95 protein-coding genes, 2 tRNA genes and 2 pseudogenes (2 of these 99 cut by a window edge) are annotated in these 115,343 nt (G+C 59.4%); 60 read left to right on the top strand and 39 right to left on the bottom strand.

What is annotated here, in order from left to right:
- The 4 genes from H8S23_RS04485 to H8S23_RS04470 all read left to right on the top strand — a co-directional run.
- Positions 1-270 carry the 3' portion of a putative manganese transporter gene (locus tag H8S23_RS04485; protein ID WP_186887084.1) on the top strand. The gene continues 576 nt to the left of window position 1, outside the view, so 270 of the gene's 846 nt are visible here — the last part of the coding sequence; the start codon falls outside the window, past its left edge; its stop codon occupies positions 268-270.
- A 257-nt stretch (positions 271-527) separates the two neighbouring features.
- Positions 528-1,976 carry an NAD(P)/FAD-dependent oxidoreductase gene (locus H8S23_RS04480; RefSeq protein WP_186887083.1) on the top strand — a complete coding sequence of 483 codons (1,449 nt, stop codon included), beginning with the start codon at positions 528-530 and terminating at the stop codon, positions 1,974-1,976.
- Positions 1,973-3,241, top strand: coding sequence for an NAD(P)/FAD-dependent oxidoreductase (locus H8S23_RS04475; RefSeq protein ID WP_186887082.1), 1,269 nt, complete (start codon positions 1,973-1,975; stop codon positions 3,239-3,241). The genes H8S23_RS04480 and H8S23_RS04475 overlap by 4 nt, the downstream gene beginning before the upstream one ends.
- Positions 3,241-3,588, top strand: a complete 348-nt coding sequence (locus tag H8S23_RS04470; RefSeq protein ID WP_186887081.1) for a DUF1667 domain-containing protein — start codon at positions 3,241-3,243, stop codon at positions 3,586-3,588. The genes H8S23_RS04475 and H8S23_RS04470 overlap by 1 nt, the downstream gene beginning before the upstream one ends.
- A gap of 567 nt (positions 3,589-4,155) precedes the next feature.
- On the opposite strand, the gene H8S23_RS14240 is transcribed toward H8S23_RS04470, so the two are convergent.
- The 3 genes and pseudogenes from H8S23_RS14240 to H8S23_RS04455 all read right to left on the bottom strand — a co-directional run bounded on the left by H8S23_RS14240 (position 4,156) and on the right by H8S23_RS04455 (position 5,623).
- Positions 4,156-4,599 (bottom strand): GNAT family N-acetyltransferase, encoded by a 444-nt coding sequence (locus H8S23_RS14240; protein ID WP_186887248.1) that lies wholly within the window; start codon positions 4,597-4,599, stop codon positions 4,156-4,158.
- A gap of 108 nt (positions 4,600-4,707) precedes the next feature.
- A pseudogene (locus H8S23_RS14235) lies at positions 4,708-5,151 on the bottom strand (GNAT family N-acetyltransferase); the annotation flags it as partial.
- A 160-nt stretch (positions 5,152-5,311) separates the two neighbouring features.
- A complete protein-coding gene (locus H8S23_RS04455; protein WP_186887080.1) occupies positions 5,312-5,623 on the bottom strand; it encodes a hypothetical protein in 312 nt (103 codons plus the stop codon).
- A gap of 100 nt (positions 5,624-5,723) precedes the next feature.
- Here H8S23_RS04455 and H8S23_RS04450 point away from each other — a divergent pair, with 100 nt between their 5' ends.
- The 6 genes from H8S23_RS04450 (at position 5,724) to H8S23_RS04425 (ending at position 13,410) form a co-directional block, all read left to right on the top strand.
- Positions 5,724-5,957, top strand: a complete 234-nt coding sequence (locus H8S23_RS04450) for a helix-turn-helix domain-containing protein (RefSeq protein ID WP_186887079.1) — start codon at positions 5,724-5,726, stop codon at positions 5,955-5,957.
- 465 nt (positions 5,958-6,422) lie between these two features.
- On the top strand, positions 6,423-6,896 hold the full coding sequence (locus H8S23_RS04445; protein ID WP_186887078.1) for a MarR family winged helix-turn-helix transcriptional regulator: 474 nt from the start codon (positions 6,423-6,425) through the stop codon (positions 6,894-6,896).
- Positions 6,893-8,218: an MATE family efflux transporter gene (locus tag H8S23_RS04440; protein WP_341479888.1), complete on the top strand. Its 1,326-nt coding sequence runs from the start codon at positions 6,893-6,895 to the stop codon at positions 8,216-8,218. The genes H8S23_RS04445 and H8S23_RS04440 overlap by 4 nt, the downstream gene beginning before the upstream one ends.
- A 377-nt stretch (positions 8,219-8,595) precedes the next feature.
- A complete protein-coding gene (gene yiaK, locus H8S23_RS04435; RefSeq protein ID WP_186887077.1) occupies positions 8,596-9,606 on the top strand; it encodes a 3-dehydro-L-gulonate 2-dehydrogenase in 1,011 nt (336 codons plus the stop codon).
- Between the two features lie 401 nt (positions 9,607-10,007).
- The gene (locus tag H8S23_RS04430; RefSeq protein WP_186887076.1) at positions 10,008-12,722 is read left to right on the top strand and encodes an ATP-binding protein; all 2,715 of its coding nucleotides are present in this window, start codon (positions 10,008-10,010) and stop codon (positions 12,720-12,722) included.
- Positions 12,694-13,410 (top strand): response regulator, encoded by a 717-nt coding sequence (locus H8S23_RS04425; RefSeq protein WP_186887075.1) that lies wholly within the window; start codon positions 12,694-12,696, stop codon positions 13,408-13,410. The genes H8S23_RS04430 and H8S23_RS04425 overlap by 29 nt, the downstream gene beginning before the upstream one ends.
- Positions 13,411-13,634: 224 nt before the next feature.
- Here the strand turns inward: H8S23_RS04425 and H8S23_RS04420 are convergent, their stop codons facing one another.
- From H8S23_RS04420 to H8S23_RS04380, 9 genes are all read right to left on the bottom strand, one after another.
- Positions 13,635-14,675, bottom strand: coding sequence for an MBL fold metallo-hydrolase (locus tag H8S23_RS04420; protein WP_186887074.1), 1,041 nt, complete (start codon positions 14,673-14,675; stop codon positions 13,635-13,637).
- Between the two features lie 44 nt (positions 14,676-14,719).
- A complete protein-coding gene (locus H8S23_RS04415; protein WP_186887073.1) occupies positions 14,720-15,157 on the bottom strand; it encodes an RbsD/FucU family protein in 438 nt (145 codons plus the stop codon).
- A gap of 30 nt (positions 15,158-15,187) precedes the next feature.
- Positions 15,188-16,600, bottom strand: a complete 1,413-nt coding sequence (locus H8S23_RS04410) for an L-fucose/L-arabinose isomerase family protein (protein ID WP_186887072.1) — start codon at positions 16,598-16,600, stop codon at positions 15,188-15,190.
- A gap of 72 nt (positions 16,601-16,672) precedes the next feature.
- Complete coding sequence (locus H8S23_RS04405) at positions 16,673-17,656, bottom strand: ABC transporter permease (protein ID WP_186887071.1); 984 nt, start codon at positions 17,654-17,656, stop codon at positions 16,673-16,675.
- Positions 17,646-19,163 (bottom strand): sugar ABC transporter ATP-binding protein, encoded by a 1,518-nt coding sequence (locus tag H8S23_RS04400; protein ID WP_186887070.1) that lies wholly within the window; start codon positions 19,161-19,163, stop codon positions 17,646-17,648. The genes H8S23_RS04405 and H8S23_RS04400 overlap by 11 nt, the downstream gene beginning before the upstream one ends.
- Before the next feature lie 72 nt (positions 19,164-19,235).
- Positions 19,236-20,342 carry a substrate-binding domain-containing protein gene (locus H8S23_RS04395; protein WP_186887069.1) on the bottom strand — a complete coding sequence of 369 codons (1,107 nt, stop codon included), beginning with the start codon at positions 20,340-20,342 and terminating at the stop codon, positions 19,236-19,238.
- A 62-nt stretch (positions 20,343-20,404) separates the two neighbouring features.
- The gene (locus H8S23_RS04390; RefSeq protein WP_186887068.1) at positions 20,405-21,865 is read right to left on the bottom strand and encodes an FGGY-family carbohydrate kinase; all 1,461 of its coding nucleotides are present in this window, start codon (positions 21,863-21,865) and stop codon (positions 20,405-20,407) included.
- Positions 21,862-22,797 carry a transketolase family protein gene (locus H8S23_RS04385; protein ID WP_186887067.1) on the bottom strand — a complete coding sequence of 312 codons (936 nt, stop codon included), beginning with the start codon at positions 22,795-22,797 and terminating at the stop codon, positions 21,862-21,864. Before H8S23_RS04385 ends, H8S23_RS04390 begins: the two co-directional genes overlap by 4 nt.
- Entirely contained in the window at positions 22,778-23,614 is an 837-nt protein-coding gene (locus H8S23_RS04380) for a transketolase (RefSeq protein ID WP_186887066.1), read from the bottom strand. The genes H8S23_RS04385 and H8S23_RS04380 overlap by 20 nt, the downstream gene beginning before the upstream one ends.
- Before the next feature lie 278 nt (positions 23,615-23,892).
- Here H8S23_RS04380 and H8S23_RS04375 point away from each other — a divergent pair, with 278 nt between their 5' ends.
- From H8S23_RS04375 to larC, 4 genes are all read left to right on the top strand, one after another.
- Positions 23,893-24,924 carry a LacI family DNA-binding transcriptional regulator gene (locus H8S23_RS04375; protein ID WP_186887065.1) on the top strand — a complete coding sequence of 344 codons (1,032 nt, stop codon included), beginning with the start codon at positions 23,893-23,895 and terminating at the stop codon, positions 24,922-24,924.
- A 993-nt stretch (positions 24,925-25,917) separates the two neighbouring features.
- Positions 25,918-26,673: an ATP-dependent sacrificial sulfur transferase LarE gene (larE, locus tag H8S23_RS04370; RefSeq protein WP_186887064.1), complete on the top strand. Its 756-nt coding sequence runs from the start codon at positions 25,918-25,920 to the stop codon at positions 26,671-26,673.
- Entirely contained in the window at positions 26,666-27,418 is a 753-nt protein-coding gene (gene larB, locus H8S23_RS04365; protein WP_186887063.1) for a nickel pincer cofactor biosynthesis protein LarB, read from the top strand. The genes larE and larB overlap by 8 nt, the downstream gene beginning before the upstream one ends.
- A gap of 3 nt (positions 27,419-27,421) precedes the next feature.
- Complete coding sequence (gene larC, locus H8S23_RS04360; RefSeq protein ID WP_186887062.1) at positions 27,422-28,843, top strand: nickel pincer cofactor biosynthesis protein LarC; 1,422 nt, start codon at positions 27,422-27,424, stop codon at positions 28,841-28,843.
- 196 nt (positions 28,844-29,039) lie between these two features.
- On the opposite strand, the gene H8S23_RS04355 is transcribed toward larC, so the two are convergent.
- From H8S23_RS04355 to H8S23_RS04310, 10 genes are all read right to left on the bottom strand, one after another.
- Positions 29,040-30,410: an MATE family efflux transporter gene (locus H8S23_RS04355; RefSeq protein WP_186887061.1), complete on the bottom strand. Its 1,371-nt coding sequence runs from the start codon at positions 30,408-30,410 to the stop codon at positions 29,040-29,042.
- 91 nt (positions 30,411-30,501) lie between these two features.
- Entirely contained in the window at positions 30,502-31,884 is a 1,383-nt protein-coding gene (locus tag H8S23_RS04350; RefSeq protein WP_186887060.1) for an MATE family efflux transporter, read from the bottom strand.
- Between the two features lie 36 nt (positions 31,885-31,920).
- Positions 31,921-32,796, bottom strand: a complete 876-nt coding sequence (locus H8S23_RS04345) for an aldose epimerase family protein (protein WP_186887059.1) — start codon at positions 32,794-32,796, stop codon at positions 31,921-31,923.
- A gap of 22 nt (positions 32,797-32,818) precedes the next feature.
- Positions 32,819-33,832: an MBL fold metallo-hydrolase gene (locus H8S23_RS04340; protein WP_186887058.1), complete on the bottom strand. Its 1,014-nt coding sequence runs from the start codon at positions 33,830-33,832 to the stop codon at positions 32,819-32,821.
- 296 nt (positions 33,833-34,128) lie between these two features.
- A complete protein-coding gene (locus tag H8S23_RS04335; protein WP_186887057.1) occupies positions 34,129-35,097 on the bottom strand; it encodes an ABC transporter ATP-binding protein in 969 nt (322 codons plus the stop codon).
- A gap of 3 nt (positions 35,098-35,100) precedes the next feature.
- On the bottom strand, positions 35,101-36,108 hold the full coding sequence (locus H8S23_RS04330) for an ABC transporter ATP-binding protein (protein WP_243165832.1): 1,008 nt from the start codon (positions 36,106-36,108) through the stop codon (positions 35,101-35,103).
- Positions 36,109-36,125: 17 nt separating this feature from the next.
- Positions 36,126-37,040, bottom strand: coding sequence for an ABC transporter permease (locus tag H8S23_RS04325; protein WP_341479887.1), 915 nt, complete (start codon positions 37,038-37,040; stop codon positions 36,126-36,128).
- Positions 37,033-38,013, bottom strand: coding sequence for an ABC transporter permease (locus H8S23_RS04320; protein WP_186887056.1), 981 nt, complete (start codon positions 38,011-38,013; stop codon positions 37,033-37,035). The genes H8S23_RS04325 and H8S23_RS04320 overlap by 8 nt, the downstream gene beginning before the upstream one ends.
- A 216-nt stretch (positions 38,014-38,229) precedes the next feature.
- Positions 38,230-39,882, bottom strand: coding sequence for an ABC transporter substrate-binding protein (locus tag H8S23_RS04315; protein WP_186887055.1), 1,653 nt, complete (start codon positions 39,880-39,882; stop codon positions 38,230-38,232).
- Positions 39,883-40,325: 443 nt separating this feature from the next.
- A complete protein-coding gene (locus H8S23_RS04310) occupies positions 40,326-40,748 on the bottom strand; it encodes a hypothetical protein (protein ID WP_186887054.1) in 423 nt (140 codons plus the stop codon).
- 233 nt (positions 40,749-40,981) lie between these two features.
- On the opposite strand from H8S23_RS04310, the gene H8S23_RS04305 reads away from it, so the two are divergent.
- Positions 40,982-42,655 (top strand): glycoside hydrolase family 5 protein, encoded by a 1,674-nt coding sequence (locus tag H8S23_RS04305; protein WP_186887053.1) that lies wholly within the window; start codon positions 40,982-40,984, stop codon positions 42,653-42,655.
- On the opposite strand, the gene H8S23_RS04300 is transcribed toward H8S23_RS04305, so the two are convergent.
- Positions 42,650-43,597, bottom strand: a complete 948-nt coding sequence (locus tag H8S23_RS04300) for a LysR family transcriptional regulator (protein WP_186887052.1) — start codon at positions 43,595-43,597, stop codon at positions 42,650-42,652. The two genes, H8S23_RS04305 and H8S23_RS04300, sit on opposite strands and share 6 nt — an antisense overlap.
- Positions 43,598-43,768: 171 nt before the next feature.
- Between H8S23_RS04300 and H8S23_RS04295 the strand changes: the two genes are divergently transcribed.
- The 4 genes from H8S23_RS04295 (at position 43,769) to H8S23_RS04280 (ending at position 47,235) form a co-directional block, all read left to right on the top strand.
- Positions 43,769-44,776, top strand: a complete 1,008-nt coding sequence (locus H8S23_RS04295) for an MBL fold metallo-hydrolase (protein ID WP_186887051.1) — start codon at positions 43,769-43,771, stop codon at positions 44,774-44,776.
- A 55-nt stretch (positions 44,777-44,831) separates the two neighbouring features.
- Entirely contained in the window at positions 44,832-45,845 is a 1,014-nt protein-coding gene (locus H8S23_RS04290; RefSeq protein ID WP_243165831.1) for an MBL fold metallo-hydrolase, read from the top strand.
- Between the two features lie 59 nt (positions 45,846-45,904).
- Entirely contained in the window at positions 45,905-46,285 is a 381-nt protein-coding gene (locus H8S23_RS04285) for a hypothetical protein (protein ID WP_186887050.1), read from the top strand.
- A gap of 92 nt (positions 46,286-46,377) precedes the next feature.
- Positions 46,378-47,235: an MBL fold metallo-hydrolase gene (locus tag H8S23_RS04280; protein WP_186887049.1), complete on the top strand. Its 858-nt coding sequence runs from the start codon at positions 46,378-46,380 to the stop codon at positions 47,233-47,235.
- Between the two features lie 400 nt (positions 47,236-47,635).
- On the opposite strand, the gene H8S23_RS04275 is transcribed toward H8S23_RS04280, so the two are convergent.
- On the bottom strand, positions 47,636-47,911 hold the full coding sequence (locus H8S23_RS04275; RefSeq protein ID WP_186887048.1) for a hypothetical protein: 276 nt from the start codon (positions 47,909-47,911) through the stop codon (positions 47,636-47,638).
- A gap of 638 nt (positions 47,912-48,549) precedes the next feature.
- Positions 48,550-49,137 carry a TetR/AcrR family transcriptional regulator gene (locus H8S23_RS04270; RefSeq protein WP_186887047.1) on the bottom strand — a complete coding sequence of 196 codons (588 nt, stop codon included), beginning with the start codon at positions 49,135-49,137 and terminating at the stop codon, positions 48,550-48,552.
- A 163-nt stretch (positions 49,138-49,300) separates the two neighbouring features.
- On the opposite strand from H8S23_RS04270, the gene H8S23_RS04265 reads away from it, so the two are divergent.
- From H8S23_RS04265 to H8S23_RS04250, 4 genes are all read left to right on the top strand, one after another.
- Positions 49,301-50,212, top strand: a complete 912-nt coding sequence (locus tag H8S23_RS04265) for an ABC transporter ATP-binding protein (protein ID WP_186887046.1) — start codon at positions 49,301-49,303, stop codon at positions 50,210-50,212.
- Positions 50,212-51,129 (top strand): ABC transporter ATP-binding protein, encoded by a 918-nt coding sequence (locus H8S23_RS04260; RefSeq protein WP_186887045.1) that lies wholly within the window; start codon positions 50,212-50,214, stop codon positions 51,127-51,129. The genes H8S23_RS04265 and H8S23_RS04260 overlap by 1 nt, the downstream gene beginning before the upstream one ends.
- Entirely contained in the window at positions 51,113-52,309 is a 1,197-nt protein-coding gene (locus tag H8S23_RS04255; protein WP_186887044.1) for an ABC transporter permease subunit, read from the top strand. The genes H8S23_RS04260 and H8S23_RS04255 overlap by 17 nt, the downstream gene beginning before the upstream one ends.
- Before the next feature lie 470 nt (positions 52,310-52,779).
- The gene (locus H8S23_RS04250; protein WP_186887043.1) at positions 52,780-52,998 is read left to right on the top strand and encodes a helix-turn-helix domain-containing protein; all 219 of its coding nucleotides are present in this window, start codon (positions 52,780-52,782) and stop codon (positions 52,996-52,998) included.
- An 84-nt stretch (positions 52,999-53,082) separates the two neighbouring features.
- Here H8S23_RS04250 and H8S23_RS04245 read toward each other — a convergent pair whose 3' ends face one another.
- Both H8S23_RS04245 and H8S23_RS04240 read right to left on the bottom strand, forming a co-directional pair.
- The gene (locus H8S23_RS04245) at positions 53,083-54,030 is read right to left on the bottom strand and encodes a DUF4435 domain-containing protein (RefSeq protein ID WP_186887042.1); all 948 of its coding nucleotides are present in this window, start codon (positions 54,028-54,030) and stop codon (positions 53,083-53,085) included.
- A gap of 4 nt (positions 54,031-54,034) precedes the next feature.
- A complete protein-coding gene (locus H8S23_RS04240; protein ID WP_186887041.1) occupies positions 54,035-55,420 on the bottom strand; it encodes an AAA family ATPase in 1,386 nt (461 codons plus the stop codon).
- Positions 55,421-55,814: 394 nt separating this feature from the next.
- Between H8S23_RS04240 and H8S23_RS04235 the strand changes: the two genes are divergently transcribed.
- The 4 genes and pseudogenes from H8S23_RS04235 to H8S23_RS04220 all read left to right on the top strand — a co-directional run bounded on the left by H8S23_RS04235 (position 55,815) and on the right by H8S23_RS04220 (position 59,632).
- The gene (locus H8S23_RS04235) at positions 55,815-56,657 is read left to right on the top strand and encodes a DUF6017 domain-containing protein (protein ID WP_186887040.1); all 843 of its coding nucleotides are present in this window, start codon (positions 55,815-55,817) and stop codon (positions 56,655-56,657) included.
- A 53-nt stretch (positions 56,658-56,710) separates the two neighbouring features.
- Positions 56,711-57,046, top strand: a pseudogene (locus H8S23_RS04230) (recombinase); the annotation flags it as partial.
- Positions 57,047-57,493: 447 nt separating this feature from the next.
- The gene (locus H8S23_RS04225; RefSeq protein WP_186887039.1) at positions 57,494-57,691 is read left to right on the top strand and encodes a helix-turn-helix domain-containing protein; all 198 of its coding nucleotides are present in this window, start codon (positions 57,494-57,496) and stop codon (positions 57,689-57,691) included.
- A 159-nt stretch (positions 57,692-57,850) separates the two neighbouring features.
- The gene (locus tag H8S23_RS04220) at positions 57,851-59,632 is read left to right on the top strand and encodes a DNA/RNA helicase domain-containing protein (protein WP_186887038.1); all 1,782 of its coding nucleotides are present in this window, start codon (positions 57,851-57,853) and stop codon (positions 59,630-59,632) included.
- A gap of 55 nt (positions 59,633-59,687) precedes the next feature.
- On the opposite strand, the gene H8S23_RS04215 is transcribed toward H8S23_RS04220, so the two are convergent.
- The 4 genes from H8S23_RS04215 to H8S23_RS04200 all read right to left on the bottom strand — a co-directional run bounded on the left by H8S23_RS04215 (position 59,688) and on the right by H8S23_RS04200 (position 64,343).
- Positions 59,688-61,583, bottom strand: a complete 1,896-nt coding sequence (locus H8S23_RS04215; protein WP_186887037.1) for a DUF2075 domain-containing protein — start codon at positions 61,581-61,583, stop codon at positions 59,688-59,690.
- The gene (locus H8S23_RS04210; protein ID WP_186887036.1) at positions 61,577-61,930 is read right to left on the bottom strand and encodes a nucleotide pyrophosphohydrolase; all 354 of its coding nucleotides are present in this window, start codon (positions 61,928-61,930) and stop codon (positions 61,577-61,579) included. Before H8S23_RS04210 ends, H8S23_RS04215 begins: the two co-directional genes overlap by 7 nt.
- Before the next feature lie 230 nt (positions 61,931-62,160).
- Entirely contained in the window at positions 62,161-63,807 is a 1,647-nt protein-coding gene (locus tag H8S23_RS04205) for an AAA family ATPase (RefSeq protein ID WP_186887035.1), read from the bottom strand.
- A 459-nt stretch (positions 63,808-64,266) separates the two neighbouring features.
- Positions 64,267-64,343 (bottom strand) — tRNA-Arg (locus H8S23_RS04200).
- Between the two features lie 275 nt (positions 64,344-64,618).
- Between H8S23_RS04200 and H8S23_RS04195 the strand changes: the two genes are divergently transcribed.
- From H8S23_RS04195 to H8S23_RS04170, 7 genes are all read left to right on the top strand, one after another.
- Positions 64,619-66,010 carry a TrkH family potassium uptake protein gene (locus H8S23_RS04195; protein ID WP_243165828.1) on the top strand — a complete coding sequence of 464 codons (1,392 nt, stop codon included), beginning with the start codon at positions 64,619-64,621 and terminating at the stop codon, positions 66,008-66,010.
- Between the two features lie 150 nt (positions 66,011-66,160).
- Positions 66,161-66,385 carry a FeoA family protein gene (locus H8S23_RS13930; RefSeq protein WP_243165827.1) on the top strand — a complete coding sequence of 75 codons (225 nt, stop codon included), beginning with the start codon at positions 66,161-66,163 and terminating at the stop codon, positions 66,383-66,385.
- Positions 66,386-66,550: 165 nt separating this feature from the next.
- Positions 66,551-68,551, top strand: coding sequence for a ferrous iron transport protein B (gene feoB / locus H8S23_RS04190; RefSeq protein WP_243165826.1), 2,001 nt, complete (start codon positions 66,551-66,553; stop codon positions 68,549-68,551).
- A 22-nt stretch (positions 68,552-68,573) separates the two neighbouring features.
- Positions 68,574-68,720 (top strand): FeoB-associated Cys-rich membrane protein, encoded by a 147-nt coding sequence (locus H8S23_RS04185; RefSeq protein ID WP_186887034.1) that lies wholly within the window; start codon positions 68,574-68,576, stop codon positions 68,718-68,720.
- Between the two features lie 633 nt (positions 68,721-69,353).
- The gene (locus H8S23_RS04180; protein ID WP_186887033.1) at positions 69,354-70,562 is read left to right on the top strand and encodes a YibE/F family protein; all 1,209 of its coding nucleotides are present in this window, start codon (positions 69,354-69,356) and stop codon (positions 70,560-70,562) included.
- 517 nt (positions 70,563-71,079) lie between these two features.
- Positions 71,080-71,301, top strand: coding sequence for a helix-turn-helix transcriptional regulator (locus H8S23_RS04175; RefSeq protein WP_186887032.1), 222 nt, complete (start codon positions 71,080-71,082; stop codon positions 71,299-71,301).
- Positions 71,288-72,058 (top strand): DUF3169 family protein, encoded by a 771-nt coding sequence (locus H8S23_RS04170; RefSeq protein WP_186887031.1) that lies wholly within the window; start codon positions 71,288-71,290, stop codon positions 72,056-72,058. Before H8S23_RS04175 ends, H8S23_RS04170 begins: the two co-directional genes overlap by 14 nt.
- A gap of 830 nt (positions 72,059-72,888) precedes the next feature.
- Here H8S23_RS04170 and H8S23_RS04165 read toward each other — a convergent pair.
- Entirely contained in the window at positions 72,889-73,299 is a 411-nt protein-coding gene (locus H8S23_RS04165) for a DUF3592 domain-containing protein (RefSeq protein WP_186887030.1), read from the bottom strand.
- A 326-nt stretch (positions 73,300-73,625) separates the two neighbouring features.
- Between H8S23_RS04165 and H8S23_RS04160 the strand changes: the two genes are divergently transcribed.
- Entirely contained in the window at positions 73,626-74,177 is a 552-nt protein-coding gene (locus tag H8S23_RS04160; protein ID WP_186887029.1) for a hypothetical protein, read from the top strand.
- 128 nt (positions 74,178-74,305) lie between these two features.
- Entirely contained in the window at positions 74,306-75,124 is an 819-nt protein-coding gene (locus H8S23_RS04155; protein ID WP_186887028.1) for a MerR family transcriptional regulator, read from the top strand.
- A gap of 138 nt (positions 75,125-75,262) precedes the next feature.
- Here H8S23_RS04155 and H8S23_RS04150 read toward each other — a convergent pair whose 3' ends face one another.
- Positions 75,263-76,045 (bottom strand): DeoR family transcriptional regulator, encoded by a 783-nt coding sequence (locus tag H8S23_RS04150; protein WP_186887027.1) that lies wholly within the window; start codon positions 76,043-76,045, stop codon positions 75,263-75,265.
- A 445-nt stretch (positions 76,046-76,490) separates the two neighbouring features.
- Between H8S23_RS04150 and H8S23_RS04145 the strand changes: the two genes are divergently transcribed.
- The 10 genes from H8S23_RS04145 (at position 76,491) to H8S23_RS04100 (ending at position 87,261) form a co-directional block, all read left to right on the top strand.
- Entirely contained in the window at positions 76,491-77,339 is an 849-nt protein-coding gene (locus H8S23_RS04145; protein WP_186887026.1) for a class II fructose-bisphosphate aldolase, read from the top strand.
- Between the two features lie 13 nt (positions 77,340-77,352).
- On the top strand, positions 77,353-78,867 hold the full coding sequence (gene xylB, locus H8S23_RS04140) for a xylulokinase (protein ID WP_186887025.1): 1,515 nt from the start codon (positions 77,353-77,355) through the stop codon (positions 78,865-78,867).
- Positions 78,864-79,910: a galactitol-1-phosphate 5-dehydrogenase gene (locus tag H8S23_RS04135; protein ID WP_186887024.1), complete on the top strand. Its 1,047-nt coding sequence runs from the start codon at positions 78,864-78,866 to the stop codon at positions 79,908-79,910. Before xylB ends, H8S23_RS04135 begins: the two co-directional genes overlap by 4 nt.
- Positions 79,911-79,920: 10 nt before the next feature.
- Positions 79,921-80,856 (top strand): 1-phosphofructokinase, encoded by a 936-nt coding sequence (gene pfkB / locus H8S23_RS04130; protein ID WP_341479886.1) that lies wholly within the window; start codon positions 79,921-79,923, stop codon positions 80,854-80,856.
- Between the two features lie 25 nt (positions 80,857-80,881).
- Positions 80,882-81,763 (top strand): aldose 1-epimerase family protein, encoded by an 882-nt coding sequence (locus H8S23_RS04125; protein ID WP_186887022.1) that lies wholly within the window; start codon positions 80,882-80,884, stop codon positions 81,761-81,763.
- A gap of 135 nt (positions 81,764-81,898) precedes the next feature.
- A complete protein-coding gene (locus H8S23_RS04120) occupies positions 81,899-82,912 on the top strand; it encodes a sugar ABC transporter substrate-binding protein (protein ID WP_186887021.1) in 1,014 nt (337 codons plus the stop codon).
- A 68-nt stretch (positions 82,913-82,980) separates the two neighbouring features.
- Positions 82,981-84,465: a sugar ABC transporter ATP-binding protein gene (locus H8S23_RS04115; RefSeq protein ID WP_341479885.1), complete on the top strand. Its 1,485-nt coding sequence runs from the start codon at positions 82,981-82,983 to the stop codon at positions 84,463-84,465.
- 12 nt (positions 84,466-84,477) lie between these two features.
- Positions 84,478-85,470 carry an ABC transporter permease gene (locus tag H8S23_RS04110; RefSeq protein ID WP_186887020.1) on the top strand — a complete coding sequence of 331 codons (993 nt, stop codon included), beginning with the start codon at positions 84,478-84,480 and terminating at the stop codon, positions 85,468-85,470.
- Positions 85,471-85,571: 101 nt separating this feature from the next.
- Positions 85,572-86,372, top strand: coding sequence for an alpha/beta hydrolase (locus tag H8S23_RS04105; RefSeq protein ID WP_186887019.1), 801 nt, complete (start codon positions 85,572-85,574; stop codon positions 86,370-86,372).
- A gap of 79 nt (positions 86,373-86,451) precedes the next feature.
- Entirely contained in the window at positions 86,452-87,261 is an 810-nt protein-coding gene (locus tag H8S23_RS04100) for an alpha/beta hydrolase (protein WP_186887018.1), read from the top strand.
- 207 nt (positions 87,262-87,468) lie between these two features.
- On the opposite strand, the gene H8S23_RS04095 is transcribed toward H8S23_RS04100, so the two are convergent.
- The 3 genes from H8S23_RS04095 to H8S23_RS04085 form a co-directional block, all read right to left on the bottom strand.
- A complete protein-coding gene (locus H8S23_RS04095; RefSeq protein ID WP_186887017.1) occupies positions 87,469-88,401 on the bottom strand; it encodes a reverse transcriptase family protein in 933 nt (310 codons plus the stop codon).
- A gap of 335 nt (positions 88,402-88,736) precedes the next feature.
- Positions 88,737-91,235, bottom strand: coding sequence for an excinuclease ABC subunit UvrA (locus tag H8S23_RS04090; RefSeq protein ID WP_186887016.1), 2,499 nt, complete (start codon positions 91,233-91,235; stop codon positions 88,737-88,739).
- A gap of 169 nt (positions 91,236-91,404) precedes the next feature.
- Positions 91,405-91,481: transfer RNA gene (locus H8S23_RS04085), tRNA-Val, on the bottom strand.
- 316 nt (positions 91,482-91,797) lie between these two features.
- Between H8S23_RS04085 and H8S23_RS04080 the strand changes: the two genes are divergently transcribed.
- From H8S23_RS04080 to H8S23_RS04055, 6 genes are all read left to right on the top strand, one after another.
- Positions 91,798-93,282, top strand: coding sequence for a DUF1846 domain-containing protein (locus H8S23_RS04080; protein WP_186887241.1), 1,485 nt, complete (start codon positions 91,798-91,800; stop codon positions 93,280-93,282).
- A 153-nt stretch (positions 93,283-93,435) separates the two neighbouring features.
- A complete protein-coding gene (locus tag H8S23_RS04075; protein WP_186887015.1) occupies positions 93,436-94,047 on the top strand; it encodes a TetR/AcrR family transcriptional regulator in 612 nt (203 codons plus the stop codon).
- Positions 94,044-95,441, top strand: a complete 1,398-nt coding sequence (locus tag H8S23_RS04070) for an MATE family efflux transporter (protein ID WP_186887014.1) — start codon at positions 94,044-94,046, stop codon at positions 95,439-95,441. The genes H8S23_RS04075 and H8S23_RS04070 overlap by 4 nt, the downstream gene beginning before the upstream one ends.
- 32 nt (positions 95,442-95,473) lie before the next feature.
- The gene (locus tag H8S23_RS04065) at positions 95,474-95,911 is read left to right on the top strand and encodes a MarR family transcriptional regulator (protein ID WP_186887013.1); all 438 of its coding nucleotides are present in this window, start codon (positions 95,474-95,476) and stop codon (positions 95,909-95,911) included.
- 423 nt (positions 95,912-96,334) lie between these two features.
- Positions 96,335-99,235, top strand: coding sequence for an acyl-CoA dehydratase activase (locus H8S23_RS04060; protein WP_186887012.1), 2,901 nt, complete (start codon positions 96,335-96,337; stop codon positions 99,233-99,235).
- Between the two features lie 112 nt (positions 99,236-99,347).
- A complete protein-coding gene (locus H8S23_RS04055) occupies positions 99,348-100,727 on the top strand; it encodes a 2-hydroxyacyl-CoA dehydratase (protein ID WP_186887011.1) in 1,380 nt (459 codons plus the stop codon).
- 602 nt (positions 100,728-101,329) lie between these two features.
- Here H8S23_RS04055 and H8S23_RS04050 read toward each other — a convergent pair.
- Positions 101,330-101,743: an SdpI family protein gene (locus H8S23_RS04050; protein ID WP_186887010.1), complete on the bottom strand. Its 414-nt coding sequence runs from the start codon at positions 101,741-101,743 to the stop codon at positions 101,330-101,332.
- 405 nt (positions 101,744-102,148) lie between these two features.
- Between H8S23_RS04050 and H8S23_RS04045 the strand changes: the two genes are divergently transcribed.
- The 5 genes from H8S23_RS04045 to H8S23_RS04025 all read left to right on the top strand — a co-directional run bounded on the left by H8S23_RS04045 (position 102,149) and on the right by H8S23_RS04025 (position 108,895).
- Positions 102,149-102,988 (top strand): Cof-type HAD-IIB family hydrolase, encoded by an 840-nt coding sequence (locus tag H8S23_RS04045; RefSeq protein ID WP_186887009.1) that lies wholly within the window; start codon positions 102,149-102,151, stop codon positions 102,986-102,988.
- 3 nt (positions 102,989-102,991) lie between these two features.
- Complete coding sequence (locus H8S23_RS04040) at positions 102,992-103,567, top strand: NUDIX hydrolase (RefSeq protein WP_186887008.1); 576 nt, start codon at positions 102,992-102,994, stop codon at positions 103,565-103,567.
- Between the two features lie 194 nt (positions 103,568-103,761).
- Complete coding sequence (locus H8S23_RS04035) at positions 103,762-104,196, top strand: hypothetical protein (protein ID WP_186887007.1); 435 nt, start codon at positions 103,762-103,764, stop codon at positions 104,194-104,196.
- Between the two features lie 215 nt (positions 104,197-104,411).
- Positions 104,412-107,510: an EAL domain-containing protein gene (locus H8S23_RS04030; RefSeq protein WP_186887006.1), complete on the top strand. Its 3,099-nt coding sequence runs from the start codon at positions 104,412-104,414 to the stop codon at positions 107,508-107,510.
- A 719-nt stretch (positions 107,511-108,229) separates the two neighbouring features.
- On the top strand, positions 108,230-108,895 hold the full coding sequence (locus H8S23_RS04025; protein WP_186887005.1) for a DedA family protein: 666 nt from the start codon (positions 108,230-108,232) through the stop codon (positions 108,893-108,895).
- 22 nt (positions 108,896-108,917) lie between these two features.
- Here the strand turns inward: H8S23_RS04025 and H8S23_RS04020 are convergent, their stop codons facing one another.
- A complete protein-coding gene (locus H8S23_RS04020) occupies positions 108,918-109,526 on the bottom strand; it encodes a cytidylate kinase-like family protein (RefSeq protein WP_186887004.1) in 609 nt (202 codons plus the stop codon).
- Between the two features lie 453 nt (positions 109,527-109,979).
- On the opposite strand from H8S23_RS04020, the gene H8S23_RS04015 reads away from it, so the two are divergent.
- From H8S23_RS04015 to H8S23_RS04005, 3 genes are all read left to right on the top strand, one after another.
- On the top strand, positions 109,980-111,266 hold the full coding sequence (locus H8S23_RS04015) for an MFS transporter (protein WP_186887003.1): 1,287 nt from the start codon (positions 109,980-109,982) through the stop codon (positions 111,264-111,266).
- 31 nt (positions 111,267-111,297) lie between these two features.
- Positions 111,298-112,275: a sugar phosphate isomerase/epimerase family protein gene (locus H8S23_RS04010; protein WP_186887002.1), complete on the top strand. Its 978-nt coding sequence runs from the start codon at positions 111,298-111,300 to the stop codon at positions 112,273-112,275.
- 496 nt (positions 112,276-112,771) lie between these two features.
- Positions 112,772-113,458 (top strand): hypothetical protein, encoded by a 687-nt coding sequence (locus tag H8S23_RS04005; RefSeq protein WP_186887001.1) that lies wholly within the window; start codon positions 112,772-112,774, stop codon positions 113,456-113,458.
- A 965-nt stretch (positions 113,459-114,423) separates the two neighbouring features.
- Here the strand turns inward: H8S23_RS04005 and H8S23_RS04000 are convergent.
- Positions 114,424-115,343: the 3' portion of a phosphatase PAP2 family protein gene (locus H8S23_RS04000; RefSeq protein ID WP_186887000.1), read on the bottom strand. Its footprint extends 7 nt past the window's final position; the window shows 920 of its 927 coding nt (coding positions 8-927); the start codon falls outside the window, past its right edge — the gene reads right to left on this strand; the stop codon is at positions 114,424-114,426.

Below are 115,343 nucleotides of genomic sequence, written 5' to 3'. Positions count from 1 at the left end.
GGCTGGCTCTCCCGCACAAGGCTGCTGCAGCCTATTTTGGCGGCTCTGATCGGCCTGATCCCCAACTGCGCGGCCAGCGTGCTGCTGGCCCAGCTCTACCTGTCCGGCGCCATCACGTTCGCCTCGCTGGCGGCGGGCCTCTCCAGCGCCGCGGGCATCGGTCTGGTGGTGCTGTTCCGCTCCAACCGGGGGCTGAAAAAGAACCTGCTGATCACCGCTGCGCTCTTTGCAGTCTCGGCCGCGGCGGGGCTGGTGCTGTCCGTCTTTTAAAAAGCTGCAGCCGCGCGGTGGCTTTCGCCCGCCGGTGCGCGCCATCACGGGCACTGCACGGAGCCGGTCTTTTTTTCATTTTCTTTGCAAAAAGCCTCTAGCATTTTGAGATCTGCCATGCTATAATAGGTGCAAGCTTAGAGAACAGAGTCAAAGCGAAAAAACCCGAAAGGGCCTTTTTTGCTTTGGCTTTTTTTGTTGCCTGGTTCCGGATGCCCGGGGCGGGGGGACGAGAGATAAGGAGGGTTTGGACAGACATGGTTGACGTAACGATCATCGGCTGCGGCGTTATCGGCGCGGCCACGGCGTACGAGCTGGCCCACTATGATCTCAGGACCGTAGTGGTGGAGCGGGAGAACGACGTGTCCACCGGCACCACCAAAGCCAACAGCGCCATCATCCACGCGGGGTACGACCCGGAGCCGGGCACCTTGATGGCGCGGCTCAATGTGGAGGGCAACCGCCGCACCAAGGAGATCGCCGCAAGGCTGGATGTGCCCTGCAAGGAGATCGGCAGCCTGGTACTGGCCTTTGACGAGGCCGATGTAAAGACAGTGGAAGAGCTTTACCGGCGCGGCGTCGCCAACGGGGTGCCGGGAGTGCGCGTCCTCTCTGCACAGGAGGTGCAGGCGCTGGAGCCCAACCTCTCCAAAGAGGTGAAAGCGGCCCTGCTGGCCCCCTCCGCCGCCATTATCTCCCCCTGGGAGATGTGCTTGGCGCTGGCCGAGACCGCGGTCAAAAACGGCGTCGAGCTGCGGCTGAACAGCCCGGTCACCGCCATTGAAAAGATCGAGGGCGGTTACCGGGTCACGGCGGGCGACAGCGTCATCGAGACCCGCACCATCGTCAACGCTGCGGGCGTCCACGCCGACCAGATCAACGATCTGGCCGCCCCTCACGCTTTTACCACCCGGCCCAGCCGGGGCGAGTACTACCTGATGGACAAAAGCCAGGGCGCGCTGGTGGACCATGTGATCTTCCAGTGCCCGAACAAGGACGGCAAGGGCGTGCTGGTGTCCCCCACCGTACACGGCAACCTGATCGTCGGCCCCAACGCCGAGGACGTGGCGGACGGCGACGACGTGGCGGTGACCGCCGCGGGGCTTGATTTCGTCAGAGAAAAGGCGGCCAAAAGCGTGCCGGGCATCAATTACCGCGATTCCATCCGCAATTTTTCCGGCGTGCGCGCCGTGACCGACCAGCCCGATTTTGTCATCTGCGAAAGCCCCGCGGCAAAGGGCTTCATCAACCTGGGCGGCATCAAATCGCCGGGCCTGTCCTCCGCGCCCGCCATCGCCGCCGAAGCGGTGAAGCTGCTGGCCGGCGCAGGCGTTGAGCTGAAAGAAAAGGCCTCGTTCGACGACAGCCGCAGCCGCGTGCGCTTCAAGGAACTCTCGTCAAAAGAAAAGACCGCCCTTGTGGAAAAGGACCCCGCTTACGGCCGCGTGATCTGCCGCTGTGAGACCATCACCGAGGGCGAGATCGTCGACGCGCTGCACTCGGTCATCCCGCCCGTCTCCATCGACGGGGTCAAACGGCGCTGCAACCCGGGCATGGGCCGCTGCCAGGGCGGCTTCTGCGGCCCCCGCGTACAGGAGATCATCGCGCGCGAGCTGGGCATCAGCCAGCAGGAGGTGCTGCAGGACAAAGCGGGCAGCCGCATCATCTTTGGCCAGACCAAACAGAAAGGGGGCGCGGCCCAATGACCGAATATCATGACTTGATCGTCATCGGCGGCGGCCCGGCGGGCCTCGCCGCGGCCTGCGCGGCCTGGGAAAAGGGCGTTAAGGACATCCTCATCATCGAGCGCGACAAAGAGCTGGGGGGCATCCTCAACCAGTGCATCCACAACGGCTTTGGCCTGACCTATTTTAAAGAGGAGCTGACCGGCCCCGAATACGCCGGGCGGTTCATCAAGATGCTGTTCGATACCGGGGTCAAGGTGCGCACCGACACCATGGTGCTCTCGATCACCGAGAACAAAGAGGTGCATGCAGTCAACAACTTTGACGGCTATATGGTGCTGCGGGCCAAGGCCATCGTGCTCACCATGGGCTGCCGCGAGCGCACCCGCGGGGCCATCGGCATCCCGGGCGACCGGCCCGCCGGCGTGCTGACCGCGGGCGCGGCCCAGCGGTATATGAATATCGAGGGCTATATGGTGGGCAAACGGGTGGTCATTTTGGGCTCGGGCGATATCGGCCTCATCATGGCGCGCCGCATGACGCTGGAGGGCGCCAAAGTGCTGGCCTGCGTTGAGCTGATGCCCTATTCCAACGGCCTCAACCGCAACATTGTGCAGTGCCTCAACGATTTTGACATCCCGCTTTATCTGGCGCACACCATCACCGACATCGTGGGCAAGCACGGCAGGGTGGAAAAGGTGGTCGTCAGTGCCGTGGACGAAAACCGCCGCCCCGTGCCCGGCACCGAGATGGAATTTGACTGCGACACGGTGCTGCTGTCGGTGGGGCTGATCCCGGAGAACGAGCTGTCCCGCAACGCGGGCATCGAGATCGACCGGCGCACCAGCGGCCCGGTGGTGTTTGAGAATATGGAGACCTCGATCCCCGGCGTTTTTGCGGCGGGCAACGTGGTGCATGTGCACGACCTGGTGGACTTTGTCACTGGTGAGAGCCAGCGTGCGGGCCGCGCGGCTGCGGATTACATCGCGGGCAGCTCGGCTGCCGGCGGCGCGGATCTGGAGCTGGCAAACGGCGAGCATGTCAACTATACCGTGCCCCAGAAGATCCGTCTGGCAGGCGTGGACAAAGCGGCCGGGGTGTTTTTCCGGGTCAATAAGGTGATGGCCGCCGGCACCGTCAGGGTCATGAGCGGCGGCGTCCAGATCGCGGCGTTCAAGCGCCAGCATATGGCCCCGGGCGAAATGGAGCAGATCCAGCTGCCCAGAGCGCTGCTGGAAAAGGCGCAGGGCACGGTCACGATTTCTGTCGAGGAGGCGAATGCATAATGGCGATCCGCAAGATGATCTGCATCACCTGCCCCCGCGGCTGCCACCTGGAGGTGGACGACGAGACGCTGCAGGTGCGGGGCAACACCTGCCCCAAGGGCGAGGAGTACGGCCGCAATGAGGTCACCGACCCGCGGCGGGTGCTCACCTCTACGGTGCGCATCGAGGGCGCCGCCCACTGCCGGCTGCCGGTCAAGACGGCGGCCCCCATCCCCAAGCCCCTGCTGCTGAAAGCGATGGACGCGCTGGCTGAAGTCACGGTGAAAGCGCCGGTCCGGGTGGGAGAAGTGGTGATCCGCGACCTGCTGGGCACCGGCGTGGACCTGGTGGCGACGAAAGAGATGTGAGCCGCACAGCTGCGGCAGGGAGGACGGCGGGGAACAGCCCGCTGTCCCGGCAAAAGCAAGGGGCGCTGTCTTGAGACGGCGCCCCTTGCTTTTTTGCAGGAGAAAACCGCGCGCCGGACAAATCGGGGCGTGGGCGAACGGCTTTCCCACAGTCCTGCCCGGCAGCGGAAAAGGCGGCTGAAAAGGGGAGGATAGAGGCCGCGCGGCGGCGCTTCAAAAGGTGCGGAAAAGCGGCCCGGGATGCCCTCTGCGTGTCCCGCGGCCCTCAAACGGGCGTTTCTTTGCTGCTGCTGCTGCGGTAGCGGCAATTCGCCGGGAATTTATTTTTTCGTTTTCAGACGCCGCTTTTGGGGGGCCGCCTGCGCCGCCGGTGCGGCTGCCGCGACCGGCCCCGGCGGTCCGGCGGTCGTCTGCCTGCGGACTGCGGGAGGAGCATCGCCCGGCAGACTGGGAGTTACCGCCTTTTGAGACGCTTGCAGGCGGCAGGCCTTGTGCAGGCGCGCGCCCCCGCGGCCCTGCAGTTGCAATTTTGGGAGAAAAAGAACAGGGCCCGCACCGTGCGGGCGGTCAGTCCAATTTCAGATATAAAAGCGGATAGGGATTTCCCTGTTCGTCTTTCTCCGTCCTTTGATAGACGTGAAAGCCCATATGTTCATAAAAGGCTTTGGCAGAGGGGTTTTGCTCGTTCACGGTCAGTTCGCTGAGAGAATGGTGTTCCATGCCGTATCGGAGCAGCTTCTTCCCCACGCCCTTTCCCCTCTCCCGGCGGGAGACGAACAGCATTTCCAGCTTTTGCCCATCCAGCCCCATAAAGCCGAGGGCGCGCCCCTCTTCGCTTTCCGCCACGATCAGGCGGGGGACGCTGGCGAGCGCCTGCGGGACGATCTGCCGGATGGCATCGATCTCTTCGTCCGACAAAAACAGATGGGTCGCCCTCACGGCGCCCTCCCACAGCTCCAGCAGCTGCACAAGCAGGGCGGGCGTCCGGCGGCCGACTTCCGCTATCCGCACGGCTTTCCCCGCGCGCCCGCCGCTCTCAGCGGGGGGATGCAGTTCATAAGTGGGATGCCGCAGCCCGGTCGGCGGGTACAGCCTGTCGCCGATAGAGGTGAAACCCAAAGAGCAGAGCAGTTTTTGGGAGGCCTTGTTGCCGGGATGGTGCCCGGCAGACAGCCGTTGTGCGCCCAGCGCGGTAAAAGCATGCCGGACAACGGCGCCTGCGGCTTCGCGGCCATACCCCTGCCCCCAGAAATTTGGCCGCAGATGGAAGCCCAGTTCGTATTCCCGCGCCGCGCCGGGCCTCAGCCCGCAGCAGCCGATCAGCTCTTCTGTACTGAGCTCAAAAATGGGCCAGTACTGGACCTGATGTTCTTGCTCCCGGCAGATCTCTTCCCCCAGCCGCTGCGCGATATCCTCATCGCGGAAGATCCCGCCCGCACAGAGGAACCGCGTCACCGCCGGGTCGCCCCACAGTGACTTTGCGAGCGCCAGGTCCTCCGGTCCCCATATCGAAAAGCCGATCCGTTCCGTTTGCAGAAAATAGTGACGCCTGTCCGGTTTCATCCTGCGCCTCCGGTGGTGATTTTGCGGGCGGGCTCCGCGTCCCACGGAACGCTGTCTGCAGCCTGCGGAACGCTGTCTGCAGCCTGCGGAACGCTGTCTGCAGCCTGCGGGACGCGGGGCCTCTGCCGTGGTCCCAGTATACCATCCCGGCGGCGGCCTGTCATCTCTCCGTCTCGGCGTGCAGGGCCGGTGCGGAGGGGGCCTGCTCCTCCGTCCCCAGCAGCTTGTCCAGGCGGCGGGACAGATGCGCGGCGTCCAGCATCCCCTGGCGGTAGGCGGCGCAGCCCAAAGCGGCCTCCCGCCGGCGCAGCTCTTTTACCAGCTGCAGGCCGCGCTGGGCGGTGAACGGGTCGCCCGTCTGTACCTCCTCTTCCAGCTGCGCCGTGATCTCCGCCACCCCGGCGCAGGCTGCGGACAGGTCTGGCCCGCCGGCAGGGCAAAACTCTTCCGGGGCCAGTTCCTCCGGCAGCATCCGCATCGCCTCCTTTCCTTTTCTTCATTTTAAGGGATATTCCCTTAAAAAGCAATAAGGGAATATCCCTTATCCCATAATGGGCGGGGGGGATGGAGAGATGAAGCTTCGTTTGCGTGACCTGAGGGAAGACCGGGACCTGCCCCAAAAAACATTGGCGGATTATCTGGGGGTGCATCAGACCACTTATTCGGATTATGAGCGGGGCAACCTGAACATCCCGCTGGAGGTCCTGATAAAGCTGGCTTCCTTTTACCACACCAGCATCGATTATCTGCTGGGCTGTACCGACCGCCGGGAGCCCTACCCCGCGGCGGGGGAAGATACCCCCTAGCGGCAAAGGGCGTTTTGGCCCGCCGCTTTGAGGCCGGTCAATATTCCCGGCGCAGGAGGCCCCCAAGGACGGCCTGCGGCGATAGACGTTCCGCATCCCGCCCGGCGGGATACGCGGCAAAAAAACAGGCTGTCCGCCAACCGGATTTCGCTTTGCGGCGGCTGTTTTTTTGATTGCAGCGGCTGCGGCGCGGCAAAAAAATCGCCCGTCCCGGCGCCGCTGTTTTCGGCCGTTTGCGGCGCATATCAAACGGGAAAAGCTGAAAAAACCAGTCCCGCAGCGCCGCAGAAGCAACCCTTTTGGCCCGCCGTTTGCCCGCCGCGGAAAAAGTGCGGTACCATGGGCGGGCGGCAGGCATCCCGGCCCCGGCGGAGAGGGGACGCTTGACAACGCCGGAGGGCTTTGTTATACTTGCCAATTAGTTAAGCGATTATAATTAATTTTTCTGAACTATAGGGGGCGGCGATGGACCTGCGTCAGAGGATGGAACGGCTTTTTGTCGACATGGTGGTCGGCGAGCTGCGGCTCGCCCATGACAACACCTATCAGAGCGTGACCTACAACAGCCTGCTTTATCTGGACCTCATCGCTTATACGCCGGATTGCACCGCAGGATATCTGGCCGAGACCCTGCGCGTCGCCCCCTCCGCGATCACCTCCAAGGTGCGCGAGCTGGAGCGGCTGGGCCTGGTGGTGCGCACCCGCAGCGAGCGGGACAAACGCGTCTATTACCTGCATATCAACGAAAAGCTGCGGGCCGAGTACCGCGCCTACGACCAGCTTCTCTACGGCGCGCTGGACGAATTGGAAGAGCGTTACACGCCCCGGCAGATGGAGCTGCTGTGCGGGATGCTGGATACGATCAACCGGCACTTCCGTCAGGCGGAAGCGGAGCAGACGCCTGCGGGCAAAAAAGAGAAGAAAGGAAAAGAAACGTGAATTCCCTGGAACAAAAGATCACGCCGGGCTTTTTGCTGCGTTTTACCCTGCCCACGGTGGTCATGATGGTCTTTAACTCATTTTATACCATGGTGGACGGGGGGTTTGTGTCCCGCTTTGTGGGCACCGGGGCCCTGTCGGCGGTGAACATCGTCTATCCCGCCCTCAACCTGGTCTTTGCGCTGGGCATCATGCTGGCGACCGGCGGCAGCGCCGTGGTGGCGAAGCTGATGGGCGAGGGCCAGGAGGAGCACGCCCGCCGCAGCTTTACCGCGCTGGCGGTGGCGGGCGTGGCCCTGGGGGCGGCGATGACGGCCGCGGGCACGCTGCTGGCAGGCCCCATCGTGCGCATGCTGGGGGCGAACGACGCGGTCTTTGCCGATTGCCGCGACTATATGTTCACCCTCAGCCTGTTCGTGCCTTTTGCCATGCTGCAGTTGCTGTTCCAATATTTTTTCGTCGCCGCGGCAAAACCAAACCTGGGCCTTGTTTCCACTGTGGCCGGCGGCGTGGCCAACATCGTGCTGGACTATGTCTTTATCGTGCCGCTGCAGATGGGGGTGAGCGGGGCTGCGCTGGCCACCGGTTTCGGCTTTGTGATCCCCGCGGCGGCGGGGCTCGTCTTTTTTGCCTGCAACCGCAAAGGCGCGCTGCATTTTGCCCGCCCCCGGTGGGAGGCGTGGCTGTTCCTCCGCGCCTGTGCCAACGGCTCGTCGGAAATGGTCTCCAACCTGTCGGTGGCGGTGACCACCTTTTTGTTCAATATCCTGATGATGCGGGCCCTGGGCGAAAACGGCGTCGCCGCCATCACCATCGTGCTGTACTCCCAGTTCCTCTTCACCGCCGTCTTTCTGGGCTATGTCTCCGGCGTGGCGCCCCTCTTCAGCTTCAATTACGGCGCGCGGGACAAAAAGCGGCTGGGGCAGCTGTTCCGGCTCAGCCTCATCTTTATCACCGTCTGCTCCCTGCTGGCCTGGGTGCTGTCCCTGGCGCTGTCGCGGCAGGTGGTGGGGGTCTTTGCCAGCCGCGGCGAGCCGGTTTTTGATCTGGCGGTGCACGGGCTGTTTCTCTTTTCAGCGGGCTTTCTGTTCATGGGTTTCAATATCTTCGCCTCGGGGCTGTTCACCGCCCTTTCCAATGGGCGGGTGTCCGCCGCGCTCTCCTTTCTGCGCACCTTTGTGTTCATCGTGGCGGCCATCCTGCTGCTGCCCGGGCTGCTGGGGGTGGACGGTATCTGGCTGTCGATCCCGGCGGCGGAGGCGCTGGCCCTGCTGGTCTCGGTCTGGTGCGTGGTGCGCTGGAAGCCGGCCTACGGCTATTGACCGCCCTGTGCGGCTGCCCTGCAGCGCGCTGAAAAAACGGCTGTCCGTGCCGGGGACAACGCTTTTGGCCCTGCCCGGCCTCTCCCGCCCGGCGCGGGGCGCTCCGTGCCGGGCGCGGAAAAAAGCGCAGGGCCGGTCGGCCGCGGGCTCTGCGGGCGCTTTGCGGCTGCCGGGCGGGGGGACAGCCAAGCTGCCTGCAGGCGGCGATCTTCTTCCTTTTTTGAGAGCGTCGGTCCCCGCCGCGTTGCGCCCGGGAGGCCGTCTTTTTTTTTGTCTGCGGCAGGGAGGATGCTTTTGCGGGCCGCGGTCCCGTGCTATAATGAGGGGGATAAGACCGGCGAGCGGCTGTGCTGCCCGCGGCAGGGAGGATGCTGAAGATGATCTATCTGCCTTTTGAAGAACTGCTGCAAACGCTCCGCGCTGCGCTGGAACGGGCGGGCTTTGACCAGACGCGGGCCGCGCGCCTGGCGGACGTGTTCGCCCGCAACTCGCTGGAGGGCGTTTATTCCCACGGGGTGAACCGGTTCCCCCGCTTTTTGAACAACGTGGCCAACGGCACGGTGGACCTGAGCGCCGCGCCGGAGCAGGTGGCCGCGCTGGGGGGCATGGAGATCTGGGACGGCCATTTCGGGCCCGGCCCGCTGATCGCCGAGGACGCCATGGCCCGGGCGGTGGAGCTGGCCCGCAGCCACGGCGTCGCCTGTGTCTCGGTGCGCAACAGCAACCACTGGATGCGCCCGGGCCGGTACGGCCGGCAGGCGGCGGAGGCCGGTATGGCGGCTGTCCTGTTCACCAACACCTCGGCCAACATGCCCGCCTGGGGCGCGCTGGACGCGCGGCTGGGCAACAACCCCATCGTGCTGGCCGTCCCCCGGCAAAAGGGGCCGGTGGTGGTGGATATGGCCATGAGCCAGTTTGCTTACGGCAAGCTGGAGCTGGCCGCCCTCGCGGGGGAACAGCTCCCCATCGACGGCGGGTTTGACGAGGCGGGGAGGCCCACACGGGACCCGCAGGCCATCCTGCGCACCCGGCGCATCCTGCCCACCGGCTATTGGAAAGGGTCGGCCATGTCCGTCGCGCTGGATCTGATGGCGGCGGCGCTCTCGATGGGGCGCACGGTCAGCGCCGTCAGCCGCGACCCGCTGGATGAGCGGGGGCTGTCCCAGGTGTTTCTTGCCATCAACTTCCGCGGGCTGCTGCCGGCTGAGGAGGTGGACCAGATGCTGGACGAGGCGCTGGAGGATCTGCTCGCCTCCGCCCCCGCGCCGGGCGAGCCGCCGGTGCGCTACCCGGGCCAGAACCTGGAACAGACGGTGCGCCGCAATCTGGAAAACGGGGTGCCTGTGAACGAGGCCACCTGGGAAAAGATCGAGGCGTTTTTGCGGTAAACGCGCTCTGCATCAGGGCTGCGGAGACCGCGAAGCGGCAGGGTGAAAGCCCTGCCGCTTTTTTCACTGGCCCGCCGCCGCGCGCCCGCCGCACCCCGGCAGACTTGTTTTCCGGGGGGACAAAACGGCTGCGCGCTTTTTTGCGGCGCGGGCCTTTCCGCCGCAGCGGGGAAAGCCGGGCCCCGGAAGAATTTGGGCCGCCGGTTTCCCCCGGTGGATGCGCGGCGGTTTTTCCTCTCCTCAGCCCCTGTCTTAACGCCGCCTTAATGTTCCGGCTGCAAATTTTACGCGCCGCTAACCACTCTTGTGGTATAGTAGGGTAGAGACGCTGCCGCCCGCAGGGCGGCGCGCCCGGCGCGGCGGGGAGAATACAGAGCCGCGCGGGGAAAGGGGGGACAGCTGTGCAGGGAGAGGGACGGCCCGGCCCGGACCGGCTGCTGCATCAGGTGCAGGGGGAGGAAAAGCCCCCCGCAGGGCGCGGCAGGCTGAAGATCTTTTTTGGTTATGCGGCGGGGGTGGGCAAGACCTGCGCCATGCTCAGCGCCGCTCATGCCGCGCAGAAGAGCGGGGTGGACGTGGTGGCCGGCCATATCGACCCCCACGGCCGCCCAGCCGTGCTGGCGCTGCTGGAGGGGCTGGAACAGCTGCCTCCGCTTGCCCCGGTCGGCCAGGGGGCCGCGCTGCGGGAGTTTGATCTGGACGCGGCCCTGGCGCGGCGCCCGGCGCTGATTCTGGTGGATGAGCTGGCCCACGCCAATGCCGCGGGCTGCCGCCACCGCAAGCGCTATCAGGATGTGGAGACGCTGCTGCGGGCGGGCGTCGACGTGTACACCACCGTCAGCGTGCAGCATCTGGAGAGCCTCAGCGACGTCGTGGCTTCCATCACCGGCGCCGCCGTGCAGGAGCGAGTGCCGGACAGCGTCTTTGACAGCGCCGATCAGGTGGAGCTGATTGACATCGAGCCGGAAGAGCTGATCGCCCGGCTCGGGGAGGGCAAGTCCGCTGCTGCCGGGCAGGCAAAGCGGGCGCTGAGCGCTTTTTTGACCAGAGAAGATCTGACGGCCCTGCGGGAGATCGCCCGGCGGCGCACCGCCGACCGGGTCAACCGCATTGCGGAGCGCGAAAAGCACGGGAAGGGCGACCGCTCCGAAGAACACATCCTCATCTGCCTTTCCGGCGCGCCTTCCAACGCCAGCGTCATCCGCGCCGCGGCCCGGATGGCCGGGGCTTTTCACGGCAGCCTTACCGCGCTGTTTGTCGAGACGCCCGACGCCGCCGGGCTGGAGGAGGGCAGCGGGGAGCAGCTGCGCAAAAATCTGCGGCTGGCCGAGCAGCTGGGCGCGCGCATCGCCACCGTTTACGGCGAAAACGTGGCCCAGCAGATCGCCGACTACGCGCGCGAGAGCGGGGTATCCAAGATCGTGCTGGGCCGCTCTGCGCCGGGCAGGCGCGGCGTGCTGGCGCGGCGGAGCCTGGCGCAGCAGCTCGCCGCCCGGGCCCCCGGCCTGGACGTCTGTATCATACCGGACGGCCAGTCGCCCCGCCCGCCCCGCAGGCACGGCAGAGAGCGGCCCGCCTGGAGTGCAGCCGACCTGCTCCGCTCGGCGGGGATCTTGGCCGTCACCTCGCTGCTGGCGCTGCTGTTCCGGCAGTGGGGCTTCACCGAGGCCAACATCGTCACGCTCTACATTTTGGGGGTGCTCTTTATCTCCATGTGCACCCACAGCTGGGCCTACGGCGCCATCTCTGCGGCGGCGGGAGTGCTGATCTTCAATTATCTGTTCACCGAGCCGCTGCTCACCCTCAAGTTCAATGACAAAAGCTATTACGTCACTTTTGTAGTGATGTTTCTGGCCTCCTTTCTCACCGGCACCCTCACCATGCGGGTCCGCCGGCAGGCGCGGCAGGCGGCCTCCAAGGCCTATCGCACCGAGATCCTGCTGGAGACCAGCCAAAAGCTGCAGCACAGCGAGACGGAGGAACAGATCTTCACCGAGATGGGCGGCCAGCTGCTGCGCCTTGTCCACCGGCCGGTGCTCCTTTATCCGGTGCAGGAGGGCGTGGTGGGCGAACCGGCGGCTTTTCTGCCGCCCGGCGTCCAGCCGCCCGCGGACGGCTGGGACACGGCGGAGGAGCGGGCCGTGGCGGCATGGGTGGCAAAAAACAACAAGCATGCCGGCGCCACCACCGACACGCTGCCCGGCGCGCGCTGCCTGTATCTGGCGGTGCGCGGGCGGGACGCGGTCTTTGCGGTGGCGGGGCTGGCCCTGGGCGGCGAGCCGCTGGATATCTTCGAGCGCAGCCTGATGATCGCCATGCTGGGCGAATTCGGCCTGGCGGTGGAAAAGCAGCGCGCCAATGAAGAGAAGCGCCGGTTCGCTGTCGAAGCCGAACAGGAGCGGCTGCGGGCCGACCTGCTGCGGGCCATCAGCCATGACCTGCGCACCCCGCTGACCAGTATTTCAGGCAACGCGGGCATCCTGATGGCCAACGGCAAGGTGCTGGATGAGAAAAAACGGCAGCGGCTGTACGCCGACATTTACGACGACTCGATGTGGCTGATCAATCTGGTGGAAAACCTGCTGGCCGTCACCCGCATCGAAAACGGCGCCATGAGCATCCAGACGGAGCCGGAGCTGGTCAACGACGTGGTGGATGAGGCGCTCGCTCACACCGGCCGCAAGCTGGGCGAGCACAGGCTGGCGCTGGACCTGCCGGACGAGCTGCTGATGGCCCGCATGGACGCCCGGCTGATCGTGCAGGTGCTGGTCAACCTGGTGGACAACGCCGTGAAGTATACCCCGCCCGGCAGCACCATCACGGTCAGCGCCCGCCGGGACGGCCCCATGGTGCGCATCGAGGTGGCGGACGACGGGCCCGGCGTGCCGGACGAAGCAAAAGAACGGCTGTTTGAGATGTTTTACACGGCCCAGGGCAAGCGGGGGGACGGACGCCGCGGCCTGGGGCTGGGCCTGCCGCTGTGCAGGTCGATCGTCAGCGCCCACGGGGGCGTGATTTCGGTAAGGGACAACCGCCCGGCCGGGACCGTGTTCTCCTTTACACTAAAAGCGGAAGAGGTGACCTGCCATGAACAAACCGCAGATCCTGATCGTTGAGGACGACAAGGCGGTGCGCAACCTGATCGCCACCACCCTGGAGACGCGGGAGTACGCCTATCGCACGGCGGAAAACGGGGCCGCGGCGCTGCTGGAGGCCGTGTCCCACCAGCCCGACGTCATCATCCTGGACCTGGGACTGCCCGACATGGACGGGGTGGAGATCATCAAAAAGGTGCGGGAGTGGAGCAATCTGCCCATCATCGTCGTCAGTGCCCGCAGCGAGGAGAGCGACAAGATCGGCGCGCTGGACGCCGGGGCGGACGATTATCTGACCAAGCCTTTCAGCCCTGAAGAGCTGCTGGCGCGGCTGCGGGTGGCCATCCGCCGCAGCCATTACCAGCAGGCCGCGCCCGGCGAAGCGGCCAGCGTGTACAAAAACGGCAATCTTGTCATCGATTACGCGGCGGGCTGCGCCTCGATGGCCGGAAAGGAGATCCACCTCACCCCGATCGAATACCGGCTGCTCTGTCTGCTGGCCCGCAATACAGGCCGCGTGCTCACCCACAACTATATCCTGCGGGAGGTGTGGGGCAGCGCGCTGGAGAGCGACATCCCCTCGCTGCGGGTCTTTATGGTGACGCTGCGCAAAAAGATAGAGCCCTCGCCCTCGTCGCCCCGGTATCTCCAGACCCATGTTGGGGTGGGTTACCGCATGCTGCGGGTGGAGGGGCAGGCGGAAGAGTGAGAGGCTGCGGCCGTCTTTTAACGGCATGCCTTCGCGTCTGCGCCGTGCCCTGCCAGCCCGGCGGCGAAAAGACCGCGGCAGCCGCCCCGCGCCAAATACAGCGCAAAGCGCCCGCCCCCCTTTGGGTTTGACAAAATCCAAAAGGGGGCGGGCGCTTTGTTTTGCAGATGTTTTTGCCCGGAGAACGCCGCGCTTTCAGGATGCCGCGTTTTTGTCCCGCCGGGTCATTTTAAAACGGACAGGGTGGCAGTGCAGCTGTTTTCCTCCGCCTGTTTATCCCAGATCTTATTCAGATAATAGCAGACGCGGCAGCCGTTTTTCTCCAACTGGCGGTCAAAAAGGCCGTCCGGCGTCAGTTTGCGCATAAAACAGAAGCAGCCCCTGCCGCCGGTGAGTTCCAGATGCTTTTCAAAACCGGCGGCCCGCATCGCGTCGGCAACGCTGTCCATATGGGGGCTGCGGCGGGCATAGACGGGCTTGCCGTCCCTGCTGCTGACCGTGGAACGGCGGTCCTCATAGGGGGTGTAAAACTCGGCGCCCTCGTTTGCATGCCCCTCCAGGATATATTTCAGCGTCTCATAGTAGCGGTCCACATACACGGCGTCGTGGATGCCGTTGCCCGCGCACAGCACGTCATAGGCGTTCCGGAAAGACATCCAGCGCTGCACATTGCGGAAAGAGTGCTCCACTGAGATGCGGCTGTCAAAAAAGTTGCCATTCAGCTCGTCGCCGCAGAACAGGATGCGGTTTTTGCGGTCCAAAAACTGCAGAGAACCGGTGCAGTGCTCTTCGATATTGTACACTTCCAGCTCGCGCCCCGCCAGGTTGACCACGTCGCCGTCTTTCAAAAAAACCACCGGATAGTCGTCGGGAAAATCCAGCGCCGCAAGTTCGCCAAAGGGCTGGCAGCGGCCCGCGTAGCACTTTTCCGACATATACACCACGTCGAACAGATAGTTGTTGGCGGTGTGATCAAAATGGTTGTGGGTGTTGAACAGACGGTACAGCGGCTTGTCGGACAGGGTTTGGCAGAAAGCGCGGATGTTGCCCGCGCCCGAGCCGCCGTCGATGCAGATCAGCTCGTCGTCGCCCTCCAGCACATAGGTGTAGTCGCCGTCGCTGAGTACCTGCCAGGTGCCCGGGGCGATCTGCTTGGCCTTGAAATAGGGCTCGCTCATCGGGCGGATATCGCCCTCTTCGTCCTCGATGAGGATGTCCTGCAGGCAGGAATGGTCGATGGGTTCCATGTTCTTCTTCCAGCGCATAGTATAAACCTCCTGTTGATTCTTTTGTGGTTTGTGAGACGGCCTCAGCGCACGCCCTTTTGCAGGATGATACAGCCGTAGGGCTCGGTCTCGCCGGTGGCGACCACCGCGAAAGATCCCCGCGCGATATCATAAAATGCAAAGCGGTCCATCAGGGTGATGTTCTGCGCGGCCTGCGGCTCGTATTTCTGAATGACCTCCTGATATTTGAGGGTCATCGGGGCGGGCGCAAAGCCGCCTCCCTGCGCTTCTCCCAGCGCGAACACGCAGCTGTCCACCCAGGTGTCCAGCGGCATCAGCTGCAGGATGGCGTCTACCAGCGCCAGGGACGAAACGCCGTCCGCCCGCAGCAGACGGTTTTTCTCTGCCATGGCAGCTGAGGCGAAATAGGCGTCCCCCAGCACGATCCTGTCTCCGTGTCCCATCTCGGCCAGCGTTTTCAGCAGGTCCGGGGAGAGGACCAAAGGTATCCCTTTCAGCATATTGTTCCCTTTCCGCCTTTTCGGCTCTGTTCAGACGTGCCGGTAGACCTCCACGCCCAGATAGGTGGAGAGCGCCTCTGCCAGCACATCGGCCACATGGCCGCGCACAAAGCAGACATGATGCTCATAGCCGTTTTTGCAGATGTATTTCATCAGCTCCTGCAGGTGGGGCACCCGGCAGTTGGCCACGCCGCCCTTGGTGGGGATGGGCTCGGCGCCGAACTCGCCCTCGCCCACATACATTTTCATCACGCCGCGGACGTCGTCGGTGGTCAGCCGCACAAAGGTCATCGGGCCGGGGCCCACCTGGGCCTTGCAGGCACCGAAGCATTTGTCCTGCCCCAGCGTGCTGCCCAGCACGTCCAGGCACTCGATCTCCATCTCCGGGTTCTGGAAAAAGCTTTTGGGGAAGTTGGAGCAGTGCAGTGAGATGCAGCTGTCGCGGTCGTCGCGGATGTTGTTGTTCCAGTCCATCAGCGCAGGGGCGGTGCCGGCGGCCAGCCGGGCGGCCAGCATGCTCACCGCGCCCAGCACGTCGCTTTCGCAGGCGCTGGGCTTGCCCTTTTCGCCCATCATGCTCATGGCCAGGCAGGTGGCACAGCCGTAGTTGTTCTCCACGCTGTCCCAGCACTGTACCGTGCTGGCCTGGCACTGCAGGGCATCCACATATTCCTCAATGGCCAGGCAGAGCTTTGCCTGTCTGGTGATCTTGAAGTCCTCGATATAGGAGGGGATGCTGCCATAGGCCCGGATCTCGGCCTCTTTGGCCCGCACTTTTTCGCCGTCCGGATAGTTCTGTGCGGCAAAGATGATCTCGGACATGTCCACGGTCTGCACCGAGATCTTGTGAGACTGCAGGATCTTCTCTGAATAGCGCACCGTGTTGAAAGCCACCGGCCGGGCGCCCAGCATGGCGATGCGGGCGCCGCGCAGGCCGGTCACCACGCGGCAGACTGCGGCGAATTTTTCAAGGTCCGCAGTAAATGCCGGGCTGTCGATGGCGCAGGTGTGCAGGGTGGTATCCGTAAAGGGGATGCCGCGCTGGTATAAATTGTTGCAAAGGCTGATCTTGCCGCAAAACGCGTCCCGGCGGTTGGCCATATCCAGCTTTTCAAAGTCATCGTCACAGGCCTGTACTAAAACCGGCACGTCCAGCCCGGCAAGGTCGATGGCCTCGGCCACGCCCAGCTCTTCGCCGAAATTCGGCAGCACACAGATGATGCCGCAGATCTCGTCCCGGTGCGCCTTGAACAGCTCTGCGCAGGTTTTTGCCTCGTCAAAGGTGAGCACCGCGCCGTACTGGGTGTCCTGTTCACCCACCATCACATATCCATAGCCCAGCTCATCCAGCTTGGCGCAGATCTGCTCCCGCGCGGTTTTGACGAGATGGGAGGGGAAAAAGCTGCGGGTAGTGACGATCACGCCAAAGGTCTGTTTTTTCATTGTTGTTCTGCTCCTTTATCAGTGTTGCCGCCGCCCGCCTGTCCGCAGCGGCGGCCGCCTCTCTTTGAGGCCTCAGTTCTCCTTGTTGGCATAGTTGCTCATGACCAGCGCCAGCAGCAGGATGAGACCCTTGACCACGTTGATGGCATAGTAGGGGAAAGCGAGCGCATACAGGCCGTTCTCCACCACGCCGATCAGGGCCGCGCCCACAAAGGTGCCGATGGCGTTGGGCTTGCCCCGGCCGCCCACGGCTGCGCCGATATTTACTGCGGCGATGGCCGGCATCAGAAAGGTGGAACCCGCGTTTGCGGCCACGGTGCCGGCACGGGAGACGATCAGGATGCCGCCGATGCCCGCAAAGACAGCGGTCATCATAAAGGCCAGCGTGCGGTAAAAATTCACTTTGACGCCGGACAGCCGCGCGGCCTCCGGGTTGGACCCCACCATGTACAGAAAGCGCCCGTGCTTGGTCTGTCCCTGGAACAGCTCAACGACTGCGATGCAGGCCAGCATGATAAGGATGATCAGCGGCGCCTTGCCCAGGCTGTTGAAAAGGTCGGGCACGGCGGTGAGGGTGATATCCCGCCCGGCCGGGGCCACCTTGGGGTTGATGAGCGAGCCGCCCGAGTAGGTCAGCTCGGCGCCGTCCAGAATGAACTGCATGGCCAGGGTGGCAAGAAAGGCCGGCACATGGGTCTTGATGACGAAAAAGGCGTTGATGCCGCCGATGGCCATGCAGATGACCAGGGTCAGCAGGATGGCGATCGGCATCGGGATGCCGAACCAGGCAATAAAGGTGACGCTGAGCGCTGCCGCCATGGTGGCGGTGGAGCCGATGGAGAGATCAAAGACGCCGGCTGAAAAGGCAAAGGTGGCGCCCATGGCGATGACCGCCGTGATGGAGATGGACCGCAGGATGGTCACCATGTTGGCCCAGGAGAAGAACGCCTGGGGCGCTGCGACTGAAAAGATCACAAAGGCGGCCACCATGGCAACAATGGCGCCCCAATCCATCAAAAAGCGCCCGATCTGAAAGCTTCCGGTCTTATTTTTCATCCTTGGTACCTCCCGTTGAATAGAACAGCAGCTCCGCTTCATTGGTCTTTGCGGTGATGAGTTCTTTCTGAATTTTTCCGCTGTACATCACATAGACCCGGTCGGTCAGGCCCATGATCTCCGACTGCTCGCTGGAGGCATAAATGATGCCCTTGCCCTGGCGGGCCAGTTCCACGATCAGGCGGTAGACCTCGGCTTTTGCGCCGACGTCAATGCCCTTGGTGGGCTCGTCGAAGATGTAGAGATCAGCGCCGGAGTCCAGCCACTTGCCTATGGTCACTTTCTGCTGGTTGCCGCCCGAGAGCAGACCCACCCGCTGGCGGACAGACGGGGTCTTGATCTTCAGGTCCTCCACCTTGCTCTCAGCGGCCCGGTTTTCGCTGCCGCGGTTGATGAAAGACAGCATCCGGGTGTGTTTGCCCAGTGTGGCCAGCGAGAGGTTGGTGACCACGGGTTCCCCCACCAGGATCCCCTCCTTGCGGCGCTCTTCCGGGATAAAGGCCATGCCGTTTTTCACCGCAGCGGCCGGGCTTTCGACCCGGACGGACTTGCCTCGGAGCAGAAGTTCGCCCTCCTGCCTGCCGAACGCGCCGAACAGGGTCTTGCACAGCTCGGTCTTGCCGGCCCCGACCAGGCCGGAGAGCCCCACGATCTCGCCCCGGCGCACCGTCATGTCGATGCCGGATACCCGGTGTTCCCGGTCGGCAAGACCTCTGGCCTCCAGCAGCAGCTCGCCGGTCTCCCGGCCGCTTTTGTCAATGGCCTCGTTGTAGACACGGCCCAGCATCAGCTCTACGATGGAGGGGATGGTGACGCTCTCATCCAGCTCAAAGGCCTTGATAAGGCGGCCGTCCCGCAGCACCGTGATGCTGTCGCAGATCTCAAACAGCTCATCCAGCCGGTGAGAGATGAAGATGACGCCCACGCCCTCGTCTTTCAGCTGGCGGACCAGGTCAAACAGCTTTTGGGTCTCTTTCTGGCTGAGCGGGGCGGTGGGTTCGTCCAGGATCAGGAACTTGCAGTTCCCCAGCGCCGCACGGGCAATGACCACCATCTGCTTTTGCGCCAGGGTCAGGGAGGAGACCAGCGTGTGGGTGTCCAGCGGCACGTGCAGCCGTTCCAGTACCCGGGCGGCCTCCCGGTGCAGATGCTTCCAGTTTACGACGCCGCCTTTTTTCAAGCCGTATACCAGATATTCGGTCATGATGTTCTCACCCACCGAGAGGTTTGGCACCAGGCAGGTGTCCACCTCCTGATAGACGATCTCGATGCCGAGCTTTTTTGCGTCCCCGGGGGAACGGATCTCCACCGGCTGCCCGTCAAAAACGATCTGGCCGGTATAATTTGAGTTGACGCCGGAGAGCACTTTCATCAGCGTGCTCTTGCCTGCGCCGTTGGCGCCTACCAGCGCTTTCACCCGGCCGCCCGCAAAGTCGCAGTCCACCTGCTGCAGGGCTTTGACGCCGGGGAATTCCACTGAGATGTCCTTCATGGCGATCTGGCTCATTCCGACACTCCTTTCCATGTTCTGCAACAAGATCGGGCCAACAAGCGGCGTTGACCCGATCTGCTGAAAAAGTTATTTTGCAAATTTTTCGCGCAGCGCCTTGATCTCATCGGTGTCAAAAGCGTCGGTGGAGCCAAAGTCTGCAAAGTACTTGTTCAGGGTCTGCATGGTGTCGTCCGCGTTCAGCTGGTCGCCGGAGACCTCCACAGCGTCCAGGGCATAGGTCTCCGGGGTCTCGACGCCCAGGGTCTTCAGCACGGCCAGCCGCACGTCGACCACGCCGATGACGTAGGGGTCGACGGCCGCGCAGCAGATATACTCGGGCACTTCAACAAGACGCTTGATCTCGGTGTCTGAAATGTCGATGGCGGAGAGGACGACGTCGTCGCGGCCCGCGTCGTGGATGGCGTCCACAGCGCCGTCCAGAAAGCCGGAGGAGGCGGCCCAGATGCCGTTCAGCTCTCCTGCGGGGTACTTGGTCAGGGCAGTGCTCACGGCAGTGTAGACCTGGCTGTAGGAGTCGCCGCCGGTCAGCGGATTGATGATGTCGAGGCATTCCAGCTTGCCGTCGGCCTCATACTGCTCGATCACGGCATGGCGGGTGTCAAAGGGCACGATCAGGCCCAGGGTGTTCAGCTCTAGGAACTTGACGGGCTCTGAGGCGCCTTTCTCCTTGGCTTTCTCGATCATGGCGTCCAGCGAGATGCTGGCCAGAGACTGGTCGTCCTGCGAGGTGTAGGTAACGCCCTCCACATGTTCGCCGCCGCAGTCAAAGCCCACGACCTTGATCCCTTTTTCCACCGCGCGGGAGACCAGATCGTACTGATAGCCCTCATTGGCGTGGCTGACGATCCAGATATCGTAATCCTGCTGCAGCGCCTGTTCCATCAGGTTCTGCATCTTCACATCGTCCTGGTCGGACATGAAAGTGTCCACCGTATAGCCCAAAGCCTCGCCCTCGGCGATACAGCCGGCAAAGAACTGGGTGGTGTGGTCGGAGCTGGACATGTTGCGGATGACCGCGATCTTGCCGGAGGAGCCGGCCTGGGCGCCTCCACTGGCCGCCGCGCTGCCGGCGGAGCTGCCCCCCGCCGAGGCGGACGAGCTGTCAGAGCCGCCGCAGGCGGCCAGACTGAATACCAAAGCCATTGCCAGTACCATTGCTGCTAGTTTTTTCATCTTTCTGCTCCTTTTCATTACGATAACCTTTTATATTGGGGGCCGAAGCCCTTGGGTCCATTTTATCCCAAAACCGAGCGCACTGCGCGCTGCCAGCCGGCAAGCAGCGCTTCCCGCTGCCGGGCGTCCATAGCGGGCCGGTAGGCCCGCTTTTCCAGCCGGGCCGCTGCCTCTTCTGCGGTGAACAGCCCCAGCGCCTGACCGGTCGTGAAAGCCGCCCCTGCGCCGCTCAGTTCTTCCATGCCGCCGGCAAGCACCGGCGCCTGCAGCAGATCGCTTTGAAACTGCATCAGATAACCGTCCCTGGTGGGGCCGCCGTCGGCGCACAGCGCGGCCAGCCGCCGTCCCGACGCCTGGGCCAGCGCCGCCGCCACGTCGTGGATCTGATAGGCGATGGCCTGTTCCGCAGCCCGCACCAGTTCGGCCTTGCCGGTGGTGCGGCTCATGCCGTAGAAGCTCGCCCGGGCGCCGCTGTCCCAATAGGGCGCCCCCAGGCCGCTGAAAGCGGGCACGAGATAGGTGCCGTCCTCCGGGTTGGCCTGGCGGGCCAGCGCCGCGCATTCTTTGGGGGACCCGATCAGCCGCACATCCTCGCACAGCCAGGTGATGATGGCGCCGGTGTAGTTGATGTTGCCCTCCATCACATAGTCCAGGCTGCCGCCGATCTTCCAGGCCAGAGAAGTGGCGATCCCCTCATGTACTCCCGGGAAGCGGGGCCCCACGTTCATCATCACCGAGGAGCCGGTCCCGAAAGTGCATTTGGTCTGGCCCTCCGCAAAACAGCCCTGCCCCAGCAGCGCCCCGTTGGAGTCGCCCAGCACCCCGCGGATGGGGATGGGGCGGGGGAAAATACCCTCAAAGTCGCTCTCGCCGAAAGCGGCGTCGGAATCGCAGACCTGAGGGAGCATCCGCAGCGGGACGCCGAACATGCCGCAGGCTTCCTCGCTCCAGCAGAGCTTCTGGATATCGAACAGCTGGGTGCGGGCGGCATTGGAGTGGTCGGTCAGGTGCCTCCCGGTGAGCCTGAACAGCAGCCAGCTGTCCATGGTGCCGCAGACCAGCGCTTCGTCCTGACGCGTACCGGGCAGGGTGTCCAGGATCCAGCTGACTTTGGCTGCGGACCAATAGGGGGAGAGGGGCAGACCGGTGATCTGCTGGATCCGCTGCCGCTGCGGGGCGACCCTCTCACACTGCGCCGTCGCCCGGCCGCACTGCCAGACGATGGCATTGTAGATGGGGAGCCCCGTTTTTTTGTTCCAGACCAGCACGGTCTCCCGCTGGTTGCTGATGCCGGCGCCCACCACGGCGGCCGGGGCCGCGCCGCTCTTCTGCAGCAGCTCTTCCACCGCGGCCAGGGTGTTTTTATAGATCTCCATGGGGTCGTGCTCCACCCAGCCCTGATCGGACACGATCTGGCGATGCCGGCGGTCGCAGCGGCAGACGAGTTCTCCGGCGCTGCTGAACAGCATCGCCTTGGTGCCCTGGGTGCTCTGGTCGATGGAGAGGATATATTTTTCACTCATGCCGGCATCATCTCCCGCGCGGCCCGGCAGATGCCCTCGGCGTCCAGACCGTAATAGTGGTAGACCTCGCGCTGACTGCCGGTGACGATCTCGCTGTCCGGCAGGGCCAGGCTTTTTACCGGCACCGGGCAGGCCTGCGCTGTGACCTGGCAGACCAGCGAGCCCAACCCGCCCACAATGCTGTGTTCCTCCACTGTGAGGATGCGGCCGGTCTCCCGCGCGGCCCGCAGGACCGCTTCGGCGTCCAGCGGTTTGAGGCAGTACATATCCAGCACGCGGCAGCGGATGCCCGCGCCTGCCAGCTGGTCGGCGGCGCATACCGCCTCGTAAACCGCGTCGCCGCAGGCGATGATGGTGAGGTCCCCGCCCTCGCGGACGGTCACGGCCCGGTCCATCTCAAACTGCAGTTCGCCCGCACCGTACACCTGGGGGCTGGCGCTGCGCCCCACCCGGATATAAGCGGCCTCGTCATCCCGGACAAGGTGTTCGGTGAGGCTGCGGGTCAGCTGCCAGTCGCTGGGAAGATAGACTCGCAGGCCGGGCAGCGCGCCCACAGCTGCGATATCCTGCGCGGAATGATGGCTGGAACCCAGCGCCCCATAGCTGACTCCGCCCGAAATGCCCACCAGCTTGACATTGGTGTGAGAGTACCCCACGTCGATCTTGATCTGCTCAAAGCTGCGGGCCGCCAGAAAGCTGGCGGGGGAGATCGCAAAAGGCCGTTTGCCGCTGGCCGCAAGCCCGGCGCTGATCGTGACCAGATCCTGCTCCGCGATGCCGACTTCCACGCTGTGGTCCGGATACTCGTCGAAGAACGAGGTCATGGAGCCGGAACCCCGTGAATCGCTGCAGAGCACTACGATGCCGGGCTCCCGCTGCACCTCCTCTTTCAGCACGTCGCAGATCACCTGCTTATTTGCCGGAACGCTCATCCAACTCCCTCGCTTTCTGCATCAGTTCCCCGCGGGCCTGCGCGGCCTCTTCGGCGGTGGGCACCCGGTGGTGCCAGCCGGCCCTGTTTTCCATAAAGGAGACGCCGCAGCCTTTGACCGTGTCTGCAATGATCGCCGACGGGCGGCCCTGCGTCTCTTTGGCGTGCTGTACCGCCGCCCGGATGGCGGGGATGCTGTTGCCGTCGATCTCCTGTACCTCCCAGCCGAAAAGCCGCAGTTTGCCTGCCAGGTCTCCCTGAGGCATCACGTCCTCGGTGCGGCCGCTGATCTGCAGCCCGTTGCGGTCGATAAAAGCGACCAGATGATCCAGCTTGAAATGAGGCGCGGCCATAAACGCTTCCCACACCGAACCCTCGGCCAGCTCGCCGTCACCGGTGAGCACATAAGTATAGTAGGGGCGGCCGTCCATCTGCCCGGCCAGCGCGATGCCCACGGCAGCCGGCAGCCCGTGGCCCAGCGAGCCGGAGTTCATCTCGATGCCCGGCAGCTGATTGTTGGGGTGGCCGATAAAGGGGCTGCCCAGCCGGGAGTAGGTATTGTGCAGCGCCTGCCTGTCAAAAAATCCCCGGTCCGCCAACACGCTGTAGAGCGCTTCCACCGCATGCCCCTTGCTGAGGATGAAACGGTCCCGATCGGGGTCGTCCACCCTGTCGGGCGAGATGTTCATCCCCTCATAATAGAGATAGGTGAGGATATCGATGGCGCTGAAGTCCCCTCCGATATGGCCGGTGCCGGCGCTGCAGATGAGGTCCAGGATCTCCAGCCGCAGGTCGACCGCCTTTCGCTCCAGGTTCAATGAGATCTCTCCTTTCCAAAGATTGAATAAAAAATTTTCAAAAAAATCTAAATAAATTTTGTTTACAATCGAATTATATTTCTAAAATTTAGAAAAATCAACCTAAAATACAATTTTTATTAAGAATACACAGAAAAATTAAGTATTTTTGAGGCATAGAAACCAATAAACATCTAAAAAATAAAAATAATTTAGAAAATTATTTATTTAATTATTGACAAACCCATTTTATTCCTTTATCTTTAAGTTAAGCAAATATGAAAAGTTGGAGGCCACTTATGTCTGTATCGGCAAAATCCATCGCCAGAGAACTGGGGCTCTCCCAGTCCACGGTATCCCTTGCACTGCGCAATCTGCCGGGGATCAGCGATTCCACCCGCCGCAGGGTATTGGAAAAGGCAGCGGAGATGGGCTATCAGAAGAGCGCGCTTGCAGCAGTGGAAGCGCCGCGCTTTCTTTCCCTGGTCCTCTACAAAAAGCACGGCAGTGTGCTGGCGGACACGCCTTTCTTTTCCGACCTCATCCAGGGCATCGACCAGCAGGCGAAAAAATGCGGCTATCAGGTGTTTATCACCTATTTCTATGAGAACCAAAACATCCGGGAACAGCTGGAATCCCTCAAAAAATCGCTCTGTTCCGGCATTATTCTCTTGGCGACCGAGATGCATGACCGGGATCTGCTGGCTTTTCAGTCACTGGAGATCCCGCTGGTGGCGCTGGACCGCTATTTTCCCGAGTTTGACTGCGACTGCGTGGTCATCAACAACATCTACGGCGCGAAAAAAGCGGTGCAGCACCTGATCGAGAAAGGGCACACGCGCATCGGCTATCTGCGCTCCAGTGTGGAGATCCGCAATTTCCGGGAGCGGTTTGAGGGGTACAGCAAGGGGATCCGTCTGCTGCCCCACCCGGAAGAGTCCCGCCCTTTCATCGTGCGCATTTCCCCGGTGGCCGAAGAGGCGGCGGGGGACATGGACGCGTATCTTGCGAAAAAGCCGCAGCTGCCCAGCGCCTTTTTCGCTGACAACGACAACATCGCATCCTCCTGTATGGTCTCGCTGAAAAAGGCCGGCTACCGCATCCCGGAGGACGTGTCCATCATCGGGTTTGACAATCTGCCGGTCTGCAAGGTGATGGAGCCGGCCCTCTCCACCATGTCGGTGGCAAAGGAGCAGCTTGGGGCTTATGCGGTGGATTTTTTGATCCGGCGCATCGACGGTTCGGCGGATTCACCGCTCAAGATCGAGATCAAGCCCCAACTGGTGGAGCGGGACAGCGTGAAGCAGATGTCTCCCGCCGGCGCAGAGTGAAATGCCGTGTCCGGGCGGCGCGGCGGGCGGCGGTGCAGCACAGCGGCGCAGGGGACGGCTGTCCGCGCAGGACGATGCGCAGGAAAAACGGGCGGGGCGGCAGAGAGGCGGCCGCGCGTCTGCTGAAACCGGCAGGGCCTGTCCAGTGCTGCGCAGACGGGGAGCCCCTTGTTTTTTTGCGGGATCTGTAGTATAAATAGAAAGCAAGGGCCGGTGAAGGCCCGCACAGTCCTCAGAAGAGGGCACCGCAGAATTTGTTGAGAACACGTAGGATCAGAAAAGGATTGCCATGAAGGCGGTCGATCTCCCCGGGCACAGCGCCCGCGGGGGCATTGGTCGCATTCATGGCATTTTTTATTGCGGAGCGCAGGGGAAACAAAAGGTCTCTGCGGCTGCGGCTTTTCACAGCGATGGATCTTCCGCGGTGCTCCGCACTGTTTTTTGTCTGCCATGGCCCCGGAACGGGCAGGGGAACTGGGGAAAAACAGCTTTCAGCGATCTGTGATCACCGCGCAGTAAAAGGCAGCCTGTTTTAGCGGCCCGCAGGTCCGCCGCTGCGCCGCGGCAGACGCCCCTCCAAAAGCGGTCAAAGGCTTGTTTTCACGCCCTTGCCGCGGGGGGGGTACAAAGAAATCCCGCTGGGACAAAAAGCCCACATGGTAGCCTTGTTTTCACGCCCTTGCCGCGGGGGACAAAGAACGGCCGTCCGGGCGCTCTTGGGGCGGGGAGGGGCGGAGCGGCCGCGCCTGACCGCAGAGAGGATGCATGCGCGGTAAAAACAGCTTGTTTTGACGGCCCTTCTTTTCGCCGCGCGGCAGCCGAAACGAACGCAGGCCGCCCCCGCGCACCGCCCGCTGAAAGCCGCTGCCTTTCGCCGTGCAGTGGCGGGGGCAAGTGAGGGAAAAAGCGGCGTGCGGACATTTGAGGCGTCCGCTGGGAGGCGGGCCTGTTTTTTGTATAGAGGCGGCAGCAAAGCCGCCGGAGGAGGTCTTGATGAAACTGCAGGAGTTTTTTGACCGCAACCCCAAGGCAGCGTTGGGGTTTTCCGGAGGCGTGGATTCTTCCTATCTGCTCTGCGCGGCCCTGCGCTGCGGCGCCGACGTGCGCGCCTATTATGTGAAAACGCCGTTCCAGCCGCAGTTCGAGCTGGAGGATGCGCTGCGCCTGGCAGATGGGCTGGGGGCAGCGGTGACGGTGCTGGAGCCGGACCTTTTGTGTTGCGACCAGGTGACGTCCAACCCGACCGACCGCTGCTATCACTGCAAAAAGGTGATCTTTTCCGCCCTGCGGGAACAGGCCCTGCGGGATGGGTACCAGGTCCTGATCGACGGCACCAATGCCTCGGATGATTTGGGCGACCGGCCGGGGGTGCGCGCCCTGCGGGAGCTTTCAGTGCGCTCGCCCCTGCGGGAATGCGGGCTTGAAAAAGCGGAAATACGGCGCTTGTCCCGCTGTGAGGGGCTGTTTACCTGGAATAAGCCGGCCTACGCCTGCCTTGCCACCCGCGTGCCCACGGGCAGAAGGATCACGCCCGGGCTGCTGGCGCGGGTGGAAAAGGCGGAGGACGCCCTGTTTGCCCTGGGCTTTACCGACTTCCGGGTGCGGGTGTACGGGGATGCGGCGCGGCTGCAGCTGCCGCCGGCCCAGCTGCAGCGCGCGCTGGAGCGCAGGGGAGAGATCACGGCCGCGCTGAGGCCCTATTTTTATCCAGTGCTGCTGGATATGGAGGAGAGAGGAACGAATGGATAAAAAGGAGACAAGGGCCCTGCTGGAGCAGGTGGCCCAGGGGAAATTGACGGTGGATGAGGCGGTGCTGCGGCTGAAGCGGCAGCCGTTCGAGGACCTGGGCTTTGCCAAGATCGACCACCACCGCGCCCTGCGCCAAGGGGTGGCGGAGGTGATCTACGGGGCGAGCAAAACGCCGGATCAGATCGCTGCCATCGCTGCGGCCATGCTGCGGCAGGGACAGCAGACCATCCTCATCACCCGCCTTTCCCCCGAGGCCGCCGCGCAGGTGGGCACACAGGTGAAGCTGGACTACCGCGAGATGGGCCGCATCGGCATTGTGGGCGCCCTGCCCCGCCCGGACGGGCTGGGCAGGATCGTGGTGGCCAGCGGCGGCACCAGCGACATGCCGGTAGCCGAGGAAGCCGCCCTCACCGCCGAGGCGCTGGGCAACGAGACGCTGCGGCTTTACGACGTGGGGGTCGCCGGGCTGGAACGGCTGCTGGCGCATCTGGAGGAACTGATGAGCGCCCGGGCCGTGATCGCCGTAGCGGGCATGGAGGGGGCGCTGGCCAGCGTGATCGGCGGTCTGGTGGACTGCCCCGTGGTGGCCGTGCCCACCAGCGTGGGCTACGGGGCCGCTTTCGGCGGGGTGGCGGCGCTGCTCTCGATGCTCAACTCCTGTGCCAGCGGGGTGAGCGTGGTCAATATCGATAACGGATTTGGCGCCGGATATTTTGCCAGCATGATCAACCATAGGGAGGCGTGAGGAATGAAAACACTTTATCTGGAATGCAATATGGGGGCGGCGGGCGATATGCTGATGGCCGCCCTGTTGGAACTGCACCCCGACCCGGAGGATTTTCTCAGGCGGCTGAACGCGCTGGGCATCCCCGGCGTGCAGGTGACCGCCGCGCCGTCGGTAAAATGCGGCATCCGCGGCACGCATGTCTCGGTCACCGTGCATGGACAGGAGGAAACAGCCGCGGAGCCGGCCCTGGAACTTTCCCGGGACCACCCCCACGCCTGCCGGGCGGCGGAGGGTGAACAGAGCGGACACAGCCACGACCACGGTCACGACCGCGACCACAGTCACAGCCACGACCACGGTCACGACCACGACCACAGTCACGACCACAGTCACGACCATGACCACGGTCCTGAGCATCATCACGATCATGTCCACGACCCTGAGCACGCTCACGGTCACGACCACAGCCACCCCCACGGGCATCACCACACAGGTGTGGAGGAGATCAGCCGCCTGCTTGCGGCGCTGCCCCTGTCGGAAAAAGTGCGGCGGGATGCAAAGGCGGTCTACGACCTGATCGCGGAGGCGGAGAGCTTCGCCCACGGGGTGCCGGTGCCGCAGATCCATTTCCATGAGGTGGGCACTATGGACGCGGTGGCGGATATCGTGGGGGTCTGCATGCTGATGGAAGAACTGGCCCCCGACCAGGTGCTGGCCTCCCCGGTGCATGTGGGCTGCGGCGAGGTGCGCTGCGCCCACGGCGTCCTGCCGGTGCCCGCCCCGGCCACCGCCCGCATCCTGCGCGGCGTGCCCATTTACGGGGGCGCGGTGCGCGGCGAGCTGTGCACCCCCACCGGCGCCGCGCTGCTCAAGCATTTTGTCTCCGCGTTCGGCGGTCTGCCGCCGCTGTGCATCTCGGCAGCCGGGTATGGCATGGGCCAAAAGGACTTTGAAGCGGCCAACTGCCTGCGCGCCCTGCTGGGCGAGACGGCGGACAGCGGCGAAGAGATCGTAGAGCTGCGCTGCAATCTGGACGACATGACCCCGGAGGCGCTGGGTTTTGCCCAGGAGCAGCTGTTTGCCGGCGGCGCGCTGGATGTGTACACCTGCGCCGTCGGCATGAAGAAAAACCGCCCCGGTATTTTGCTTTCCTGCATGTGCAGGGAGCAGCAGCGGGAAGCCCTGCTGCGGCTGTTGTTCCGCCACACCACCACCCTGGGGGTGCGGGAGTACCGCTGTGCCCGCTACGCGCTGCGGCGCGGGGAACGCACGCTGCAGACGGCCTACGGCCCGGTGCGGTTCAAGGACGCGCAGGGCTGGGACGTCTGCCGCTCCAAGCCGGAGTACGACGACCTGGCGCGCATCGCGCAGCAGGAGGGCTGTTCTCTGGCCGAAGCCGCCGCATTGGTGCGGCGGGCGGGTGAGATGGCAAAGGCGGAGTAGGCTGTTTTCTTCCTGGTGCGCCCGTGCTGGAGGGGGATACCAAAAGGCAGGCGGCCGGTACATTGAGTACCGGCCGCCTGCCTTTTGGTATCTCGCTCTATGGCGCGTCGCACGGTGAGCGGAGTGTATCGACCCTGTCTGAGCGATCTATCTTTCCTTGGACTGCCCGCAGGCACAAGGGCTGGATATTGGGTAATCAACCCTCTGACAACAGCTTGCGTCTGGTCCAACGCCCACTGTAAAAATACCAAGTACAGATGACGCAGGGGGCAAGACGGGCCAGTGCGTTACCGTAATAGTAGCCGTAGACTCCCATCCCCATCACATTTGCCAAAAACAGGCTGATACCGATGCGCAGCACCACGCCGTCCAGCATGCCGATGACAAAGCTTAGCCTAGCATGCCCAGAGCCGGTGACCACTCCGTTATAGGGGCCTTGCCAGGCCGATAGCAGAAAAGTGATTACCGAGATGTGCATAAAGGGTACACCCGCGTCGATAACTGCAGGGTCGGAACTGAAAGCGCGGAAGACCGCCGTTGGCGCAAAGACGCAGACCGTACAGTTGAGCAGCGCCATCACAGATGCCAGAGCCAGCGCAATATAGGTGATCTTTTTTACCCGATCAAATTTGCGTGCGCCCAGATTCTGACCGATCATGGCTGCCGCGCCGGTGTTGATACTGGAGGTGATGATGTTGGCGAAGCGCACCACCTTGTTGCCTACGCTGTTGACGGCCGAGGCGACCAGCCCGAAAGTATTTACCTGAGCGTTGCAGTACAGTTGCGAGAGATGGATGAAAGTGCTGGAAGCGGCAAGTGGGATGCCTAACTCGATCAACACTTTCAGATGCGTTTTTTTCATGGTAAAGCTGCGCAGTTTGAAGTCAAACTGAAAATGTTCCCGTTTGCGGTACATGAAAGCAAGGGAGGCTGCAAAAGCCGCGAACTGCGAGAGTAGTGTCGCCCACGCGGTGCCTGCAGATCTCATATCCAACACGGCCACAAAGAACAGGTCCAAGAAGATGTTTGCCGTGGCCGAGATGGCGATGAACTCCAGCGGACGTTTCGATTCGCCCATGCCGCGCAGGATGCCACAGACCGCATTATACCCAAAGATAAAGGGCATACCCAGCGCAGTGATCATCATATAGTCATGCGACTGGCTCAGCGCTTCCACAGGAGTGTTCATCAGACGCAACACAGGAGTACACAAAAGCATTGAAAGGACCATGAAGACCAGCGAAAGCAGGCCCATCAGGCAGAGAAGAGTGCCAATGGTCTCGCGGATTTTTTTGTGGTCGCGCACGCCATACAGTTGGGAGATATAGACTTGTGCAGCGCTGGAAAAGCCCATGCTCACAAAGGTGAGCAGATTGATGACCTCGCCGCCGGTGGAGACGCCGACGGTGCCCTCGCTGCCCGCGAACTGGCCGATCACGATCACGTCGACGATATTGTAGAACTGTTGGATCAAATTGGTGAAAAAGATCGGTAGAACAAAGATCAACAGCAGGCGCAGGATACTGCCCTGGGTGAGATCAGTGCCGATCGTTTTTGCTTTTGGCATGCCCGTACCTCTTTCCATTGACATTTTATCGGACTTGCAGGCTCTTTTGACGGCCGCGTGGAGGCAATTTCAAAGCGGCGAAGCCGTGCAGTCACTCACGCTCAGACAACAGCTTGCGGGTTCGCCATCTGCCGCTGAGAAAATAGGCGAAGCAGAGCAGCCCTGGTAAAATGCGCGAGCAGCCGATACCGAGGAAATAACCCACATAGCCCATGCCCATCAGGTTGACAAAAACCAGGCTCAGACCGATCTTGCACACTACACCGTCCAAGATGCCGATCGCAAAGCCCAGAGAAACAAAGCCGCAGCCGGTGACCATGGCCTGGAAAGCACCTACAAAGGCGGAGGAGAAAAAGTGGATGACCATGATATGCAGATAGACCACACCCAGCTCCCGCACCGCTTCGTCAGCGGTAAAAATACCGAAGATAGATCCGGGCACGGTCACGCAGAGCAGCGACACGACAACGGCGCAGGACATGGTCAACGCAAGGGTGGCCCAGGTGACCTTTTGGGCCCGCTCCGGTTTTTTGGCTCCTAGATTCTGACCGATCATGGCAGCAGAGGCCGTGTCCACCCCCTGCATGAAGACCTCTGCGAATTTCTGGATCTTGTTGCCCACGCTGTTGGTAGCGGAGACCACAAGCCCATAGGCGTTGATATTGGCATTGATCCACAGCAAAGAGAACCGCACGAGCATTGAGCGTACCACCTGAGGGATGCCCAACTTGATCAGGATCCAAAGGATGTCCCTGCGCACCTTAAAATAGGAGAGAGTGGGCACAAAATCAAATTTTTCTCGGCACTTGTACAGGTAGATCAAAGCGGCCAGAAAAGAGCCCAGCTGGGACAGGGTAGTGGCAATGGCGGTGCCTGCGGCCTGTAGATCGAACCCGACCACCAGCACCAGATCGAAAACGATATTGACCGTTGCCGCCACAATGATGAACAGCAGCGGACGCTTGGATTCACCCATGCCGCGCAGCACGCCGCAGATGGCGTTGTAGCCGAAGATGAAAGGAAACCCGAGTACAGTGATGATCATATAGGCCTCCGCCTGGCTCAGAGCCTCGGCAGGGCAGTTGAGCAGCTGCAGGATCGGCTTGCAAAAGAAGATGCCCGCCAGTGCAAGGACAAAGGAGAGGCCAAGCATAAAGGTCAACAGGGTGCCGACGGTGTCCTTGATGCGCCGGTCGTCGTGTGCACCCGCCAGTTGAGCGATAAAAATCTGACCGGCGGTGGAAAAGCCCATCGCCACCGGCGTGACCAGATCGGCCATTTCGCCGCCGGTCGACACGCCCACTGTACCGGTGCTGCCCACGAACTGGCCGATGACCATCAGGTCGACCATGCCGTAGAGCTGCTGAATCAGATTGGTGAGGATGATGGGGATGGCGAAGAGCACCAGCGTTTTAAAGATCGGTCCCCCGGTGAGATCGGCACCGACCCCTCGCTTTTTGATCATAGATTCCATGGATATTCTCTTTTCTCTAGAATAGTGTTTCCCAGTCTACCAGACCGTGATGGACCAGCGGTTGACAAAACGCCCGCCCGCGGGAACAGCGGTGAGATCGGCCATAAGGGAAAGCTCTTCCACCACTCCTTCCCGCCCCGGCAGGGCCGACCAGGGTTCGATACACAGAAAAGGCGCTTCAACGCCCGGTTTATGCCAAAAACCGACATAGGGCATCTGCGGGTACTCCACCCGGATCCCATGATTGCCCCGAGGGGAACTGAGCTCTGCGCAGCGGGGCGTGCCGGCGAGCACTACGGCATCCTGGTCGAACAGGCTGTGCCGCAGCGGCAGCCGACAGCCCTCCTGCAAAGGATAAGCAGTGCGCGTGCCAGTGCAGAGCACCGCGGGACTGAATTCCACCAGCTGCGGCAGACATGGAGCGGGGAAGCGGATCTCATAGTCTTCAAAGCGCAGCCCCTCCTCCAGAGGCAGATTGAAACCGGGGTGGCCGCCCATAGCGCAGTACAGTGTCTCCGGCGAGCGGTTCTCCACCTCAAAACCGATCTGCAGCGTGCAGCCGGAGAGCCAGTATTCGATAGAGAAGCAGAAGCTGAAAGGATAGACTTCCCATGTCGCAGTGCTGTCGCTGAGAGTGAAGCGGCAGCGGTCGGGGGCGATGGTAGCCAACTCCATCCTGGCATGGGGCAGGAAACCGTGGATTTGCATCGGATAGGGTGTACCGTGCAGGGTGTAGGTCTTCTCGTAGAGCCGGCCCACCAGCGGGAACAAATTCAACGCTCGCCGTCCCCAATAGGCCCGATCCCCCTGCCAGAGATATTCTAAATCTGTGGATGCGTCGCGGATAGACTGTAATTCTCCGCCCAGAGTGTCGCAGGCCACAATGAGATGTTCGTTTGAGATCGTAATCACCGGTGCGGCACCTCGCTTTCCATCAGTCCTTGGGGCGCCAGACGCCATTGGCCGTGTAAGCAATGGTGCTGAAGCCGGGTATCGATTTGAACAGGCGCACTTTCTTGGGGCCGCCGTTGCCGCTGTTCTCCTCTAACCGGTAGTCACAGTCCTCCGGGGCGGCCAGGATACGGTCCAGAGTGGCCAGGATGTCACACATCAGACTGTTTTCCAGATTGACCATGAAGTGGCCGGGAAAGATAAAATCGAACTCATCCAGCCGCAGGCAGAGCTTGGACAACTCGTCTCGGTAGGACTCTAGGTTGCAGTATCGGGCATAGGGGTCGCCCGCTTTGCCACCGCTGCCGCAGCCGATCACATCGCTGCACACGTCATCTCCGGCAATCAGACGGCGGCCACCGTGATCCAGAAACATGGCGTGCCCTGAGTCGTGCCCCGGCATCCAGACCAACTCCACCTCATAGCCGCCGCCCAGATCAAAGCGGTGATGGTTTTTCACCGGCGTCAGTTCATAGTCACGGTATTCCGGCAGGTCGCTGCGGTCAAAATCCAGCCAGATATTGGCCCCGTTTTCGTCAAACAGATAGTCCCAGGCGCCTGGCCGGCACCGGCTGCGGATACCCCACTCGCAGTACTCGTGACAGTATACCTGATCGAACCGTACATTGCCCAGACAGTGATCCGGGCCCGAGTGGGTATTTGCGACGATCAGCGGCATCCCGCCGGTAAGCTCGTCCACCAGGGACCGGGTATCGCCCAGCCCAAAGGCCGTGTCGATAAGCATGGACTTTTCAGGACCGACGATCAGGTACATCCACACATCGCCCATGCCGTCGCAGTTATTGGCGAATAAACCGTAAAAATTGCAGCCGAACTGATACACTTCAATATAGGGATCGCATTCATAGATGCGCTGGGTGGCGTCCCGCTCGCGAAGCTGTTTCATATAAGCCCAGCTGATCTGGTTCTGGGGAGGGCCCCACTTGATTCGTTTTGCCTTGTTGTCGGTGCGGATAGGCCACATACGTCCTTCCATACAGATTACCTCCATTTATGCGCTGTGTTCCGTAAAGGGGCTGTCGGCAAATTCACCCGTTAAAAAGCGCCAGCGCTTTTTTGCGTATTTTGCAAAGTTCCCGATTCTAAATTAAGGCTTGCCTGTGATAGTTGAATCTGCCGAAAAAAGCGTCCTCGTTTTTTGCAAGGCCTGGCCAGCCGATCACCCCGGCAGGAGATGCCGCCGGAGAAATGTTCTCGGACAAAAACCAGGGGTAAAAAAAGATGAGATATGCCCTCAAAAAAATGTTCCAAGGACATATCTCACCGGCAGCGCTAGGTCCGGCTGAACGCTTCATTGAGCTCCCGCACACGGCAGCAGGCTACATAGTGCCCGGGAGTGACCTCCTCGAGCTGCTGCGGCTGGTGACAACGCTCGCAGGCGTGTGGGCAGCGCGCCGCAAAACGACAGCCGGGCTTGGGATCGATGGGGGAGATGATCTCACCCTTGATGACGATACGCTTGGTGGGATGATGGATGTCGGTAGAGGGGATAGCCGACAGTAATGCTTTGGAATAAGGGTGCAGCTGGCACTCGAACAATTCCTTGGTATCACAGGTCTCCACCAGTTGGCCGAGATACATCACGCAGATGCTGTCCGAGATGTGCCGCACCACCGACAAGTCGTGGGTAACGAACATATAAGTCAGATTGAACTCATCCTGCAGATCCATCAGCAGATTGAGCACCTGGGCTTGGATAGAAACATCCAGCGCCGAGACCGGCTCATCACAGACGATAAACTTGGGGTTGAGGGCCAGCGCGCGGCCGATGCCGACGCGCTGACGGCGTCCACCGTCCATTTCGTGGGGATAGGCACCCCGTAGGCGCGACTCGATGCCCACCATATCCATCAGGCGGTCGGCCTCTTTCTCCAGCGCAGGTCCTTTGAACTTGCCTGACAGGATCAGCGGTTCAACAATGGTGTCATGCACCGACATGCGCGGGTTCAGTGAGGAGTAAGGATCCTGAAAAATGATCTGCATATTCTCGCGCAGCTTTTTCAGTTCTTTGCCTTTGACATGGGTGACATCTTCGCCCGCGAACAGGATCTGCCCGTCGGTAGAGTTCTGCAGATGGATGATGGTGCGGCCTAGAGTGGATTTTCCACAGCCGGATTCTCCGACCACGCCCATTGTTTTACCCGCGTCCAGTCTGAAAGAGACGTCATCAACCGCATGAACGACCCCCTTGTTGGTAGGGAAATATTTTTTCAGGTTTTTGACCTCTAATAATGCAGCCATTTTTTATACCTCCTGGGTGGTCGCTTTGGCGGCAGCTTTGATGCAGCGGCAAAAGTGCCCCGGAGCAATCTCCCGGCTGTCAACCGGGGTGAGACGACATTCTTCGGTCGCATAGGGACAGCGCGGAGAGAAGCTGCAGCCTTGGGGCAGATTGGTGGGATCGGGCGGCAGGCCGTCGATCGGCGCCAGACGATCGGCGTCCTTGTTCATGTTGGGCAGCGCCTTGAACAGGCCGACGGTATAGGGGTGAGAGGGCCGGTCAAAGATGTCCTCCTTACTGCCGTACTCGATGACCTGGCCAGCATAGGTGACAGCCACAGTGTCGCAGGTCTCGGCTACCACGCCAAGATCATGGGTGATCATGATCATCGAGGTGTTCAGCTCTTCCTTGAGTTTGTTGATCATGTCCAGCACCTGGGCCTGAATGGTCACGTCCAGCGCTGTCGTGGGTTCGTCAGCAATCAGCAGCTCGGGGTCGCAGGCCAGCGCCATAGCAATGACCACCCGCTGCTTCATGCCGCCTGAGAACTGGTGCGGGTACTCGCCTGCGCGGTCGGCGGAAATCCCCACCATCTCCAGCATCTTTTTGGCCCGCTCCAGCGATTCGGCCCTGGTGACCGGATTGTGCAGCTTGACCACTTCGGCGATCTGATCGGCCACGGTTTTCACTGGATTAAGGGCGGTCATCGGGTCCTGAAAGATCATGGACACCTTGTGCCCGCGAAGCTTTTGCATCTCATGTTCAGGCAGAGCCATCATATCCTCGCCGTCCAGCTCCACCACGCCCTCCGCCCGCTGGGTGGAGTGGTCGGGCAAAATGCGCAGGATCGCTTTTGCGATCGAGGTCTTGCCAGCGCCTGTCTCGCCCACCAGACCAAGGGTTTTGCCTTTGGAAAGGTCAAAGGAGACATGGTTCACTGCGTGAACCGTTTTGCCCTCGGAGCGATACTCCACCACCAGATCGCGCACGGACAGGAAACGCTGATCCTTTTTTGCCATGTTGTTTTCCATTTTCTTTCCTGCCTTTCTCAGTCTTTCAGCTTCGGGTCGAGCGCGTCACGGATGGCATCGCCGATCAGGTTGAAGCTCAGCACGCTGATCATAATGAAGAGGCCGGGAAACATGATCATGTGGGGGTACAGGCGGATGTAGTTGCGGGCCGAAGCCAACATGGCGCCCCACTCGGGCGCGGGGGGCTGTACGCCCAGGCCGATAAAGCTCAGCGACGAAGCTGCCAGTCCGGCGCCAGCGATGGACATCGAGACCTCGACGATAAGCGGCGCGATGGCGTTGGGGATAACGTGCCGCAGGATGATGCGCAGCTTGGAGCAGTTGATGGAGGTCGCAGCTTCGACAAACTCCTGTCCGCGGATGGTGAGAATGTTGGCACGCATCATGCGGGCGAAGTGCGGAATGCCCGAGATGCCCAGTGCATAAATGCATTTGTCAAAGCCGGTGCCCAGCACCGCCGAGATGGCGATGGCCAGCAACAGTTGGGGAAAAGCCGCCATGATATCCAGAAAACGCATAACGATCTGGTCCACGATGCCGCCGAAATAGCCCGCGGCCGCGCCCAGTGCGATGCCTAGGGTAGCGGAGATCGCCACCGACAAAAAGCCTACGCTCAGAGTATAACGGGCACCGTAAAGGATGCGGGCCAGAATGTCACGCCCCAACTCGTCACAGCCAAACAGATGTTCGGCGCTGGGGGTGGCGCAAGCACTCGTCATGTCGATGGTAGAGTAGTCGTATTTGAGAAAGAACGGGGAAAGAATCGAGAGTATAATCATCACACAGATGGCGATAACTCCGGCCAGCGCCAGCGGATTTTGACAGATCCTTTGCCAAACATACAGGGCCGAGCCGGTGCGCGCCAGCTTTTTCGGCGGGCGTTGCCCGCCGCGCTTTGCGCCTTTGCTCATTTTGACTGCGGTATCAGGCACCTGCGCCCACCCCTTTCACTTTTTTTACCCGTTTTTTGCTCTGTCCCTCGTACTGGGCCTTGATGCGCGGGTCCACATAGGCATAGATCAGGTCGACCAGCAGCATGACCACCCCAAAAGTGAAAGCAATGTACAGCACGCTGCCCTGTACCGCATTATAGTCGCGGTTGTTGATACTGTTGATCAGATAGGCACCGATGCCCGGGATGGAAAAAACAGTCTCGATGACCATGGTGCCTCCCAGCTGCCCGCCGAAGCGGCCGCCACAGATGGTGATGATGGGGATAAGGGCGTTGGGCAGCGCGTGTTTATAGATGACGCTGTGCTCCGGTACCCCTTTGGCCCGGGCAGTAGTGACATAGTCGGCGCGGATGACCTCCAGCATACTGGACCGGGTCAGACGGGCGATGCCCGCAATGCCGCCCAGAGCGTTTGCCAGCACCGGCAGGATATAATATTGCCAGCCCTTGGCGCCGCTGGAGGGCAGCCAGCCCAGCTTCAGAGAAAAGAGAAGCACCAGCATCAAAGCCAGCCAAAAATTGGGCATTGAGACGCCGACCATCGAGATGAACATCGAGACGCGATCTTCCGCCCGGTTGGCGTGGGTGGCGGCGCGGATGCCCAAGGGGATGCCGATGACCGTGGACAACAGGATGCTGAACGCAGCAAGAGCCAGCGTCTTGGGAAAGCGGGACATCAGCTCGGTCCCCACATCAGTGCCGTAGATATAGGAGTTGCCAAAACTACCATGGAAGAACAACTCTTTCAAAAAAGAGCCAAGACGCACGATATAGGGCTGGTTGAGGCCCAGCTGCTCGCGGACCGCGATGACCTGTGCCTCGGTGGCGGCGTTACCCAGAATGATCTCGGCGGGATCGCCCGGGACGAAAAACATAAGGGTAAAGATCATGATCGCGACGCCGATGAGGATGGGAATCATCAGCAGCACGCGCTTGAGGACATATTTACTCATTTTTGTTTCCTCTCTGAGTTACACCGGCGCGCGGAGAGACGGCATGCGCCTGGGGTTGCAGGCCAGTCTCCCGCCGCGGGTGTTTTCATCGTGATGCCGTTCACAAGAGAAGTGCACATGCGCGGCGGGGTGACCCATGGCAGCGCATGTGCACTCGCTTGCACATTCATTCAGATCCAGAGGGACCTTTCTTTAAAAGCCGCTCCAGCGCAGGGGTCACTCCGCGACAGAAGCGAAGCCGTCTGCCAGCCCCACCGTGTTGGCGGTCAGATTACCGAATCCGTCGGGATACATCTCGGTAACGCCGTCCTGCGCTACATAGTAGGTGTAATTCCAGAACATGCCGATGGCATAGGCCTGATCTTTCAGATAATCGTGGAACGCATCCAGCGCCTCAGGACTGCTGGTAGTGGTATTGCTGGCGGTCTCCAACAGCTCCTGCAGCTTGTCATCGTGGGTGAAGCAGGCGCTGCCGTTTTCAAAGGCGTTGGTATCGAACACATTCTGCCAGACGCTGGTGACGTAGTCGGAGGTTGCCTTGGAGTCGACGATGATATCCCATTTGGTGTCGTCGTATTTGTAAGAGTTGAACAGGGCCTGATCGGCAGGGTTCAATTCCACAGTGATGCCCAGCTTGGACAGATAATCCTGTACGACGGTCATGCCGGCGGTGGCAGTGGTGCTGTTCTGATACATCAGACGGATGGTGAAGCCGCCGTCGGGATATCCGGCTTCGGCCATCAGCTCTTTGGCCTTGTCGATGTTATAATCGTAATAATCCTCGTTTTTCCACTCAGGATTAAAGTCGCTGGCCACATCGGGGCTGAAGTCGTGGCAGACCGAGCCGTTGGTGGGGGTGTTGCCGTAGCCCTGGCGCACGGCCTCAAAATCAATGCCGTACAGCACGGCCTGACGCAGGGCCTTGTTATCCGCGAACACGCTGTTGTCATTGTTGAACATAAATACATTGAAACGCCCATTCTCATCGGCGAAGACGTTCCAGCCCTCAACGCTGGTGCCGTCTTCGTTGAGGAAAGAGGAGATCTCGTTGGCCGGCACGTTTTGGGAGATATCGGCCTCGAGGTTCTGCAGGGCAATGACCCGCATAGCGGATTCGGTGACCACGTTCAGCGTGATGGTCTCAAAGGGCTGGGCGCCGTAGAAAGTGCGCAGCGACTCGTCTGTCTGCCAATAGTCGGCATTTTTCTTTAAAGTGGTATGGCTGCTGGCCACGGTCTCCACCAGCTCGTAAGCGCCGGTGGTGGCGGGCTTTGAGGTCTTGTCCGCATCAGACGCCGCCTCAAACCAGCTCTGGCTGATGACCGGCACGGTGCACAGGCACCACTCCATCGCGCCCTTGGAAGGGGCGGTGAGCTTGATGCGCACGGTGGTGTCGCCGGTAGCCTCGATGCTGTCCAGATAACCGTTCAGCTTTTCCATGGTGCCGCTGGCGATGGCCGCCTCATAGCTGAAGACCACGTCGCTGGCCTTGATGGCGTTGCCCTGATTGTCATGGATGTAATCGTAGAGCTCCACGTCCACAGTGGTATCGTCCACCACGGTGACTGTTTTAGCCATCTGGCCCTGGAGATCGGCTACGCTCTGACCCAGCCCTTTGCTGGCGCACAGGCAGTCGTACATCATGCGATAGGTGTGATGGCGTCCGCCGCTATCACCGCCGAACGGGGAAAGGTCTCCCACATCGCCGCTCATGACAAAGGTGAGGTTTTTGGCCGCGCTGCCCGCCGCGCCGCCCGCAGCGCCGCTGTCGCCCGCGTCGCTGCCGCCGCAGCCGGTGAGCAGGCTCATTGCAATACTGGCTGTGAGAGCCAATCCTGCGATTTTGAGCCAGCGTGAAGAATGTTTCATTGACATGATATTTCTCCTTCCTTTTCTTGCCGGTTTTATAAATAGGCCGCCGCACTCTGCCACAGGCGCGGACGGACCCTACTTACGGTGTGCCCAGCCCTGTTGCTGTCACCGCATGAGGAAGCAAAGGGCTCATTGTGAAAAGTCTCTATTTTTGAGAGCGATCTGGTGGAGTTTTCTGTGCGGTTTCATTATAGCGGCTGCGTCTGTCTCTTTCAATTCAGTTTTTTGGGGAGACATAATTCCATTATGGAATAATCTCAAAAGGAATAGTGATGTTGCACAGCATTCAATGTTGATAGTTAGAAGAAGTGCTCAGAACCTTTGGTGGCGCTGGTTAAAAAAACTTCTTTTTTTGTAAAATTTGCATAAGGATAAAGACGACAAAAAGGCCCGGGCAACAGCCCGGGCCAGAAAGAGGGCCTGCAGTAGGGGCAGGCTTTTTAGAGCAGATAGTACAACATACTGAGGATCAGGCCAGTCAAAAACCAGATGGTAGCTACCAGAACGCCGGGCCAGAACGGTGCGTCGCCGCGGCGACGTAATTTTTTAAAGTCAAAAAAATTGGTGTATTCCTCATCTCTGCTGTGGGTAAACAGAAACCTGGAAAGATAGATGCCGTAAAAGACCCAATCAAAATAACTGTGCCGTCCCAGGACTGAGGCCCCTACCGCCAGATAGAGGAGAATGCCGGACATCACGAAGCCGTCGCCCCAGATCCAGGCCGCCCCGGCCAGACTGCCCGGCGTGAAGCCGCTGTGCCAGGCTGCGTACAGCAGCACCAGTAAAAGGCCGCCGATAAGATAATTTCGAAAGCAGCTCCGGATCTTTTGCAGTCCGCGCTGCTCTGCCAGTCTGTTTTGCATGGTTCCTCCTTTTGCAGCTGTCCAAAGGGGAAAGAAAAGCCGCTGTCTGATATGATAGGCATTATAAGATGGGGACTTTCTCGTGTCAAGAGAGACGGCAAAGAGAAGAAAGAATATTCTAAAAAGGAATAGAAGGAACGGCAAAAAGAGAATTGAATAAAAAATGCCATCAATTATACTAAATAGTAGTGAATATGTACAAAGAATGGGGAGAGACGGAAAGGAAGTGAAGAATGAGCATTTATTCTAATGAGCGCGTAGAAGGCTTTTTACATACAGACGGACGCAGCATGCGCAACGGCCGTGGAGAGGAGATTCGCCTGCGGGGCTGGGCGGCCGGCAACTGGACCAACCCTGAGGGCTTTTTGTGCGGAGATGTGCGCCGCCCCTGGGCGATGGACGATCCGGCACAGCCGCCCGCCCGCTTCGATCGGGCCCGCAGCATGGAGGACAGCGTGCGGCTGTTGTGTGGCAGCGAGTATGCCAAAAAGTTTTGGCCCCGCTGGTATCGCAGCCATTTGGGAGAGGCAGATATCCGCGCCATGGCCGGGTACGGCTATAATTCTGTTCGGCTGCCGCTGAACGCGCGGGCTTTCTTACCTGAGGAGCCGGGCTTTACCTGGAACGAGGACAGCTTCGCCATGCTGGACGACGTACTGGACTGGTGCGAACGGTACCGTCTGTACGCCATTCTGGATCTGCACACAGCGCCTGGCGGTCAGTCCGGCATCAAGTGCGACGACGGGCTAAAATCCATGCCGCTCTTTTTTCTGGAGGAAGAGAGCATGGAGCGGTCGATCCGGCTGTGGGAGGAGATCGCCCGCCGCTATAAAGACCGCTGGATCGTGGGCGGCTACGACCTGCTCAACGAGCCGGTAGCCCCCTGCGAGTGGTTTCATCTCATTCCACAATTGGCGGCCTATTACGACCGGCTGGTCCCGCGGCTGAGGGCCATCGACAAAAACCACATGCTCACCATCGAGGGGGCGGCGGCTGCCACCAATATGGAGATCTTCGACCACAACTATGATCCGAAATGCAACAATTGGTGTATCCACGTCCACTTTTATGGCCTTTCGCCGGAGCGGCGTTCCCTGTTCCGTTATCTGGAACCCAGTCTGCGGCTAAATGTGCCGGTTTGGTTGGGGGAGGGCGGCGGCAACGCCCAGGAGATATCTGCTCTGTTGGAGGCGGCAGACAGTTTGGGGATGGGGTTCAATCTCTGGAGTTGGAAGACCTCCATGACTCCGGACGGGAAGCTGCGCCGGGATCCGGTACAGTACGCTTTGCCCAAAGGGTGGGACCAGCTGCTCGATTTTTTCAACGGCGCCGGCCCGCGGCCCGGCTACACCGAGTGCCAGGCCATTTTCAACGAAATGCTGGAAAACATGAAGTTTGAAAACTGCACACTGTCGCCCGAGCAGCACAGCATCGTGCTGCGGCGGCCCGGGCGCCGGGTACCAGCCGCGGCTTATGAGCCCCACACAGGCACTTTTTCCAGCGGCTGGGAGTACGGCAACCCCTACGATTTTCGCACAGAGGACGGCACTCGGCTGTTGCTGAGAGACGGCACGCCGCCGCCGCGGCGGGATATGCCCTTTTCCCGGCCCATGCATTTTCGCTGGAATCCATTGGACGACCTGCTGCTGGAGCTGGATATGGGGGGATACGCATCCTACTCGCTGCTGAACGTGCGGGAGCCCTGCGGGGTACGGGTGATGGTGCGTGCGCGGGAGCGCAGTATTCTGCACATCAGCTGCGGCGACATGGAAAAATTGATCCCGCTTGAGCGCAGCACCGAATTTGTGCCAGTAGAAGCCTTTACGTTGCCGCCCGCAGAGGAGCACCGAGTGCGTGTGGAGGCGGTGGAAGGACGCATCCAGCTGGAGAGCGTCGAGTTCTTATAGAGCTGGAGCGGTCGCCGTATCCCTTTCCGGGAGAACATGTGTCGAAAGGGGCGCAGCATAGTTCTCCTGCTCTTTTTTCAAGAAAGTGCAAAAGCGCTGGTGCCATTCGGTGTCAGTGCGGCCCTCCCGTTCCAGCAGTACAATGGGCAGGGAGGATATCTCTTTCAGCGGCCGGGTGACCAGCTTCAGCGGCTGGATATTGTACAGGGTGATGTCGCGGCTGCAGAAGATACCGATATTCTGACTGCGCGCAATGCGCAGCATGACCTCTTCGCGGCTGCCGGTGATGCTGCGGTGCACGTCGATCATGCCGGGGTGAAAGTCAAACTTTGCCGCCAGGCCCTGCACGAGGGTGGCCGAAAAGTTGGTCTCCACAAAAGTGTAGCCGTCCAGTTCTGCCAGTGAGACCGTCTCGCGGTCCACCAGTGGATGACTTTGGGGCAGCACGGCATACAGCTTGTCATCGTAAAGCATCGACATGCGTACCCCCTCAGGCAGGTCGAAGGGCTGGTGCATGACCGCCATATCGTAGTCTCCCTCCATCATTTCCCGCACGGCGGTAGTGAAGTCAGACCCCGTCTCCAGCGTCAGTTCGATGTCGCGGTTGGCAGACAGAAAGGCAAGTGCCGCATTTTTCAGCGCGTAGAGGCGCGGCACAAGGTAGCAGCGGATATTGCGATGTACGCGGTAACGGTCCAGCTCCCGCATGGTCTGGCCGTACAGGGGCCGCAGCCGTTTGAGATGTTCCTGCAGGCAAAGGCCCGCCGCGGTGAGCGAGATAGGGTGGTGATTGCGGTCAAATAATTTGACGTTCAACTCCCGCTCCATGCGCAGGATCGTCTTGGACAGCGAAGACTGGGATATATGATTTTGCTCTGCGGCCTCAGAAAAACTCAGGCAGTCGCAGACTGAGAGAAAATATTGAAACGCAACGAGATCCATACCTTTCTCCTTCCTTTCCGGTACCGGCGCGTACTTTCTGCATTCAGTTTAGCATGGGGGTGGGAGAAATGCAATTTTCTGCGGCTGCGCCCTGCTCCGGAATGGGGCGACAGCCGGTACAGGTTTACTTTTTGTTTTCGATAAAAATCATCATAAACGGAGGTAATGAAAATGAGAGGTCAGATGTGGCCCATCGAAGGCTTGAGCAAGGCGAGACGGATCAAGTGGGACGCGCCGCAGAACCAGATCAGCTGGGCTTATATGAAAGAGCTGAGGGAACACGACAAGACCCGCAGGGTCTATGGCGTGAATCCCTATATCGAGGTCTACCAGTTCCGGGACAATCTGTACAGCCTGTTCCACCCCAACTGCGACGGCATGGGGGATGTCTGGATGCATCTTATCGTAGGGCCGGAGAAGGCCATGCTTATCGACACCGGCTACGGCCTGGGCGACCTGAAAGGGTTGGTGGATGAGATCACAGGTGGCAAGGAAGTGATCGTGGTCAACACGCATGACCACTTTGATCACGCCTACGGCAACTGCCGTTTTGGCAGAGTATATTGCCACGAGTACCTGGTGCCGTATCTGGAGACTCAGCATGAGCACATGTGGGATTACCTGTTCGACGCTTTTGGCAACAACATCTGGCTGGACTTCGACCGCAAGGATCTGCCGGTGTTCCAAAAGTACGAGATCCTCGGCGTGCCGGATGGTACCACTTGGGATCTGGGCGGCGGCTATGAGGTGGAGCTGATCTTCACCGGCGGCCATGCGGCGGGCCACGCGGCTTATCTGGACAAGCATGACCGCATCCTGTTCACCGGCGACAACATCTGCAGTGATGTGTCCGGCTGCGGCTCGGTCAATATTACCCGGGGCAATGGCCCGTACCAGGAGTGTACCCAGCTGTCCTTTTACCGCGACCGGGTCAAGTTGCTGGTGGATCGTATGGACGAGTATGACTACATTTTTCCACAGCACTTCATGCTCAATCTGGAAAACAATCTGATGCCCAACATCCTTGAGGCACTGGATGATATCCTGGCCGATCCGGCAAACTGCGATTACAAGATCGAGAGCTGGGGCAAGGATCGCACGGTCAAGAATGAGCGCTTTTTCAAATTCGTCAAGGGCTTCAGCGTCATCGGCTACGGCTATAAGCCGGAGGGAAAATGAGCGGGTAACCGCTCACAACGGCACGGCGCGACCGCGCGGAAAGGGAAGTAAAGAAATGACAGGACAAATGTGGCCCATAGCGGGCGCTTCAAAGGCAAAAAGGCTCAAATGGGGATCGCCCCAAAACCAGATCAGCTGGGCCTATATGAAACAGCTGCGTGAGAAGAACAGCTCCATGCGGGTCTACGATGTGAATCCCTATGTGGAAGTCTACCAGTTTAGAGATCATCTGTATGGTCTGTTCAACCAGAACTGCGACGGCGCGGGAGACGTGTGGATGTATCTGATCAAGGGCCCAGAAAAAGCGATGCTGGTGGATACTGCCTACGGTCTGGGAGACCTGAAAGGTTTGGTGGATGAGATCACAGGGGGGCTGCCGCTGATCGTAGTCAACACCCATACCGGCCCGGACCATGTGCTTGGCAACGTGCGCTTTGACCGGGTGTACTGCTGTGATATCGAGGAGCAGAATATCCGCAATAAGTGCAAGCCGGGCGCATGGGATTATCTGTTCGATGAAAATGGAGCCAACATCTGGCTGGACTTTGACCGCAAGGATCTGCCCGAATATCGCGACTATGAGCTGGTGGGCGTGCCCAACGGCACCACTTGGGATCTGGGGGGCGGCTATGAGGTGGAGCTGGTCTGGACCGGGGGTCATGCGGCCGGGCACGCGATGTTTCTGGACAAAAAGGGACGATGCTTGTTTGCCGGCGACGACGTGTGCAGCGACGTGATCGGCTGCGGCGGTGGCCCGCGGCCCGGGGGTGTGAATAATCAGTACTGCAACCTGACCACCTATCGGGATCAGCTGGCAAAGCTCTGCCGGCGCCTGGATGAGTTTGACTATATCTTCCCCGGCCATTTTGTGGTCAATCTGGAGAACAACCTTCTGCTGAACATCCTGGAAACACTGAACGAGATCATTGCCGACCCTGAGTGCTATGACTACAGTGTGGAGCATGCTGGCGGCCAAGGGGGCGAAAAGAAAGTGCGAATGCACAAGTTTGTCAAAGGCTTTGGCACCATCGCCTACTCGGCAAACGGCGTTTACCCGCCGGAGGAATAGGTTCCGGCAGACACCGCAGCGGAGCGCCGCGCCGTGATCTGTTTTGGGATGAGATGTGTTTGACAGCAAAGATGAAAGACGCCATCTTTAAACTGTCGATCCTGTTTGCAGTGCCGATGATGCCGGCGAACCAGAAACAACAGCTGTATTCTGCCGTGGATAGGATCGCGGTCGGTAAATGTGTGGGCAATGGGGGCTGCGGAGTGGCGGCGGCCGGAGGGACGGCAGATTTTACGGCCATCTTTGCGATGGCCACCGCCGACCGCTTCAAATCCATCGTCACTGGCGCAGGTGCGGAGGGTCTCTGCTTTCTACTAGACATTTTGGGCGACGTCGGATGTATCTCGGTTTACTTGCTGCTTTTTTGCGTGTTTGTCCAGGGCGCGCAGAGTTATTTTGGGGAGCGCAGACTTTTGCATGTTGGAGCCTGCGCTGATTAGCTTCCTCTATCTCATCACCGAACGGTAAAGAAGAAAAAGCTTCTGTTGAAGCTTTGACCTGCGCAGGGCAGGCAATAGAAAGGAGCGTCGTTATGGCAGTCGACCTTATCCATGAAAAAGAATTTGTCAGCCGCCTGATCCGACCCGACACTTGGATCATCGCAGGGCACCCCGTCAGTGCCGTGACTTATCTGCTCATCGGCGGCTGCACCGCTTTGGTCATCGACCCGGGCGAGCATGTGCACAGCATCCATGATTATGTGCGCACGATCACCGGCCTGCCGTTGATCGTGGCCAACACACATGCCCACGGGGATCACACCGCCTGCAACGGGCAGTTCAAAAAATATCCGATCTATGCATCAGCCAGCGCTGTGGAAGAGTTGGGGAGGAAACGGGTGGATCCGGACCGTTATACCACTGAGGTGCGGTACGATTACGACTATCAGGCCGTCCCGATCGGGGACGGACATGTCTTTGACCTGGGTGGCCGCCGGGTACGGGCCATTGCCGCCGGATGTCACAGCGAGGGTAGCCTGTTTTATTATGATGAAAAGTATAAGCTGTTGTTCACGGGGGATGAATTAGAGTGCGGCCAAGTGCTGATTCAGGGCACTATCCACGGCGTCCGTCACTCGGTGGAACGCTACCGGGACAACCTGCTCAAGGTAAAGCAGATGGCCGGTGAGGTGGATATGATCTGTCCGGAGCACAACGGTTCGCCCGCGGACGGCAGCGTGCTGGATGCGTATATTGAAAATTGTGAGCGGATCATGTCCGGACAGGAGGGAAGCAAAAAGATCGGCTCGGCCACCTATCTGGGACCGGACGACCCGCGCGGCCCGGAGCGCGTCAAAGAGTTGCTGTCCGATCCCTTTTCCCGCAGAAGCGAATGGAAAGGCTCGGCGCTGGTATATTCCACCAATTGCATTTTTCTAAGGGATGAATAGCGCCCCCAAAAAGGGGGAAACGGTTTTCAGATACGCGGAAAGCACGGCACCTGAAAACCGTTTTTGGAGCAGATAAGCACAAAAGAGGACCGCTGGTTTCGGCGGTCCTCTTTTGTCATAAAACTACTTTTTTCTTTTGCGGGACTGATCAGGACAACGGATTTTTTGGGGGGATGTATTTGCCCGGCAATGGGGGGACAACTGCAAACGCCGTAAAAATCCCTGGTTTCCATATAAATGCCGTATCCATAAAATCGACTCCGACGGTGGAGATGGGGCTGATATCATACAGTCTGATTGGCGCGAGTCTTTCGAATATGTTGAGAGCCTCCCAGTTCACCATGTTTCTTAAATCAGGCTGCCTGGCAGACTCGGTGCTCGTAATATCGCGCGAGCCTTTTTATTCGATTTTTTCCCCTTCCGGTTGCGCTTCGCTTGTTGAGTGCTTTGGCAAGGCAGTGGGCGATGAGGGTGAGGTGACCGCGATAAAACACAGGCTTCGGCTTGCTGAAATCCATAAAGATGAATTCGCTTTGAAAAAGCAGATACGACAGCCGGGCGCGGTCACAAAACGCTGCCGTTCTGCAGATGACGATCGGCAGCCCGATAAGAAAAACGCGGCGGCTTTTCCTTTTTGGGGTCTTGTCAGGCCGAATCGATTTTCTGCTATCCCCATCGGCACCTCCCCAGTGTGGTCCTAGGTGCAGGCTCGTCCGGGCAAGCCCTCTATCAGCGTGGAGGGTGTGCAACCGTCTGGCCAGCCTCATGCGACGATGAGGGGCAGAAACACAAAGATGGGGCGGCTCATCCGACGGCAAACCGACTGTCTTTTGCCGCGCTGCGCGAGTGCTTCACATCTGGTGGGATGACGACCGCGTTGTCGGAAGGCCGTTGCCGCACCGGTTCACCCGACGCCTGATACTGGCTGTGGCCGGACGTACACAACAGGATCTGCCCAACGCCCCGATCGGCATGAAGTGAAAAACAAAAATGCCCCGTAGGGCTCTGTCCCGTCGCCGTCCCCAAAGCGCATTTTTTGTGGTCCCACGATTTTAACCCCCGTGCTGTGTGTGGGCGGAGATCACCGAAAGTTTTAAGCGCCGCAGAAGGACCACTCTGCTGAAAAGAGACCACGACCAGATGGAGCCCTTTTCCCGGATATAATTGTGTCTGCTGTTGGGAATCGGGAAAGAGGAGAAAATAAAGAACGCCCCGGCATCGCCAGGATGCCGGGGCGTTCTTGTGAAAAAGCCGGCGCGTTCATCAGCCGCCGCTTGGAGCAATACGGCGGCCGCCCGGGGCAGGTTCAACGGCTCATCCTGCCTGCTTTTTTAGATAGCCCAGGACCCCGTTCGCGGCTAGACCCTGCGCCATCTTGAAGAACTCATCGTCCGTCAGATCGTTTCCATTCTCATACCATTTAGCCATCAGTCCGATCATGACGGAATAGGTGTATTCTATCAGATAATCCAAGTGCTCCGTTTGATCGGATAAATTCCAAAACTGGATCAGCAGCGCCCGGCTGCTCTCTCTGAACCTGCTCGTGAATTTGGGATCTCCGTTTTTGCCAAGCAGCGTAAAAATTTTTTCTCCATGCTTTTTAAAAATCGGTATGGTGATCGAGTACAGTGCGTTGATGTCCCTTGCGGCTTCTTCAAAAAGATGATCGCTCAAAATTTCCTTTACTTCTGCGGTCACCTGATTCATCAAATCGTCTTCAATTCGGTCTAAAACCGCGTAGACGTCTTTAAAATAGTGATAAAAAGTTCCTCGATTGTTTCCCGTTATCCTCGAGATCTCGGCAATGGATATTTTATCGATCGGTTTCTCTTTATAGAGGGTCCAGAAAGCGTCTATTATCTTTTTTCTGGTAGCGGCGGTAACTTCCGGCTGTTTTTGCATGGTGCCCGCTCCTTTCCCTTTTCCGCTTGGCGCAGACCGTTTTTCTCCATCAGGCGACATTGCGCTTGATATTTGTTGCTTGATGAATCACACCGCACTGCTTATAATAAGCATCATACAACATGTTGTTCAATAAATCAAGGCGAAGATCGGAGAGTTACCTATGTCGGTTATTGAAGTCGATCACTTGACAAAGGACTACGGACACGGCAGGGGCGTGTTCGATGTGTCTGCTTTTGTGAGGGAAGGAGAATGTTTTGGGTTTCTTGGCCCAAACGGAGCGGGGAAAAGCACGACTATCCGGCATCTGATGGGGTTTTCAAAGCCGCAAAGCGGAAGTACGGTCATTGACGGCAGGGATAGCTGGAAATGCTCGGCGGAGCTTCAGCGCAGTGTCGGTTATCTGCCCGGCGAAATTGCCCTGCCCACCGGGATGACCGGTACACAGTTTTTGGAAATGCAAAAGAAAATGAGAGGGGTGACCGACTCCGCCTACCTGGAAAAACTGCTCAAGCGGTTTGAGCTTGATCCCAATATCGGATTAAAGCAGATGAGTCTGGGCACAAAGCGCAAGCTGGCGGTGGTCACGGCTTTTATGCACGACCCGAAGATCCTGATCCTGGACGAACCCACCTCCGGGCTTGACCCCCTCATGCAGGAAATTTTCATCGATTATATCCTTATGGAGAAAAAAAGGGGAAAAACGATTTTTTTGTCCTCCCACATTTTTCATGAAGTAGATGCTTCCTGCGACAGGATCGCGATCATCCGGGATGGAAAGATCGTCTCGGAGTTTGACCCGGAAGCGTTAAAAAGAGAGCGCGATAAAATTTACCGGGTTTCTTTCGACGATAAAGATCAGTGGAGGGAGTTTATCACCCACCCCTATCACTTTACTTCTGTGAACGAGTATAAGCTCCGCGCCAGGATCCAGCTGAAGCGCAGCGAGATCTCCGCCTTTCTGGCGGACATTTCCCAGTTTCATATCAAGGATTTCACGGAATTCCCTTTTTCTCTGGAAGATTACTTCATGCAGTTTTACCATGAGGATAAGGTGTTTGAGGGGGTAAAGTGATGAGGGATATCATTATAAAAACGAGCGGTTTGACAAAGGATTACGGCAAAAAACGCGGCGTTTTTGATATTGATCTTGAAGTTCACAAAGGCGAGGTTTTCGGGTTTGTGGGAACGAACGGTTCCGGGAAGACAACGACCATCCGCAGCATGATGGGGTTTATCAGACCCAACAGCGGTGTCTGTGCGGTAAATGGGCTGGATTCCTGGACACAGTCCGCCGATATCATGAAAAACGTCAGCTATGTGCCGGGTGAAATTGCCTTTCCCGCGCTCAAAACAGGCACCGAGTTTCTGAAAACGCAGGCAAAATATCTCGGTGTGACGGACTTTGGGTATATGAACCATGTCATTGAGCTTTTACAGCTGGATCCGACCGCAAATTTAAAGAGAATGTCCAAAGGGATGAAACAAAAAACGGCGATCGTGGCCGCGTTAATGGGTGAAAAAGAGGTCCTGGTGCTGGACGAACCGACCACAGGGCTTGACCCCCTGATGCGCGAAGCCTTTTTGCAGCTGATCCGGGAAGAAAAGCAAAAAGGGCACACCGTGTTTATGTCCAGCCACATATTTGAGGAGATCGAGGCGGTATGCGACAGAGTTGCCATGATCCGGGATGGGCATATCATTGACACCGCGTCTTTGTACGATCTGCGCCATCCGTCCGTTAAAAATTTTGTCGTAAAATTTGAGCGGGAGCCGGAAAAACAGCGCTTTCTCGAAACCGCTGCGTTCCGCGCCGAAAGCAAGGACGCGGCCAGCTGTGCCATTGTGTGCAAGATCGAGCAGCTGGATGCGCTGTTCCATCTGCTCAAAGACTATCAGATCGTCGATTTGCAGGAGAATCACCGCTCTTTGCAGCAGCAGTTTATGAGCGCATATAAGGAGGAGCTTACTCAAAATGGAAATAACGGATAAAAAAACGGCGCGCTTTTTTTCAAAGCCGTTGATGGGGCAGACCATCAAGTCCAACTGGGCGCTGTGTCTTGCCATCTTGCTGATCATGGTCCTTCTGGGAAATGTGATGAACTATGCTATGAGTATGATGGCGACAGAAAGGACCGACGTTGACGTCACGGAATACCAGGAAAGCTTTTATACGTATCTGGGGGCGCTTGCGGCTTACGACGCAATGACGCAGCAGGAGCTGTCCTATCAGGATTTTGCGGACGGAAACAATGAAGCCGCTTATGAGGCTGCGTTTGAGCTGCTGAATATGCAGGCCGGCATGGACCTCAGCACCGAGGGGTTTCAGTCCGCGATCGAGGGGCTGGCACAGTCCGGGATCAGCCTTGATAAATATGTGACGCAGTTTGAATACATATATGCGCTGAATCGATCTCAGGGCGTGTTCGATCAAGAGGAGCTGACGGTTTCAGGAATGCTTACCATCACGCTGGATATGATGGGCGTCTCATCGGAAATGGTTGAGAGAATGAGCGAAATGGACCCGGCGTCCATGATGAATCAGATGTATTATACGGCAATGGGACTGCTGCCGATATTTATCCTCATCGTCATTTTGGCAAATTCATTGATCGCGGACCAGGTGGATCATGGCTCCATGGCGTATGTGCTGTCCACGCCGACCCGGCGTTCCGCCGTCGCCATAACGCAGATGGTGTTTATGCTGGTGGTGCCGTTTTTGATGATCGCCGTTGTGTGTGCCACCCGAATAGGTACCTCGTTTTTGTTCTATGATGAAGTAAATGTGACGGGAATGCTTGCCCTGTTTGGCGGGATGTACATCCTGGTAGAAGCCGTATGCGGCCTGTGCTATATGGGAAGCTGCCTGTTTTCACAGAGCAAAAAATCCATGGCGTTCGGCGGCGGCCTTGCGGTCTGGTTCTTCCTTGCCTCCATGATCGGCCTGTTCGGTTCTGAAAACATGGTCAACACCGGCATGGGCGTTGAAGAACTGAGCATCTTCAACAAACTGACCTTGGTCGGCCTGTATGATGTGGACGCGCTGGCGACCGTGGGTACGGGCAGCGTGGACACGGCATTTGTTTGGAAATTGCTGGTTTTAGCGGCTGTTGCCATCGTCTGCTACGCCGTGGGGGCGGTAAGATTTTCCAAAAAAGATCTGCCGCTGTAGGGAAAGTTGTCGATCAATATTAAAAAACGCAGGCTGGGCCTCATGCAAAAATGGGGCTCAGCCTTTTTGTATGGATAGCCGGCCCTCTTTTTTCATCTGACCGGGGTAAAAGGCCGTCCGGGGACCATTTAGGCGGTCCTTTTTTGGATAGACGGTGCAGGCAGCGCGGGCTTTCGGAGGAACAAAGCGCCAAAAGGCCGGATGAAAAAAGCCGCAAACCCGGTATTTGTGCGGGTTTGCGGCTTTTTTATGGTGTTCCCGAGCGGATTCGGACCGCTGGCCTACCGCTTAGGAGTACGGCATACCACTTCGAAAATTGTGCTGCCTGGAGGCAGGTCAATTTGCACAAATTCCCCTGAAATATGCTGCCTTACAACGGCTTTTCAAATGTCGTAATTAGCAGGAATCCCTTGTGGCAGAGAGCTTCCAGGGGCCATTTCAAAATCATGTTAGCACAGGGAGTTGATTTTATGAACACCAGCACGACCAACGAAAAAGAGACGTCCCAGAACAGAACGTACACCGTGGGTGGCATCGCAGCCATCCTCGCTATCGGCCGCGCTTCGGCCTATAAACTAGCCACCTCCGGAGCATTCAAGACGATCCGCATCGGCAACATGATCCGCATCTCCAGGAAGTCCTTTGAAGATTGGCTGAAGGCAGAAGGGCTGGACGACGAAATGGAATAACAGGTAGGAGCGCCATAGGCTTTGAGCCTATGGCACTCTTGTTTAATCAAATGAAGTCTTGGATAACCGGGCATGAGAAATGTACTAAGCAATATCTGCTCTTAAATTATCTTGCATTTGATAAAAAAATGCCGACAATGAAACTGGGGGACGCATAATACCACACAGTTTGACAATTACATTTTCATATCCTAATCCTAAAGAATCCTTTGCTGTTTTTCTAGATGGGATAATGGTTTCGGAATTTCGTATAGAATAATTCAGTATCTTCGAAAAAAATGTCAAAATGTATTTACCTCGAATATACTCATCAGGAGTATGTTTAGAGTTGAGAAGGTCTATGTAAAGAGCAATGTCGACTTGTACATAGGGCACTTGGCTTTCTCTAAATAATTCACGGAGTAGTGAATCTACATCCCCATACCGAGGCTGAAGTTGATTTCCAACGATCTCAAAAATATTTTGCATTTTAAAATTAGCATAGTTACTTTTAATGGAATTTGTTTTCCAATACAAAATCTGTGCCATTATGGGTTCAGCCATTTTAGAAAAATCATCCCAGCACTGCCGAAAGAAAGTCAAAAGGGTTTCTTCGTCATTATCATCAATGTCATTTAAACCGCAATAATAACGAAGGGCTTTTATATATGTCTGCTCTGTACACAATTCATTTTCAATCGCGTACTTTTCGGTTACATAAATGTTGAAATCTGTCGGTGTATCTTCTTCGGTATAATCAGAAAGATCTCGATCTATAAAAAATAGTATCCTACTTTTTTTGTAACAGGCCCAATCCAAGTGTCTGTAAGCCTCAACTGCTTTTTTTCGATTTTGAGCAGGTACAATTGTCAATTTCCAACCTTCTGGAATGTAATCATCTGCTTTTGTCGCATAATATGGAATATCGTCTTTTCCCTCAACTACAAAAAACACTCTTTTCGATGTGGGGGATGCGGAATATGATTGCTTTATTTTAAGCACAGCCTCATTTACGGATTCTTTTGCTTTTTGTAGGCTTTCTTTTGTAATCATAGTGCTACCCTCGTGTACAGAATTCGTTAATACCATGAACAATATTCTCCAATTCATTATCAAAAATAAATGGAGAATGAGTAGTGGCAATCAAGCCTATACAGTTAGGGCTATTTACAATATCAGGCAAAAATGTTCTTTGCCAATCTACAGAAAGAGACAGTTCAGGTTCATCAATAAAAACAAACAAGCTACGATCTTTATCCAAATATAAATGGCTGAATAGCGATACGATTTGCTTTTCACCAGACGACAAGTTTTGAAAACGAATAGAATTTTCTGCATCAAACTGGTCATCAACTCTGTTTAACAGTTGGCAGGTAAAGTCTTGGCTATTATAAATAATCTGGTTGCTAATTAAATAGTTATTGCATTTCTCTTGAAAATTTCGAATATGCTGCTCAGCTGCAGTAATATCTTGATTAAAAGCCATTAGCTGCATGAAATAGTGACATACTATTTTGACCTGTGCTGAATAAGAGTGCTTATGCTCAGTCCTCACTGAATTCAAAATACCAACTACTTTTTCTTTTATCTCATCAGGCAAAATGGTAGAATCAATTCTACTGAGAACTTCCAAAATTTCATCATCACTCAACTCGCGGATTTTAGTATAACTAGAGCTTTTATCGTAGCTTTTTGAAACAATTTCGCTCAAATATCCAAGCGTAAGTTTGTTCTGTTGAGTTTGGGAAAATGATTTTAAACTGTCTTGTTCTCGGGTAACCAACCGCTCAACATCATCCATTCCAAATTCGACTAATTCTACAACCTTTTCGGAATTAATGCGTTTCCTAGCTTTTTCCCACACATCACTATCAACATCCGGAAAAATGGTTTTTAACTGGTCTTCAATTCTTCTATAAGTGGGAAGATACAAGATTTTAGATTGAAATTTGCTTTGAATTTTTTGCGTGATTTGGTATAAAGTATTTATATTTGAACTGTTAATGACATCGGAAATATATTCATACGGTATCGAGGCCTTAATTTGTTTGTTGTAGATTGTTTTATCGCTCTTGGAGGAAATTTCATATTGTTTCTTTACTTCTAGGACAGTAGAAATAAAGTCATTTAGACTTTTCCTACGCCATCTTCGATCAACCAAATATTCTATACGGTCTATATCTGGAGTAGCAAATATATCGTTTAAAATGCCTGATGTTATTTCAACCGATTCATCACTAAAGTTAATGACAACCTTTTCGAATGGATATGATCTTAACATATCCCAGTTACAAGATAGAGTGGCATAAATGATACGGGAGACAGTGGTTTTTCCAGAACCATTTTCACCCACAAGAATAACTTTATTGCCACTAAGTTCAATCAGAAAATCACGCACACCATAAAGGCCTTTTATTTCAAAACTTAAGATATTGCAGGTCACATTAATCCCTCCCATATGTTGACTTGGCCAGTATATGTAGTTTAATATTTCTCATACCGCATAAAAGAGGTTGAAAATACAGCCTCTCATTAAAGAAAATTATACCATTGTTGAAGATTTTGGGCAATGAATGTTAAGATAATATCAATTTTACACCATAGGTCACATCCCTATGGTGTTTTTACATTTTAGACATCTTTTTATTTGTAATTAGAAATGCAAATATCACTTAAAGTTGTGCCAAAAGGAGTCGAAAATCCCATGCTTATTCTTCCACAATCAGTCGAAAGGCCGCTACTCATAGGTTTTCCCCTCCGGGGTATACGGGCGGCGTAGAGGCCGCCTTTTTCCCCAAAACAAACACTTTTTCAGACCGCCGAAAGGAGGTGAGATTATGGCGGTATTTCGCATTAAGAAAACCCGCGACTACACGATGATGTCCAACCACTATCTGCGAAATGCGGGGCTGTCACTGAAATCCAAAGGACTGCTCTCCATGATGCTGTCCTTGCTGGAGGATTGGAACTACACCACCAGGGGCTTGGCTAAAATCTGCAAGGAGGGCACGGACAGCATTGGTTCCGCCCTGAAAGAGCTGGAGCGGGCCGGGTACGTAGTCTGCAACCAGCTTCGGGACAACAAGGGCAAGACCGTGGATGTGGAGTATGTCATCTACGAGACACCTCATCCCCCGGACACGGGCCAGCCGTGTGAGGACGGGCCGGATACGGCTTGTCCAGATAGGGAAAACCCGGATATGGATAACCCATGTCTGGAAAACCGGCTGCAATTAAATAAAGAGAAAAGAAATCCTGAAGAGCAAAATACTCATTCGCCAAGTACGGAAGGAGCAGATCCTGTCCAACCAAGCCCCCAACGCCCCGTAGGGGTCAGTAGGACTGGACAGGACTGGATGGGGGAGCGAGAGAGCTATCGGGAACTGATTTGGGAGAACATCGAGTATGGCATCCTCGTACAAAACGAGCGCGTGGATCGTGACCGCCTGGACGAGCTGGTGGAGCTCATGGTGGATACCGTCTGCTCCCGCAGAGAGGCGCTTTGCATTGCCGAGGACGACTATCCGACGGAGGTGGTCAAATCCCAGTTCCTGAAGCTGAACAGTTCCCACATCGAGTATGTGTTGGACCGTATGCGGGAGAACACCGCTTATATCCGCAACATCAAGAAATATCTGCTGGCTGCCCTGTATAACGCCCCGGCCACCATCGACAGCTAATATGCGTCCCTGGTGAACCACGACCTGTACGGCAAATAGGGGGCCCTCGCAGCTTTACAGGGGCGTTTTCTTCTGGGCCGCCAAGCCTATATCCGCTGGACCTGCTGGCAGGTATCGCCGGGGCGGTCATCGTCCGGCTGGCGGTGTATGCCAAAGGCAAGAACGCCCGCAAATATCGCCGGGGCATCGAGTACGGCAGCGCCCGATGGGGCACAGCGGCCGATATTGGCCCCTATGTTGATCCGGTCCCCGACTGGAACATCCCTTTGACCCAGACGGAAAAGCTCACCATGCCCAGCCGCCCGAAAAATCCCCAATACGCCTGGAACAAGAACATTATGGTTATCGACCGCAGCGACAGTGGCAACACCCGGCGGCAAATGAGTCCGAAAAATCAAATTGGCAGGGGCGCGATTTTTCTTAGCAAGAGTGTGTAAACCGTTCAAATCCAATTAGCAAGCATACAACAACGGTGCATAGAAATCCTCCATTTGCTATACGGTTTTTGCCGAAAACAAAAACCGCTATAAACCATCAAAAAACGGCTTACAGTGGTCATTTTTGGCACCCCCCCGGCGAGACTCGAACTCACTACATTCCGCTTAGGAGTTTGACGTTCCGATTCTGTGTTCTTCTCTACTTCCTCTACAGTTTCTTCTCGTTTCATATCATGCTGTACGGCGAGTGTACCTAATCGCAAATTGTCTATCTAACCCCCTGCTTTTACTCGCTTTTCAAAAGTCGTATTAGCAAGAAATTAGCATGAAAGGTGATTTGCTGCCCGACAAAGCAGCATGGAAATGGCCAAGCTGGCGACATATTTAGGAGGAAAAATCATGGAACAAAAAGAGAAAGAATTGCAGCTCCAGACCCGCGCCTATACGGTGGAAGAGATCGCAACGATCCTCCATATCGGGCGGTCATCTGCCTATACCCTGGTCAAGAAAGGGTGCTTCAAGAGCGTACGCATTGGCACGGCCATCCCGATCTCCAGAAAATCCTTTGACGAGTGGCTGGATCAATTCGACTTATAAATGACCCTAAAAAATAGAACTGTGAGTATCATAAAAGAATGCGGGGTGCATCAACAAAACATTCATGATATAATGAAAGACAATAATCCTGCCAGAGGGAGCGGTGTTATGGACAGAACAGATGGATGTTATATTGCTACCATAGGAGCGCTTTATTCTATGAGCGGGAAGGAAATTGCCGACCATCTGCGAGAATCCCAGGGAAACCCTTCTGAATCAGAATATAGATCCTGGGAGAACTCAATTCCGATTTTGGTCAAGGTTCTGCATCAGGCAGGACTGGATGCGTTGACATTGGTTTTGGAATATCAGACCCCTATTGGCAGCCGGATCGACGCTGTGCTTCTGGGGGAAGGGAAAACAACAGGAAAGCCGCTGGTACTGGTTATAGAGCTCAAGCAGTGGAGCGCCATTGAAGAAAATGTGGCCGGGCGGGAGAGCAGTGTCTCCATCTGTCTGTCCCGAGCTGAAAACCGCTTTGAGGAAAGGCTCCATCCTGTCCAACAGACGCTGACTTACGCCAAGCATCTGCGGATGAACCACAGTAATGTGGCTGATGGGAAGATGGATGTGCGATGCCGTCAATTCCTTCATAATTTTAAGGATAAGGAGCAGCTCTTCCAGGGCAGTTATCATGCATATGAGCCACTGCGGCATGAGACTTATACAAAAGGTGAAGAGGAGCTGTTAGCTGCAGACTTGAGAAACTTGTTCTCTTCCGAGCCGAAACCAGAGGTGGTGGAGCAGTTTCTTACTGGTACCTATGTTTTGGGCCAAATTGGCTTTCAGGATTTAGGGAATGTATTGGCAAGAAAAGAAAACGCTACAATGCTGGATGACCAGATCGAGGTCAACCGCAAGATCTGTAGCATGATCGATCAACTCCATAGTCCGCAGTTCGGCAAGCATCTGATGATCATCTCGGGCCCGCCGGGTACTGGGAAAACAGTGGTGGGATTGCACGCCATTTATGCTTATTGTCAGAAATTTGGCCCTTCATGGCAGAGTCGGGGCGGATGTATCTTTGCATTGCCCAGAAGCCGTACACTCTCTCTGGTCATTGCGGGAGCCTCTGGCGTATCACCTGTCTATTTGGATGCAGTTCCGTTTGGGCGGGATCTGGTAGTCGTAGATGAAGCGCATCGGATCCAACAGCTGGAATCCACCATGACCAGCCTGTTTCAAAAGGCCAATATGGTGGTGGTACTGCAGGATGACCGGCAGCGAATCCGTATAACGGAAGAGGGAACGGTGGATGGTTTCCGACGGTTTGCCCAGGCGCACGGCATTTCCTGCTCCGTCTACTCCCTGGTATCACAAAAGCGGGCGGGATATCTGGGCAGCTACGTCTCTGATTTGGATAGGCTCTTTTATGACCGCCAGAAGCAGCCTTTGAAGCGACAGTCTGCACTGGAACTGCGCTGCTGGGATGATCTGAACGATCTGGACAGATACCTCCACAGCCTATTGTCAGCGGGCTGCCATGTAAAATGGTATGCGCCCTTTTGCTGGGAATGGACCTACGATACGAGGAACAAGGACATCAAGATCGCGCAGCCGTCGGGTGATTTTGAGAAGCCATGGAACCCACAGCCGAAAGAAGAACAGTACAGATGGTATGTAGGAGAAAAAGAGGAATATCTGGACCAGATAGGCTGTATCTACACGGCACAGGGCCTGGAATTTGACGATACCGGTGTGATCTGGTGGGATGATCTGCGCTGGGATGATGGCCTCCACGATTGGCACATCGATCTGAGCAGCAACTGTGATACAACATTCATGGCCGCAATCCAAAGCAGTCAGGCCAGTAAGCAGGAGAGCGTGGAACTGGTGCTGAATACCTATCGGGTACTGCTTACCCGAGCCAAGAGTAGCGTCCACATTTGGTTCCGGGATCCAGTGACACGGGATCATGTCCGAAAGGTTCTGGATTTCTAAAGCAATATAAATGAAGGAGCAGAAACTGCGCGGCAGTTCCTGCTCCTCTTTTATATCAGGCTTCCGGATGATTTATTTTCTCTATTCGTTTTTTCAGATAGTCTTGCAAAGCGGGATCCTGGCAGTAGATATAACAGCCCTTCTGCCCCCTGGTCAAGAGGACTTTGTAGGTGTTTCGTACGATCCTGTCTGCCAGTTCTGGATTGGGACGTTTTTTCAAACCTCTCAAACTCTGATCACTCTTGGCTCTCTTGGATGGGTCTGTAATCACATGCCCGTTTTCGTACCGAAGATCCAGCCCGATAATCACACCCACGTAGTCAAACTCCAGCCCTTGGGCGGTGTGGATACACCCTGCCTGATCAAAGGAATCAAAATCAATGGCCCAGGTATCTGTAGAGTTAAAATTCCAACGGGCACGAAAGGCTCCTTCCAGTTCAATATCATAGATGGAGGGATCATTGGAATTCTTGCTGGGCCAGGGATAGCAGTATCCGGCCACCATCCGTGCTTTATTGTTGATCAAATTTTTCTGCCGAAGATCTTCCCGCATCTGGCAGACATCCTCATAAACACGGATCTCATAGTCCCCATCAAATCCGTCATGGTTAGCGGTGGAGGAAATCTCCAACAGATCATTGAGGAAAGAAATGTAGCCCTCGCTTCCGTTGCAGCGGAACTGAGAGGTCAACTTCAGTGTATCCTCTCCACCTTCCAGACGAAACAGTTGGCTTCCGCATTTACGAGCCCACTTTTTGATTTCATCTACAGAGCCAATGTCGCTGGTGGTAACGATTTGATCCTCATCAATGAAAAAAACACTGACTTTAGCAGCTGCAATGATCTCTTTGATCTGGTTTTCTCCCTTGTTTCGGTACATCCCGGATTTTTCATTCAGACGGTGTGCCTCGTCCGCAATCAGGCAGTCAAAGGCATTCTTGGGACAATTTACGTAACTTCCCGAACCTTTGAACAAATTTTTGACATATTCCAGCGTATACTGTTCCTGACGCAACTCTTTGAAATACACATTTCGAGGAGCCGCATTCTTCGTTACATACTGAGCGTTCCGACCTTGCCTTGAAATCAGCTCCACCAGAAGCCGAACGGCTACCACACTTTTTCCGGTACCAGGGCCGCCTTCAATGACGATCGTACGTTTCTGGCCGTCCTGCAACGCATTTTCGATGGCACTCAGCACGGTCTCGTAGGCCACTTTCTGCTCGTCCAGCAGGACAAACTCTTCGGCCCCTGCCAGCATGTTTCCCAATACATCCTGCAGTGCTTTGGATGGACGAATCTCCGCCTGATCCACTATTTTAAGGATATCTTCTCTGGGCGGCCGCCGAACCCATTGGAGAAGATATTTTCTGAATTTTGTTTCTTCCCGTTTTATAAATACGGGTGCAGCATCAAGAATCTCCTGATATTGCGAGGCAAAAATTTGCTCCCGCTTAGAAGGACTGTAATTATGCAGATAAGCACATGGATGGAGTCCAATCTGATGCTCCTGAATGGCGGTGTTGAAATTCTCCAATGTTTTAGCGTATGAGAATGCCTGGTAAGAGGGGTGCGCTACAGCTCGAATCTGTCCGCCTGTAAAGGCTTTTACGATGCCCGGCTGCGTTGTCTCCAATGCTTCTGTCCACTGTTTCAGTTCCACTAAAATCAAATGAGGCCGGCCTTCCGTATCTTCTCCGGCAATCACCAGATCCACTCGCTTGGATGTTTGGGGAATCTGATATTCTACTGCAATCTGCAAATCATCGGGGAGCTCTTTGGTGTTCAAAACATTGGCCACAGCGGAAAGTGAGTTTTCCCAGGCGGTAGATTCCCGGTCATTGTCATGAAGCAGCCCTTTTCTTCGGAAGGCTTCTTCCAGAATAGAAACAATCCTGCCGCTGGAAACATCTTTCAGAAATTGTGCTTTTGTGCAGACATAAATCAGCATTTCTCGTTCCCTTTCTGATATTCTGTATACTTGCCTCTCCTCCCGTATGCTTTATCCACTGGGTACTTTTCCTCATTGATTTGAACTTTTTTCTGCACGATCTCGTCCAAATCTAAACCACACCGATCAGCCATCAGGACACAGTAGTTGAGCACATCTGCGAGTTCTTCTGCGATCTGATTACGCTTATTTGTACACTCCAAATCAGAACCGCTCCATTGAAAGATCTCCAAAAGCTCTGCGGCCTCCAGAGAAATGGAAAGTGCCAGATCCTTGGGATTGTGAAACTGTTTCCAATTTCGACGGTCTCTGAAGTCGAGAATCATTTTAATTGTTTCCTCAGTCATATCATAAACCTCTATTTCTATCAGTGGGATGTCATAGAATCATGATAGCATGTGCAGAAAATCATTTCAATGATCGAGACAATTGATTGTGAACCATAAACACATAAGGGCGCGGTGTTCTTTATATACCACGCCCTTATGCCTGTTCTATATTCTTACATATAACAATTACATGAATTATATAAACGTTTGAGAGGAAATAATACGATACAAGTTGTACAAGTAACCTCTTATTGGTGCACAAGGAAGTTCATAACCAAATTAACCATAGTTTCTTTTTCCTCTGGGTGAGACTCTGCAATCATAACAACAATAGCAACTAAAGTATGATCAGCAATTACTTTTTGCCCTTCATAAAACAGCATATTGTTTTTCTCAAGAAAATATACAAAGATTGCCGCGGCAATGCGTTTATTTCCATCAGAAAAAGAATGATTTTTAGTTATTAAATACAAAAGATTAGCGGCCTTTTCCTCTGCTGATGGATATACATCTACTTCGCCAAATGATTGATATATATTTCCGATGCTACCTTTAAAGGAGTCGTCTTTTTCGTTGCCAAAGAGTTCACTTTCTGCAGAAAACCTCATTTCGTCAATTAGTTCTCTGCATTCTTCGTAGGATAAAACATAGATCTCATCGCTTCCCAGTGGCTTTTGTATTCGTTGATGATCGTAAGCATCTAGCATATCTAGAGCAACGGTATATTGCTCTATAACACTCAAGACTTGATTGACATTTAGTTCTTTATCTGTGCGGCGCATAATAGCCATAACCTTACGTATTTGATTAAAAAGTGTATGGCTTATATCATTTTGGTGTTCTATGTATTCAGATTTTACACTTTGGATGAATGGGGCAACTAGCTGCATAAGCCCCATAGTTTCATATAACTCTTCGCCAATTTCAGAAGTGTATTTTGACTGCCCAAAGTCATCTTTGCTTACAAAAAAACGTGTCGAATTTTGATTTTTGCTTTGCGCATAAAAAGCCGGAGAATGTGTGGTTAAAAGAATTTGGCAGTCATTAATATATGAGTAGAATTCTTGGGCCATTTCAAAAGATGAAAGATATTCTACTCCATTTTCGGGTTCCTCGAATCCCCAAATGTAAGAGCCAGATACAGAGTTTTTGGGACGACTTTTTTCTGAATTTTTTTGTATAAAGCGTAATATTGAAGGAATGTGACGTGCCTTAATTCCGTCTCCGCGATGACTTAAATCAATGCCCGTTACAAAATCATCACTGGTTGAGAAAGAAAGATCGCGAAATAAAGTATTAAGATCGTCAGGCATTCTGATAGACGACTGCAATCCCAATATTTCCTGAATCTGATAGCTTAGATCACTTGTTAATGTCTGGAGTTGTAAAGAGTATTTTTCGTTTAAATCTCTAAGGGCACTATTGGCTGCTTTGGTCATAGATGTATATACTTCCGAAAGTAAATCCTTAAAATATTCATTACTTTTTACTGCGGGAATATACAAATACTGTACTCTATCAAGTAATGTATACCCTTTTGACCCAGCACTAAAAAGTGTTTTTAAATTGTCCGAATGAAGGCCATCAATACGCCAAACCTTTTTCCATGTTTTTATCCCATGTTCTTTGTAAGATCTGGGTATGACAATGTCTATGGAGATTACGATTTCTTTGGCTTGCTTCTTTCCTCGTTTTGCAAATTTAGAATAATCGCTTTGAAAATCCAAGTCGGTCTTAAAATCAGTTTTACTATTGAAAAAAAGATTTAATGCTTTTAGAACATTAGATTTTCCGGAATCATTTTTTCCCACAAAACAGTTGAAATCAGTTAGATCAATAGTTTCATCAACTATTGATCTAAAATTCTTAATATGAATTCGTTTAATTGTAACCATACTCATTTACCTCATTTTAAGTTTGTGGGACGCATATTGTATGCGGCAGTATTTGGGTATCACATCGAAAGCCCTTATAATTAAGGAAAATTCACTAAATCTACTCTTATTTGGAGTTATTATATCATTGCTTTCTAGTAGCGGCAATGTACTGATTTAAGTTTACTTGGTAAAAGCCCGTAATTTCCGTGCGCTATAGGCCCCAACCTATGGCACTTTTTATGCCTAGATGCTATTCTCACTCCACCGTTTTCATGATAAATATAAGCAATGTTTTTAATATTGTTAATGATGTTTATTAGTAAATGGGATTCAGGACGAGATGTTTTACAGTTCTGTTTCGGCAGCATTGCCGTGGGTTTGCAACGGAATTGTTGCAGGTTTTACTGTAAAAATCAAAAGCGAATCACGTCAAAAAAGCCGCAAACCCGGTATTTGTGCGGGTCTGCGGCTTTTTTATGGTGTTCCCGAGCGGATTCGAACCGCTGGCCTACCGCTTAGGAGGCGGTCGCTCTATCCAGCTGAGCTACGGAAACGGGTATCGGGGCAACGGATGCGCCCGGCGGGCGGCAGGGCGCGGCAGGCCTGTCACGGACGGCGGTCACCGGGCTGCGGTCGCTGCCGGTAGCGGTGCGGCGCGCGGTTTCAGGGCGCAGGATTCATTATAGTGCACAACGCGGAAAAAATCAAGTTGAAAGCGCTGGGACAGGGTGTTATAATGGCCGGTGTAGCCCATAAAGAATGTATAAAATCATGACCGGCAGACGGCGGCGCGCCAGCGCGGCTTTTGCCTGAAAGTTGAGGAATCGAGTTGAAAAGCAACACGTTCAGCCGGGCGTTCATGAGCAAGCCGGGCCATCTGTCTCCCACTCGGGTCATCGTGGCCAGCTTTTGCGCCGTCATCCTGTTCGGCACTGTGATGCTGATGCTGCCCATCGCCACGCGGGACGGGCAGCTTGCCCTGATCGACGCCCTGTTCACCGCCACCTCCGCCACCTGCGTGACCGGCCTGATCGTCTACGACACCTTCAGCAAGTTCACCCTGTTCGGCCAGGCGGTGATCCTGCTGCTGATCCAGATCGGCGGGCTGGGCCTGGTCACGCTGACCACCTTTTTCAATTTGGCGCTGCGCAAGAAGATCGGCTTCAAAAGCATGAAGCTGGCCAGCGAGTCCATCAGCCTGGACGAGGCCGCGGGCGCCAAAAAGCTGATCTACGTGGTCATGCGCACCAGCTTGGGGTTCGAGCTGATCGGGGCCATCCTGCTGATGGGGGCCCTGGTGCCCCGCTTCGGCGCGCGGGGGGCATGGATGTCGGTGTTCACCGCTATTTCGGCTTTCTGCAACGCGGGTTTCGACCTGTTCGGCAGCCTTGGCCCCTACAGCAGCCTGGTGCCGTTTGCCGGCAGCTGGTATGTGCTGATCATCATCATGCTGCTGATCGTCTGCGGCGGCCTGGGCTTTATCGTCTGGCAGGATCTGTTCAATTTTCACCGGCGCAAAAAGCTGACGCTGCACTCAAAGCTGGTGCTCATCATCACCGCCTGCCTGATCGTGGGCGGCGCCTTTGCCATCGGTGCGATGGAGTGGGAGAACCCCGGCACCATGGGCGGCATGACGACGCCGCAAAAGATCCTCTCCAGCCTGTTTCAATCGGTCACCTGCCGCACGGCGGGCTTTAACAGCATCGATCAGGCGGGGATGCACTCTATTTCCAAACTCACCTGCACGGTGCTGATGTTCATCGGCGCGGCGCCCGGCGGCACCGGCGGCGGCATCAAGATCACCACCTTCGCCATCGTGATCCTGGCGGTGGCGGCGGTGCTGAGGGGCCGCGAGGATCCGGTGCTGCGCGAGCGGCGCATCGACAAGAAAACCGTCTACCGCGCGCTGACCATCACCACCCTGGGCCTGGGAGTGGTGATCTGCACCACACTGGTCATGGTCTTTAACACCCCCAGCCGCGGCGGCATGATCGACGGCAACCTGGTGGACTGCCTGTATGAGGCGGCCTCCGCCTTTGGCACCGTGGGGCTGTCGGTGGGGGTCACCGGCCAGCTGAGCGCCCTGGGCAAGGCGGCCACCGCCCTGACCATGCTGATCGGCCGGGTGGGCCCCATCTCGATGGGCATGACCCTGGCCGCCCGGGCGGACGAGCTGTCGCGCCGGGAGGTGCTGCCGGAGGCCAAGATCGTGGTCGGCTGAGCGCATCTGTCTGCAATTTGACAAATTTCACAAAATGCCGGTGGTTTTATTGACGTAAACGGCATTGCGTATTATCATATAGGTGCGGCGGAACGCCGCGCCTATTTTTTGCTTTGCTTGTTAGCATAGGCTAACGGATGGGAGGATGGCATGACCCTGAACGAGCTGGCCATCGGAGAGAGCGCCGTCATCACCGCGGTGGGGGGCGAGGGCGCTTTGCGCCGTCATCTGCTGGACATGGGGCTGACCCCGCGCACCCGGGTGATGGTGCGCAAGCGGGCGCCCATGGGCGACCCCATCGAGCTGCATCTGCGCGGTTATGAGCTGACGCTGCGGCTGGAGGATGCGCGCAGCATCGCGGTGGAGCGCGTCTGAACGCCGCCCTGTGGGGCGGGATCGCCATAAAACAGAGCCGGGCAGCTCCCCGTGCGGGGACCGGAAAACGGGGGTGTGCCCCCGGCCGCCCTGCCCGCGGGATGCGGGGCCGCCGCACAGCGGGAGGGGAATTTATCCAGGCCCGGCGAAAGTGAGGAAGAGCTTATGATTTTTGCACTGGCGGGAAACCAGAACTGCGGCAAGACCACGCTGTTCAACCAGCTCACCGGCTCCAACCAGCACGTGGGCAATTTCCCCGGCGTGACGGTGGAGCAGAAAGAGGGCACGGTCCGCAAGGAGAAAGACGTGTATGTGGTGGACCTGCCCGGCATCTACTCGCTGTCTCCCTATACCAGCGAGGAGATCGTCACCCGGGACTATCTGCTGTCCGGCAAGGCGGACGGCGTCATCAACATCGTGGACGCCACCAACATCGAGCGCAACCTGTACCTGTCGATGCAGATCATCGAGCTGGGGCTGCCGATGGTGATCGCCCTGAACATGATGGACGAGGTGCGCGCCAACGGCGCTGCCATCGATATTGAAAAGCTGTCGCAGGAGCTGGGCGTGCCCATCCTGCCGATCTCCGCCTCCAAAGACGAGGGGGTGGACGAGCTGGTAAAGGTGGCTGTGGAGACCGTGCGCGCGCGGCGGCTGCCCGCGCGGCTGGACTTCTGCACCGGGGCGGTGCACCGGGCCATCCACTCCATCGCCCATATGGTGGAGGACCACGCCGCAGCCATCGGCGTGCCGCCCCGCTTTGCCGCCACCAAGCTGGTGGAGGGGGACGAGCCGATGCTGGCGCGGCTGAAGCTGTCCGACAACGAGGTGGATATGCTCTGCCACACCGTCGCCGAGATGGAGGGCGAGGTGGGCACCGACCGCGAGGCCGCCATGGCGGATATGCGCTACACCTTTATTGAAAAGCTCTGCGCCGACACGGTGACAAAACAGGGGGAGAGCAAAGAGCATCTGCGCAGCATCCGCATCGACGCGGTGCTCACCCACAGGTATTTTGCCATCCCCATTTTTATCGCCATCATGGCGCTGGTGTTCTGGCTCACCTTTGGGGTGGTGGGGGCCTTTTTCAGCGACCTGCTGGACGCGGGGGTGCAGGGGCTGACCGCGCTGACCGAACAGGCGCTCATCGACTTCGGCACCAACCCGGTGCTGCGCAGCCTCATCATCGACGGCGTTTTTGCCGGGGTGGGCTCAGTGCTCAGCTTTCTGCCCATCATCGTGGTGCTGTTTTTCTTCCTCTCCATCCTGGAAGATTCGGGCTATATGGCCCGCGTGGCCTTTGTCATGGACAGCCTGCTGCGCAAGATCGGCCTGTCCGGCCGCAGCTTTGTGCCCATGCTGATCGGTTTCGGCTGCAGCGTGCCGGCCATCATGGCCACCCGCACGCTGTCCAGTGAGCGAGATCACAAGATGACCATCCTGCTGATCCCGTTTATGAGCTGCAGCGCCAAGCTGCCCATCTACGCGCTGTTCACGGCGGCCTTTTTTCCCGCGCACGGGGCGCTGGTGATGATCCTGCTGTATGTGGTGGGTATGGTGCTGGCGGTGCTGGCAGGCCTGCTTTTCAAGGACACCCTCTTTGCGGGCAACCCGGTGCCTTTTGTGATGGAGCTGCCCAACTACCGCCTGCCCAGCCCCAAAAGCGTGGCGCTTCTGATCTGGGACAAGGTGAAAGATTTCCTCACCCGGGCGTTCACGGTCATCTTTGTGGCCTCCATCGTCATCTGGGTGCTGCAGACCTTTGACGTGCGCTTCAACATCGTGGCGGACAGCGCCGATTCCATGCTGGCGGCGGTGGGCCGCTTTATCGCCCCTGTTTTTGCGCCCCTGGGCTTCGGCGACTGGCGCGCCGCCACGGCGCTGATCTCCGGCTTCACCATGAAAGAGGCGGTGGTCTCCACCTTTGCCGTGCTGGTGGGCGGCGGCAGCCTGAACGCGGCGCTGGCGGGCATCTTTACCCCGCTGGCCGCCTTTGCCTTTTTGATCTTCACGCTGCTTTACACCCCCTGTGTGGCGGCCATCGGCGCGGTCAGGCGGGAGCTGGATTCCCGTCTGGCGGCCGTGGGACTCGTCTTTTTCCAGACCGGGGTGGCCTGGGCGGCGGCGTTCGCCGTCTACCAGGTGGGGCGGCTGCTGGGCTTTTGAGCGCCCGGGGAAGGAGCACGCTATGCATCTGATCGACTTTGTCCTGATCGGCCTGTTGGCGCTGGCTGCGGCGCTGGCAGTGCGGCACTGGACCAGGCGCCGGGGGCGGGGCTGCTGCGGCGACTGCGCGGCCTGCGCCGCCCGCTGTGCCGGGCGGAAGAGGGATTGAAACAGCCGCAGCGTCCAGCGCCGGCAAAAAGGGGAGAGCCGCCGCCCGCAAGGGCAGCGGGGATTGAAACAAGATGATCAACCCCGACCTGGATGCCGTGGAACGTTGCCGCCCGCAAGGGCGGCATGGATGAAGACCACGCGCCCCTCATCCACCATCTATTGTGCGCCGCCCGGACGGCCGGGGCGGCGCTTTTGTTTGGACCGGGGCCCGGCGGCAGAGACGGCCCGCAGAAACTTCCGCTGCAGCCAAACGGAACGGCTGTGCGACAAAGGGGCCGCCGCAGGGGCAAAAAACGCCTGCAAAACCGGCAGAATGCCCCGTCTCTGGGCGCGGTACAAGACGGCGGGCAAGGCCGCTTCCCCGGCTGTCTGCCGCTGAAGGGCCTGACGGCTGCCCGGGACGCGGCGTGACCGGCCGGCGGCTGCAGCTTGCCGGCAGGGGCGCGGCGCGTCCCCGCATTTTTCTGCGAAAACAGGATCTTTATGCGCCCGGTTTTTTTATGCGTCGATGGCAAAAAAACGGGCATCCTGAGAACGGGACCACACAGGGCCGGGGATGGGCGCAGGCCTCCCCGGCAGGGAATGAAAGCGGCCGGACGCCTCTGCGCCCGGCCCGGGCGGAGGCGATGGAATGAAAAAGGAAGAAAGGCTCTCCCCGCGCGCGACGCGGCGGCTGGTCTACCTGCTCACAGTGCTGTTTTCGGTGGTGTTTCTCTATGCGGGCAACCGGCTGGCAGCGGCGGGGGGCGGCTATCTGCCCAGCCTTACCGGCAGGGAGCTGCTCCGGGCGCGGGTGACCGCCGTCACCGGACGCGAGATCTCAGAGACAGAGGGCATCGTGGAGGGGCAGACGGTGCAGAATTTGACCATCCGTTTTACCGCCAGCGTAGACGGCGGCGGCACCGTGAGCGCACAGCAGGTGATCGACGGCTACAGCTCGGTGCAGCTGCAGGAGGTGCGGGCCGGCGACCGCATCATCCTTTACCCCAACCCCGACCCGGCCACCGCGGCCCAGGCCCCCTATGTCATCGACGACTATCTGCGGGTGGACGGCGTGCTGGTCTTTTGCGGCGTTTTTCTGGTGCTGCTGGTGGTGTTTGGGCGGATGAAAGGCTTTCACACGGTGGTATCGCTGCTGCTCACCTGCGGGGCTATCTTTGCGGTGTTTCTGCCGCTGGTGCTGGGGGGCTTCAACATCTACGTCAGCGCGGTGGCGGTGTGTATCTATGTGACGGTGAGCACCCTGCTGATCGTCAACGGCCCCAGCCCCAAGACGCTGGTGGCAGTGGCGGGGTGCAGCGCCGGCATCCTGTTCGCCGGGGTGCTGACCCTGGTGCTGAGCGCGGTGATGCGGCTGTCCGGCATGGCCTCCCAGGAGGCGATCTATCTTGCGGATCTCGCCACCCGCAACCCGGTGGACTTGAAAGCCGTCGTTTTTGCGGCGATCCTCATCGGCGCAATGGGGGCGATCATGGACGTGGCCATGAGCCTTGCCTCCGCCCTGTGGGAGCTGCGCGAAAAAGCGGCCGCGCCCTCTTTCCGCATGCTGATGAAGAGCGGCATGAACATCGGCAGGGATATGATGAGCACGATGGCGAATACGCTGGTGCTGGCCTATATCGGCTCGTCGCTGGCCACCGTATTGCTGCTGACCGCCTATTCCGCCTCTGTGGAGGGGCTGCTCAACCGCGAGATGATCGTCACCGAGGTGCTGCAGGCCGTCATCGGCAGCATGGCGATCCTGGTGACGATCCCGCTCACCAGCCTGGCGGCCAGCGCGGTGTACATGCGCGGCGTCAAAGCCATAAAAAAGGAAGATGGGGAAGAGGCAGAGAACTGAGCATGCGGACGGGCGGGGCGGAAGCCCCGCCCGTTTTGGCATGTCCCGCAGCGCGCGGGTGGCGGGAGCGCCGGCCTGCCCGGTTTTTCGCGCCCGCAAACTGCGGCGGAGGGAGAGCGTGGCCTATCGGGACGGCGGCGCGCGCTGCGAGGCGCAGGACCCCCTGACCCTGCCGCCGGGCCGCAGCGATGTCAGGGGGACAGAGGGCAAGGCGCTGGCCCCCCAACGTTCCGCAGCCTGCATGAAAAGACCTGAACAGCCGCCGCAAAAAACAGCCGCACTGCGGCTGTTTTTTTTGTATAGAGAAAGCCGCGCCGGAAGAGCGGTCCCAAAGAAATTTCGCGGCGGTCATGCGGGCGGGAAACTCCCATTGCAAAAACAGAAATCCGATCTGTTTTTTGGATCCGGGAAAAACTGTTTTGAAAAAACAGTTGACAAGTTTAGTTGTCAGTGATATATTGATGTTGACAAATAAAATTGTCAAAATGACAAGTAAAATTTTCAACAGGAGGGGAAAATGCCGCTGCACAACCGTGTTAAGGAGCATCGCGCGCGCTGCGGGCTCAATCAACAGCAGCTGGGCGGCCAGGTAGGGGCGTCCCGGCAGACCATCAGCCTGATCGAGCGGGGGGATTATCATCCCTCGGTGTTGCTGGCGCTGCGCATCGCCCGAGTCTTTGACGTTCCGCTGGAAGAAGTTTTTTATTTGACTGGGGAGGAAACAGATGAAAAAGCATAAGGTCGGTATCAGATTCGCGCTTGCGCTGTTGGGAGGCCTGCTGGTAGGCGGGGTGCTGGGGTTCGGCGCGGCGGTCGGCAGGGACGCTCTGGGGGCCGGGTTTATCGCGGCGCAGCGCTTTTTACAGCAAAATGCCCTCTGGGCCCTGCTGCTCTGCGCGCTGGCGGCGCTGTCGGTGGCCTGGGCGCAGTATGCGGCGGGCAGGCGTCACGCCGCGGCCGCCCTGGCAGGGGACGGGGAAGAGAACGAGGCGGCTTTCGAGCGGGCGGACCGCTGCTATGCGGCGGCAATGAGCGCCGTGGGCATCCTCAATGTGGCCAGCTTCACGCTGTACGGCGTCGGCATGTCGGGCTTTTCCAGCGTGGTGGCCCTGGAGCAGGGGGCGGGCAGGCTGCTGGCGCTGACGGCCGTTTTTATGGCGCTCGTCTTTGGCTGTATCTATCTGCAGAGCCGGTTTGTCCGCGCCACCAAGGAGCTTTACCCCGAAAAGCGCGGCAGCGTGCTGGACAGCAGATTTCAAAAGCAGTGGTACGACAGCTGCGATGAGGCGGAGCAGCGGCAGGTGGGCGAGGCGTCTTACCGCGCGCTGCAGGCCGAGGGCAGGGCGATCCTGCTGCTGTTCGTGGTCCTGATGATTTTGGGGCTGGTGCTGGATCTGGGGATGACGCCCGTCCTGGTGCTGGGCACGCTTTGGATGGTGCAGGCCGTGAGCTATCAGCGCGCCGCCCGGCAGACGGGACAGGATAAGCGGGGCTGAGCCCGCGGCGGAACAGCCGTCCGCGCGGCATCGCGCGCCTGGCTGCGGGCCCTTTCCGCCAGCCCGCGTGAGGGCGCGATGGCGCGATGGCACATCCTCCGCGGCGAGGAGAAAAGCGCACTGAAAAAAACGGCCTCCGCTCTGCGGGGGCCGTTTTGTGGTCCAAGAATGAAATGTTCCGCAGCGTCGGGGAGGGCTGCTGCGCGAACGCCTTTTGAAAAAACGGCGGCGGCCATGAGAGGGACAGCGGCGGGCCGACAGCCGCGGATGGACCGGCGCGGGAAAGGGACGGCCGGGGAAAAGTGAAATGGCTGCGCGCGCCTGCGCCGCAGCCCTGCAGAGCGGTGAGGGTCAGCAAGGCGCGCCCGCAGAGCGCCGCAAAGGCGGAGCAGTCCCCCGGCAGGGCGGAGTACGCGGGGAAGCCCTGAACCGGCATGCCTCCGGCGGCTGCCCGGAGGGGGCAGCAGCGCTTTTTCTCCGCAGGCTCTGCGCGCTTCCGTAAACAGGCGTTTTCTCCCGCAAGCTCTGTGCGCTTCCACAAACAGGCTTTCTCTCCGCAGGACCTGCCCCGCCCCCGCAGACAGGCGCTTTTTGTGCGGAGCGGCGTCCCCCGCGGGCAAGACCTCCCGCTTTCCGTTTTTCGCTTCGCCCGCTTCCCAATGCAGGGCGCTCTTTCCTCTGTCCGGGCAGAGAGGGGAGGCGGATATTTTCAACCAGGCGGATCGAAACCTCAAATACTGCCGCCGGGTGGCACGGGTAACCAGTCGCCGTCCGCGAGGGCGGCGAGGACAAAAAAGAAGGCCGCGGCGCTCAGTCCGCGGCCAAGGCGATCAGCCCGCGGCCAGGGCGATCAGCGCCAGCAGCAGAAAGCCCGCTCCGATCAGGGCGAGCCGCAGGGCCAGGCCGCGGCGGTGGGCCAGCTCGCCCTCCAGCACGAACTTCCGGGGGTCCTGCGGGTCATAGCGCACCGTCGTCTGCTGGCCGGTGGTGAAAGGACAGCGGGTGGAGGCGAAGCCGGAGCGGCGGGTCAGCTCGCGCCCGTCGGCGGTGTACCGCAGCACGGGACAAAAGGTGACCCTTGCGCCGCTGCCGGTGGCGGTGAGTTCGGTCACCACCCCCTGCGTGCGGGCGGTGCAGCGCCTGTCGCGGCGCAGCGCGGCCCGCCAGTAGAGCGCGCCGGCAAGAAAGCAGAGCAGCCCCAGGCCGCCCAGAACAGCGGCGACGGCAAAAAGTTCTTCCATGACGGAAAGCCTCCCCGAAATGTGATGTCCCCAGTATACCACGGCCCGCGCTCCCTGCAAAGCGGCCCCGCGCCGCCGCGAAAGACAGGGGCGCCCGGGCGCGCCTCCCTTTTTGCCCGCAGGGGAGAAAAGGCGCGGCAAAGGGCGGCGGCACCTGCAAGCGGCCGGTTTTAAGGAAGCGTGCCCACGGCTGCGGGAAAAGGGCAGCGGGGCGCGCCGAAAGCGGGGCGCGCCCCGGGATTTTGCTTTTTGAGTGGGATGTGCTACAATAGTCGAAAACGTGCCGGTGGTCCGCCGCCGGCCACGGCAAAGGGAGAATTCGATCCATGCTGACGATCATGTTAGTGATCTTTGCGGCGGTGATGCCCGGCACAGCCGCGCTGATCTTTTTCAAACGCCCAAGGCGGGAAGAGGACGAGCTGGTGCGGGTGCGGGAAAGCCGCGCCGTGGCGGTGATGGGGGGGCTGCTCTGGGCTTTCGCGCTGGGGATGTATCTCTACTGCCTGTTGGCCCCGGGCAGGCTTTACACCACCGAGAGCGGGGCGGTGAACGTGGCCGTGTTCCTGGGTATGGGGCTGGCGTTCGGCGCTGCGGCGCTGCTCACTTACTTTGTCAAATGCATCATCGCCACCGGGCGCGGGGTGCTGGCCGTCGGCATGCTGGGCGGCCGCGAACTGCTGGCCTGGCACAACATCATCAAGCTGCAGGAGGCGAACGGCCGGCTGCTGCTGTTGGACGCCAAGGGCCGCCAGTGCTCGGTGGGCGGCAATCAGGAGCAGCTGCGGCAGTTTGTGCTGCTGGCAAAAGAGCGGCTGCGCCCCGGGGTGGGGGCGGCGGCGCTGAAGAGCATGGAAGCGAAACTGTCAAAAAGCAAATAGCGGGCAGGCGCCCTGGTCACAGACGGCCAGGGCGTTTTTTTGCGTGCGCCCCCTTGACTCTGACACCGTGACACCCTTTATACTGGAAACGAGCTCAAAAAACGCCGCGCATATGTGAGGAAAACGAAATGTTGAAGATCGGTATTTTTTCAAAGCTGTCCCGCATCAGCGTCCGCATGCTGCGCTATTATGACAGCGCAGGCCTGCTTTCGCCCCAAATGACCGACCCGTTTACCGGTTACCGCTATTACAGCGAGGAGCAGCTGCCCGCCGCAGAGCAGATCAACGCCCTGCGGCAGATGGGGTTCGGCATTGCCGACATCGCCCGGGCGCAGCGGCAGGAAAACGGCCGGGAACAGTTCCTGCAGCTTTTTTGGGAAAAAGAGGCTGAACTGAGCGGCGAGGCCCGGGAGATCGCCGAACGGCTGCGGCTGCTGCGGACAGCGATGGATCATCTGAGAAAGGATGGGACCATGACCTGTTATAATGTAACTTTAAAAGAGCTGCCGCAAAGAACGGTGGCCAGTGTGAGAAAAAAGATCGCCTCCTATGACTGTGAACAGCAGCTTTGGGATATCCTCATGCGGGAGACCGGGCCCTTGAAGCTGGAACCCGGAGAACCCTGCCTGACGCTGGCGATCTTTCACGATGGGGAGTACAAAGAGAGCGATGTGGATGTTGAGGTACAAAAAACGGTAAAGGGCAGTTATCCCGACACGGAAAACGTGACCTTTAAGGTCATGCCCGCGGTGCGCATCGCCTCCGCCACCTACCGGGGCGGCTATGAGAAGATCACCCAGGTCAATCAGGCCGTGGCGGACTGGGTGCGGGAAAACGGCTATGAGTTCGACGGGCTGTCGTTCTGTATCTACCATGTCAGCCCCTACGACACCGCTGACCCAGAGCAGTACGTCACCGAGGTCTGCTACCCCGTGCGGAAAAACTGACGGGCCGCGCAATATCTGCAAAAAGAAGGCCAGGGCGGCCGGCATCCATCGATGCCGGCCGTCCTGGCCTTCTTTTATGCCTGCAGACGCAGGAGGCTGCAGGATGTGGAAAATGGAAGAGCGCGGAACTCGGCGCTGTCAGCAGTCCACCTGGATCACTCTGGCTCCCATGCCGCGATAATGCTCCATGCAGGCTTCCGGCGCCAGTTGGTCGCTGATCAGGGTGAACTTTTCGCTCAAGGCCTGGATGCGCACCATGTTGGAGCGGCCGATCTTGGAGTGATCCGCCAGGATGATCACCTGTCTGGAGGTGGAAATGATCGTGGAGAACATCCCTGTTTCCACCAGGTTGTAAGCGCAGAGATAGCCGTTTTCATCAATGCCGGAGGACCCGATAAAAGCGTATTCGACGGAGAGGTCCGCCAGCATCTTTTCGGCCAGATAGCCGGTGGCGTTGAGAGAGGGCAGCAGGATCGTGCCGCCGATGATGATGACAGAATTATCGGGGTTACAGGAAAGGGCAGAAGCTACGTGCAGATTATCGGTGATGATCGGGACCGGCAGCGCTTCGGTCAGCTGCTGTGCCATCAAAAAAATGCTGGAGCCGGAACCCAGAAAAACCGGACACTCCCCCTTGTGCTCCAGCTGCTCCCGCAGATACCGGGCCGCCCGCAGGCCGATGGCGGTCTTGTATTTCTGATTCATCCCCACCCGCAGCGCAAAAGCATCTTCCGACGGGGTCGTCTGCTTTGCCACCGCTCCGCCGTAAAACCGGGAGATCCGCCCATGGGCTTCCAAAGCGGCAAGATCGCGGCGGATGGTCATTTCCGATACATTAAAAAATTCGGCCAGCTCCAGCGTGCTGGCGTTTTCGTGCTCTTTGATATAAGAAAAGATCTGTTCGATCCGGTCGCGTTTCACACGCATTCCCCTTTTCATGGACCAGGTTTGAAGATTCTGAAAAAACGTGCGGACCCCCTGCCCCACGGCAGCGATACTTTGCAAAAAAATGTTCGTTTTGTTTATTATATGGAATCAGCTGGAAAAAATCAAGGGCGGCCGCACGCTCGCTGCAGTTTGTTTTTCACAAATTGCAAAAGGAAAAACTGGAAGACTATACAAAAACGCTGAAACCTCTCCCAAAAATCAAAAATGTTTGTTGACAAACATAAAAACAGAGTTATCATAAGATAAAAAACACAAACAAACATTTATTTCGAAATATCAAACACAATAAAACAAATCAAAACAATTTTCAAGCGAAAACAAAGAGGGTTGGGCCAGCCCAAGCCGCCGCCGGCCCCAAAATTATTTTTGTATCATAAAAGCCAAACAAATCAAACAAAAGATGGAGGAGAGGGATCGTATGGCACTGGTCACTTCAAAGCAAATGCTGCTGAGCGCAAAAAAGGGGAATTATGCTGTAGGAGCTTTCAACGCGGAAAACATGGAGATGGTGCAGGCGATCATCGCGGCGGCGGAAGAGATGCACGCGCCTGTCATCATCCAAACTACGCCTTCCACCGTGCGCTATGGCGGACTGGAACTCTATTTGAGCAATGTCAAGGCGCTGGCGGAAAAGGCCGGGGTGCCGGTGGCGCTGCACCTGGACCATGGCAGCAGCTTTGAGCTGTGCGCCCAGGCTTTGCGGGCCGGATATACCAGCATCATGATCGATGGCAGCCAGCTGCCGCTGGAAGAAAATATTGCCCTTACGCGGCGGGTGGTGGAGATGTGCGCCCCTGCCGGGGTGCCGGTGGAGGGGGAGATCGGCCGGGTAGGCGGCAAAGAGGACGACACACAGAGCGAGGAAAGCGGCTATACCATCCCCTCAGAAGCGGTCCGCTTTGAAGCGGAGACCGGGCTGTCGAGCATGGCGGTCGGGGTGGGGACGGCGCACGGCGTTTATAAGACCACGCCGGTGCTGAACACCCAGCTTGTCGCGGAGCTGGCCGCCCTGCTCTCGGTGCCGTTGGTGCTGCATGGGGCCTCCGGCCTTTCGGATTCGGCGGTGCGGGAATGCATCCGGCAGGGCATTTGTAAAGTCAACTTTGCCACCGAACTGCGCATCGCCTACTCTGCGGGGATCAAAAAGGTGCTGAGCGACCGGCCCGACACGTTTGACCCCAAAGTTTACGGCGGATTGGGACGGGAGAATGTAAAAAATCTGGTAAAAGACCGGATCACGGTCTGCGGCTGCAGCGGCCGTGCGTGAGAGGGGGAGAGATATGGGAGGATTGCTTCTGGGGATCGATATCGGCACTTCGGGATGCAAGGTTACGGCTTTTACCCGGGAGGGACGTGTGGCGGCCCATGTCAGCGAGGGTTATCCTGTCCATTACCCAAAGCCCGGTCATGCCGAACAGGATCCGGAGGATTGGTGGGGGGCGGTCTGCCGGGCCACCCGGCGCCTTTTGGAGCAGACCGGCGCCGCTGAGATCTGCGGCGTCGGCATCGACGGACAGAGCTGGAGCGCCATCCCCATCGATAAGACGGGTGCGGTGCTCTGTCCTACCCCCATCTGGATGGACACCCGCTCTATCGATCAGTGCGGCCGCATGATCCAGACCTGCGGGGAGGAGACGCTGTTCCGTCTCAGCGGGAATCCCGTCCAGCCGTCGTACACGCTTCCCAAAGTGTTGTGGTATAAGGACAACCTGCCCCAGGTCTACGCGCGGGCGGACAAGATCCTGCAGTCCAACAGCTTTATCGCCTACCGCCTGACGGGCGTCTGCTCCCAGGATCACAGCCAGGGATACGGATGGAACTGTTACGATATGGCGGCGGGCAAATGGGATGCCGGGGTTTGTCAAGCGCTTGGACTTCGCAGCGGGCTGCTGCCTCCTCTTTATCATTCCCACGAGATCGTGGGCCGCGTCACCCGGGAAGCGGCTGGCCAAACCGGTCTTTTAGAGGGGACCCCGGTCGCGGCAGGCGGTCTGGACGCCGCCTGCGGCGCCCTTGGCGTCGGGGTCGTGCAGCCGCGTCAGGCCCAGGAGCAGGGCGGCCAGGCCGGCGGCATGAGCATCTGCATGGATGCGCCGCGGGCAGACAGGCGGCTGATCCTGGGCGCCCATGTAGTGCCCGGCACCTGGCTGCTGCAGGGCGGCACGGCAGGCGGGGGAGGGGCGGTGAACTGGTTCAGCAGCCAGTTCGGCACAGCGTGGGAGACCGCCGCCCGTCAAAAAGGGACCAGCTCTTTTGCCGAGATGGATGCCGAGGCGGCACAGGTGCCTGCGGGCAGCGGCGGGGTCGTCTTTTTGCCCTATCTTGCCGGAGAGCGCAGCCCCATCTGGGACCCGGACGCCAAAGGGGTCTTTTACGGATTCGGCTTTTCCTCCACCCGCGGGCATTTTGCCCGCTCTGTGATGGAGGGGGTGGCCTTTTCGCTGCGGCACAACTTGGAGACCGCGGAGGAGGCGGGGGCAAAAGCGCCGGTCCTGCGGTCCATGGGCGGGGCGGCCAACAGCGCACTGTGGATGCAGATCAAGGCGGACGTCACCCGGCGGACGCTGGAAGTGCCCGCCTCTGATACGGCCACCGCACTGGGGGCGGCGATCCTGGCCGGGGTAGGCGTGGGGATGTACGACAGCTTTGAGCAGGCTGCGGAGCTGACGATAAAACTCAAGCGGACCTACCGGCCCGACCCCGGCCGGGGCGAAGCATACGACAAAAACTACCAGGTCTACAGGGCGCTTTATGAGCGGCTCAGGCCGGTGATGGATGGGAGAGAGGCAAAATGAAAGCGGCAGTTTTGTTCAAAAATGGTGACATCCGCTATACGGACTTCGAGGAACCGGCAGTCCGTCCGGGCACGGTGAAGGTCCATGTGAGGGCGACGGGGATCTGCGGCAGCGATGTGCCGCGGGTCCTCCACAACGGCGCACATTTTTATCCCATAGTGCTGGGACACGAGTTTGCCGGCGATGTGGTGGAAGTGGGCGAAGGGGTGGAGAGCTTAAAAATGGGGGACACGGTCGTGGGCGCGCCGATCCTGCCCTGCGGCAAATGCCCTGACTGCCAGAACGGAGATTTTTCCCTTTGCAAGCATTATAGCTTTATCGGCAGCCGGGAACAGGGAAGCTTTGCTGAATATGTGGTGCTGCCCGAGATCAACGCGGTAAAGTACGACAGCCGCATCCCCTATGAACAGGCGGCCATGTTCGAGCCCTCCACAGTGGCCCTGCACGGGCTGAAATGCAGCGATTTTCGCGGGGGAGGACGCACTGCGGTGCTGGGCTGCGGCAACATCGGCATTTTCACGCTGCAGTGGGCAAAGATCTTCGGCTCCCAGAAAGTGGTGGCGTTTGATGTGGACGACGGCCGGCTGGCCCTGGCCGCCCGGATGGGGGCCGACGAAACGGTCAATGTGAGAAAAGAAAACGCCGCGGAGAGAACACGGCAGATCACCGGCGGCGCGGGCTTTGATGACGTGTTCGAAGCAGCGGGGAATCCGGATACCATCCGGCTGGGGTTCGAGCTGGCCGGGAACAAAGCGCGGTTCTGCTGCATCGGCACCCCGCATGCGGAGATGACTTTCACCCCCAGCCAGTGGGAGAACATGAATCGCAAAGAGTTCAGGCTGACCGGCAGCTGGATGAGCTATTCCTCGCCTTTTCCCGGTGATGAATGGACGCTGACAGCCCACTTTTTTGCCCAGGGGGCGCTGAAATTCGACCCGGATTTCATTTATAAAAAATATCCTCTGAGCCAGGTCGCGGACGCTTTTGCGGAGTTCCGTCATCCCGAAAATGTCCACGGCAAGGTGATGCTGATCAACGAGTGAGGTGACTGCTGTGATTCTGACAGTAACGCTCAATGCATCGGTGGATAAGCTTTACCGGATCGAAACGCTGCGGCCGGGCGCGGTCATGCGGGTCAAGTCGGTACATAACACTGCGGGCGGCAAAGGGCTGAACGTGTCCCGCGTGGCCGCCCTGCTGGGCGAGCCGGTGCGGGCGCTGGGGTTTGTGGGCGGCCACACGGGGGCCCTGTTTGAGTCCCTGCTGAAAGACGCGGGCATTGAACCCTGTTTTACCCGCATAGCGGCCGAGACCCGCTGCTGCATCAATATCTGTGAGGAAGAACGCCGCGGCAGCACGGAACTGCTGGAGCCGGGAAATCCGGTCCGGCCCGATGAGATCGAAGCTTTCCTGCAGGATTTTGACCGCCATCTGCCCGCCGCCGGCGCGGTGGTCCTTTCGGGCAGCCTGCCGCGGGGGGTGCCGGTGAACTTTTATGCCGAGCTGGTGCGCCGCGCCCACGCGGCGCAGAAGACCGTGCTGGTGGACGCCAGCGGCGAGGCCGCCGTCCAGGCGCTGCGGGCCGGGCCGGACTTTATCAAGCCCAATGCCGACGAGATACGGCAGCTTCTGGGACAGGAGATATCCGGCACACAGCAGGCCCTGTCTGCCGCCCGGCAGCTGCAGCGCGGCGGGGTCGCCTGCGCGGCGGTCTCGCTGGGCAGGGACGGGGTGGTCGTCTCAGGCGGGGAGGGGGATCTTATCGGCCATACGCCGGATGTCGCCGTCGTCAACACGGTGGGCTGCGGGGACAGCATGGTAGCCGCTTTTGCAGTGGGCATGGTGCGCGGGCTGCCGGCGGAAGAACAGGTCAGGCTGGCGGTGGCGGTCTCCACGGCCAACGCGCTGACAGAAGAGACCGGCAGCTTCCGGCGGGAAGATCTGGCCGAACTGCTGCCCCGCATCAGGGTGGAGCACGCGCCGGGCTGAGCCGGGGCAAAAAGGGGAGGCAGAGATGCGCTATACATTGCAAAGCGGAGGATGCGCCGCCCAGGTGGAGACGCTGGGCGGGGAGCTGGTCTCCTGGAGGGACGGGGACGGCGCCGAATATGTCTGGGGCGGAGATCCCGCCTATTGGTCGGGCCATGCTCCTGTCCTGTTCCCCATCGTGGGGGCGCTGAAAGGGGAGACAACGGCTTTTAACGGTTTTTCCTATCGGATAAAAAAACATGGTTTTGCACGCCGGATGGAATTTCGGCTGGAACTGCTGGAACAGGATCGGGCGGCCTTTGTTCTGGAATCCTCACCCGAGACGTTCCAAAGCTTTCCGTTCCGCTTCCGCCTGCGGGTCGTTCACACCGTCAGCGGACAGGGCTTTGAGACCGCATATCAGGTGGAAAACCTGGGACAGGAGACGCTTTTCTTCTGCCTGGGCGGACACGCGGGCTTTCGCTGCCCGCTGGGGGAGGGAGAAGCCTTTGAGGACTACCGGTTGACGTTTGAAAAAACGGAGCAGACCGGGTTTCTCTGCACGGACGCCGAGGGGATCCTGTCCCGGGACGACCGGCTGACCCCCGATTGGGACGGCAGGGAATTACCGCTGGGGTATGAAATGTTTGACAGAGACGTGCTGGTCCTGGAACAGGTCCGCTCCCGCGCTGTCCGGATGCAGAAAGGCCCGGGCGGCCCCGGGCTGGAGTTCCATTTTCATGGGTTCAGCAGCCTGGGGCTCTGGACCCCGCCCCACAAGAAAGCCCCTTTTCTGTGCCTGGAGCCCTGGCAGGGCCTGCCGGCTTTTGCGGACGAGAGCGGGGCGTTTGAGACAAAGCCCGGCGTGATCCGGCTGCAGCAAAGCGGGGTTTACAGCGCCGGCTACAGCATGAGGATAAAAAAATAGACGCAGACCGCTTTGGGGGCTGGGGCCCGGGCTGCTTTGCGGCTTCGGGTACCCCGAGCTGCGGCTGCGGAAACAGGGGATAAGACGTTCGTCTGAACGCTTATATAAAACAAATAAAAGAAAGAGGTAAGAAGAATGAAGAAAATCGCAAGTTTGTTCCTGGCGGCAGTCATGGCGTTCAGCCTGGCGGCATGCGGAGGCTCGGACTCTTCCGGCGCCGCGTCTCAGGGCGGCTCTGCCGCCGGTTCTGCGGCGGTTTCTGCGGCCGGCGGGGACAAGGTGCTGAAAGTCGCTTATACCGGCAACAACCTGTCCAATGACACGGTAGTGGAAGCGCTCACACCCATCAAGGCCTACTGCAAGGAACAGGGCTGGGAGTTTACCGAGGTTGAATACACTTCCGGCGACGTCTCCAAGCTGGTGGACAATCTGGAAAACCTGCTGGTAGCGGAGACCGATATCATCCTGTTCCAATCCGCCAGCGGCGACGCGGTTTCCGACGTGGTCCAGCGGCTGAAAGACAGCGGCTGCGTGGTGGTCTCCTATGATGACGCCGACCATGTGGGCAGCTATTATCTGACCCAGAGCGATGAGGAGATTGGCACTGCTATCGGCGAGGCGGCTGCCGCCTATGTCAACGAGCATCTGGACGGCAGCGCCGATGCGGTAGCCCTGGGCCTGCCCAGCAACGACGTACTGACGATCCGCGCCAACGCCTTTATCAAGGCCTATGAGGAAAACTGCGGCGGCAAGGTGGTCTTTTCTTATGACCTGTCCCAGTATGCGGGCGACTATGCCTCCATCGCGGATTCGATCGCCCAGGCGTATCCGGACACCAAGGTCATCCTCTCCATCGCAGACACTACCCTGGTCCAACTGAGCGAGGGTCTGACGGCCAATGGCTATAAGCCGGGCGATATTTTCTGCTTTGGCTGCGATACCATCAAAGAGGTGCGCGAAGCCTGGCTGGCTGGTGAGGAGACTTTCAACACCGGTTCCGTTTACACGCATCTGCCCGAGTGTCTGTATGATGGCTTTTTGAAAGCGGTAGAGACCAAGCAGACCGGTGAATTCAGCGAAGCTGAGATCCACCAGGAGGTCATCGCCACCTCTGCTGAAAACGTTGAGGAAATGTTCGGCAACAAATAACGAATGCCGGAAAACGGGGAGAGCGGGACATCCTCCTCTCCCCGTTTTCCGTAGGAGGGCGGATATCAGTGGAACCTTTGCTTAAGATCAACAATGTCACGAAGATTTATGGCGGCGTCACAGCGCTTGACCATGTCTCACTGGAACTGATGCCCGGCGAGGTACTGGCTTTGGTAGGGGAGAACGGCGCGGGAAAATCGACCCTGATCAAATCGCTTTCGGGCGCGGTGATACCGGACGCGGGGACGATAGAGGTCGGGGGAAAGTCTTTTGAATCCCTGGATCCGGTCCTGTCCAAACAGCTGGGGATCTCGGTGGTCTACCAGGAACTGACCCTCTGCCCGGGGCTCAAGGTCTTTGAAAATATCTATTTGGGCGCCTTTAAGGGCAAAGCCGGGTTTGTGGACAATAAGGCCATGATCCGCGGTGCACAAGAGCTGATGGAGCGGCTGAATATCAAGATCGACGTGCGCCAGCAGGTCTCTTCTCTGTCCGTGGCTTATATGCAGTTGGTGGAGATCGCCAAAGCGGCTTCACGGGAGGCAAAGGTTCTCATTTTGGACGAACCCACCGCATCCCTCACTGAAGCGGAAACGGAACTGCTGTTTAAGCTGATCCGTACCGTAAAGGCGCACGGGACGGCAATTATTTATATCTCTCATCGCATGCAAGAAGTTTTTGATATCGGAGATCGGGTAGCGGTGATGCGTGACGGGCACATGATCGGCGTTCACCAGGTGGCGGAAATCAACGAAAAGCAGCTTGTGGCCGAGATGATCGGACGTGAGCTGACCAAGGATTTTCCCGCCCGCAATTTTGAGGTGGGCGAGGAGATCGTGCTCAAGGTCGAAAATTTGAGCAACGCCAGGGTGAAGAACGTCAGCTTTGAACTGCACCGCGGAGAGGTGCTGGGCCTGGGAGGTCTGGTGGGGGCTGGACGCACGGAGGCAGTGCGCTCCATCTTTGGCGCAGACCCCCGCACCGGTGGTAAGATCTATCTGGAGGGCAGAGAGATCGATCCCCGTTCTCCCCGCGAAGCGGTAAGGTACGGCATCGCTATGGTGCCGGAAGATCGCAAGCTGCACGGCTGTATTCTGGGCCTGCCCATTGCCAACAACGTCTGCATGTCTATCTACTCCAAAATTTCCCGCTTTTTGTTGGTAAATACCCGGGCGGAACGGGAGACCGTGGACGGCATGATCGACCGCCTGAAGATCAAAACTCCCGGCCGCAGACTATTGGCGGGCAATCTTTCGGGCGGCAACCAGCAAAAGGTGGTGCTGGGCAAATGTCTGGCAGCCAATTCTAAAGTGCTGATCTTTGATGAGCCCACCCGGGGCATCGACGTGGGCGCCAAAGCGGAGTTTTATAAGCTCATCAACGAACTGGCAGCAGGCGGGTTGTCCGTGATTATGATCTCCTCCGAGATGGACGAACTGCTGGGGATGTCCGACCGCATCGTGGTGCTTTCTGAGGGGCAAGTGACGGGTACGCTGGAAAAATCGGAATTCTCTCAGGAAAATGTTTTTAAATATGCGACAGTGAATTTATAAGGGGGAAGAAAGATGAACAAAGCAACCATCACTGCGCTTACCAAAAAGTATATGACGGTAATTATTCTGCTGCTGATCTGCGCCTTTTTTGGTATTATGGACAGCAAATTTTGGACTTTCGGAAATTTCATCAGTATTCTGCGCCAGGTATCCATGTTGGGCATCGCCGCGGTGGGGATGGCCTGCTGCATGTTGGTGGGCGACATCAACCTGAGCGTGGGTGTTCTGCAGGGCCTTACCGGCGTGATCTGCGCCATTCTGCTGCGGGACACCGGGCTGCCAGTGGCAGTAGTCTTTCTGCTGGCGCTGGTGGGCTGCACCGTGATAGGCTTTATCGGGGCCGCCATCATCGTCAAAACCGGAATGCCTGCGATGATCGGCTCTCTGGGCATCCGCTATGTGGTCAACGGTGCGGCTTATCTGATCGCCGGCGGCCTGCCCATCTACAGCGTGACTGACCGCGCCAAGTGGATCGGGCAGGGCTCCGTGCTGGGGATTCCAGTACCAGTCGTCGTTTTGCTGGTATTTTTTGTCATCGGTTACATCCTGCTCAATAAAACTTTTTTGGGGCGCCATCTGTTCGCTGTGGGAAGCAACGCCGAGGCCACCCGCCTGTCCGGCATCAATGTGGACCGGGTGCGCATATTTGCCTATACGTTCAGCTGTTTTTGTTCCGGGGTAGCCGGGTTGATCCTGATGGCGCGCAATGCTTCCGGCCAGCCCAACGGCGGCAACGGCAGCGAGATGAATGTAATGACCGCCTGCGTGGTGGGCGGCGTGAGCGCATTGGGAGGTTCTTGTGACCCCATCAGCCTGATGGTGGGCGTGCTCATTATCGGCGTTCTCACCAACGGTATGACGATCCTTGGGGTCAGTGAGTACTGGCAGATCGTCTGCCGCGGTCTGGTGCTGATCACCGCTGTAGGTTTCGATTTCTACAACCGGACCCGAAAGGTCAAAGTCAAGGTGCAGGACACTGCGCCGAAAGCGGAAGCCAAAGCCTGAGTCGGAGGCCGGTAAAATGCAGTGAGGCGCGCAGTGCTGAGCGCCCGCGCCTTGCCGCATTTTGAAGTGCTGCAGCGGAAAACAAGTGACAGGAGGTTCTTATGAGCTTTTTTGAAGGGACCATTTATTCCAAGACGCTTCACATGGACACGCAGCTCGGGGTGATCCTGCCCCAGGACAGCCGTCCTCATCATGAGGGCGCGCTGATGCCGGGCCTTGCGCCCCGCAGGGTGCCAAAGACCCTGATCCTGCTGCATGGCCTCACAGACAGCGCCTCGGTGTGGTGGCGGCGCACATCCATCGAGCGGTATGCCGAACTCTATGACATCGCGGTGATCATGCCCGAGGTCTATAAGAGCTATTATCAAAATATGCAGTACGGGGAAAACTATTTTGACTATATCGCCGACGAGCTGCCGCAGCTGTGCAAAAACCTGTTCAACGTCTCCATCGCGCCGGAAGACCTGATGATCGCCGGCCTCTCGATGGGGGGCTACGGCGCGCTGCGCTGCGCGTTTACTTATCCTGAGCGCTATTATTGCTGCGGCGCTTTTTCTGCCGGCTGCGACGTAAAGGCCGTCAGGGACCGGCAGGCGACAGGCAGCGGGCCGGCCAGAGGCTTTGAAAAAACAGTGCCTGCCATTTTTGGCGAAAAGGTCGACATCCCGGATGAGAGCGACATCTACTGGCTGGCCGACCATTTGAAGGACAAGGAAAAGAAAGTGCGCCTTTATATGACCTGCGGCCGGCAGGACGGACTTTATCCCGCCAACCAGAGGCTGAAAGAACAGCTGGAACACTGTGATCTGGAAGAGTTTCACTATGAGGATTGGGACGGCGTCCATGAGTGGGGCTACTGGGACGTGGCGGTCCAGCGGTTTCTGGCGACTTTTGTAAAGTGATCGATTTTGCGGTGCAGGGCCGTGCCGGACGGTGTTCCGGCGCAGGCCTGCCCAAACTTGCGGTAAAGGAGCTGTGATCATGGCTTTTATCCAGATGAATTTCTACTCTGATGCGCTGAAATTCAGCACTGATGTGAACATTATTCTTCCCACCCCCAGCGACGTGGATGCCAAGGGCGGAGAGCCTTATTTCGAAGAGGGCGCAAAGTACCAAGTGCTCTATCTGCTGCACGGCACCTATGCAGATCACCACGACTGGACCCGGCTGTCCAGTATCGAGCGGTATGCGCAGGAGGCAAAGGTGATGGTGGTCCTGCCGTCCGGTGAAAATTCTTTTTGGCAGGATATGTATATCGGTCCAAACTATTTTACTTACATCACCGAAGAGCTGCCCCGTTTTATCCGCACCATTTTCCCGGTAAGCACCGCCCGGGAGGACACTTTTATCGGCGGGCTCTCCATGGGGGCCTTTGGGGCGTTGAATGCGGCTGTGCGCTGCCCGGAAAAATATGCCGCGGCCATCTGCCTGTCCGGCGGGATGAGTGCTTTTCGCAGTCTTCCCGCCACCGAGGAAGAGCTGGCCGCCGGCCCCTGGCCCTTTAAAGCGATCCTGCCGCCGCCCTACGACGGCAAGGGGACCGGGATGGACGATATCCCCATCATCCAAAAGCTGGCGGCTTCCGGCCAGCCCGTCCCGCGGCTTTACTTTGCGGTGGGCACAGAGGACTTTGTCTACGGCAATGTGGTCAAGACCCGCGCGTTTTTGGATGAGGTCGGTATCCCTTATACCTATGAGGAGGGCCCCGGCGTCCACAATTGGACATTCTGGGACGAGTATATCCAGCATGGCCTGAAGTGGCTGGGCCTGCGCGGGACCACACTGAGATGACCCGCTTCCCTGCCCTGAAAGAGAGGGTGAGGGAGCGCGGCCGAACAGGTCCGCAGCAGAAAACAGACTGTCAAAAACCCCTCTGCGCAGAAATCTGCGCAGAGGGGTTTTTCGCGGCTGTCCAGCGTCCGCTGCAGAGGGGCCGGCGGCCCGTGCGGACCTGCGGCTCCCCGCTGTTCTTTTTTTGCCGTCCGCAGGCAGCGCCGTTCAGGGGCGGGCGGTCCGCTCTTCCCGCAGGCGGTCCAGCACCCAGCGGCGGCCTTGGGCCAGCCGGGGCTCCGGCGAAAGGCTGAGGGCATAGTCCAGCCGCCCCAGCAGTGCGGCAAGATACGCCTGTGCCGTGCGGGGGTCGCCGGTCTGTACCAGGTGACCGCGCACCCCGAACTTTTCACAGTAGTACAGCTCCTGCCGCAGGGCGCGGCGCTCTTCGGCAGGGGCGCGGGGGCGCAGGTTCACCACCGCGCCGGTGACCAGGTGCCGGCCGCCCGGCCCTGCCAGCCGGGTTTTCTGCGCGTTCAGGGAAAAGCCCTCGCGGCGCAGGGCCTCCTGTACCGTGCAGATGACCGCCGCGGGGTCAAAGCGGCCCGAAAACGCCAGATCATCGCAGTAGCGGGTGTAGGCGATGCCGCGCGCGCCGCACCAGCCGCCCACGGTCTCGTCGAACTGCCGCAGCAGGATATTGGCGATGGCGGGCGAGGTGGGCGCGCCCTGGGGCAGCCCCTCTTTAGAATAACAGAGGATCGACAGCAGCACCCGCAGCTTTTCCGCATAGACGGCGGCGGGAAAAACCGTTTCTTTGAGCTGAGTATAACGCACGCTGTCAAAAAAACGGCGGATGTCCAGCTTCAGCAGCTGTTCCTGCCCGCAATGCGGCAGCGCGTTGCGCCGCACGCCGCCGCCGGGGCGGTAGGCGGTGGCGTAAGGGGAGATGGGCATATAGGCCAAAAGATTCGCGTTGATGCTGCGCTGGATCTTTTTTAAGACGGCGTCGGGAACAGAGAGCACCCGGACGGTCCCGTCCGCCTTGGACAGTTCCACCCGCCGGTAATGCCGCTTCAGATCATGGCTTACCGCAAACAGTGTCTTTGCGGGGATGCCGAGATCGCGCTCCAGCGTGGCTGTCTCGGTGTAGACGATCATCGGGGCACCCTCCTTTCCCGGTCCGGGGCCGCACCTTTTTTAAAAAAGAGGGGGCCCGGCGCGCATGAGCCGGTACAAAGCGTAGAGGGGCCGCGCAGCCGTATTTTCAGCAAACAGCGTTTGCGGGAATACGGCAAGCGGTTCCGCCTGAACGGAGTGAATCCTGTGAAGAACGATGTTCCGGCAGCGACTCGCTGCCGGCGCCGGATCGGCTTTTTGCTGCCGGGTTCATGCACCCAAAGTATAGCAGAAGGCGGGGGAAAGGGCAACCCGGCGGAAGAAGCCCGCCCGCTTCCGTGCAAAAAAGGTCCCGCGGCTTTGCCGCGGGACCTTTTTTATCTGAGATATTTCCCTGTGACGCTGGCGGGGTCCGCGGCGATCTGCGCCGGGGTGCCCGACGCGATGATCCTGCCGCCCTCCGCGCCGCCGCCCGGGCCCATGTCGATGATATGATCGGCATTCCGGATCACGTCCAGGTCGTGCTCGATCACGATAACGGTGGCGCCGTTTTCGATCAGGGTCTGAAAAACGCCCAGCAGGGTGCGCACGTCCAGCGGGTGCAGCCCGATAGTGGGCTCGTCAAAGACAAAGACGGAATCCGACTGCCCGCGGCCCATTTCACTGGCCAGCTTCAGCCGCTGCGCCTCCCCGCCGGAGAGGCTGGGCGTCGCCTCGCCCAGCGTCAGATAGCCGAGCCCCAGGCTTTGCAGCACCTGCAGGCGCTGGTGGACGACTTTCAGGCCCGCGCAGGCCTGAAGCGCCGTGTTGATGTCCATGGCCATCAGTTCGGGCAGCGAGTGCGCCTCGCCTGAGGGGCCCGGCAGCCGCACCCTGCCCGCGTCTTTCGCATAGCGGGAGCCGCGGCAGTCCGGGCAGGGAATGTCCACATCCGGCAAAAACTGCACATCCAGGCTGATGACGCCTGTGCCGTCGCACACGGGGCAGCGCAGTTTGCCTGTGTTGTAGGAGAAATCTCCGGCCTTGAAGCCCAGCCGTTTGGCGTCCGGCGTCTTTGCGCAGAGCTTTCGCAGCTCGTCGTGCACGTTCGCATAGGTCGCCACGGTGGAGCGGACGTTGATGCCAATGGGGGTGGCGTCGATCAGTTTTACGCGGCTGATGCCCTCCGCCTCGACCGAGAGCACGTGTTCGGGCAGCTTGGCGCCCGCGGTGGAGGCCTCCAGACCGGGGATCAGGCTCTCCAGGATCAGCGTCGTCTTGCCGGAACCGGACACGCCGGTGACGACGGTCAGCTTTCCTTTGGGGATCTCCGCCTGCAGGGGCTTCACGGTGTGGATGGCTGCCGTGGACAGGCGGATCCGCCCGCCGCTGAACAGCTCCTGCGCGTCTGCGCATCCGCGGACCCGGACCTGCGCTTTGCCGGAGAGGAACGGCCCGATAAGGGAAGCGCTGCTGCCGGCCAGCTCTGCTACCGTGCCCTGCGCCACGACGCGCCCGCCGTCCGCGCCGGCCTGCGGGCCCATTTCGATAAGCCAGTCCGCCGCCGACAGGATCTGAGTGTCATGGTCCACCAGCAGCACCGAGTTGCCGTCCGCGACCAGGTCGTTCATGACCGCGGTCAGCCCCACGATATTGGAGGGGTGCAGCCCGATGGAGGGCTCGTCCAGCACATAGAGCACGCCGGTGGTGCGGTTGCGCACCGCGCGGGCCAGCTGCATCCGCTGGCGCTCCCCGGTGGAAAGGGTGGACGCGGCGCGGTCCAGCGTGAGATAGCCCAGGCCCAGCTCCATCAGCCGCCTGGCCACGGTCTGAAAAGCGTCGCAGATGCTCTGCGCCATGGGAAGCATTGGGGCGGGCAGCGACGCGGGCACCCCCGCCACCCACTGCACCAGCTCGGTCAGCGTGAGGCGGCAGGCCTCGTCCAGGCTGATGCCGCGCAGCCTGGGCGCCCTTGCGGTCTCGGACAGGCGGGTGCCGCCGCAGTCGGGACAGAGGTCCTCTTTCAGGAACTTCTCCACCCGCTTCATGCCCTTTTCGTCCTTTACCTTTGCCAGCGCGTTTTCCACCGTATAGACCGCGTTGTAATAGGTGAAGTCCAGCTCCCCGCCCTGATTGGTGGTCTTGGAGTGGTAGATGACGTGCTTTTTTACGGCGGGGCCGTTATAGACGATGTCTTTTTCCTGATCGGTCAGCTCGCAGAAAGGGACGTCGGTGCGCACGCCCATCTCCCGGCAGACGTCCACCATCAGCGACCACATCAGGGAATTCCAGGGGGCTACGGCGCCCTCCTCGATGGTGAGGGTCTCATCCGGGACAAGGGTGGCCCGGTCGACGGTGCGCACGATGCCGGTCCCGCCGCAGGTGCGGCAGGCGCCCTGGCTGTTGAACGCCAATTCCTCGGCGCTGGGCGGAAAAAAGGTCGTGCCGCACTGCGGGCAGGTCAGTTCCTGCCCTGCCGCCACCGCCAGGGTGGGGGGCAGGTAATGCCCCTCGGGGCAGCGGTGGCTGGCCAGCCGGGAAAACATCAGGCGCAGGCTGTTCAAAAGCTCTGTCCCGGTGCCGAACGTGCTGCGGATGCCGGGCACGCCCGGGCGCTGGTGCAGCGCCAGCGAGGCGGGCACATACAGTACCTCGTCCACCTCGGCTTTGGCGGCCTGGGTCATGCGCCTGCGGGTGTAGGTGGACAGCGCGTCCAGATAGCGCCGGGACCCCTCGGCGTACAGAACGCCCAGCGCCAGGGACGATTTGCCCGAGCCGGACACGCCGGTGACCCCGACGATCTTGTTCAGCGGGATATCGACGTCGATGTTCTTCAGGTTGTGCACCCTTGCGCCCCGGACTTGGATCTTTTTCGGGGCTTCGGATCTTTCTGTCATACAAAACGCCTCCTTATGAGGAAAAAACGGACCGCCTTTTTTGTCCGGGCAGGCGGGCCTGCCGCATCCCGCCCCTGGCTTCCCGCCGCGGCGGCAGGCCGGGGGCGGGGGACAAAACAAATGATCCGGGCCTCCCTCCCACAGGGAAAAGACCCGGACCATTTTGGCTTGGTGGAGACGGAGGGACTCGAACCCGCGACCTCTCGGATGTGAACCGAACGCTCTAACCAGCTGAGCTACGCCTCCATAAGATGCTTTAATATAATACCACGGATTTCAAAAAAAGGGAAGCCCTTTTTGAAAATTTTTTGAGCCTTTTTTGCGGCTCCCGTTTTGTTCCTTTTTACTTGAAAAAAACAGGATAAAATGATACTCTTATAGAGTTATAGCGACAGATATTGCGCCGGGCCCCCCGGGTCCGGCCGGCGGCCCGGCGCCTGTGCGGGGCGGCGGATAGAAGACAGGGCCTGGGCACGCATGCCGCGCGCCGGCCCTGTTTTGCGGACCTGGCGGCGGACAGGCCCGGAGAACGGCAAAAATGCAGGATGGATGGGGTGCGCATATGGGCAGGATCGGGTTTGACAATGAGCTGTATATGAAAACACAGAAAGAGCATATTCTGGAGCGGATCAAAGGCGCCAGGGGCAAGCTCTACCTGGAGTTCGGCGGCAAGCTGTTCGACGACTATCACGCCGCGCGGGTGCTGCCCGGCTTTGACGTCAACGCCAAGATCAAGCTGCTGTACGAGCTGCGGGATATGGCGGAGATCATCTTTGTGGTGTCGGCCTGGGACATTGAAAAGACCAAGATCCGCGCCGACCTGGGCATCACCTACGACATGGACGTGCTGCGGCTCATCGACGATATCACCCATCTGGGCATCGAGGTGAACAGCGTGGTCATCACCCGCTATTCCGGCCAGCCGGCGGCGGACGCTTTTCTGGCAAAGCTGACCATGCGCGGGGTCAAAAATTATGTGCACAAGCCCATCAAGGGCTATCCCACCGACATCGACTACATCTGCAGCGAAAACGGCTTTGGCTCCAACCCCTATATCGAGACGGACAAGCCGCTGGTGGTCGTCACCGGCCCGGGCCCGGGCAGCGGCAAGCTGGCCACCTGCCTCTCGCAGGTCTACCACGAGACGGTGCGCGGCGTGCCCGCGGGCTATGCAAAATTTGAGACTTTCCCCATCTGGAACCTGCCCCTCAAGCACCCGGTGAATCTGGCCTACGAGGCCGCCACGGCCGACCTGGCGGACCTGAATATGATCGACCCGTTTCATCTGGAGGCTTATGGAAAGACCACCGTCAACTACAACCGGGACGTGGAGGCCTTTCCCATCGTGCGCAACACCCTGTCCCGCATCAGCGGGGGCGCATTTGATTACAAAAGCCCCACCGACATGGGGGTCAATATGATCGGCTACGCCATCGTGGACGACGAAGCGGTGCGCGAGGCCAGCTGCCAGGAGATCATCCGGCGCTACTTTGCCGCCAAATGCGACCACCGCCAGGGCAAGGGCGGCGAGGAGGCGGTGGAAAAGATCCGCATGATCATGCAGCAGGTGGGCATCACCCCCAACGACCGCGCCGTGGTCAACCCGGCGCTGGAAAAATCCCGCCGCACCGGCATGCCGGCGGCCGCCATCCAGCTGGGGGACGGCCGTGTCGTCACCGGCAAGGCAAGCGAGCTGATGAGCGCCAGCTCTTCGGTGGTGCTCAACGCCATCAAGGCGCTGACCAATATCGACGACGACCTCACCCTGATCAGCCCCATCATCCTGGAGCCGATCGTCAAGCTCAAGACCGAGATCCTCAACGGCCGCAGCACGCTGCTCAAATTGGACGACGTGCTGACTGCGCTTTCCATCTCGGCGGCGACCAACACCCTGACCGCCCGCGCGATGGAGGCCCTGCCCCAGCTGCGGGACTGCGAGATGCACTCCACCCAGATGCTGCACTCAGGCGACGAGGGCACCCTGCGCCGGCTGGGGCTGCGGCTGACCTGCGAGGCTGTCTATCCCGGCAAGGACCTGTTCTTCTGAGCGCCGGGCGGCTGCCGCCCGCGCTTGCTGTAAAAAGTGATAAAAGACCAGCCGTACAGCGGTTGGTCTTTCTTTTTTCAAAATATTGACCAAGTGGTCTGTTTGTGCTACAATCAAAAACAGACCAATAAGTCTATTTTCTGGGAGGCCGTCATGAAACGAGAAGAAAAAAACCAGCAGAGCCGCCGCCGCATCCTGGACAGCGCCCTTACGGAGTTTGCCTGCCGCGGCTATGCGCTGGGCTCCATCAACACCATCTGTGTAAAGGGGGATATCTCCAAGGGGATCCTGTATCACTATTTTGAAGATCGGGATGCGCTGTATCTCGCCTGTGTGGGCGAGTGCTTTGACGCCCTGACCGACTGGCTGGCCGCGGCAGAGATCCCCGCAGGCGCGGCCCAGGCCGGCTTGGAAAACTATTTCCGGCGCCGCCTCCTCTTTTTTCAGGAAAATCCAAAATATGAGCGCATTTTTCTTGAGGTCATGCTCACCCCTCCCGCACATCTCGCCGGCCGGCTGGCCGAGATCCGGGCCGGGTTCGACGCTTTCAACCTGCAGGTGCTGGAAGCCCTGTTGGAGGGCGTCTCTCTGAGGCCGGACGTCACCCGGAAAGAGGTGGCCGACACCCTGCGCCAGTATCAGGATTTTATCAATGCCAAATACCGCGGCCAGGACGCGGACGCTGCAGCGCGCGAGCAGGGCTGCCTGCGCGCCCTGAGCATCCTGCTGTACGGTGTGATCGCAAGAGAGGAGCCATTGAGATGAAAAACGAAAACGCCGCTGAAAAAGGGGCTCTGCTGGGCAGCATGCAGCCCTCGCGGGCCATCGTAAAGCTGGCGGTGCCCGCGACCCTGGCGCTGTTGGCAAAGGCCGTATACAACATCGTGGACACCGCCTATATCGGCATGCTGGGCTCCGACGTCGCACTGGCCGCGGTCGGCGTCACCCTGCCGCTGCTGCTCATCATGGTCTCGCTGGAAAATATCTTTGCCGCGGGCGCGGCGGTATTGGCGGGCCGTCAGCTGGGGGCGGGCGACAGAGAGGGGGCGGGCCGGACGGTGACCACCGTTGTCGGCATCTCCATGGGTACCGGCGCGCTGCTCTGTGTCGGCGGTATCCTTTTTATCGAGCCGCTGCTGCGCTTGTTCGGCGCGTCTGAGGCTGTTTTGCCCCAGGCAAAGGACTATGCGTTCTGGATGTTCATCGCCGCCCTGGTCAACCTGCCCGCCCAAAGCATGAACTGCGCCGCCCGTGCCGAATCGTCGGTGCGTGTCTCTTCGGCCGCCGTCATCACCGGCGCGCTGCTCAATGTGGCGCTGGACCCGGTTTTCATGTTCGACTGGGGCCTGGGCATGGGGGTGGAGGGCGCGTCCCTGGCCACCACGGTATCTCAATTCGTCACCTTTGCGATTTTGGCCTGGTTTTATCTCAGCGGCCGCTCGGTCATCAAAATGCACCCCCGCTGCTTTAAGCCCCGCTGGTCCATGCTGCGCACAGTGGCGCTGATCGGCATCCCCTCCGCCGTCATCCAGATCTGTCTGGCCGCGGCGACCTCGCTGACCAATATCGCAGCCAAGCCTCTGCCGGACGCAGACCTGATCATTGCGGCCTATGGGGTGGTGCAGCGCCTGGTCCTGATCGGCTGTTATGTGGTCATGGGGCTGATGCAGGGCTATCAGCCGGTGGCCTCGTTCGCTTTCGGGGCCCGCAATGAAAAGCGGTTTCATGAGTCCGTCCGCTTTGCGCTGCGCTCCTCGCTGCTGCTCACCGTATTGGTGGCCGCAGTTTATATTCTGCTCTCCCGCCCGCTGATCGGACTGTTCAACCAAAACCCGACTATCATTGCATATGGCGCAAAGCTGCTGATCTCGCAGGTGATCCTGTACCCCGCCTTTGGGCTGTGCTATATGATGACCATCACTTTTCAGACCATCGGGGCCTCTCGCTACGGACTTTTTTTATCCATGATCCGTCAGGGCCTGTTTTATCTGCCGTGTATCCTGCTGCTGCCCCGGCTGTTCGGGGCGGCAGGCATCTATTTCTCCCAGCCTGCGGCGGATGTGCTGACGCTCGCCGTCTGCCTGCTGTCGATCCGGCCGATGAAAAAGGCGGCTTCTGCGCGCATGGCGGGGCGGGAGAACGGCCCGTCTGCCCGCTGACCAGGCCGTAAAAAAGGGAAAGAGGTGTTCGCGTGGATCGGCCCGGCTTTGACTATCCCGCTTTCCGGCAGGCGACCTATCGTCTGTACGGGCATTTTTTTGAGCCGCTGCTGCGGCAATACCAGCTCACTCAGATGGAGGCCGACATCCTCCTTTTTCTGTACTGCCGTCCCGGCAGGGACACGGCCGCCTCGATGGTATCGCTGCGCCGGCTTTCCAAATCCCATGTTTCGGCGGCAGTGGCCCAACTTTTGAAGCGGGGCTACCTGCGGCGCGCCCGCGACCCCGCGGACCGGCGCCTTTATCATTTGAAGATGACGCAGAGCGCGGCGGATCTGGCGAGAGAGCTGGAAGCCTGCCGCAGGGTGTTCCGCGATGCCGTGCTGGCGGGGTTTTCCGATGCGGAAAAAGAACTGCTGCGCGCCTTTTTGACCCGCATTACCGACAACGCGCGGCAGGGATTGACCTGAGGGCGCTTCCCGCGCCGGACGGAGGGGGGCGGCGCTTTCGCGTTGGGCCCCCTCCGGCTGGAAAAGGGACAGGCGCGCCCGCTTTGCAAAAAAGAGACAAAAAAGGAGGGGCCCCGGATGGCGAAAAATCGCCGCCCGGGGCCTTCTTTGCGCCGCCGGCCGGCTTTGGGATTTTTTCCTGCGGACATTTTCCACAGCACGGGAACTGCGCTTTTCTTTACCTTATATTAGATGAAATGCCCGGCAAACGGATATTTTTGGGACAAAATGCAAAAATTGAGTGCCGGATCCGAGGATTTTTTACACTCTGTGTGTTGTTTTTCCCCTCCGGCGGGTGTAGAATAGTACACATTAATGAAATTTGATTCCGACAAAAAATTACATAGTTTTTTGTCGAATTTTCACAATTGCGAGGGTTTCCATTTGAAGATAGGTCTCGATATCGGCTCCACCACTATCAAATGTGTGGTGCTGGACAAAAACGACGCGATCGTCTATCAGTCTTATGAGCGGCATTTCTCCCATATCGTCAGCAAGGCCGCCGAGGTGCTGCGCCGTATTGAAAGCGAGGTCACCGGGCGTCATGCGGTGCTGGCGATCTCCGGCTCGGCGGGCATGGGGCTGGCCGACGCGTGCGGGCTGCCCTTTGTGCAGGAGGTCTTTGCCACCCGGGTGGCGGCGCAGAAGCTGTCCCCCGCCACCGACGTCATCATCGAGCTGGGCGGCGAGGACGCCAAGATCCTCTTCCTCACCGGGGGCATGGATGTGCGCATGAACGGCAGCTGCGCGGGCGGCACCGGCGCTTTTATCGACCAGATGGCCACGCTGCTCAAGCTGACGCCGGAGCAGATGAACGAAGCTGCGCTGCAGAGCGAAAAGCTCTACACCATCGCCTCCCGCTGCGGCGTATTCGCCAAAAGCGACGTGCAGCCGCTGCTCAATCAGGGCGCCCGCAAAGAGGACGTGGCCGCCTCCATCTTCGCGGCCGTGGTCAACCAGACCATCGGCGGGCTGGCGCAGGGGCGGCCCATCGAGGGCAATGTGATGTATCTGGGCGGGCCGATCACCTTTTTGTCAAAGCTGAAAGCCAGCTTTGACGACGCGTTGGGGGTGTGCGGCGTCCTGCCGGAAAATTCTCTCTATTATGTGGCGCTGGGCGCGGCTTTCTACTCCGACGAAGCTTTTGATCTGGAAGACGTGACCGCCAGCCTGGAAAACTACTCGGCCACCGCCGACTATGCCACCAGCGACCCGCTGTTCCGCACCGCGGAAGAATACGCCGCCTTTGCCGCCCGGCACGCCAAAGCGACGGTGCCCCGCGGCGAGCTGGCGCAGGCGGACGGCCCGGTACATATCGGCATCGATGCCGGCTCCACCACCGTCAAGGCGGCGGTCATCGACGGTCAGGGGCGGCTGCTCTATTCCAGCTACCAGCCCAACAGCGGCAACCCGGTGCCCATCATCCGCGCAGTGCTGCTGGAGCTATATCAACAGCGCCCCGACCTGCAGGTGGCCAGCGCCACCGCCACCGGCTACGGCGAGGAGATCGTCAAAAATGCCTTTTCGCTGGACTGCGGTGTGGTGGAGACGGTGGCGCATTTCACGGCGGCAAAGCACTTTATGCCGGACGTGGACTTTGTCATCGACATCGGCGGCCAGGACATGAAGTGCTTCAAGGTGGAGCACGGGGCCATCAGCGATATCTATCTGAACGAGGCGTGCTCTTCGGGCTGCGGCAGCTTTTTGCAGACCTTTGCCAACGCTTTGGGCTATGAGGTGCCCGAGTTTGCCAGGCTGGGCCTTTTTGCCGACCGCCCGGCGGACCTGGGCAGCCGCTGCACCGTGTTCATGAACTCCAGCGTCAAGCAGGCGCAGAAGGACGGGGCCTCGGTGGAGAATATCTCGGCCGGGCTGTCCATCAGCGTGGTCAAAAACGCGCTGTACAAGGTCATCCGTGCCTCTTCACCCGAAGAGCTGGGCCGCCGCATCGTGGTGCAGGGCGGGACCTTTTACAATGAGGCGGTGCTGCGCGCCTTTGAAAAGGAGATGGGGGTCGAGGTCGTGCGCCCCGACATCGCCGGCCTGATGGGCGCTTTCGGCGCGGCGCTGCACGGCAGGGCCAAGGCGGCGCCGGGCGCGCGCAGCGGCCTGCTGGACGCCGCAGCGCTGCAGAATTTTTCCCACGAGGTGAAAGCCGTCACCTGCAACGGCTGCGGCAATCACTGCCAGCTCACCGTCAACCTGTTCGACGGCGGGCGCAGGTTCATCTCGGGCAACCGCTGTGAAAAACCGGTGGCCGGGGGCAAGTCCGGCGGCGAGCTGAATATGTTTGAATATAAGCGCGGCCTGCTGGAGGCCTATCGGCCGGTGCCGGGCCCCCGCGGCAGGCTGGGGCTGCCCCTGGGCCTGAACCTGTACGAGCTGCTGCCTTTCTGGCACACGTTTTTCACCCAGCTGGGTTTTGAGGTGGTGACCAGCGGTGCGTCCAGCCGGGAGCTGTACCTTGCCGGGCAGGGCACCATCCCGTCGGACACGGTCTGCTTCCCCGCAAAGCTGCTGCACGGCCACATCGACCGGCTGTGCCGCATGGAGGGCGTGGACGCCATCTTTTATCCCTGCCTCACCTACAATGTAAACGAGGGGATGGGGGACAACTGCTATAACTGCCCGGTGGTGGCCTATTACCCCGAGGTGGTGGCGGCGAACTGCCGCTGCCTGGCAGGCAAAAAATTCATCTATGATTATATCGGCATCCACCGCCCCCGCGACTTTATGGCAAAGATGCCGGTGATCCTGGCAAAATATTTTGACAGGATCACAGCGGGCGAGGTGCGGCGGGCCGCCAAGGCCGCCTATGCCGAGTACGAGGCCCACATGCAGCGCATCCGCGCCGAGGGGGCGCGGGTCATCGGCACCGCGCGGGCGCAGGGACGGCCCATCGTAGTGCTCTCCGGCCGCCCGTACCACCTGGACCCGGAGGTCAACCACGGCATCGACAAGCTGATCTGCAGCCAGGGCGCGGCCCTGGTGTCCGAGGACAGCGTCGCCCATCTGGCCGGCCGCCAGCAGGTGGGGGTGCTCAACCAGTGGACCTACCACAGCCGGCTGTACGCGGCGGCCGCCTACGTCACCACCCAGCCGGACATGGAGCTGGTGCAGCTGGTCAGTTTCGGCTGCGGGGTGGACGCCATCACCACCGACGAGGTAAAGGCCATCCTGCAGGAAAAAGGCAAGATCTATACCCAGATCAAGATCGACGAGATCACCAATTTGGGCGCGGTCAATATCCGGCTGCGCAGCCTGTTCGCCGCCATCGGGCGGTGAGTTCGTTCCACCCCGGGCCGTCCTGAAAAAAGGCAGCGGTACCGCCGCGCCCGCGCAGGAGGCCCGCGCGGAAAACGCCGTTTTCTGCGCATATCGAAAGGAGTTCCGACCCATGTCTCAGACCCAACAGCAGACCGCAGCTTCCCCCCGCCTGGATTATCCCAAGTTCACCCGGGAGATGCGGGTCACCCACAAGATCCTGATCCCCCAGATGCTGCCCATCCATTTCAGCCTCATCGAAAAGGTGCTGCGGCAGGAGGGCTATGACGTTGAAGTGCTCAAAAACGACGGCCCCTCTGTGGTGCAGACCGGCCTGAAATATGTCCACAACGACACCTGTTACCCGGCGCTTCTGGTGATCGGGCAGATGATCGACGCGCTGAACAGCGGAAAATATGACCTGGAGCATACCGCCCTGATGATCACCCAGACCGGCGGCGGCTGCCGCGCGTCCAACTACATTCACCTGCTGCGCAAGGCGCTGAAAAAAGCGGGCTATGGGCAGGTGCCGGTGGTCTCGCTGAACTTTTCCGGGCTGGAAAAGGACAGTGGATTTCAGCTCACCCTGCCGCTGATCGAAAAGGTGCTGGGCGCGGTGTTCTACGGCGATATGCTGATGCTGCTGTCCAACCAGCTGCGCCCTTATGAGGACCGCAGGGGCGACGCAGACCGGCTGGTCAACTACTGGGTGGCCATGCTCAGCGACCAGTTCGCCACCGGGCACGGCTGCTCAAAGCGGGAGATGGCGCGCAATTTTGACGCCATCGCCAAAACCTTTGCCGACCTGCATGTCACCCGCACGCCAAAGGTAAAGGTGGGCGTTGTGGGCGAGATCTACATCAAATATTCCCCGCTGGGCAACAACCAGCTGGAGCGCTTTCTGGCCGGGGAGGACTGTGAGGTCAACGTGCCCGGGCTGCTGGGCTTTGTCCTTTACTGTGTGGTCAACGGGGCCGAGACCATCGACCTCTACGGCGGCAGCCGGGCGGCCAAGTCGGTCTACAAGCTGGTGATGGAGTATTTCGCCAGGCGCGAGCGGATGATGATCGCGGCCATCTCGAAATACCCCGGGCTTACGCCTCCGCCGTTGTTTTCCGCCACCATGAAATGCGCCGACGGGATCATCGGCTATGGCAACAAGATGGGCGAGGGCTGGCTGCTCACCGCCGAGATGATGGAGCTGGAACAGCACGGCGTGGACAATATCATCTGCGCCCAGCCCTTTGGCTGCCTGCCCAACCACATCTGCGGCAAGGGCATGATGAACCGCATCCGCTCGGTCTATCCCGACGCCAACATTGTGGCCATCGACTATGACCCCAGTGCTACCCGCGTCAATCAGGAGAATCGCATCAAGCTGATGCTGAGCGTTGCGCGCGAGCGTCTGGACCAAAACCCGCCCCCGGCCCCGAAAAGCCACGGCGCGGCGGCGCCGGCGGCGGACCGGTACGCACCCTTTGGAAACCCGGCCCCCGCGCCCGCAAAGATCTGACAGGCAGGTCCTGCGGCCTGCGCGGAAGAAAAGAGAGAGAAAAAGAGCCATGGCGCGCAGCCATGGCTCTTTTTGGCATAAAGAAAACCGCTCGCTGGGCGAGTGGTTCAAGAGAAGCCTTATGGCGGGCATGGAGAGAAAGGAACGCCCTTTGCTAAAAACTGATGATCGAAGAAACCATACGGCACCAGCTGGAAGAAGATGAAGCAGGTGAACAGCTGACGATGGAGAATTTCGAATAAGCCCAGTTACGGACAGCAAGCAGACGCTCTCCGGCGGCTGGCAGGCCGTACCGACGCGGTATACCGCGTGTGCTGGTATTCCAGATTTTTTACCCGCCTGTGTCCCGGCTTTGCCGGGGGATATTTATTGTTTGTCGTTCCGGCGGCCGGATCGGGGCGGCGTTCCGCCTTGCGGCAGGGAGCTGCAGAGCCCGGGCCGCGGCTTTCCCGGCCCGGATGGAACGCAGGGGCCGCCGAAAGCCGGAAGAGCCCGGCAGACGCAAAAAGGGCGCCCCCGCCCGGCCGCCCGGAAAAGGCGGAACGGAGGGAGGCGCCCTGAAAGGGGGCCTGCAGAGAGGCTGCGCCGCCCGGGCAGCCGGTTCAGGCTGCGGGGCGCAGGGGCCGGGAACCAGCGCCCGTGTCGCCGCCCGCCCGCCGGTCAAAGCGCCCGGCAAGCGCCAGCTCCACCAGCGGCACGATGGACACGAACAGCCCCAGGCCGATGGCGGCGTTCAGGTAAGCCAGCCGCGCCGGCGGCATCAGCCCGGTCAGGAAGTTGATGAGCCGGTCCGTGGAGACCAGCAGGAACAAAGCGGCGCCAAAGCGCATACACAAAATGCTGAAATAGCGCTGCGCATACCGCCAGGCAGCGCCGCTGGAGACGCTGCGCGCAGTGCGGTAGCCCCGGTGGGGATCGATGCGGCGGGGAGCGAAGCGCCGCCATACCGCGCCGGTGGCAAACAAAAGCCCCGGGATGATCAGGTCGATCAGCCAAAACCAGAGATGTTCCGCCATGGTGCTCCTCCGCCCTTTCCTGCTGAAATTTGTCGTTCTATTTTAAGAAACGAAGACCCACCGGGGTTTATTACAGCTGGATGAGGCCATTTTAGCAGAGAATTCCTTATCTTTTCCTTAAAAACGGCGAAAAAAAGCGGTTTCACATTTTTTTCACCGCGGCCCGGCGGCAAAAAGCCCCTTTGCTTTGACAGAAAGGATTTTTGTGCCGGCCGCTCTGTACGGGGCGGCCGGGGCTGAGCGGCTGGGGACAGAGGCGCTGCGGCCGCTTTTGGGCGCGGCAAAAACTGCGGTCCCGCGCCCGCTCTTTTTTTTTGCCCCGGCTTCGATTATAATGAAGAGTATCGGAATATCGCATGCCCGGCCGGGCCGCTTCCCCGCGCGGGGGGCGAGAGGGGGACCCATATGTCAAAGATCAGGATCATCTGTGTGGATCTGGACGGCACGCTGCTGCGGGACGACCACAGCACCATCCCGCCGGAAAATCTGGAGGCCATCCGGGAGGCGGCCGCCGCAGGCGTAGCAGTGGTGCCCGCCACCGGCCGCATCCTGGGGCGGCTGCCGGACGCGGTGCGGCAGATCCCCGAGATACGCTATGCCATCGTCGTCAATGGGGCCGAGGTGGTGGACCTGGCCGACGGCAGCCTGCTGCACAGCGCCTATCTGCCGATGGAGACCGCGCTGCGCATCGTGGCCCGCGGGCAGCAGCTCTCCCTCACGCCAGAGGTCTATCAGGACGGCCGCATGCTGATCCAGCGGGATGATCTGCAGCTGCTGCAGACCCGGCCCATCGAGAGGGATCATCTGCAGTATCTGCTGCGGCATGAGACGCCGCTGGAGGACCTGCAGGCCCATCTGCGCAGCCATCCGCACGGCATCTGCAAAGTGAATCTGCCCTATTTTCTCGACGAGGACCTGCGCGGCCGCCTGAGAGCGGAGCTGGAAGCCGCCGAGGAGGTGGAGGCCGCCACCTCGATGGATAAAAATCTGGAGCTGAATGCCAAGGGTGCGTCAAAAGGGGCCGCCGTGCGGGCGCTCTGCCGCGCGCTGGGGGCGGCGCCGGAAGAGGTGATGGCCATCGGCGACGGCGACAACGACCGCGAGCTGCTGGCGGCGGTCGGGTACCCGGTGGCCATGGGCAACGCGCCGCCGCAGCTGCGGGCGCTGGCCCGGCGGGTCACAGGCACCAACGAGGAGGGCGGGGTCGCCATGGCGATCCGCGCCGCACTGAAAGGGGAACTTTAAACAATGGGATACCTTGCGCTTTTGGAACAGTTCCAGCCCTGCTGCGAGCAGGAAGAGGGGGACAAGCGGGTCATTCTGGACTACTGCCGCACCTTTCCGCAGAACATCCTCACCCGCGAGAACGAGTTTGCCCATCTCACCTCCAGCGGGCTGGTGCTGAACCCCTCTCTGACGCGGGTGCTGATGGTCTATCACAACATCTATCACAGCTGGAGCTGGACTGGCGGCCACTGCGACGGCGACCCGGATTTTCTGGCCGTGGCCCTGCGCGAGGCGCAGGAGGAGACCGGCCTGGCCCGGGTACAGCCGCTTGCGGGCGAGCTGATGGGGCTGGACATCCTGCCGGTGCCCGGGCATGTGAAGCGGGGCCGCTATGTGCCCGCCCACATGCACCTGTCTGCGGCTTTTGTGCTTGTCGCACCCGAGGGGCAGGCGGTGCGGGAAAAGCCGGATGAAAACAGCGGGGTGCGCTGGTTTGATACGGGGGAGCTCTCGCGCATCTGCGAGGAGCCGGAGATGGTGCCGGTCTATGAAAAAATCATCCGCCGGGCCCGGCGCTGGCGGCAGCAAAACAGCTGACCGGGAAGACGGGGAGGTGCGCCGGCGCCTCCCCGCCGTTTTTTCATCCTCCTGACCAAACTCCGTCACCCCCTTTTCACAGTTTTGCGGTATCCTCGAAAAAGAGAAAAACAGAGGGCGAAAGCGGAGTTTTGCCCCGTTTGAGAGCCCGCCCGGACACAGCTGAGGGCGGCGGAGAGGAGGCCGGGCGGAAGATGAGAGGTTTTTGGAAGATGGCTGCGGTGCTGGCCGCGCTCGGCCTGCTGCTTGCGGCCTGCGGCGCAGAGCGCGCCGAGGTTGTCACTGCCAGCAGCTTTTACGGCCGCGTCACCGCCGTAGACGCCAACGTGGTGACCGTGGCGGTGGCCAGCCTGCCGCAGGACGCCGATAAAGCCGCTGTGGAAAAAGACTTACAGGAGGGCCAAGCGCTGGAATACACGGGGGAAGACTGCACCGTGACGGTGCAGAACCTGGACTTGATCACCGAGGCGGACGACTCCGGCAGCCGCACCGGGCTGACGCTGCTGCAGGTGGGCGCCTATGTCTATATGGAGCTGCTCACCGACGAGAGCGGGGCGGCCACCGCCACTGCGGTGACGGTGCTGCGCGGGGACGGCGCGCAAAGCGGCGGCGATCTTCCGCCCCGGTGAGCGCCGGCCGCCGCGCGGCTGCGGCTTTTGCCCGCTGTCCGGCGCCGCAGATGGGCGCGCCGCGCCGCCGCCCGTGCATGCCGCGGGGGAGCGGGCCCTTTTCATTTTTCACGCTTTGCAGATTTTTTTCTTCCCTGCCGCGGCGCAGTTTGTGGTACAATAGCTTTGATCGGCTTTGCCGGTCAAAGCTATTGCTTTTTTAAGGGGGCGCGGCGATGAGCGCGGTGAAGATGGACCCGGGCCGGGGGCTGATCTGCGGCCTGATCTGTGTGGATCTGGGCGCAGAGTCCCGGCTGCGCTTTGTAGACCCGGCGCTGGCGGAACAGCTCTCTCTGCCGCCCGCGGGCGCGCCCGTGCAGGAGCTGGTCCTGCCGGAGGACTGGGCGGCCGTGGAAACGGCCCTGCGCGCCCAGCTGGCCGCAGGGGACGAGGTGCGGCTCTCGTTCCGGCTGACGCAGCCTGCGGACGCCGCGCCGGCGGCGGTCAGCTGTTCCGGGCGGCGTGAGGGCGGCGTGCTTTGGGCGGCGCTGGCGCTGGCCCCCCGCGATTTTTATCAGAGCTATGAACAGCTCACCCAGTGGTACGATGGGTTTCGCGCCCTGCTGGAAAACTCCGGCCAGCAGGCCTATGAGTGGGACCTGAGGGCGCGCACCCTCTCGGAGGCGGGCTTCCAGTCGCTGCTCTGGCGCGAACTGATGGGGGCCGAGCCGCTGCTGGCAGTGGACGAGGACGGCATCCCGTCCAGTGAAAACGTTTATCTGGCCGACGTGCCGGCCTTTCGCAGGCTGCACCGCAGCGTGCTGGCCGGTGGTGCGGGCGGCAGCGTCGAGCTGCGCATGCGCACCAGCTACGGCACCTATCGCTGGTGCCGCCTGACGCTGGCCACCCTTTACGACCTGGAGGGCAAGCCTCGGCGCGCCGTGGGGCTGCTGGCGGATATCGACGAGGAAAAGCGCGAGGCGCTGGCGCTGGCCCAGCGCACCGAGAGAGACCAGCTCACCGGCCTGTTCAACGGCGGAACGCTGCGGGCAAAGATGCTCACGGCCCTGGAAAAGCTGGAGAGCGGCTATATCGCGCTGTATGTGGTGGATATCGACCACTATCAGGAGGTGACCGACCGCCTGGGCATCCTGTTCGGGGAGGCGGTGCTGATCGGCGCGGCGGATAAGCTGTCCGCAGCGGCGGGCGAGGGCGCGGTCTGCGGGCGCATCGGCGCCACCACCCTGGCGGTCTACCGGCGGGCCGCTTCGCGGCGCGAGGCGGCGGCCCTGGGGCGCGGTTTCTGTGAAAAGATGCGCCAGAGCCTGGCCGACGGCAAACAGGAACTGTGCATCACCGCCAGCGTCGGGCTGGTGCTGATCCCGCCCGGGGAAAGGGACTTTTCGCTGCTGCTGCGGCAGGCCGACTTGGCGCTGGCGGCAGCCAAGCGGGCGGGCGGCGGGCGGCTGGTGGCCTATCGCCGCGGCATCCGCGACGACGGGGCGGACGCAGGAGCCTATTTCGGCGAGGCGCCCGCGGCCGCCGGTTCGGCGAAATCGTTCAACGAAAACATGTTTTATCTGTTTTTCAACATGCTCTATGAGGGCGAGGACCCGGACCGCGCGGTCGATCTGGTGCTGCGCACTGCCGGGCAGCATTTCCACGTCTCCCGCGCCTATATCTATGAGGCGGAACCTGAGGACCGCCAGATCCTGCGGCTGACCCATGAGTGGTGCAGCGATGAGACCGAGAGCCTCAGCGGCCGGCTGGAGACCTTTTCCATCGCGGGCGAGAGCGCCGCAGTGCGGGAGGCCCGCGCCGGGCTGTACCAGTGCGACGACACCGGCGCGCCCGGCGCGCTGCCCCGGGATATCCTGCCGCGGGTCCAGGAGCGCGGCATCCGCGCCTTTCTGCAGTACGGCATCCAGGACCACGGGCTTTACCGCGGCTGTATCGGCTTTGACGACTGTGTGGCCCCGCGCATCTGGACCGACGAGGAGGGCGAGACGCTGGGCCGCATCGCAAATATCGTGGGCGGCTACCTGCTGCGCATCCGCGCGCAGGAGCGGCGGGCCCGTCAGGACCCGCGCACCGGGCTGCCCAGCTTTCCGCGTTTTCGCAGGCAGGCCGCCCGCACCCTGGCCGACCGCTCTGAAGAGGGCTGGGCGATGATGAGCATCGATATCGTGCGCTTCGGCGACATCGGCGACACCTTTGGCGCAGAGACCTCGGAACGGCTGCTGGCCCGCCTTGGGGCCCAGCTGCGCGGCCAGCTGTCCGGCGGCGAACTGGCCTGCAGAGTGCGGCGGGATGAGTTCGCTCTGCTGGTGCGCCAGCGGGAGGGGGAGACGCTGCTGGAGCGGGCGCGGCGGTTCGAGCGCGATTTCGCGCCCGCCGCGCGGGCGCTGCTGGGCAGCTACGACCTGAGGTTCCGCTGTGGGTTCAGCCCGGTGGCGCGGGGCGGGGCGGCCTTTTCCGCCCTGTACGACTGTGCGGCGCTGGCGCGCCGCCGGGCGCGCCGCGGTGGCCGCGGCGGCTGCGTTTACTACAGCGCCGAGCTGGGCGCCGAGGAACAGCGCCGCCGCGCCATAGAGCGGCAGGCAGGCAAAGCGCTGGCGGACCGGCAGTTCCAGTTGGCCCTGGCGCCGGTGGTGTCGCTGGAAAGCGGCCGCCCCGCGGGGGCGCGGGTGCTGACCCGCTGGAGCAGCCCGGCCCTGGGTGAACTGCGGCAGGAGGAATTTTTGCCCCAGTTTGAGGAGAATGGCTTTGTATTGGCGCTGGACTATTATCTGATCGACGAGACCTGCGCGCTGCTGCGCCGCTGGCAGAGGGCCGGCCTGACGCTGCCGGTCACGGTGCCCTTTTCGCGCCTGCATCTGGCGCAGTGCGACTTTGTCGCCCGGGTGACGGCCTCGGCCGACAAGGCCGGGGTGCCGCGCCGCCTGCTGCGGCTGGAACTGTCCGACAGCACAGGCCTGAGAGACAACGCCGGGGCGCTGGACACGCTGCGCGCGCTGCGGGAGGCGGGCTTTGCGGTCGCTGTGGGGGACTTTGCCCTCAACGACTCGGTGATCGACCTGCGGGGAAAGACCCCCTGCGACCAGGTAGTGCTGCCGCGGCAGCTGTTCGCTTCAGCGCAGGAGGAGCCTTTGCTGGAGGGGCTGATGCAGGTGGTGGAGGCACTGGGGCTCTCCGCGCTGGCCCGCGGGGTGGAGACAGAGGCCGAGGCCGAGCGGCTGCGGCGCGCGGGCTGCCTGCTGGCAGAGGGCGGCGCCTTTTCCGTGCCGCTTTCCCCGGCGGAGGCGGAAGAGCTCTTTCGGCAGGAGCGGGAATGACCGAAAAAAGACCTCCCGGTCCCGCCGCGGCCGCAAGGCGGGAAAAAGCGACGGTTATCCCTGCCGGACCGCGCCGCGGGTGCAGAGGCATCGGCGGCTGGGGCGCAAAAGACCGGCGGGAGGGGCTTTGAGCGCGCCAGCCCGCAGCGGATGCCTGCTGCAGAAGCGCCGAAAAACGGCCCCGCGGGATGCGTTTTGCCGTAGACCTGCCGCGAAAAGTTGGTTTGGTTTTTGTGAGAGTTTGGCGGCAAAGCCCCCTCTGCGGCGCCGGTGTGAAACAGAGACAGACGGAGGGCCGCGGCGGGAAGCAGTCTTTTAAAGCGCCCGGGAAAACGTGTTCTTGACGCGTTTTCCCGGGCGCTTTTTGCAGCTCCGTATTCCAGCGTTTCAGCTTTCCGGCAGTTCTGCGGTCTGGCGGCTCTATGTCCCGGCGCTTTTGCGACCCGGCGGTTCTGCGGCCGGACGCTTCCATGTCCCGGCGCTTCTGCAGCGCGGCAATTCCGCGTCCCGTCACTTCCACGCCCCAGCGGTTCCAGGTCCCGGCAGTTCCACAGTCCCGACACTTCCACGGCCCGGCGGCAGGCGCGGAGCAGAGGGCGCGCGGCGGCGGGAGCAAAAAAACGCCCGGCGGCCGAAAAGACGGCCCCGGGGCACGGCGCCTGGTGTTCTGTGCCGGGCTTTTCCGCCATATAGTTAGATAGCGGAAAGGGGGAAGCGCGATGCAGGACTGGATCTTGGCCGCTATGACGGAATATGGGGCGCTGGGCGTTTTTGCGCTGATCCTGCTGGAAAACGTGTTTCCCCCCATCCCCAGCGAGGTCATCCTCACTTTCGGCGGGTTCATGACCACAAAGGCCGGCCTCACCCCGCTGACGGTGATCCTGGCGGCCACGGCCGGCTCGCTGGCCGGAGCGCTGATCCTTTACGGGGCGGGCACCCTGCTGGACCGGCCCCGGCTGCTGCGGCTGACCAAAAAGTATGGCCGTTATCTGGGGTTTGAGGCCGCGGATCTGGAGCGAAGCCTGGACACCTATGAAAAATACCAGAAAAAGACGATTTTCCTCTGCCGCATGGTGCCCATCCTGCGCAGCCTGATCTCGGTGCCGGCCGGTATGGCCCGCATGGCCGCGCTGCCTTTTCTGCTGCTCACTGCCGCCGGTTCGCTGATCTGGAACACCGTGCTGGTGCTCGCCGGCGCGGCGCTGGGGGATGCCTGGGCGCTGCTGCTGCCCTATCTGGACACCTACGGCAACCTGGTGATCGCGGTGGCCATTTTGCTGGCGGTGCTGCTGGGCATGCGGCGGCATGCGCGCCGGCAGGCACTGCGCCGCAGGGCGCAGGCGGAAAGCGCAGATCAGAAAGAACAGAAAAAAGGGGCGGCATAGCCGCCCCTTTTGACTTGCGTTCTTACCTGGCCAGGGCCACGATGATGTCGCAGCACTTTTCCAGCCCGAATACGCCGCTGTCCAGCGTCAGATGGTAATTGTCCGCCATGCCCCAGACCTGATCGGTATAGCGCCGGTACTGGCTTGCCCGGGCCTTGTCTTTTTTGGCGAGGATCTTTTCAGGCGATTTTGGAGAAATGTTGTACAGCTCCACCGCGCGCTTTACCTTGTGCGCCATGTCCGCGTGGATAAAAACGTTCAGGCAGTCGGTGCGCTCGCGCAGGATATAATCCGCCGAACGGCCCACAATGACGCAGGGCTCTTTCTCCGCCAGTTCGCGGATAATGTTGTTTTGCAGGATCTGCACTTTGTCCGCGGGGGGCAGGGTCTCGGGTGAAAACGCGCCCTGGGTGTAGATGCCGCCCACGGACAGGTTGTACAGCAGGCTGCTGGTGGAGGAATACTCCCCGGTCTCCTCAACGAAGTCCAGGGCGAAACCGCTCTCTTTTGCCACAAGCTGGATCAGTTCACGGTCATAAAATTTGACCCCCAGTTTGTCCGCGACCATTTTGCCGATCGCGCGCCCGCCGCTGCCAAACTCACGGCTGATGGTGATGACCCTTTTGGACATACAACGAACCTCCGTTTCCGAAAAGCGGACAGACTGTGCAGAGTGCCGAAGGAACAGGCCTGTGCCGCTTTGTTTTTGTATCTTTATTATAGCTGCAAACACGGCGCTCGACAAGCCGTCCGGGCGGCAAAATTTTTCTGGGGGAAAAGTTAGACAATACTACCTGTCCAAAACCAGACAAAACAACCAAAATGTAAAATGAAAGTAAAGAAATTATTGACAAAATACAGACGGATAAAGTATGATGAACGCGTAAGGTGATTGCGAGAGAAAAGAGACTGCAGGCACCCCGAGTCGACCGGGGATGCTATGCGGTTTTTTTGTTGCCTTTTTGGCTCTCCTGTTTTCACATCTCATGGATTTTCCGATCGGAGCAACGTCTCAAGCGGCAATATGACCCGGCGGCGGGGAGGAGGTTTCCCGCCGCCGGAAAGTAAAGGGGATGGATTTTCGATGAAATTCAAGAATGCAAGTGTCCAGAAGTGGGTCACCCTGATCGTGGTCGCCATTGCCGGCGGCCTGATGACCAAATTGCCCTATTTGCGCGAAACTTATATGGAGCCGCTGCAGGCGGCCACCGGCGCCACCAAGACCCAGCTGGGCATGCTGATGTCTGCCTACGGCATCGTCAACTTTATCTGCTATTTCCCCGGCGGCATCCTGGCGGATAAATTTTCGGCCAAAAGCCTGATCGTATTTTCCTGCTTTGGCACTGCGCTGGCGGGCTTCTGGTTCTACACCATGCCCAGCTTTGTCTGGCTGCTGGTGATCCACGGCGTTTTTGCCATCACCACAGTGTTCACTTTCTGGGCAGCCATGGTCAAGGTGATCAACAACCTGGGCTCGCCGGAGGAGCAGGGCAAGCTGTTCGGCTCGCTGGAGGGCGGCCGCGGGCTGATCGGCACGCTGGTGGCCTTTGGGTCGGTGGCAGTGTTCTCCCGCGCGGCCGACAGCATCGGCGGCCTGCGGGGCACCATCATCTTCTACAGCGTGCTGCTGCTGGTCGCAGGCGTGCTGTCGATGATCTTTATCCCCAACAACAAGCCGGAAAAAGCCGTCAAGAAAACCGAGAACAAAGAGAGCGCCCCGCTGAAGTGGAAAAACTTCGTCGAGGTGGCCAAGATGCCGCGGGTCTGGCTGTGCGGCGTGCTGGTGGTCTGCAACTATGCGGCCCTGATCTTCCACGGCTATGTCACGCCTTACCTGTCCCAGGCTTTCGGCCTGAGCGATTCCACCGTCGCCACCCTCAGCGTGGTGCGCACCTATTTTATGATGATGGTGGGCGCCGTGGCAGCGGGCTTCATCGCCGACAAGGTGGGCAGCCGCATCAAGTTCATCCAGTGGGCGTTCGTGGGCATGACCGTTTTCGCCGCCTGCTACCTGCTGATCCCGGCCAACCGGGGGGCGGTCTGGGTGATCGTGGTCAACTTTATCCTTTACGGCCTGTGCCTTTACAGCATCAAAGCGCTGTATTTCTCCACCATCGATGAGGTGCTGATCCCCAAGCGTCTGGCAGGCACGGCCTCCGGCATCATCTCGCTGGTGGGCTATGCGCCTGAGATCTTCCTCTACACGGTCAGCGGCAACATGGTGGACAACGCCGAGGGCCTCCAGGGCTACAAATTGTGCTTTTTGTGGATGGTCATCCTCTCCGCCGTCGGCTTTGTCTGCGCCATCGTGCTGCGGCGGCTGAACGCAAAAGCCATCCAGCAGGCAAAAGTGGAAGGGGCGCCGGTCTGAGGCCGGGCACAGCAAAACAGGAGGCGAGACCATGTCAGAGCGATTGCTCAGCTCCGTCAACAGCGATTATAACAACGACCTGCACAACTGGGCCGAGATCGAGCGCCAGGTGACCAACATCGCCTGGGCGGGCTTTACCCATACCCAGTGGATCCACGACTGGGAGGGGGAGTATCTCTACAGTGCCAGCGAGATGTTCCAGGTGCGCGACCTGCTGCGCAGCGTGGGGGTGAAAGCGCACAGCATCCACGCGTCCGAGGGCGGCCGCCGCACCATCCGAGTGAACGGCAGGCCGGTGTTCCGCAACCGCACCCGCCTTGCGGATATCCGCAAGGACTATACCTCCGTCAACGAGTATACCCGCCTTGCGGGCGTGGACCTGCTGAAGAACCGGGTGGACCTGTGCAGCCATATCGGGGCCTCGGTGATGGTGCTGCACATGCAGCTGCCCTATGAAATGTTCGAGAAGAACCCCGCGGACAAAGAGGAGTATTACCGCCAGGTCTGCAAATCTTTTGATGAGCTGCGGGATTACGCCAAGGCCGCCGGGGTGCGTGTGGCGCTGGAAAATCTGATCTGCACGCCGCCCTGCCATCAGGAGGAGGAGTTTGAGCGGATGTTCGACCGCTATGACGAGGAGTTCCTCGGCTTCTGCTTTGACTCCGGCCACGGCAGCCTGATGTGCCGGGACAATTACTATTACTTCCTGGAAAAATATTATAAGCGCATGTACGCCACCCACCTGCAGGACAATGATTCGATCAGCGAAGAGCTGGCGGGGGACGACAGCGAGGTGCTGCTGCATGACAAGCACCGGCCTCCCTTTACCGGCGTGCTGGACTGGGAGAAGATCGCGGATTATGCGGCAAAGGCGCCGCTGCAGCTGCCCGCGGATTTTGAGGTGGGCATTTACGGCAGCACCCCGGAAGAAGAGATGGAAGGTCTGAGGGACTGCCGCGAAAAAGCGGAGCGGTTTTACCGCATGGTGCAGCAGCGCCGGGAAGCTTAAAGCGCTGTTTTTCCCGCGGCGGCAGAAAAAATTCAAACTGCAGGCGCGCCCGCAGAGGGCGTGTCCAGGCGGGGGCCCGGCTTTGCGGTCGGGCCCCCGCCGCGCTGTGTCCCGCTGCTATGGTCTCCCCACACGGTGATCTCCCCGCGCTGTGGGCCTGTCCGCAGCCTTTTCTCCGGGGACAGGAAAGGTGAAAAAAGTTTGCCCTTTTGCCGGAGGGCTGCCGTCGTCCGCCCGGCGCCGCTGTCCGGCCCGCGGCAGGCGCTTTGGTCCAGGGGCGGACCGTCGGGGGCGGAGGTGCTTTTTTCAAAAATGCAACTTTACGAAAGCCGCGGCCCTGTGCTATACTCAAGAGTAGTACAGAACAGGCCCGGCGCACAGGGAAAAGACGCGGCCGGAAATGCTGCGCAAAGGGGAACGGGGCGTTTGCGGCCGCGCCGCCCGCCGCAGCCATGGCCGCCGTCCCAAGCGACGCCGGGGCCAGGGGAGAATAAAAATGAGCAAAGTCAGCATTTATGTGGAAAATATGTTTGCCGGGCTGCCGCACACCCGCCAGGCAGCGGCACAGAAAACGGAGACCCGGCAGCGGCTGGAGGCGCGTTATGCGGCGCTGCTGGCGGAGGGAAAAAACGAAGATGAGGCGCTGGGCATCGTGGTGGCGGAAAACGACGATCTGAATGATCTGCGGGCAAAGCTGGGCGTCCGGCGCGGAGATGCGGCAAAGGAGACGCTGCTGGCGGAGTACGAAGCGTTCACCCGGCGCTTTGCGGGCGGCATTTCCATCGGCGTGGTGCTCTGCCTGCTGGCGGTGGCCGCGCTGATCGTGCTGTCGGGCCTGATGCAGCCCGGCTCCAGCCTGCCGGGCGCGCTGTTTTTTGTGCTGGCGGCAGCCGGTATCGGCATCTTTGTCTTTTACGGGATCAAAAACGGGCACTACCTCGAGCGCCTGCAGGCCGCGGGCTGTGAGCCGGAGCCGCTCACCCTGCAGCGGCGCAAGCGGCTGTGCGACCGCATCAGCAGCGCCATCATGGCGGCGGCCGCAGTGGTATTCGTTTCCATGGGGGTCGCGGGCCTCTGGCATCCGGGCTGGGTGGCGCTGCCCATCGGCGGCGTCCTGTGCGCGGTGGTCTGGCTGATTTTGGACGGCGGCCGCGGGGACAGCGGGGACAACGACAAAAAGTGATCGCCGGGGCCCTGAGGCCCGGGTGCGGAACAGACGAACGGACAGGGCCGGCGCGCGGCAGTTGTGCGCGCCGGCCCTGCTTTTTTATGGCCGCGTCCCTGCACGGCAATGCAGCGGGAAGCACGCCGCGCGCAGAGAACGCTGCCCCGTCTTCACCTTTTTGCCGCCGCTGTGCCCGCCGGCGGCCGGGAGATGTTTCACCGGCCGCCTGCAGCGGCGCAGGGGATTTTTTATCTTCTCCCGGCCCCCGTGGCACACGGGACCGGGAGAGGATCTTTGGAGCGGGCAGGCCGGTGAAGCGCGCACCGGCGCGGCAGGAGCCGCCGTTCCTCATCTAAGGGAAAGGAGACAGTGCGCAGGAAACAAAAAATATCCCGCGGCAAAGCCGGGGGGTTCACAGGCGGGCGAAACCTGGGAACACAGGATACGCGTTGCGCTGGTACGGTCCGCCGGTTGCAAGGGTGCGTCTGCTTGCCGCCCGCAAACGGGCTTATTAAAGAATCCCCATTATCTGCTGCGCGCCTGTCTGCTCTTCTTTATGCCTGCGCCGTACCCCTTTTTCTATTTTTTTTGCTTTTTCCCCGCTGCACCTGCACATAATCTCCCCGACACCAGAATGCTGGTTTCCTTATGCGATAACTTGTTTAGGTCCTCCATTGGCTGACTCCCACTTTTGTTTTTTTGAGCAGTTGACAGACCGCATTTCTGTTTTTGCAAGGGGAGTCTCCTGTCTGCACGATCGCCATGAGGTTTTTTTGGACCACCCGCCTGTGAGTAGTTTTCTCTATACAAAAAGACCGCTGTGTCGATGTTGTCGACACAGCGGTCTTTTGCGCGATACTGACGAAAAAGTCGCCTGCGCGGAATCGGGTGGAAGCGCAGCCAGCGGCGAGGCCCCAGAGCGGGAGGCGCTTACCCGCTGCGCAGAGCGGGGCGGCGAAGCTGTGCCGCGGCTGCGGAAGCTGTCATTCGTCCCCGGGGCTTTCCTCTGAGGCACCGTCCGCCTCCTCTGCCGGGGCGTCCGCTGTGCGGGCACGGGACAGGGCGCTTTCCAGCCCGCGGCGGCAGCGCCGCGTGTGGGTGATGGCCAGATAAAGCAGGGTCATGATCACCGCAGCGGCCACGGTATCGGACAGGTAATGCCGCCCCATGATGAGCCGTGAGAGCGCGGTGAGCGCGATGTACCCGTAACAGCCGGCGGTGAGGGCAAGTTCCTTGCCTTTCCACCAGTCAAACAGGGCGGGCAGGGCCAGCAGCACCAGCACGCCGCAGGCGGCGGCCGTGTGCCCGGAGGGGAAACTGGTGTTGCCCGCCACCGCGCCCCAGCGGTACCAGGGGGTAAAGGCGGAAAAATCACCCGCAGCAGCCATGTCGTCGAACCGCATGCGGCTCCACAGCATTTTCAGCAGATTGATGACCACATTGTCGGCCAGACAGAGCACGATACCCAGCTTGGCCAGAAAGTCGAGCCGGATTAGCGCGGCCCGGCTGCAGCGGCTGGCCAGGCTGATGGCCGCCACGGTGGCCGCGAAAGTCAGCACCACCGCCCCCAGCGTGAGCGCCGTGCCGGACAGCGGCAGCAGGCCGCGCCGGGCCAGATTGGGCAGCGACTGGGTGAACAGCACATAGAAAACCGCGATCACCAACACCTCTCCCAGCACGTGGCGCGAGGGATTGTCCCGATAGAGAAAGGTCCATACCGCGCCGAGCAGCACAAAGGGCAGGTAGAGCGGCCAGTAGCAGAACGCCTCCAGCACGATGCCAAAGGGGTTGTGAGGGGCATAAAGCGCCTGGTCGATGGCGAGGTCATAAAAAGCCGCCGCAGCCAGCAGCAGTGCGGCAGCCAGACCGAGTGCCGCCAACAGAAATTTTTGATTTTTTTTCA

It is taken from the genome of Anaerofilum hominis (assembly GCF_014287275.1).
Taxonomy (GTDB): Bacteria; Bacillota; Clostridia; order Oscillospirales; family Ruminococcaceae; genus Pygmaiobacter; species Pygmaiobacter hominis.
Note: the sequence above shows the minus strand (reverse complement) of the source record. Positions and strands in the feature narration are given on the sequence as shown.

Bases quoted from the DNA above. Each gene is read 5' to 3' on its own strand.
- H8S23_RS04375 (WP_186887065.1), top strand. From the start codon at position 23,893: ATGTCTGTATCGGCAAAATCCATCGCCAGAGAACTGGGGCTCTCCCAG.
- H8S23_RS04245 (WP_186887042.1), bottom strand. From the start codon at position 54,030: ATGATTACAAAAGAAAGCCTACAAAAAGCAAAAGAATCCGTAAATGAG.
- H8S23_RS04175 (WP_186887032.1), top strand. From the start codon at position 71,080: ATGCCGCTGCACAACCGTGTTAAGGAGCATCGCGCGCGCTGCGGGCTC.
- H8S23_RS04320 (WP_186887056.1), bottom strand. From the start codon at position 38,013: ATGAGTAAATATGTCCTCAAGCGCGTGCTGCTGATGATTCCCATCCTC.
- H8S23_RS04310 (WP_186887054.1), bottom strand. From the start codon at position 40,748: ATGCAAAACAGACTGGCAGAGCAGCGCGGACTGCAAAAGATCCGGAGC.
- H8S23_RS04165 (WP_186887030.1), bottom strand. From the start codon at position 73,299: ATGGAAGAACTTTTTGCCGTCGCCGCTGTTCTGGGCGGCCTGGGGCTG.
- H8S23_RS04015 (WP_186887003.1), top strand. From the start codon at position 109,980: ATGAAATTCAAGAATGCAAGTGTCCAGAAGTGGGTCACCCTGATCGTG.
- larE (WP_186887064.1), top strand. From the start codon at position 25,918: ATGAAACTGCAGGAGTTTTTTGACCGCAACCCCAAGGCAGCGTTGGGG.
- H8S23_RS04215 (WP_186887037.1), bottom strand. From the start codon at position 61,583: ATGCTGATTTATGTCTGCACAAAAGCACAATTTCTGAAAGATGTTTCC.
- H8S23_RS04295 (WP_186887051.1), top strand. From the start codon at position 43,769: ATGAGAGGTCAGATGTGGCCCATCGAAGGCTTGAGCAAGGCGAGACGG.
- H8S23_RS04290 (WP_243165831.1), top strand. From the start codon at position 44,832: ATGACAGGACAAATGTGGCCCATAGCGGGCGCTTCAAAGGCAAAAAGG.
- H8S23_RS04135 (WP_186887024.1), top strand. From the start codon at position 78,864: ATGAAAGCGGCAGTTTTGTTCAAAAATGGTGACATCCGCTATACGGAC.
- H8S23_RS13930 (WP_243165827.1), top strand. From the start codon at position 66,161: ATGACCCTGAACGAGCTGGCCATCGGAGAGAGCGCCGTCATCACCGCG.
- H8S23_RS04265 (WP_186887046.1), top strand. From the start codon at position 49,301: ATGTCGGTTATTGAAGTCGATCACTTGACAAAGGACTACGGACACGGC.
- H8S23_RS04350 (WP_186887060.1), bottom strand. From the start codon at position 31,884: ATGGAATCTATGATCAAAAAGCGAGGGGTCGGTGCCGATCTCACCGGG.
- H8S23_RS04075 (WP_186887015.1), top strand. From the start codon at position 93,436: ATGAAACGAGAAGAAAAAAACCAGCAGAGCCGCCGCCGCATCCTGGAC.
- H8S23_RS04255 (WP_186887044.1), top strand. From the start codon at position 51,113: ATGGAAATAACGGATAAAAAAACGGCGCGCTTTTTTTCAAAGCCGTTG.
- H8S23_RS04340 (WP_186887058.1), bottom strand. From the start codon at position 33,832: ATGGAAGGACGTATGTGGCCTATCCGCACCGACAACAAGGCAAAACGA.
- H8S23_RS04025 (WP_186887005.1), top strand. From the start codon at position 108,230: ATGCAGGACTGGATCTTGGCCGCTATGACGGAATATGGGGCGCTGGGC.
- H8S23_RS04050 (WP_186887010.1), bottom strand. From the start codon at position 101,743: ATGGCGGAACATCTCTGGTTTTGGCTGATCGACCTGATCATCCCGGGG.
- H8S23_RS04405 (WP_186887071.1), bottom strand. From the start codon at position 17,656: ATGAAAAATAAGACCGGAAGCTTTCAGATCGGGCGCTTTTTGATGGAT.
- H8S23_RS04420 (WP_186887074.1), bottom strand. From the start codon at position 14,675: ATGCGCTGGAAGAAGAACATGGAACCCATCGACCATTCCTGCCTGCAG.
- H8S23_RS04250 (WP_186887043.1), top strand. From the start codon at position 52,780: ATGAACACCAGCACGACCAACGAAAAAGAGACGTCCCAGAACAGAACG.
- yiaK (WP_186887077.1), top strand. From the start codon at position 8,596: ATGATCTATCTGCCTTTTGAAGAACTGCTGCAAACGCTCCGCGCTGCG.
- H8S23_RS04355 (WP_186887061.1), bottom strand. From the start codon at position 30,410: ATGCCAAAAGCAAAAACGATCGGCACTGATCTCACCCAGGGCAGTATC.
- feoB (WP_243165826.1), top strand. From the start codon at position 66,551: ATGATTTTTGCACTGGCGGGAAACCAGAACTGCGGCAAGACCACGCTG.
- H8S23_RS04270 (WP_186887047.1), bottom strand. From the start codon at position 49,137: ATGCAAAAACAGCCGGAAGTTACCGCCGCTACCAGAAAAAAGATAATA.
- H8S23_RS04470 (WP_186887081.1), top strand. From the start codon at position 3,241: ATGGCGATCCGCAAGATGATCTGCATCACCTGCCCCCGCGGCTGCCAC.
- H8S23_RS04410 (WP_186887072.1), bottom strand. From the start codon at position 16,600: ATGAAAAAACAGACCTTTGGCGTGATCGTCACTACCCGCAGCTTTTTC.
- H8S23_RS04385 (WP_186887067.1), bottom strand. From the start codon at position 22,797: ATGAGCGTTCCGGCAAATAAGCAGGTGATCTGCGACGTGCTGAAAGAG.
- H8S23_RS04120 (WP_186887021.1), top strand. From the start codon at position 81,899: ATGAAGAAAATCGCAAGTTTGTTCCTGGCGGCAGTCATGGCGTTCAGC.
- H8S23_RS04005 (WP_186887001.1), top strand. From the start codon at position 112,772: ATGAGCAAAGTCAGCATTTATGTGGAAAATATGTTTGCCGGGCTGCCG.
- H8S23_RS04020 (WP_186887004.1), bottom strand. From the start codon at position 109,526: ATGTCCAAAAGGGTCATCACCATCAGCCGTGAGTTTGGCAGCGGCGGG.
- H8S23_RS04125 (WP_186887022.1), top strand. From the start codon at position 80,882: ATGCGCTATACATTGCAAAGCGGAGGATGCGCCGCCCAGGTGGAGACG.
- xylB (WP_186887025.1), top strand. From the start codon at position 77,353: ATGGGAGGATTGCTTCTGGGGATCGATATCGGCACTTCGGGATGCAAG.
- H8S23_RS04235 (WP_186887040.1), top strand. From the start codon at position 55,815: ATGGCGGTATTTCGCATTAAGAAAACCCGCGACTACACGATGATGTCC.
- H8S23_RS04170 (WP_186887031.1), top strand. From the start codon at position 71,288: ATGAAAAAGCATAAGGTCGGTATCAGATTCGCGCTTGCGCTGTTGGGA.
- H8S23_RS04450 (WP_186887079.1), top strand. From the start codon at position 5,724: ATGAAGCTTCGTTTGCGTGACCTGAGGGAAGACCGGGACCTGCCCCAA.
- H8S23_RS04160 (WP_186887029.1), top strand. From the start codon at position 73,626: ATGCTGACGATCATGTTAGTGATCTTTGCGGCGGTGATGCCCGGCACA.
- H8S23_RS04205 (WP_186887035.1), bottom strand. From the start codon at position 63,807: ATGGTTACAATTAAACGAATTCATATTAAGAATTTTAGATCAATAGTT.
- larC (WP_186887062.1), top strand. From the start codon at position 27,422: ATGAAAACACTTTATCTGGAATGCAATATGGGGGCGGCGGGCGATATG.
- H8S23_RS04330 (WP_243165832.1), bottom strand. From the start codon at position 36,108: ATGGAAAACAACATGGCAAAAAAGGATCAGCGTTTCCTGTCCGTGCGC.
- H8S23_RS04090 (WP_186887016.1), bottom strand. From the start codon at position 91,235: ATGACAGAAAGATCCGAAGCCCCGAAAAAGATCCAAGTCCGGGGCGCA.
- H8S23_RS04275 (WP_186887048.1), bottom strand. From the start codon at position 47,911: ATGGGGATAGCAGAAAATCGATTCGGCCTGACAAGACCCCAAAAAGGA.
- H8S23_RS04055 (WP_186887011.1), top strand. From the start codon at position 99,348: ATGTCTCAGACCCAACAGCAGACCGCAGCTTCCCCCCGCCTGGATTAT.
- H8S23_RS04110 (WP_186887020.1), top strand. From the start codon at position 84,478: ATGAACAAAGCAACCATCACTGCGCTTACCAAAAAGTATATGACGGTA.
- H8S23_RS04035 (WP_186887007.1), top strand. From the start codon at position 103,762: ATGAGAGGTTTTTGGAAGATGGCTGCGGTGCTGGCCGCGCTCGGCCTG.
- H8S23_RS04445 (WP_186887078.1), top strand. From the start codon at position 6,423: ATGGACCTGCGTCAGAGGATGGAACGGCTTTTTGTCGACATGGTGGTC.
- H8S23_RS04260 (WP_186887045.1), top strand. From the start codon at position 50,212: ATGAGGGATATCATTATAAAAACGAGCGGTTTGACAAAGGATTACGGC.
- H8S23_RS04475 (WP_186887082.1), top strand. From the start codon at position 1,973: ATGACCGAATATCATGACTTGATCGTCATCGGCGGCGGCCCGGCGGGC.
- H8S23_RS04010 (WP_186887002.1), top strand. From the start codon at position 111,298: ATGTCAGAGCGATTGCTCAGCTCCGTCAACAGCGATTATAACAACGAC.
- H8S23_RS04400 (WP_186887070.1), bottom strand. From the start codon at position 19,163: ATGAGCCAGATCGCCATGAAGGACATCTCAGTGGAATTCCCCGGCGTC.
- H8S23_RS04455 (WP_186887080.1), bottom strand. From the start codon at position 5,623: ATGCTGCCGGAGGAACTGGCCCCGGAAGAGTTTTGCCCTGCCGGCGGG.
- larB (WP_186887063.1), top strand. From the start codon at position 26,666: ATGGATAAAAAGGAGACAAGGGCCCTGCTGGAGCAGGTGGCCCAGGGG.
- H8S23_RS04030 (WP_186887006.1), top strand. From the start codon at position 104,412: ATGAGCGCGGTGAAGATGGACCCGGGCCGGGGGCTGATCTGCGGCCTG.
- H8S23_RS04390 (WP_186887068.1), bottom strand. From the start codon at position 21,865: ATGAGTGAAAAATATATCCTCTCCATCGACCAGAGCACCCAGGGCACC.
- H8S23_RS04225 (WP_186887039.1), top strand. From the start codon at position 57,494: ATGGAACAAAAAGAGAAAGAATTGCAGCTCCAGACCCGCGCCTATACG.
- H8S23_RS04300 (WP_186887052.1), bottom strand. From the start codon at position 43,597: ATGGATCTCGTTGCGTTTCAATATTTTCTCTCAGTCTGCGACTGCCTG.
- H8S23_RS04220 (WP_186887038.1), top strand. From the start codon at position 57,851: ATGAGCGGGAAGGAAATTGCCGACCATCTGCGAGAATCCCAGGGAAAC.
- H8S23_RS04335 (WP_186887057.1), bottom strand. From the start codon at position 35,097: ATGGCTGCATTATTAGAGGTCAAAAACCTGAAAAAATATTTCCCTACC.
- H8S23_RS04100 (WP_186887018.1), top strand. From the start codon at position 86,452: ATGGCTTTTATCCAGATGAATTTCTACTCTGATGCGCTGAAATTCAGC.
- H8S23_RS04210 (WP_186887036.1), bottom strand. From the start codon at position 61,930: ATGACTGAGGAAACAATTAAAATGATTCTCGACTTCAGAGACCGTCGA.
- H8S23_RS04095 (WP_186887017.1), bottom strand. From the start codon at position 88,401: ATGATCGTCTACACCGAGACAGCCACGCTGGAGCGCGATCTCGGCATC.
- H8S23_RS04040 (WP_186887008.1), top strand. From the start codon at position 102,992: ATGGGATACCTTGCGCTTTTGGAACAGTTCCAGCCCTGCTGCGAGCAG.
- H8S23_RS04280 (WP_186887049.1), top strand. From the start codon at position 46,378: ATGGCAGTCGACCTTATCCATGAAAAAGAATTTGTCAGCCGCCTGATC.
- H8S23_RS04180 (WP_186887033.1), top strand. From the start codon at position 69,354: ATGAAAAAGGAAGAAAGGCTCTCCCCGCGCGCGACGCGGCGGCTGGTC.
- H8S23_RS04305 (WP_186887053.1), top strand. From the start codon at position 40,982: ATGAGCATTTATTCTAATGAGCGCGTAGAAGGCTTTTTACATACAGAC.
- H8S23_RS04395 (WP_186887069.1), bottom strand. From the start codon at position 20,342: ATGAAAAAACTAGCAGCAATGGTACTGGCAATGGCTTTGGTATTCAGT.
- H8S23_RS04070 (WP_186887014.1), top strand. From the start codon at position 94,044: ATGAAAAACGAAAACGCCGCTGAAAAAGGGGCTCTGCTGGGCAGCATG.
- H8S23_RS04080 (WP_186887241.1), top strand. From the start codon at position 91,798: ATGGGCAGGATCGGGTTTGACAATGAGCTGTATATGAAAACACAGAAA.
- H8S23_RS04185 (WP_186887034.1), top strand. From the start codon at position 68,574: ATGCATCTGATCGACTTTGTCCTGATCGGCCTGTTGGCGCTGGCTGCG.
- H8S23_RS04315 (WP_186887055.1), bottom strand. From the start codon at position 39,882: ATGAAACATTCTTCACGCTGGCTCAAAATCGCAGGATTGGCTCTCACA.
- H8S23_RS04425 (WP_186887075.1), top strand. From the start codon at position 12,694: ATGAACAAACCGCAGATCCTGATCGTTGAGGACGACAAGGCGGTGCGC.
- H8S23_RS04145 (WP_186887026.1), top strand. From the start codon at position 76,491: ATGGCACTGGTCACTTCAAAGCAAATGCTGCTGAGCGCAAAAAAGGGG.
- H8S23_RS04155 (WP_186887028.1), top strand. From the start codon at position 74,306: ATGTTGAAGATCGGTATTTTTTCAAAGCTGTCCCGCATCAGCGTCCGC.
- H8S23_RS04480 (WP_186887083.1), top strand. From the start codon at position 528: ATGGTTGACGTAACGATCATCGGCTGCGGCGTTATCGGCGCGGCCACG.
- H8S23_RS04105 (WP_186887019.1), top strand. From the start codon at position 85,572: ATGAGCTTTTTTGAAGGGACCATTTATTCCAAGACGCTTCACATGGAC.
- H8S23_RS04415 (WP_186887073.1), bottom strand. From the start codon at position 15,157: ATGCTGAAAGGGATACCTTTGGTCCTCTCCCCGGACCTGCTGAAAACG.
- H8S23_RS04045 (WP_186887009.1), top strand. From the start codon at position 102,149: ATGTCAAAGATCAGGATCATCTGTGTGGATCTGGACGGCACGCTGCTG.